Genomic DNA, 115,343 nt, shown 5'->3' with positions numbered 1-115,343 from the left:
GTCGGGGCCGGGGGCGTGGCTCCCACCCCGGTGGCGGCGGGGGCCGCCACGTCGGCCCGGACCTCGGCCCCTGCCTCGGCCTCGGGGCCGGGGCGCATGGTCGTCACCAGGCAGACGAGGACCCCCGCGACGGCCAGCAGCACCGTCGTGCCCCTCATCAGTCGCTGTCTCTGCCTGCGCTGCCGCGCGGCCTGCCGTGCAGTCTGCATGTCCGTCCGTTCGAAGATCCGAGTCGAGGTGCGCTGCTGGGTCGCCGCAGGATGCGGAAAGGTTGCCGGCGGGGAGGAAGCGGGAGCGGCGGGTACCGCGGGGCGGGCCGGCAGCCGCGTCCCGTGCCGGTCGGGTCACGGGGCGGGGGAGTGCGCGGAACCGGGGGACTGGGCGGCGCGGATGCCGCGCGGAGAAGCCCCGAGCGCGCGGCGACAAGCCTTGTTGATGATCTCGACGACCCGCAGGTGACCGCGGAGCCGGACGCGATGTTCCCGTGGTACGAGGCGGCGACCGGCCGGCTGGAGCGGTACAACCGCATCCTGCTGTGGCGGGTGCCGACCGGCGACGGTTCCTTCGACCTCGACCACTGGGTGACCAGGGTCTCCAATCGCCCGAAGGGGACACGGACATGACGACCGGAGCGAACCTCCCCGAGCGGGCGGAGGACGCCGCGCCGGTGCCGCGGCAGCAGGTCTTGGTGCTGTATTTGGCCACCTCGGCGCTGGACTCCCGCGTCGTGGGCTGGTCGCTGTACGACGGCACCGGCCGTACCTCGCCGACCACGGGCGACAGCGACGAGCCGCCGTACGGGTCGGGGGTGGCCGCGCTCCGGGCGGGCTGGCGGCCGATCCAGGCCGCTCAGCTGCTCCCCCCGTAACCGGGTCACGAGTACGACGTCTCCTTCCTCAAGCACGAGTTCTTCTTCGAGCGGATCGTCGACGCGCAGGCGGACCCGCAGGAGACGAGGTTCCTGTAAGCCCCCTTTTGCGAGCGGTGTCGAAGCGCTTGGATGACGCTGCTTGGACAGCAGCGTGTTGCGAGTTCGGCAAGAACCTGCACACTTGCAAAAGTAGGTCTATCAGGGATAGTTGACAGCGGTACTGCGTTCATGTCAGCGTCGAAGCGCTTCGACAAATGTTCGCAACGCCCAACCTGCCGAGGGGTTGTCCACGTGAGTTCCCTGTCCGCGCCCGCAGCCGGTCTGCCTCTTTTCCGCGACCCGGCGCTACCACTGCGCAAGCGTGTCGACGACCTGCTCGAACGGCTCACGCTCGACGAGCGGATCGCGATGCTGCACCAGTGCGCACCGGCCGTCCCGCGCCTCGGCGTCGGCTCGTTCCGAACCGGCAGCGAGGCCCTGCACGGGGTCTCCTGGCTGGGGGTGGCGACCGTCTTCCCGCAGGCCGTCGGTCTCGGCGCCACCTGGGACGAGGGCCTGGTGCGCCGGGTCGCCGAGGCGGTCTCGATCGAACTGCGCGCCTTCCACCGCCACCGCCCGCCCGCTGTCGGCGGCGCTCCCCACAGCCTCCAGGCCTGGGCGCCCGTACTGAACCTGCTGCGCGACCCGCGCTGGGGGCGCAACGAGGAGGGATACTCCGAGGACCCGCTGCACACCGGCCGTCTCGGGGAGGCCTTCTGCCGGGGCCTGTCCGGCGACCACCCGACCTACCTGCGGGTGGCCCCGGTACTCAAGCACTTCCTCGCCTACAACAACGAGGACGACCGCTGCACCACCTCCTCCGTGCTGCGCCCGCGCGTGCTGCACGAGTACGACCTGGCCGCCTTTCGCCCCGTCGTCTCATCCGGCGCCGCGACCGGCGCCATGGCCGCCTACAACCTCGTCAATGGCCGTCCCTGCCATGTGAGCCCCCTCATCGAGTCGGAGCTGCGCCGTTGGGCGGAGCCGACCGGCTACGAGCTGTTCGTGGTCAGTGACGCCGAAGCCCCGTCCAATCTGGTCGACCTCGAGGAGTACTTCGACGACCACGCCGAGTCCCACGCGGCGGCGCTCAAGGCCGGCATCGACAGCTTCACCGACCACGGCGAGGACAGTGCGACGCCGGTCGGCCGTCTGCGCGAGGCGCTGGAGCGCGGCCTGATCGACGGGACCGACGTGAACCGCGCCGTCGGACGGCAGCTGGAACTCCGCTTCCGGCTAGGCGAGTTCGACCCCGAACTGGACCCCTATGCCGGTATCGGGCCCGAGGTCGTCGACTGCACCGAGCACCGCGAGCTGGCGCGGCATGCAGCGACCGAGTCGGTGGTCCTACTCAAGAACGACGGCCTGCTGCCGCTCGACGCGGCACGGACACCGCGGATCGCCGTCATCGGCCCACTCGCCGACGCGCTGTACGAGGACTGGTACAGCGGCACCCTGCCCTACGAGGTCGGCGTCGCCGCCGGACTCGCCGAGGTGCTCGGCGTCCACGGCGGCGAGGTGCTCTGCGAGGAGGGCGCCGATCGGATCGCGCTGCGCTCCTGCACCACCGGTGAACTGCTCGGCAAGACCGCTTTCGACGTGGCCGACTGGGGCCGCGGCGTACTGACCCTGCGCGCCGCCGACACCGGCCACTACCTGAGCCTCAAGGGCGACGACTCACTGGCGGCCGACCAGGAGGTGCTCAAGAGCTGGGAGATCCACGAGACCTTCCGGCTCGAACCGGCCGAGGACGGTGCCGTGCTGCTGCGCTCCGTGCTCACCGGACGCTACGCCGCCGCGGACCCGGCCGACGGCGGGGTGAGCGTCACCGCCCTGACCCCGGACACCGCGGAGCGCTGGCAGCGGGAGCTGCTGCGCGACGGCGCGGCCGAGGCACGGGCGGCCGCCGAGACGGCCGACGTGGTGGTCGTCGTCCTCGGCAACCACCCGATGGTCAACGGCCGCGAGACGCAGGACCGCGCGGGCCTCGACCTGCCCGAGTCGCAGGAGGCACTGCTGCGCACGGTCGCGGCCGCCTGCCCCGAGACGGCGCTGGTGGTGATGAGCAGCTACCCGTACGCCGTCGACTGGGCCGACGAGCACCTGCCCGCCGTGGTGTGGACCTCCCACGGCGGGCAGGAGACGGGCCACGCGCTGGCCGCGGTGCTGCTCGGGGAGGCCGAACCCGCCGGCCGCCTGCCGCAGACCTGGTACCGGGGCGCGGATCCGCTGCCGGACCCGCTCGACTACGACATCATCAAGGCCGGCTGGACCTACCAGTACCACCGGGCCGCTCCCCTCTATCCCTTCGGCCACGGGCTGTCCTACACCGACTTCGCCTACCGCGACCTGAGCCTGTCGCAGCCGTCGACAGGCCAGGACGGCACGGTCGACGTCACGGTGACACTGGCCAACACCGGCCCACGGACCGGCAGCGAGGTGGTCCAGCTCTACGTCCGGGCGCTGGGCGCCCGCTACGAGGCACCCCGGCGGCGCCTCGCCGACTTCCACAAGGTCCGCCTGGAGCCGGGCGAGAGCCGGGAGCTGAGGTTCTCGCTCCCGGTCGACCGGCTCGCCCACTGGGACATCGCGACCGGCGCCTTCACCACCGACCCCGGCGCATACGAGATCACCGTCGGCCGCTCCGCCGAACACCCGGTCCTCACCGCACAGCTCACGGTGACCGGACCGGCCCCCGCGCCCCGCGTGGTCGTCGGCCGACGAACCCTGACCGTCGACTTCGACGACCACGCGGACATCACCATCGTCGACGCCACCCGCGCCGGCGCAGACGCGGTGACTCCGGCCGATCCCGCGCGGCCCGCGACGCTCCTCTTCCGTGACGTCGATCTATCCGGGGCGGTCCGGGTGGAGGCCGAGACCGCCCTCGAGAACGCGGGATCCGGGGAGGCGCGGCTGGAACTACGGTCAGGTGACCGGCTGCTGGCTCAGATCGGTGTTCCCGTCACCGGCAACCGCTACACGTGGACGACCGTCGCGGCCGATCTCGACGCTGCGCTGGACGGCGTCCACGACCTGCGGCTGACGCTGCACGGCGGCTTCCGTTTGTCCGCCTTCGGTTTCACCGCGTCCGGCGGGACCGGCTGAGGCCCGCGCCTGTGAGACCGGCGGCCCGTCCGAGGGGGGCGGGCCGCCACCCCTTCCCGCACCACTGCCCGCAGCTGCGAGGCAAGGCCCCCGAGGCCACCGAGCTCCGTTACCCCGTCATCTTTCCGACCGGAGGAAGCCCCATGCCGCTCACAGACCTCGGTGCGGACGAACTCGTCAGCTACCGACCCGAGTTGTCCGATCCGACGGGGTTCGACGCCTTCTGGCGGCGGACCCTCGCCGAAGCCCGCTCGCACGACGGGGCGATCAAGGTGGAACGGGTCACCGCCCAGCACCTGCTGCACACCGTCGAGGTCGACGACGTGCGCTTCCCCGGCTGGGGCGGCGAACCGGTGGCCGCCTGGCTGCTGCGCCCGCGCCACGCGGCCGGACCGCTGCCGGTCGTCGTCACCTACATGGGCTACGGCGGCGGTCGAGGACTGCCCACCGACCACCTGTTCTGGTCCGCCGCGGGCTACGCCCAACTCGTCGTCGACAGCCGGGGCCAGGGCCACGACACCCCGGACCGGGGCATGGGCGACGGCACGCAGTGGGTCGAGGGCCTCATGACCCGCGGCATCGACTCTCCCGACGACTACTACTACCGGCGATTGATCACCGACTGCGTGCGAGCCGTGGACGCGGTCGCGGAGCTGCCCGGACTCGACAGCCGTCGGATCGTGGTGGCCGGAGGCAGCCAGGGCGGCGGTCTGGCGCTCGCCGTCGCCGGTCTCGCCGGGGACCGCGTGGCGGCGGCGATGCCGGACGTCCCGTTCCTGTGCCACTTCCGCCGCGCTGCCGCGATCTGCGGCGACGGCCCGTACCAGGAGATCGCCAAGTACCTGCGCTGGCACAGCCGCCACCGCGTGGAGCCGGCCTTCGCCACCCTCGACCACTTCGACGGTGTCCACTTCGCCCGGCGGGCCACCGCGCCGACGGTGTTCAGCGTGGGCCTGATGGATCCGGTCTGCCCGCCCTCCACGGTCTACGCCGCCTTCAACCACTACGCGGGCGAGGACCGCACCATGACCGTGTGGCCGTTCGGCGACCACGGCGGCGGCTGCGGCTCGAACCCGCCCGTCCAACTGACCTGGCTGCGCGAACGCGGCCTGGCGCCGGAGCTCTGAGCGCCCCGCACCACCGGACCGGGCAGACGGTGCGAGGGGCCCGCGCGCCCGGCCGCCCCACGCACTGAGCCCCGCACCCCGAGACCGAGGAGCCCGACAGACCCGGACGTGCGCGGCTCCTACGTCTGGTCGCTGCTGGACAACTTCGAGCGGGCGCGCGGCTACGGCCGGCGCTTCGGCCTGGTCCACGTCGACTACGACACGCTGACCCGAACGCCCCAGGACAGTTGCCCCTGGTTCCGGGGCCTGATCACCGCGCACCGCGCGCGGACGGAGGAAACCACCCGATGAAGTTCACCGAAGGCTACTGGCTGATGCGCCCGGGCGTCACCGCGCGGTACGCCGCCGAGGTCGCGGACGTCCGGGCCGACGAGCACCGGATGACCCTCTACGCGCCGGTGAAGCACGTACGCAGCCGCGGCGGCATGCTCAACAGCGCGCTCCTGACGGTCGATTGCTGGTCGCCGGCCGAGGGAGTGATCGGGGTACGCGTCACCCACCACGCCGGTTCGGAGCGGCGCGGGCCGGAGTTCGCGCTGCCCGGCGCGCAGCAGGGCAGCGGGAAGGTGCACCGGGACGGCCCGGTGGTCGAGCTCGCTGCGGGTGAGCTGTCGCTGCGGGTGGACACCTCACGGCCGTGGCGCCTGGAGTTCACCGCCGACGGGCAGGTGCTGACCTCCGTCGGCGAACGCGGTACCGGCTTCGTCACCGACGACACCGGGCGACACTTCGTGCTCGGGCAGCTCTCGCTGGATGTAGGAGAGCTGGTCTACGGCCTGGGGGAGCGGTTCACCCCGTTCGTCAAGAACGGGCAGGTCGTGGACATCTGGCAGGCCGACGGCGGCACGAGCAGCGAGCAGGCTTACAAGAACATCCCGTTCCACCTGACCAACCGGGGCTACGGCGTCTTCGTCAACCACCCCGGCAAGGTCAGTTACGAGGTCGGCTCCGAGTCGGTCGGCCACGTGCAGTTCAGCGTCGAGGACCAGTCGCTGGAGTACTTCGTCGTGCACGGCCCGACCCCGAAACAGATCCTGGAGCGCTACACCGCGCTCACCGGTCGCCCCGCCCTGCCCCCGGCCTGGGCGCTGGGCCTGTGGCTGACCACGTCATTCACCACCGACTACGACGAGGCCACCGTCAACCGCTTCGTCGCCGGCATGGCCGAGCGCGGCATCCCGCTGAGCGTCTTCCACTTCGACTGCTTCTGGATGCGCGGCTACCAGTGGTGCGACTTCGAATGGGACTCCGAGACCTTCCCCGACCCGGCCGGCATGCTCACCCGCCTCAAGCAGCGGGGGCTGCAGATCTCCGCCTGGATCAACCCGTACGTCGCGCAGAAGTCGGTGATGTTCGAGGAAGGCGTGCGCGAGGGCCACCTGGTGCGGCGCCCGGACGGCAGCGTCTGGCAGTGGGACCTGTGGCAGCCCGGCATGGCGCTGGTGGACTTCACCAACCCCGCCGCCCGCGACTGGTACACCGGCAAGCTGAAGACGCTGCTCGACCAGGGCGTGGACTGCTTCAAGACCGACTTCGGCGAGCGCATCCCCACGGACGTCGTCTGGCACGACGGCTCCGACCCCGAGCGGATGCACAACTACTACACGCACCTCTACAACCAGGCCGTCTTCGAGCTGCTCCGGGCGGAACGCGGCGAAGGTGAGGCACTGCTCTTCGCCCGCTCCGCCACCGCCGGCGGCCAGCAGTACCCCGTGCACTGGGGCGGCGACTGCGAATCCCACTTCAACGCCATGGCCGAGTCGCTGCGCGGCGGGCTCTCCCTGGGCATGTCCGGCTTCGGCTTCTGGAGCCACGACATCGGCGGATTCGAGGGCACCCCGACCCCCACCGTCTTCAAGCGCTGGGTGCAGTTCGGCCTCCTCTCCTCGCACAGCCGCCTGCACGGCAGCAAGTCCTACCGCGTCCCGTGGGACTACGGCGAGGAGGCCGTCGAGGTCACCCGGGACTTCACCCTGCTCAAGCACCGCCTCGCCCCGTACCTCCAGCGCGCCGCGCACCAGGCACACGCCGGCGGCATCCCCGTCATGCGCGCCATGGTGCTGGAATTCCCCGACGACCCCGCCGCCGCCGCGCTTGAGCGGCAGTACCTGCTCGGAGACGACCTGCTCGTCGCCCCCGTCTTCACCGACGACGGCACGGTCGAGTACTACGTGCCGGAAGGGACGTGGACGAACGTTCTGACCGGTGCCCAGGTCACCGGTCCCCGCTGGGTCCGCGAGCAGCACGGCTTCCACACCCTGCCGCTGCTGGCCCGCCCCGACTCCGTCATCCCGCTCGCCGCCGACGACCAGCGCCCCGTCTCCGCCTGGGCCGACGGCGTCGAACTCCGGGTACACGCCTTCGCCGACGGCGCCGAACGCACCGTGGTGATCCCGCGTTCCGACGGCCCCGGCGAGGTGGCCCGCTTCCACCTGCGCCGCCGGGGCGACCGCCTCCACGTGACGACCGACAGCCCGCATCCCTGGCAGCTCCGGTTCGGCGGGCCGGCCGGAACCGTCCACGCCCAGCCCGCCGGCACCCTGGAGGCCGACCTCGCACACCCGGCCTGAGCCGAGCGGCCGGGCGCGAAGGCGCAAACCCTGGGGCGAAGCGGAGCCGGGCCGTGGAACGTCACGGCCCGGCTCGTGGGCGTACCGGCTCAGCGGGCGCCGAGGAGGTGTTCGAGGGCGAGCTGGTCCAGCTGTTCGAAGGCCATGCCGCGGCGGGCGGCGGCATCGACGTCGAACTCGTCGAAGGCGGACCGGTCGGCCAGGAGGCCGGCCAGTCCGTCCTCGGCGGTGGGGAGGGCGAGTTCGGGCAGTCGGGAGGCGACGAGCGCGGCCTGGACCTGCGGATCGGACCGGAAGGCGCGGGAACGCTGCGCCAGGAGCAGGTAGTTGCGCATGCAGGCGGCCGCCGAGGCCCAGACGCCGGCGGAGTCCTCGGTGCGCGGCGGTTTGAAGTCGAAGTGACGGGGGCCGTCGTAGCCGGCGGACTCCAGCAGGTCGACCAGCCAGAAGGCTTGGCGCAGGTCGCCCGCGCCGAAGCGCAGGTCCTGGTCGTACTTGATGCCGGTCTGGCCGTTGAGGTCGATGTGGAACAGCTTGCCGTGCCACAGGGCCTGGGCGATGCCGTGCGGGAAGTTCAGCCCGGCCATCTGCTCGTGGCCGACCTCCGGGTTGAGGCCGACCCGCTCGGGCCGGTCCAACTCGTTGATGAACGCCAGGGCGTGGCCGATGGTGGGCAGCAGGATGTCGCCGCGCGGCTCGTTGGGCTTGGGTTCGATCGCGAAGCGCAGGTCGTAACCCTGGTTCTCGACGTACTCGCCCAGCAGGTCGAAGGCCTCCTTCAGCCGGTCGAGGGCGGTGCGCACGTCCTTGGCCGCGCCCGACTCCGCGCCCTCGCGGCCGCCCCAGGCGACGTAGACCGAGGCGCCGAGTTCCACGGCCAGGTCGATGTTGCGGATGGTCTTGCGCAGCGCGTACCGGCGCACGTCGCGGTCGTTGGCGGTGAAAGCGCCGTCCTTGAACACCGGGTGGGTGAACAGGTTGGTGGTGGCCATCGGCACCTTCAGCCCGGCCGTGTCGAGTGCGGTGCGGAAGCGTTTGACAGCCTGCTCGCGAGCGGCGTCGCCGGCGGCGAAGGGGATCAGGTCGTCGTCGTGGAACGTGACGCCGTAGGCGCCGAGCTCGGCCAGCCGCTGCACGGTCTCGACCGGGTCGAGGGCGGGTCGGGTGGCGTCGCCGAAGGGGTCCCGCCCCTGCCAGCCGACGGTCCACAGGCCGAAGGTGAACCTGTGCGCGGGGGTGGGGACGAGCGGGTCGCTGGTCATGAGGCGCTCCGGATCTGGCCGAGGTCTATTTGTAATGACGAAAAACAAATTAGTATGCCGAGACGCCAGAAGGAACCCCACCGGAGGAACGCATGTCCGCTCAGCGTGTCGTGATCGGTGTCGACAGCTCGACCCAGTCCACCAAGGCCCTCGCCGTCGATCTGGAAACCGGCGCCGTCCTGGGCGAGGGCCGCGCCTCGCACGCCGTCAGTGAGGGCGCCGGACGCGAGAGCGACCCCGAACAGTGGTGGTGGGCGCTCGGCGAAGCCATGGCGGGCACCGGCTGGGCGGATCGCGCCGCCGCCTGCGCGATCGCCGGCCAGCAGCACGGCCTGGTCACCCTCGACACGACCGGCCGACCGGTGCGTCCGGCGCTGCTGTGGAACGACGTCCGCTCCGCCCCACAGGCCGCCGAACTCGCAGCCGCGTTCGGCCCGGCAGAGCTCGCACGCCGCACCGGCAGCGTCCCGACGGCCGCCTTCACGTCCGCCAAGTGGGCCTGGCTGCACGCGAACGAGCGGGCCGCCGCCGACCGCGTCGCGGCCGTCCGCCTTCCCCACGACTTCCTGACGGAGCGGCTGACCGGCGAGGCGGTCACGGACCGCGGTGACGCGTCTGGAACCGGCTGGTGGGGCCCGGACGGCTACGACCAGGACGTCCTCGGCCGCATCGGCCTCGACCCCGGGCTGCTGCCACAGGTCCTCCCGCCGGGCGCCCTGGCGGGCGCCGTCCGGGCCGGGATGCCACTGCGCGAGGGCGCGCTGGTGGCCACCGGGACCGGTGACAACATGGCCGCCGCCCTCGGGCTGGGCCTGACCCCCGGACGTCCGGTGCTGAGCCTCGGTACCTCCGGCACCGTCTACGCCGTCGGCCGGACCCGGCCCGCCGACCCGAGCGGAACCGTCGCCGGCTTCGCCGATGCCCTCGGCGGCTGGCTGCCGCTCGCCTGCACGCTCAACTGCACCCTCGCCGTCGACCGCTTCGCCGCCCTCGTCGGACGCGACCGGGAGGACGTCGAGGCAGGCGGCACGGTGGTGGCGCTTCCCTACCTGGACGGTGAGCGCACTCCGGACCTCCCGGGTGCTTCCGGCCTGGTCCACGGCCTGCGCCACGACACCACGCCGGGCCAGCTGCTCCAGGCCGCCTACGACGGCGCCGCCCATGCCCTGCTCGCGGCCCTGGACGACGTGCTGCGTGCCGGGGGCGAGAGCCCCGCCCCCGACGAACCACTGCTGCTGATCGGCGGCGGAGCCCGCGGCAGGGCCTGGCAGCGGACGGTCCTGCGGCTGTCCGGCCGAGCGGTCCAGGTGCCCGAGGCCCGGGAACTGGTCGCGCTCGGGGCCGCCGCGCAGGCCGTCGCACTGCTCACGGGTGAGCCCGCCGACGCCGTCGCCCGGCGTTGGGGCACCGCCGCGGGCCGGGTGCTGGAACCCGTGACCCGTGACGACGACACGCTCGAACGGATCACCAGTACGCTGCGGCGGGCGCGGGCCTTGCAGGAGGTCCCGCCGGCAGAACGATAGGAGGGTCGGCTCAATGGCGGGGATCGGCAGGGCGAGCGGTGGCGTGGAGGCCGTGCCCGCCTCGCAGCAGGGGATGCGTCGGCAGAACCTCGCGGTGGTGATCGGAGCAGTCGCCGCGCACGGTCCGCTCTCCCGGGCGGACGTCGCCGGGCACACGGGCCTGACCAGGCCGGCGGTCTCCTCCATGGTCGACGAGCTCATCGGCCGCGGAGCGCTGACCGAGACGGAGACCGCGCGCAGCGGACGGGTCGGCCGCCCCGGACGGGCACTGGAGCTGAGCGATCGGGGCCCCGCGGGCCTCGGCCTGGAGATCGGCGTCACCCATCTCGCCGCGTGCGTCGTGGACCTGCGCGGTGAACCCCGGGTGTGGCGCCGGGTGGAGCGGGCCAACGCGGGCCGGCCGGCCGAGCAGGTGCTGGCGGAGGCCGCCGCGCTGGGCGCCGAGGCCGAGGCGGAGGCCGCCGCCCTCGGCCTGCGCGTCGCGGGCCGTGTTCTGGCCGTGCCGGGGGTGGTGCCGAACGAGCCGAGCGGGCTGGTCGCGAACGCCCCCAACCTCGGCTGGCAGGCCGTCCGCCCCGCCGACCACTGGCCCGACCCCGACACCGTGCCCGAGCCGGAGAACGAGGCCAACCTCGGGGCGCTGGCCGAGCAGTGGCACCAGGGACTCCCCGCCGAGACGTTCGTACACGTCTCCGCCGAGGCCGGAATCGGTGCCGCACTGGTCGTCGGCGGGCAGCTGTTCCGCGGCGCCCGCGGCTTCGCGGGCGAACTCGGCCACCTGCCCGTCCACCCGGAGGGCGTCCGTTGCGCCTGCGGAGCCCGCGGCTGCCTGGAGCAGTACGCGGGCGAAGCGGCCGTGCTGCGCGAGGCCGGGCTCGCGCCCGTCGGCGACCCGGTGTCCCTGCTGGCCGAACGGGCAGGCGCCGGGGACGCGGCGACCCTGCGCGCCCTGGACCGGGCAGGACGGGCCCTGGGCCTCGCCCTCACCTCGGCGGTGAACCTGATCGACCCGGACGCCCTGGTTCTGGGCGGCGCCTACGCCGAACTCGCCGACTGGCTCCTGCCGTCCATCCGCGCCGAACTCGCCGCCCGGATCACCGTCCGGCCCTGGACCCCGGAGGCGGTACGCCCCTCCGCCCTGGGCCGGCGCGGACCGGTGCTGGGCGCGGCATGGTCGACCGTCCGACAGATCATCGCCGATCCCACCCGCCTGCCGGCCGGCTAGGGCGTCTCTTTCGGATCTGGCCGGGCCCGCGACGCCCGGTACCGCACCTGGCCGCGTTGTCGGGGTGCCCCAGTAGGTCCAGTGCGCGACACGCCCCTCCGCGTTGCCATGCACGGCACCGGACGGCCGCGGGCTCGGCCGACAAGATCCGAAGGAGACGGCCCGGCCGCGCACCGGCGTGTGAGGCTCGCGCCCGGCGAGGTCACGGAGATCGCCTTCCGGATGCCGATGTCGGCCTTGGCGTTCCGGGACGTGATGCAGGGGAGTCAGCGGGTGGCACCGGGCCCCTACGAGATCCTCGTCGGAGCGCCCAGCGAGGACGGCCGCCTGGCCCGGACCGCGTGATCGACCGCCTACGGGTACGCCGACACCGCCGCCGGCACCGTGCTCGAGCCGGCCGGTCGGGCCGTGCGCAGGAGGCGCTCCTGGTGGGCGGGGAGGGCCAGGGTCGTAGGTCCTGTGTCTCTCGTCCGGTGATGTGCGGCTCGTTGCACGCGACCACCAGGACCACGTCCGCCTGCGAGGCGGCCCTGTGTACCGCGTCCTCGCCCCTCTCGACGACGACCTCGAAGACTCCCCGTTCTCGAAGACCTCCCCGTTCCCGTCGGCAACCTTCAGGCCTCCGGCGGCGACAGAGACGTGGCGGTCCGTAGCGATGGGTCGAAGGAGGTGCCCGTTCTCGTGCGGTTCCAGGCGGAACGTCTCCTGGACGACCCAGCCCCCGGGCTGGTCGGCGGGGGCCCGGACACGGCCGTCCTCGGCGACGGACGGATAGCGGCCGTCCGGGGCGCCCCGGGTCGGCACGCCCACGCCCCACACCCCACGCGGTCGTCGCGGGTGCGCATCGCCCGGACCTCCTTGGACAACGCCTCGCCGACCCGTCGTACGAGATCCGTGTTCCAGGTCGCGCCCAGGCCCACTGCCTGCGGGAAGACGGCGGCCGGACCCATCCGGGCCACGCCGCGCAGGGCCTCCTGGCCGGTGCGGAACGCGGCGGCGCCGGGCCGCTCCACGGCGTGCGTGAACTGGTGCAGGAATCCGATCTTCTCGTCGAGGGCGAGCCGCGACGGAAGGTCGTCGATGCGCTTCGCGAGAGGCAGCTGCGGATCACGGAAAGTGGTGGTGCGGGCGGCGTGCGTGCGGACACGTGGGATCCCCTTGGGATAGAGCGGTGAGTGATTTCGAAGCGCTTCGATGCCCGTCAGCCACCAGGGAGAGTGTCAAGAAATCAACCCCCTTACATCAGGCAGCGCATACAAAAGATCCCCCTCCAGGCCTTGGGTCAATCTTGGAAGTGACCCTTGTGTGCCCCTAGTTGTTCACTTAACCTCACTGCAACATCGAAGCGCTTCGACTGAAATGCGCGTCGCAGTGGTCGGACGTCCGCTTCAGCTCAGTCAGTTCCAGTCACGACACCGCAGCCGACGGTCCACCGCCGGGTGTCCAGGTGCGCCATGAAGGGTTGACGCAATGACGCCGAATGCCGCCTCCTCCGGACCGAGCCGGAGAAGCTTCCTCGCCTCCACGGCGGTCGCCACCGCAGCGGTGGCCGGGGGAATGCCGCTGCTCACCGCCTGCGGCGGTTCGGGCAGCGGGTCGCCGGACGGGACCACGGCGGGCAAGGGCGCGGACAAGCTGCTCCCGACATACGTCGCCAGCACGGTCGCCAAGCCGGACCTTCCGTCGAAGAACGGTTCGTCGGACGGCTACATCGCCAAGGTCGACCTCGCGGCCCTCGCCACCTCGGTTCCGGACAAGCTCGGCACCGGCGCTCCCCTCAAGGTCATGTCCCCGCTCTGGGGCACCCCGCCGACGGCCGGGTGCGCGTACTACGAGGCGGTCGACGCGGCGGCGGGCACCAAGGTCACCTGGCAGAACCAGGACGGCAACACCTACGGCGAGAAGCTCGGCGCCGTCCTCGCCTCCAGCTCCGTACCCGACATGGTGGTCGTGGCCAACTGGCACCTGGTCGGCAAGATCGCGAACGCGGTCACCGCGAAGTTCATGGACCTCGGCCCCTACCTGGCGGGCGACAAGGTCAAGAAGTACCCGAACCTGGCCGCGATTCCGTCCGACGCCTGGCGCATGGGCATCTTCGGCGGCGCGCTGCGCGGCATTCCGATGCCCGCCGCCCCCGCGAGCTTCATCGTGCCGTACTACCGCAAGGACCTCTTCGACAAGGAGGGTTGGTTCGTGCCCAAGTCGGCCGAAGAGTTCCTCAGTTGGGCCAAGGATGCCACCAGTGCCAAGGCCAAGGTATGGGCCTGCGGTGACCTGAGCTGGGTCTCGGGGAGCATCTTCGGCGCCTGTCCCAAATGGAACATCGATGACGACGGCAAGCTGAGGTACGCCATCGAGCGGCCCGAATACCTCGAAGCCCTGGAGTGGACCCGCAAGCTGTTCGATGCCGGCGTGGTCCATCCCGACGACAGCGCGCGCTCCGGCGACGCGGGCCAGCGCTTCACCGCCGGACAGATCCTCGTCTTCAACGGCGACATGTCCGCCTGGTACCAGAAGACAGCCGAACAGGCCCAGGCCAACCCGGACTTCCAGATCGAGGCCATGGACATCTTCGGCGCCGGCGGCGGCAACCCGACGCTGTGGGCGTCCTCGCCCGCCACCCTCTGGTCGCTGATCCGCAAGGGCGCCTCGAAGGAGACCGTGGAGAACGCGCTGGCCGCCGCCGACTTCTCGGCCGCGCCCTACGGCACCAAGGAGCGGATGCTCGTCGACTACGGCGTCGAGGGCACGCACTACTCGGTCAAGGACGGCGTCCCCGTCAAGAACGACCAGGGCAACTCCGAGGTGATCAACGCCTGGTCGATGCTGGCGGCGCCGGCACCGTACTTGGCGCACCCCGACCTCCCCGACGTCGCCCGCAAGCAGGTCGAGTGGCAGCAGCGGATGGGAGCCTTCATGAAGAAGACGTCCACCTACGGCATGACCGTCGTCGAGCCGACCCGCTACGCCAACCTCGCCAGCCAGCATGAGCAACTGCAGATCGACTACGTGCGGGGCAACAAGAAGCTGTCCGACGTGCAGGCCGCCATCTCCACCTGGAGGTCCTCCGGCGGCGACGAGCTGCGCGACTGGTACAAGGAGCTCCTCGACAAGAACGGCAGCGGCAACTGATGTCCCTCACGGCCGGGAGCCGGCCCGACGGGACCCGTGCCCCCGCGGCCGTCGAACAGCCGACGGTCGCGGTCGCCACCACTGGGGCGAAGGCGCGGGCGCCGCGCAGGACGAGCAGGGGCGGCAAGGTTCCGTTCCGGATCCGGCTGCGCCGCGACCGCGCGCTCATCGTGATGACGGTGCCCGTCGTCCTCCTGCTGTCGCTCTTCAACTACGTCCCGCTGCTCGGCAACATCATCGCCTTCCAGGACTACGACCCGTACGTCTCCGGCAACGGCGTCACGGCGATCTTCCACAGTCCCTGGGTCGGCGTCCGGCAGTTCTCGCGGATGCTCGACGACCCGCTGTTCTGGAGCGCCACGAAGAACACCCTCGTCCTGTGCCTTCTCCAACTGGTGTTGTTCTTCCCGGTCCCCATCGCCCTCGCGCTGCTCATCAACAGCGTGATCCGGCCCCGGGTGCGGGCCGTGGCGCAGGCCATCATGTATCTGCCGCACTTCTTCTCGTGGGTCCTCGTGGTCACCGTCTTCCAGCAGATCCTCGGAGGCGCGGGCATCGTCGCGCAGACCTTGGAGCAGCACGGGTGGAGCGGCTTCGACCTGATGACCAACGCGGACCTCTTCAAATACCTCGTCACCGCGCAGGCCGTGTGGAAGGACGCCGGCTGGGGGATCATCGTCTTCCTCGCGGCCCTGTCCGCCGTCAGCACCGACCTGTACGAGGCCGCCGCCATGGACGGTGCGGGGCGTCGGCGACGCATCTGGCACGTGACGCTGCCCGCGCTGCGCCCGGTGATCGCGCTGCTGCTGGTGCTCAGGATGGGCGACGCGCTGAGCGTCGGTTTCGAGCAGTTCCTGCTCCAGCGGGACGCGGTCGGCGCGGGGGCCAGCGAGGTCCTCGACACGTACGTCTGGAACATGGGCATCCAGAACGGCGACTTCAGCTATGCGGCCGCCGTCGGCCTGGCCAAGGGACTCATCGGAGTCTGTCTCGTCCTGAGCGCGAACAAGTTCGCGCACCTGCTGGGCGAGCAGGGGGTGTACAAGAAATGAGCCTCAACACGCAGCTCATCCGCAGCCTCAAGGCTCCCGCCCGACCCGTGTGGGAGGAGCCGCCGAGCAAGGCGGGGATCACCGCCAAGAGCGGCATTCTCCTGCTCTGCTGCCTAGGGGTGCTCGCCCCGCTGTGGATCGTGATCGTCACCAGCCTCTCTCCCAAACCGGTGATCGACCGGGCCGGCGGCCTCGTCGTGATCCCGCACGGCATCACCTTCGTCAACTACACGGAACTGCTCGGCGGCGGCCAGGTCAGCCGGGCGATCATGGTCTCGGTCGGGGTCACGCTCTGCGGCACCCTGTTCTCCATGACGGTGTCGGTGCTCGCGGCGTACGGACTGTCCCGGCCGGGGAGTCTGGGGCACCGGTTCTTCCTGATGGCCATGATGGCCACCATGTTCTTCGGGGCCGGCCTCATCCCGACGTACCTCCTGGTGCAGTCACTGGGCCTCACGGACACCTATCTGTCGCTGGTCCTGCCGAGCGCGGTCAGTGTCTTCAACATCCTCGTCCTACGCGCCTTCTTCATGGGGATCTCACCCGAACTCATCGAGTCGGCCCGCATCGACGGGGCCAGTGACCTGCGCATCCTGCTGACCATCACCATGCCGCTGTCGCGCGCGGTGCTGGCCGTCATCTCGCTGTTCTACGCGGTCGGCTACTGGAGCGCCTGGTTCAACGCCTCCATCTACCTCACCGACCAGGCGATGATGCCGCTGCAGAACGTGCTCATCCAACTGGTCCAGAAGAACACCGAGGCGCCGACCGGCCTCCAGCAGGCGGTCCGGACCGGTCAACTCTCTTCGCTGGGGCTGCAGATGGCCGTCATGGTCCTGGCCCTGATCCCCGTCGCGGTCGCCTCGCCCTTCGTCCAGCGGCACTTCAAGAAGGGCATGCTCACCGGAGCCGTCAAGGGCTGAAGCCCTTCGGTCCGGTCCCCGCCGCAGTGCACAGCTCGACTTCCCCCTTCGTGAAGACCGAGGTATGTCATGAGCACGTTTCACCTCAGCAGACGCTCCGTTCCGGCCGGTTCCGCCGGCGCCGCAGTCGTCTCCCTGGCGACGGTTTCGGGGCAGGCCCGGGCCGCCGCTCCCGCTCCCGCTGCCGAGGCAGTCGCGAGGAGCGGCTACCGGTGGCGCAACGCCGTCATGGACGGCACCGGGAGCATCACCGGTGTGCTGTTCCACCGCGGCGTGCAGTACGGGGAGCCCGTCTGATGCCCGGCCTGAGCGACGCGACACGTGGCCGTCTGCTCTTCGGCGGCGACTACAACCCGGAGCAGTGGCCCGAGGAGACGTGGCACGAGGACGTCCGGCTGATGAAGGCGGCCGGGGTCAACTCGGTCACCCTCGGTGTCTTCTCCTGGTCGATGCTGGAACCGAGGCCCGCCGCCCGGGAGTTCGGTCGGCTGGACACCCTGATGGACCTGATGCACGAGAACGGCATCGGCGTCGTCCTCGCCACCCCGACCTCCTCGCCCCCGCCCTGGATGGGCCGGCTGCACCCGGACACCCTGCCCGTCACCGAGGACGGCCGCACCGAGTGGTGGGGTGGCCGGCAGCACTTCTCGCACTCCAGCGCCACCTACCGGCGCTACGCCGCCGCCATCACCGAGGACCTCGCCGCCCGCTACGGCGGCCACCCGGCGCTGACGATGTGGCACATCAACAACGAGTACTGCACCTTCGACTACGGCGACGAGGCCGCGGCCGCCTTCCGCCGCTGGCTGCGCGAGAAGTACGGCACCCTCGACGCCCTCAACGAGACCTGGGGCACCGCCTTCTGGAGCCAGGGCTACGACACCTGGGACGGCGTCCTGCCGCCCCGCCTGCCCCACTACATGCGCAACCCCACCCAGGTGCTGGACTTCCGGCGCTTCACCTCCGACATGCTCCTCGAGTGCTACGCCGCCGAGCGGGACATCGTCCGCCGCCACACCCCGCACCTGCCGGTCACCAGCAACTTCATGCCGCTGTGGGTGGGGCAGGACGCCTGGCGCTGGGCCGAGGAGGAGGACGTGGTCTCCGTCGACATCTACCCGGACCCGCGCGACCCGCTGGGCGCCCAGAGCGGCGCCCTCGTCCAGGACATGACGCGCTCCCAGGCGCGCGGGCCGTGGATGCTCATGGAGCAGGCCGCCGGGCCCGTCAACTGGCGGGGCGTGAACCACCCCAAGCCCCGCGGACTGGGCCGGCTCTGGTCCCTGCAGGCCGTGGCCCGGGGCGCCGACGCCGTCTGCTACTTCCAGTGGCGCCAATCCCGGCAGGGCGCGGAGAAGTTCCACTCCGGCATGGTCAGCCATGCCGGGGAGGAGGGCCGGACCTACCAAGAAGTCAAGCAGCTCGGCGCGGAGCTCCGGCGAATCGCCTCCGAGGTGACGGGGCGCAGCATCACCGCGGACATCGCGGTCCTGCACGACTGGAACGCCTGGTGGGCCGGCGCCCAGGACGGCCGCCCGTCCGACCAGGTGGACTACCCGGACATCCTGCGCGCCTGGCACCGAGCTCTCTGGCAGGCGCACCTCACCACCGACTTCGCACACCCCGAGCACGACCTGACGCCGTACGCCGTGGTCGTCGTGCCGCAGCTGTACGCGCTCACCGACGCGGCGATCGACCATCTCCTCGCCCATGTCCGCGGGGGCGGCACCCTCGTCTGCGGCTTCCAGACCGGCGTCGCCGACCAGGACGACCGGGTCCGCGCCGGCGGTATGGATCCCCGGCTGCGCCGGCTGTTCGGCATCCGCACCGTGCACGAGTGGTGGCCGCTGGACGCGGGGGAGACCGTTACCTGCGAGGGCTTCAGCGCGTCCTTGTGGTCCGAGGAGCTGGAGGCCGACGGCACCGCCGAGGAGACCGTGCCGTACGAAGGGGGTGAGCTCGACGGACTGCCCGCCGTCCTGCGCAAGGGCCGGGCCTGGTACGTCTCCACGCTCCCGGAGCCGGAAGCGCTGCGCGACCTGCTGGCCCGGATCGCCTCCGACGCGGGCGTCCGGCCGGTGCTCGACGACCTCCCCGAGCAGGTCGAGGCCGTCCGCCGCGGCGAGGCGCTGTTCGTGCTCAACCACGGCCGCGAGCCGGTGACCGTCGAGGTGCCCGGCACCCACCACGACCTCCTGACGGGGACGGCCGTCACCGACCGGTTGACCCTCGGCCGCTACGGAGTGGCGGCGCTCCGGCCATGACCGCGATCGACGGCCCCGTCCACGGCACCTGGGAGCCGTGTCCGGCCGCCCGCTGGGAGGACGGCTTCCTGAGCGGCAACGGCCACCACGGCGCCCTCGTGTTCGGCGATCCGGACGCAGAGCGGGTCGTCGTCACGCATCACACGCTCGTCCGACCGAACGGGCACGGCGCGCACCGACGGCCGCCTCGGCTGGCCGCCGATCTCCCCGCGCTCCAGGACCGCCTCCTGGCAGGCGACCGTACCGCAGGGGAGGGTTTCACCGACGGCCGTCCGCACCAGTGGGCGCAGCCCTTCCATCCCGCCTTCCAGGTCCGCCTGGCCCGGCCCGCCGGCGAGGGTGGCGGCTACCGCCGCGACATCGACTTCACGACGGGCGTCGTACGGGCGGTGTCGGCTGGCTGGAGCAGCCGGGTCTTCGTCTCCCGCGCCGACGACGTGATCGTCCAGCAGGTGACGGAGCCGGGCCTCACCCTCGACGTCTCCCTCGACCACCGGCTCCCCGGCGCCCCCGCCGGACTCGGCGTCGGCCACGGCGCGGTCCTGGCCCCCGAGGGCGCCCTGCTGAGCCTGCGCGCCCGCTACCCGCAGGGCGACCGCGCCTTCACCGGCGTCACGCTCGTCGTCGTCACCGGAGGCACGACGACCCTCGCCCCGCCGTACGCGCGCGTCGAGGGAGCCCGGTCCGTGCTGCTGCTCACGCGCGTCCGGCGGCACACCGGCGAACTGGACGTGACCGCGGCAGACCGCGCTCTGCGCGACCTCCCCGCGGACTACAACGAGCTCCTCGGCCGCCACGCCTCCCTCCACCGCCGCGCCTACGAGCGCGTCACCCTCGACCTCGCCGCCGACCCGGCCGAACGGGCCCTGCCGGGCTCGGAACTGCTGAGGCGCCCGCGTGACCCCGCTCTGCTCGAACGACTGTTCGCGGCCGGCCGCTACCACCTGCTGTCCTCCAGCGGCCTCTTCCCGCCCCGCCTGACCGGCCTGTGGACCGGCGACTGGAACACGGCCTGGTCGGGAGCGTTCACCAACGACGCCAACCTCAACCTCCAGACCGCCTCCGCCGCGGCGGCCGATCTGCCCGAGGTCACCGAGGCCCACGCCGCCCTGATCCAAAGCCAGCTGCCCGACTGGCGCGACAACGCCCGCGCGGTCTTCGGCACCCGTGGCGTGGTCGCCCCCGCCCACACGGACGGTGAGTCCGGCCACTCGTACCACTTCAGCCGCGAGTACCCCCTGCACCTGTGGACCGCGGGCGCCGACTGGCTGCTGGGGCCCCTCGTCCACCACGACGAGACGTACGGCGCCCGCGACCCGCGCACCGCCGCGGCCCTCGCCGAAGTCGCCCTGTTCTACGAGGACTTCCTCACCCGAACCGACGGCAAAGGCCGGTTCGTCGTCGTCCCCTCCTACTCGCCCGAGAACCGTCCCGCAGGAGCGAGCTGGGTGACGATCAACGCCGCCATGGACCTCTCGGCGGCCCGGCACGCCCTGCGCACCGCGGCCGACTACCACCCCGACACCCCGGACGCCGACCGCTGGCGCGCCCTCGCCGACCGGGTCCCGCCGCACCGGATCAACGAGGACGGAGCCCTGGCCGAATGGGCGTGGCCGGGTCTGGCGGACTCCTACGACCACCGCCACCTCAGCCACCTCTACGGTGTCTGGCCGCTCGAGGAGATCACCCCCTACGACACCCCCGAATTGGCGGCCGCGGCCCACCGCGCCCTCGAACTGCGCGGCGCCGAGAACGACTCCGCGCACGGCCATCTCCACCACGCGCTCATCGCGGCCCGGCTCCGGGACGGCGAGCGCGTCGCCTACGCCCTCGGCCAGGTCCTGGACGGCGACTTCTTCCACGCCTCCCTGATGAGCGCGCACTACCCGAACCGCGGCGTCTACAACGCGGACGCCGCGCACACCCTGCCCGCCGTGCTGATCGAGGGGCTCCTCCAGTCCACTCCCCGCCGGCTGGTCCTCCTGCCGGCGTTGCCGCCGTCCCTCCCGGCGGGCCGACTCACGGGCGTCCGCACGCGGTTCGGCGCCGGGGTCGAACTGACCTGGGAGCCCGGCAGGGCGAAGGCGGTTCTGAAGCCGACCCGCACGGTCCGTATCGAAGTCGAGACTTCTTCCGGTGACGCGCACCCGATCGATCTCGTAGCCGGAGAGGACCACGTCCTGCGCCAGGGGCCGTGGTAGCCCCCCACCGCAATTCCCCCCACCCATGGAAGGAACACCGTGGTCACCAGCACGATGCACAAGATCACCACGGCGGTGTTGGCGCCGGCGATGGCTCTCGGTGCCACCGTCGGCCTGGCCTCCGCCCCCGCTTCGGCGGCGGTCTGGAACTCCTGCGACCAGTGGGGCAACACCAGCCTGGACGGTTACAAGCTCTACAACAACATCTGGGGCTCCGGTTCCGGCAGCCAGTGCTTCTGGACCGACTCCGGTACCGGTTGGGGTGTCTGGGCCGACCATCCCAACACCGGCGGCATCAAGTCGTATCCCAACTCAACGAAAACACCAACGGGTCGAACCAGGTGCTCTCCTTCCTGCGGACGACCGACTCCAACTCCGGCACCGTGGACGTCAAGCCCGAACTTCACCACCAACCACCTGTCCGTCAACGCAGGCTGACCTGACATCAGGGCCGAGGCCGGCCTGCGCCTCACCCGGGCGCGGACCGGCCTCGGCCCGCAGTGCGTACGGGTTCTCCACGGGACGCCGGAAGAAGAGCTGTCGGGTCAGGAGGCGGCGGAGGGTGCCGGCCCCGTACTCTCCCGTACCGTCAACTCCGGTGCGATCAGCACGACTTCATCGGTTCCGCGGCCGTCGAGCTTGGCGACCAGGCGCTCCACGGCCTGCCGGCCCATCTCCTGCGCGGGGATGGAGACCGACGTCAGCCGCACCGAGGCCTGGACGGCCACCTGGTCCGGGCAGATCGCGACCACCGACACGTCCTCGGGCACGGCGCGGCCCTGCCGACGCAGCAGGGCGAGTAGCGGTTCGACCGCCTGCTCGTTCTGTACGACGAACCCGGAGGTATCCGGGCGCTCGTCGAGGATGCGGGCGAGGGTGACGGCCATGGCGTCGTAGCCGCCCCCGCACGGCCGGTGCAGCATCCTGATGCCCAACTCCCGTGCCCGGGAGCGGAGTCCGTCGAGGGTGCGCTCGGCGAAGCCGGTGTGCCGTTCGTAGACCGCGGGGGCCTCGCCGACGACGGCGATGTCACGGTGGCCGAGCGTCGCCAGGTGCTCGACGCACAGCGCACCGGTGGCCTCGAAGTCGAGGTCGACGCAGGTCAGCCCTGAGGTGTCGGCGGGCAGTCCGATCAGCACGGACGGCAGGTCGGTGCCGCGCAGCAGCGGTAGTCGCTCGTCGTCGAGTTCGACGTCCATCAGGATCATCGCGTCGGCGAGCCCGCTGCCGGTGACGCGGCGGACGGCGTCGGGACCCTCCTCGCCGGTCAGTAGCAGTACGTCGTACCCGTGCGTCCGGGCCGTCGTGGCGACCGCGATGGCGATCTCCATCATCACCGGCACGTACATGTCGGTGCGCAGCGGAACCATGAGCGCGATGATGTTCGACCTGCTGCTGGCCAGGGCCCGCGCGCCCGCGTTCGGGTGGTATCCCAGCTCGCGGATGCTCTGCTCGACCCGCAGTCGGGTGGTCGCGGAGATGGACCGCTTGCCGCTGAGGACGTAGCTCACCGTGCTCGCCGACACTCCGGCGTGCCGGGCGACCTCGACGAGGGTTGCCATCCAGCTCTCCCAGATTTGTGAAACGCTTCGACAGTCCGCGCGCTCTCGTGTGCGTCGCGCGATGCAAGGCGACCCTAGCGGCAGCCTGGACGCATGTCCAACTCTTCGTCGAAGCGCTTCGACGAACCTCCAGGGGTGCCCTGGCCGCCCCGGGGGAGCGGGCGGCCAGGGCGAGGGCGCGGCGCGTCAGGAGGCGGTGCCGGTGACCGAGCTTCCGGACTTGGTGACGTGGTAGGTCACGGTGGCGCCGCTGTAGAAGTGGAAGATCAGCGTCGCCGGTTCCCCGTCGCGGAGCGCGTTGAGGAACTCGGGGGTCAGGATGATCGTGCCGTTCGGGTAGTCCGGCGAGAAGGCCCGGTTGAACTCCTGGTACGGGGTCCAGTCGGTCGGGCCGGCGTTGGTGCCGTCGGCGTACGTGGCGTGCGTGGTCGCCAGGTCGTTGCCCCGGTACTGGGTGGGAACGGTGAACGAGTCGGTGGTGCCGACGGCGTCCGACGCCGTCGGAACGTCGTTGGTGACGATGTCGATGTTCCAGGGCAGCCCGCTGGTGAACCGGGCCTGGAGCGTCGCGTTGACGCCGTAGGCGCGGTTGCCGACCAGGCGGGTCAGCGCCCTGGCCGTGAAGGTCAGCTGGTTGCCGGAGACGGTGTAGTCCCGTCCCGCCATCAGCCTGGTGTCGCCCTGCCACACACCGCGGAAGTAGGTGCCGTTGAGGTTCAGGGAGAGCGACTTGGCCGTGACCGGGTTGGACTTCGGCACGAAGACCCTGTCGAACGAGGCCGTGCCCGAACGGGTGGTCCAGCTCGACTTGATCGCGGCGAACAGGACCGGGTCACGCCACTGCAGGGTTTCTCGGTTCAGGTAGGCGAACGGGTCCCAGAGGGCGGTGGTGATGCCGTACTTGCGCGCCCCGTAGCCCACGTGCTCGAAATACTTCAGCGCCTCGCCCCGCTCGACGCGGGAGGGGTGGAAGTGGTTCGGGTAATCGAGCAGACCGTACTCGCCGAGATAGAGCGGGATGCCCTTGGCGACGAAGGTGCGGTGCATGTTGGCGAAGGAGTCCTCCAGGTGCTTCTGCGCGACGGCGTCGTACAGGGTGCCGCCCGCGACGTTCACGCTGAACGGGTACCAGCTGTAGAAGTGCACCTGCGCAATGAGCTGACGGTCCTTCAGCGCGAGGATCGTGGCGTACAGGTTGTCCAGGTGGACCTGGTCGCCACTGCCGCCCGGCGTGGTCAGCGACAGCATGCGGCTCGCGTTCGCGCCGCCCGAAGCGCGGACCACGGAGTGGAACGAGGTCTGCAACTCCTTCAGGTAGGAGACCTTCTGCGCGTCCGTGGCGTTGGCGAAGCTCGGCTCGTTGATGCCCTCGAAGATCAGGGTGCGCGGCGCGTCACGGAAGGTCGTGGAGATCTGGGACCAGGTGGAGTTGAACCGGGCCATCACGTTGTCGTGGTCGCTCGTGATCTTCTCGACCCACATCCACGAGTCGTGGTGGACGTTGAGCACCACGTACAGGCCGTCGGCCAACGCCCAGTCGACGAGCTGCTCGACCCGGGCCATGTAGGCGGCGTCGATGGTGTACGGCGCGGTGGTGGACTGGTGGTCGGTCCAGGTCACCGGGATGCGGACGCTGCGGAACCCCTGCGCGGCGATGGTGTCGAACGTCGCCTTGGTGGTCTGTCCGTTGCCCCAGGACGACTCGTTCGGGAAGGCGTCCAGGGTGTTGCCCAGGTTCCAGCTGGGCTGCATCTGTGCGACGGCGTCCACGGGGTTGTCCGGAACCCGGACCACCGGCCGCGACGGCTTCCGGTGGGCGTCGGGCGCGGCCAGCGCGGTACCGCCGGTCAGCCCCAACATGACGACCAGCGTCAGCAGCAGGACGGCCAGGCGGCCCGGGCCCCGGCTCCGGTGCTGCGCGGGGTGCCGTATGTCCTTCATGTCATGCCTTTCGGTCGGTCCCACAGAGGGAAGAGGGGGCATGGTTCAGCCGTCGAGGGGCTCGTAGTCGAACCAGTCGAAGTGGACGGTGCCTTCCGCGGCGTACATGCCGATGACGCGGCCGGTGAAGCCGCCGGCGACCTCGGTCGACAGGTAGCGGCCGTCGAGGGTCGCGAGCTCGGCGAACGTGCCGTCGGGCTGCTCGACGCCGAAGGAGACGATGTCGGGTCCGGTGCACGGTCCGTGCGGAGACGGCTGCGTGATCGTGACGGCGAGGACCACCGGCCCGGCGTCCACGGACCGTGCGGCCACGACCGTGCACAGGGAGCCGACGCGCGCGATGACCCGTAGCTCCGCGCCGGACACCTCGATCGCGTAGTGGTGCTGCTCGTCGAGCCGGACGGCGAGGCCGCCGCGCCCTTCCGAGGGGTCGGTCAGGGTCCGTGCGCGGCACGCGAGGTGCTGCTGGCGTCGGCCGGTGAACACCGCGTCGGGTTCGTCCAGGGAGCGGCCCCGCGCGCGGAGGGTCAGCCAGCCGGGGCGCTCCTTCGTGGTGCAGTGTTCGGCGGGCCGGTCGCGCAGGGAGATCCAGGACGGTCGCAGCTCGGCGAGGTCGAAGTCGTCCCGCTGCTCCTCGACGGGGCCGGGGGAGAGCGGCCACGGGAGCTCGGGCAGGTCCAGGGCGACCTCGCCGACGACCGGCCAGTCGTCCACCCACGTCACGGGGGTCAGGAAGGTCTCCCGGCCGAGCACGTGCCAGCCGGGAGTGCCGCCGCCCGGTCGGACGCCGAGCAGGACCATCCACCAGGAGCCGTCGGGGCCTTGGACCAGATCGGCGTGCCCGGTGTTCTGGACGGGGCGGTCGGTGCCGCGGTGGGTGAGGACCGGGTTGGCCGGGCACGGCTCGAACGGGCCGGCAGGCGTACGACCGCGGGCGACAGACACTGCGTGGCCGCGTTCGGTGCCGCCCTCGGCGATGAGTAGGTACCAGTAGTCGCCGATCCGGTACAGGTGCGGCGCCTCCGGGGCCTTGGCGCCGGGCCCGCCGGACCAGACCCTGTGCGGTGTTCCGTACGTCCGCCCGGTGGAGGGGTCGATACGGACCTGCGAGCCCCCGGCGGCCGTGCACCGGCAAGTGCCGTCCTCGTCCCAGACCAGGTCGGGATCGATGCCGGGGACACCCGGCGCCCAGATGGGGTCCGACCACGGTCCGGCGGGGTCGGTGGCCGTGACGATCAGATTGCCGCCGCCCTCGCTGCAGTTGGTGACGATCAGCCAGAAGCGGCCGTCGTGGTGGCGCAGGGTGGGGGCGTAGATCCCGCCGGAGGACCATGCGTCCGACAGACGCAGCTGCTCCGGCCGGTCCAGGGCGTTGCCGATCTGAGTCCAGTGCACCAGGTCGCGGCTGTGGAAGAGGGGTACACCGGGGAAGTACTCGAAGCTGGAGCAGGCCAGGTAGTAGTCGTTGCCGACACGGCAGACGCTGGGGTCGGGGTGGAAGCCGGGGATCACGGGGTTGGCGGAGCGTCCGTCCGGCCGGCGCAGCGGGGGCACCCGATGGGTCCTCTCGTCGATTCGTGATGCGGGCGCGGGGTGGTTCAGGCCAGTCCCCGTCGCGGGTCGCGCGGTGGCTCCGGTGGCGCAGACGCCCGCCGAGATCGGTCCCGATCAGGCGGTCGCCGGACCAGCCACAGGCGCGGGCTGCCGTCGGCATCGAGGGCGATCTCGAGGTGAAGGGTCTCGTGCCCCCAGGGGAAGGGGCCCTTGTTCCTTGGTCATGGTGGCCCCCATGGAGGTCAGTGCCCGCGCAGAACCGCGCAACCGCCGGGCGGCAGTTCGTGCGCGAGGGCATCGGTGAGCAGGTCGTGGGCAGGTTCCGGCAAGGGCACGGCCTCGGCGGTGTGGTTGAGCATGACCTGCCAGCGGCGGCCGTCGGGTGCGTGCCGGGTGACGGCTTCTACACCGGCCGGCAGGCCCGGCACGTCCGGTTCGACACCGGCGTCCGGCAGCAGCCGGCGAATCAGCGCGGCGTAGTCGGCGTCGTCCAGGCGGGTGGAGAGGTACCAGCCCTGTCCGCTCCCGGAGCGGTGCCGGGTGAGGGCGGGGCTGCCCGTGAGCATGCCGTGGGTGTAGGTGGCGAGAGTCTGCGCGCCCTCGGTGCGAAGGGACTCGCTCCAGACCGTGCCGTGCGATCCGTCCGAGAGGGTGATGCGTTCGCCTGTCCGCAGCGGCCGGTGCTCCTCGACGCGGATGCCCAGCGCCTCGCGCAGCGGGCCCGCGGGATAGCCGCCCAGCCGGGCGTGCATGCGGTCGTCTACGAATCCGCTCGCGTGCTGGACGAGGAGCGTGCCGCCGTCCTCGACGTAGCGGCGCAGGTTCTCGGCGCCTTTGTCGGACAGCAGGAACAAGGACGGGGCGATGACCAGCCGGTAGCCGCTCAACTCGTGCTCCGGGTGGGCGAAGTCGGCCGTCACGCCCGCGTCCCACAGCGCCCGGTGCGCCGCGGCGAGCGGCGCGTGGTAGTCCAGCCGGGCGGAGGGCAGGCCGTCCACCTCCAGCGCCCACATGGCGTCCGGGTCGTCGAGTACGGCGACCGGCGCGGTGACAGTGGATCCCGCCAGCTCGCCGAGCCGGGCGACCGCCTCACCGGTCCGCGTGACCTCGCGGAAGATACGGCTGTCGGAACCCGCGTGCGGCAGCATCGCCGAGTGCCAGGTCTCGGCACCGGCCCGGGACTGGCGCCACTGGAAGAAGAGGGCCCCCTCCGAACCGCGCGCGATGTGGCCGAGGCTGTGGCGCAGGATCTCGCCGGGCTCCTTGCCTAGCACCTGGTCGCCGTCGTAGAGGGTGCTGGTTCCCTGTTCCATCAGCAGCCACGGGCGGCCGCCGGCCAGGGAGCGGGAGCGGTCGGCGCAGAAGGCGACGTGGGCGGAGGAGTCAAGGCCCGGTTCGGACGGATACTGGTCGGAGGTGACGACGTCGAGTTCACGTGCGAAGGCCCACAGGTCGAGCCTCAGGTAGTAGGGCAGCATCAGGTTCGTCGTCACCGGGCGGTCGCTGTGCGCGCGGATCGCGTCGCGCTGTTCGCAGTACGCGGCGATGATCTCGTCGCCCCAGAAGCGGTGGAAGTCCACCGTCTGGCCGGGGTTCTTGTGGTACTGCGTCGTGCGCGGCGGCAGCACCTGCTCCCAGGAGGTGTAGCGCTGACTCCAAAAAGCCGTTCCCCAGGCCTCGTTGAGGGCATCCAGTGAACCGTGGCGCGCACGCAGCCACACCCGGAACGCGGCGGCCGCGTGGTCGCACCAGCAGAGCGTGCCGTACTCGTTGTGCACGTGCCAGAGGGCGAGGGCGGGGTGGTCGCCGTACCGCTCGGCGAGCGCGGAGGCGATCCTGCGGGCCGCGCTGCGGTAGGCGGGGGAGGCGAGGCAGTACGTGTCGCGGCTGCCGTGGACGAGGCGGGTGCCGTCGGCCCGGACCGCCAGCGCATCGGGGTGCGCCAGTGTGAGCCAGGGTGGCGGTGAAGCGGTCGGGGTGGCCAGGTCGACGGCCACGCCGTTCGCGTGCAGGCGGTCGATGTGGGCGTCGAGCCAGGTGAAGTCGTAGCGTCCCTCATCCGGTTCGAGCAGGGCCCACGAGAAGACGCCCACCGTGGCCAGGTTGACCCTGGCCCGGCGCATGAGCTCGTCGTCCTCCTTCCAGACCGGCTCGTCCCACTGCTCGGGGTTGTAGTCCCCGCCGAAGGCCAGGCCACCCAGGCGGTCGGTGATGCTGCGAGTCGTCATGACGGTTCCTCGGGTAGGAAGAGTCGAGTCGTGCCCTGACGAAGCGTCAGAGCTGCTGGAAGCAGCGCTCGGCGACGGCCTTCCCTGACGCAGGTGTGTCGAAGCGCTTCACTTCAGGTGACAAAAAGTAACGGACAAGTTTCGTATCAAACAAGGGCCTCTGCCGCACGTGGGGCTACCGCTGGCCTGTTGGTCAAGCCATCAGGGCTGGTGGAGACGTCGAAGCGCTTCGACAGAGATCTTCAGATCCAGCTTCCCGCTCGGCTTCCGAGGGGCGCGCCGCGGGCTCGGCGCCCCTTCCGCCACTGACCGGCCTTCCTCTGCGCCCCAGACCGGCCGGGACGCAGGGCGTCGGCGGTCGGCCTGGGAACGGGGTCATCCGGCGGTCAAGGTGGTCCACATCTGGTGGGAGCCGCAGTGACAGTCCCGCAAGTGGAGCTGCGTGCCGTCGGTCGTGGAGAAGCCCGGGTCGTCGAGGCAGCAGCCGGAGGCGGGGTTGCGGTAGCCGCCGTAGTAGGGCTGCCAGACCTGGTTGGCGCCGCCGTGGCAGGCCCACATCTGCACTTTGGTGCCGTTGGGGGGTGCCCCGCCGGCGGGCGTCGAGGCACTTCCCCATGGAGCGCAGGGTGCCGTCGGTGTAGGCGGACCAGAGCTGGCTGGCGCCGCCGCTGAGCGCGAGCACATCCTGCTCGGCCCCGGCCGCTTCGACCGGACCACCGGAGCCCTGGTCGGCACCGGCGAACTCCCCCTGCGCGGACCACGGCTGAACCTCTGGCGCGCCCCTACCGACAACGACCGGGCTGGTCCCAGCGCGACGCCGCCTACTGGAAGGACCGCGGACCGGACCGCCTGCGGACCCGCACCGTCTCCGTCACCCCTGACGCACATGGCATGGCCGTCGTCGTCCGCAGCGCCGCCGCCGCGGGCAGCTGCGGCTACCTCACCACCTACCGCTGGGACAGCGAAGGCGACAGCCTGCGCCTGCGGGGTGCGTGCCGAACCCGTCGGCCACTGGCCCGAGCGAGGCGACGACTTCCACGACACCATGGTGGACCCGGTACTCCCGCCGGAGGAATACCAGGAGCTGGTCCGCAGGGACAGGTCCCGCGCATTGGTCCGCATCGGACTGGACTGGGAGGTTCCCGCCGACTGGTCCCGGGTGGAGTGGTTCGGCACGGGACCGGGCGAGGCCTACCCCGACTCGCGCCAGGCAGTGCGCGTCGGACGTTTCCACGCGACCGTGGAGGAGCTGCAGACGCACTACGTGCGCCCCCAGGAGAACGGAAACCGCGCGGACCTCCGCTGGGTGACCTGTACCGACGGAGCCGGGAACGGACTGCGCGTCGTGGGCGAAGAGCCGTTCCGTTTCGCCGCGCGCCGCTGGACCGACCAGCAGCTCGACGCCGCAGGCACGACGGCGATCTCGTCCCGGGCCCGGTGATCCACCTTCACACCGACCGTGCCGTCCAGGGCGTCGGCACCGCCGCTGTGGGACGCGGTGTCCTGCCTCCGTACCGGCTCGAACTCGCGTCGGCGGACTCCGCGTTCATCCTGACTTCCCCTGCAACAGAGCTGAGACCGTCGAGCGGCCCGCCGCACCAGAGTTCGTGGTGCGGCGGGCCGCTCCGGTCACCACCGGTTCACAGTCCCAGTGCCAGCCGGTGGTAGGCCTGGTTCCAGCGGAGATCGCGCCGGAACTGCTTCGGGGTGGTGGTCTCGTCGATGAGGGCAAGTTCCAGGCGGAGCATTTCCGCCAGGTCGTCGAGGTGGTCGGAGGTGAGGGCGGTGCTGAGGACGGTGTGGTGCGGTCCTCCGGCCGTCAGCCAGGATTCGGTGGAGGTCCGCAGGTCGGGGTGGGGCCGCCAGACCGCGCGGGCGACGGGCAGGGCGGGCAGCGGGTGAGGGGGTGCCACCACGTCGATGTCGTTCGCGATCAGACGGAAGCGGTCACCGAGGTCGGCGAGCCCGACCACCACGGCCGGCCCGGGGGCCGCGTCGAACACCAGGCGCACCGGGTCTTCCCGCCCGCCGATGCCGAGGGGATGGATCTCGCAGCTGGGCCGGGCGGCCGCGATGCTGGGGCAGACTTCCAGCATGTGCGCGCCCAGGATGAGCTCGTTGCCGGGTGTCAGGTCGTAGGTGTAGTCCTCCATGAAGGAGGTGCCGCCCAGGAGGCCGGCGGCGGCCGCTTTGAGGGCGCGCAGCAGGACGGCGGTCTTCCAGTCGCCCTCTCCTCCGAAGCCGTACCCCTGGGCCATGAGCCGCTGGACCGCGAGGCCGGGCAGCTGGCGCAGTCCGCCCAAGTCCTCGAAGTTGGTGGTGAAGGCCCCGAAGCCACCGTTCTCGAGGAAGGCGCACAGGCCGGCCTCGATGCGGGCCGCATAACGCAGCGAGTCGTGCCGTTCGCCACCCGGTCGAAGTTCCGGCGCCAGGTCGTACAGGTCCTCGTACTCCTTGACGAGGGAAACCACCTCCGTCTCGTCGGCACTGTCGACGACCTCCACCAGGTCGTTGACGCCGTAGGTGTTGACGGAGACGCCGAAGCGCAGCTGGGCCTCGACCTTGTCGCCCTCGGTGACGGCCACGTCGCGCATGTTGTCCCCGAAGCGGGCGACCTTGAGGGTGGCCAGTTCGGATCGTGCGGCGGCCGCCCGCGCCCAGATCGCGACGCGTGCGGTCGTGACCGGATCGGTGACGTGGCCGGCCACGGTCTTGCGGGGTACGCCGAGACGGGCCTGGATGTGCCCGAACTCGCGGTCTCCGTGGGCTGCTTGGTTGAGGTTCATGAAGTCCATGTCGATGGTGGCCCAGGGCAAGGCCACGTTCGACTGGGTGTGGAGGTGCAGCAACGGTTTGCGCAGCGCGTCCAGTCCGGCGATCCACATCTTGGCCGGCGAGAAGGTGTGCATCCAGGCGATGAGCCCGATGCACCGGTCGTCGGCGTTCGCGTCGAGGCATATCCGGCGGATGGCGTCGGCGTCGGTCAGTACCGGCTTCCACGCCACGCGCGCGGGAATGCCGGAGGCGTCGGCCAGCGCGGCGGCGATCTGCCGCGACTGGTCGGCGACCTGCTTCAGCGTCTCCTCCCCGTACAGGCCTTGGCTGCCGGTGAGGAACCAGATTTCCTGGGCGGGGGATGTTCGGCTGGGCACATGGACTCCTGAAGGTGACGTCCCGCAACGGTGCTGAGGGCGGCGGGCGGGTGGGGAAGTGGTGACGAGGAGCGGGGCGGGTTCAGCCCGCGGTGCGGGTCGTGTCGCGGATGCTCCTCAGGCGGTGCAGCAGGCCGCCGGTGCCGAAGTGGTCGTGCAGGAGCCGGTACTCCGCGAAGAGGGCGTCGTAGGCGTCGGCCCGGGAGGCGTTGGGCGTGTACACGGCTGGTAGTCGGCGGCCCATGGCGGCGGTGGCCGTTCGCACGTCGGTGTGCGCGCCGGCGGCTACGGCGGCGTGGATGGCCGACCCGAGGGCGGGGCCCTGGTCGGACGCGGCCAGGGAGACGGGGCGTCGCAGAACATCGGAGTAGATCTGCATCAGCAGTTCGTTCTTGGCCAGTCCGCCGGCGACGATGAACTCGTGCACCGGTACGCCACCCGCCTCCAGGGCCTCCACGATGACGCGGGTGCCGAACGCGGTGGCTTCGAGCAGCGCGCGGTAGACGTCCTCGGGGCGGGTCGCGAGGGTGAGACCCACGATGACTCCGGAGAGGTGGTGGTCGACGAGGACCGATCGGTTGCCGTTCAGCCAGTCGAGGGCGACCAGTCCGTGGCCGCCGACCGGCTGGCCGGCGGCTTTCCGGGTCAGCAGGGTGTGCAGGTCCTCGCCGCGGCCGGCGGCCTCGGCGAGGTAGTCCGACGGAACGCCTTGGTCCAGTACCCAGGCGAAGATGTCGCCGACCGCGCTCTGGCCGGCCTCGTAGCCGTAGGTTCCCTCGACGATCCCACCGTTGACGACACCGCAGATGCCGGGGACATCGGCGAGGTCGGGGGCGTTCACGACGTGGCAGGTGGAGGTGCCCATGATGGCGAGCAGTCGACCGTCCTCGACGGCCTGGGCCGCCGCCGCGGTGACATGGGCGTCGACGTTGCCCGCGGCCACGGCGATGCCGGGGAGAAGCCCTGTCCAAGCTGCTGCCTCGGTACTGAGCGAGCCCACTCGTGAGCCCAGCGCCGCGAGCGGGAATTCGAGGCGGGTGCGTGCGAAGTCGGCGAACCGGGGGTTCAGCGCGGCCAGGTACTCCTCACTCGGGTAGGCGCCGTCCTGGTGGATGCCCTTGTATCCGGCGGTGCAGGCGTTGCGGGACTCGGTTCCGGTGAGCTGCCACACGATCCAGTCGGCGGCCTCGATCCACCGCGCGCAGGTTTCGTAGACGAGCGGATCCTCCTCCAGGACCTGGAGGGCCTTCGCGAACTGCCACTCGGCGGAGATCCGGCCGCCGTAGCGGGCGATCCACTTCTCCCCGCGGGCGTGGGCGAGTTCGTTGATGCGGTCGGCATGAGACTGCGCGGCGTGGTGCTTCCACAGCTTGGGCCACGCGTGCGGCCGTCCGGCGAGCTCCGTCTCGGCGAGGGGAGTCCCGTCGGCCAGCGTGGGAAGGACGGTGCACGCGGTGAAGTCGGTGGCGATGCCGATCACCGCGGCAGGGTCGACCCCGGCCGCCGCCAAGGCCTCCGGGACGGCGTGACGCAGTACGTCCCGCCAGTCCTGGGGGTGTTGCAGGGCCCAGTCCGGAGGCAGTGGCGCACCGCCGTGCGGCAGGTGCCGGTCGATGACGCCGTGCCGGTAGGCGTGGACCGCCGCGGCCAGCTCTTGACCGTCGCGAACCCGCACCACCACGGCGCGGCCCGACAGCGTGCCGAAGTCGACGCCGACCGTGTACTGCTCCGATTCCTCGGAATACGGGGTGGGCGCGAAGGGAGGGGGTGACGTCAACAGCGTGCCTTTCGAAGGAGCCGTGGGGCGGCAGGCGGCCGGGCATGCGGAGAGGCCGCCCAAAACCCTGGCGGTCGGCCGGGTGGTCCCCCGCAGTGTGAGCGTTAACAATGTCGATAGGCAAGGGGTCTGGGCAGGTCGTGTGCGAGCTCCCGCGGCGCAGCTGTCGCCGATAGGTCGGGCGTTCGATGTGATCTGCCGTCGAAGCGGAGCGGGTTGGGGCTTAGGTCGTCTCTTTCGCCTCTCGTCGGCCGGGCCCGCGGTGTCCGGTGCCGTGCATGGCAAGGCGGAGGGGCGTGCCGCGTACTGGACGTACTCGTGCCGCGTACTGGACGTACTGGGGCGCCCCGACAGCGCGGCCCGGCCCGGTACCAGGCGTCGCGGGCCCGGCAAGATCCGAAAGCGACGGCCTGAACCGGGGTGGCGGGCCCCGTCGACGGCATCACCGAAAGACGGAGGCCACCTCGCTGTCGCACCCGAGCCGGTAACGGACAGGTAACGCGCGCAAGGGGGTTGAGAACCTGGCTTGTTAACGCTCACAATACGGCAGCACCCCTCCCGAGGGTGGTCCCTCTCCTGCCGACCCGACCCGACCCGACCCGACCCGACCCCGACCCGACCCGACCCGACCCGACCCCTGACCCCCACGCCGACCCCGCCTCCGACGCCGGCCGCCCCGGCCGTCGTGCAGCGCGGCACTCCCGGGGCTCCTCCTGCGCAAAGCCCCGGCCCCGGCCGCGCGGCGCCTCTTCGGTACACCCTGAAAGGACACTCGACATGGCTCGCAGAGCAGCTCTCGTCCTCACCGCCGCCCTTCTCGCCTCCTCGGCGTTGACCGCCTGCTCGACCGAGGGCCCCTCCTCCGGCTCCGCCTCCGAAGCCAAGAAGGGCTCCGACGGCACGATCACGCTCGGCTTCGCCCAGGTCGGCGCCGAGAGCGGGTGGCGTACCGCCAACACCAAGTCCGTCCAGGAGGCGGCGAAGAAGGCCGGGATCACCCTCAAGTTCTCCGACGCGCAGCAGAAGCAGGAGAACCAGATCAAGGCGATCCGCAACTTCATCCAGCAGAAGGTCGACGTCATCGCCTTCTCGCCGGTCGTGGAGTCCGGCTGGGACACGGTGCTGAAGGAGGCCAAGGACGCGGGCATCCCGGTCATCCTCACCGACCGCGCCGTGGACACCAAGGACACCTCCCTCTACAAGACCTTCCTGGGTTCTGACTTCGTCAAGGAGGGCAAGTCCGCGGGCGAGTGGCTGACCGCCGCTTACGCGAACGAGCAGGGCCCGGTCAACATCGTCGAGCTCCAGGGCACCACGGGCTCCGCACCCGCCAACGACCGCAAGGCCGGCTTCGCCGACGTCATCCGCGCCGACGGAAAGTTCAAGATCGTTGCCTCGCAGTCGGCCGAGTTCACCCGCGCCAAGGGCAAGGAGGTCATGCAGGCGTTCCTGAAGTCCCAGAAGGACATCGACGTCCTGTACGCCCACAACGACGACATGGCCCTCGGCGCCATCCAGGCCATCGAGGAGTCCGGCAAGAAGCCCGGGACGGACATCAAGGTGATCTCGGTGGACGGGATCAGGGACGCCTTCGTCGCGATGACCGAAGGCAAGATCAACGTCGTGGTGGAGTGCAACCCGCTGCTCGGTGACCAGCTGATGGAGCTGGCCAAGAAGGTCGCGGCAGGGGAGAACGTGCCGCCTCGCATCGAGACCCAGGAGGGTGTCTTCCCGCAGGACAAGGCCGCGGCCGCGCTGCCGTCCCGGAACTACTGACGCAGCAGGTTCCGGTGCGGGGGGAGGCCCGGCCCCGGCGCCTCCTCCACCGTCCGGAGCCCGCTCCACCACCCCATCCATGAGAGGAGGGCGGATGGCATCCCCGTCCATCCCGCGGCCCACGAACGCCGGCGGCCCGCGGCCGGTCCTGGAAGCCCAGGGCATCCGCAAGCAGTTCCCGGGCGTGCTCGCCCTCGACGGAGTCGCCCTGCGGCTCTTCCCCGGTGAGGTGCACGCCCTGATGGGCGAGAACGGCGCCGGGAAGTCCACCTTGATCAAGGTGCTCACCGGTGTCCACCCCGCCGACGGCGGCACCATCCTCGTCGACGGCCGGCCCCACGCGTTCGCAGACCCCCTCCACGCGCAGCAGGCCGGGATCAGCACCGTCTACCAGGAGGTCAACCTCTGCCCGAACATCTCGGTCGCCGAGAACATCCTCATCGGGCGCGAACCGCGCCGGTTCGGTCTCATCCACTGGTCCGCGGTGCGGCAGCGGGCGGCAGAGCTGCTGACGGAACTGGACCTCGACCTGGACGTCACCAGTCTGCTCGACTCGCACTCCCTGGCGGTGCAGCAACTGGTCGCCATCGTCCGGGCGGTGGACGTCTCGGCGAAGGTGCTCGTGCTGGACGAACCCACCTCCAGCCTGGATCGGGAGGAGGTCGCCCAGCTGTTCACCCTGGTGCGGCGCCTGCGGGACCGCGGTGTGGCCATCCTGTTCGTCACGCACTTCCTCGACCAGGTATTCGATCTCTGCGACCGCGTCACCATCCTGCGCAACGGCCGCCTGGAAGGTGAGTACCCCATCGGCGAACTCACTCCGGTGACGCTGGTGCAGCGCATGATCGGCGGAGAACTGGCCACCCTCGACCAGCTGTCCGACCGTGCCCACGAGGAAGCGGCCGAACGGGCGGCCAGTGAGCCGTTCCTCCGGGCGCGACAACTGACCCGCACGGGCTCGATCGAACCGTACGACCTCGACATCCACGCCGGCGAGGTCATCGGACTGGCCGGCCTCCTGGGCTCGGGCCGCACCGAGGTGGCGCGCCTCCTGTTCGGCGCGGACAGCGCGGACGCCGGAGAAGTGAGCATCGAGGGCAAGAAGGTACTCCTGCGCACCCCCCGCCACGCCATCGCCCGGGGCATCGCGTTCTGCTCCGAGAACCGCAAGTCCGAGGGACTGGTGGGGGAGCTCACGGTCCGCGAGAACATCATCCTCGCTCTGCAGGCCGCCCGCGGCTGGACCAGGCCGCTGGCCCGTGCGAAACAGGACGAACTGGCACGGCACTGGATCGAAGCCCTGGACATCCGGCCCGCCGACCCCGAAGCGCAGGTGCGCCACCTCAGCGGCGGCAACCAGCAGAAGGTCCTCCTCGCGCGTTGGCTGCTGACCGCACCCCGGCTCCTGATCCTCGACGAACCCACCCGGGGCATCGACATCGGTGCGAAGGCGGAGATCCAGAAACTCGTGGCCCGCCTGGCGGGCGAAGGCACTGCCGTTCTGTTCATCTCGGCGGAACTCGAAGAGGTCCTGCGCCTGAGCCACCGCATCGCCGTGCTCCGCGACCACCGCATGGTGGCCACCCTCACGAACGACGACACCGTCACGCCCGAACGCATCCTCACGACCATCGCCACCGGAGCGGACTCATGACCACCCAGCCTGCCCAGCCCAAGGTGGTCGGCGGAATCGGGAGACGGCTGGCCGCCCACCGCCTGCTGTGGCCGACGCTCATCCTGATCGCCCTGCTCCTCGGCAACCTCGCGTTCCACCACGACTTCCTCTCCGTCCGCGTACGCGACGGGCACCTTTACGGCAGCCTCATCGACATCCTCCAGTTCGGCGCACCCCTCACCCTGGTGGCGCTCGGCATGACCCTCGTCATCGCCACCCGCGGCATCGACCTCTCGGTGGGTTCCACCGTCGCCATCGGCGGTGCCCTCGCCTGTGGGCACATCTCCACCGCCGCACGTCCCGGCAGCGTCGCCACCATGCTCACGGCCGTCGCTCTCGCGCTCGGCGTCGCACTCGTGCTAGGCCTCGCCAACGGGTTCCTCGTGTCCGGGCTGGGGGTGCAGCCCATCGTGGCCACCTTGATCCTCATGGTCGCGGGCCGCGGCGTCGCCCAGCTGATCACCGACGGCCAGATCATCACGGTGACCAGCGCCCCCTACAAAATGATCGGTGGGGGCTATTGGCTGACCTTCCCGTTCGCCGTCCTCCTGGCAGCGGCCCTCGTCGCGCTCACCGCGTTCATCACCCGTCGCAGCGCACTCGGCATGCTGATCGAGTCCGTAGGCGGAAACCCCGCCGCCAGCCGCCTGGTCGGTATCCGCGCCGGTGGTCTGCTCGCCCTGGTCTACGTCTTCAGCGCGCTGTGCGCCGCCATCGCCGGGCTGATGATCAGTTCCAACGTCTCCAGCGCCGACGGAAACAACGCCGGACTGTGGATCGAACTCGACGCGATCCTCGCCGTAGTCGTCGGGGGTACCGCCCTGACCGGAGGACGCTTCTCCCTCGGTGGCACCGTCCTGGGCGCCCTGATCATCCAGACCCTGTCCACCACCGTCTACACCCTCGGCGTCCCACCCGAGACGACCCTCGTCTTCAAGGCCTTCGTCGTCATCGTGGTCTGCCTCGTGCAGTCCCCGGTCTTCCGGGCCAAGGCCCTGCGCCGCCGCAGGACGACCACTCCCCGATCCCACACCACGGCGGGCACCGCCCCGCAGCAGCAGGAGGTACGCGCATGAGTACCGGCATCGCGAGCGCCGCCGCGCAACTCACCCGCCCCTTCGCGACCGTGTCCCCGCGCACCCGCACCCGTATCCCGCTGATCGTCACGGCCGTCCTGCTGGTCGTCATGTTCGCTGTCGGATCGGTGCGCTACGAGGGCTTCCTCTCCGCGCAAGTCGTATTGAACCTGCTGATCGACAACGGATTCCTCCTCGTCGTCGCGGTCGGGGCAACCTTCGTCATCCTCACCGGCGGCATCGATCTGTCCGTCGGCTCCATGGTGGCCCTGTCGACCATGCTCACGGCCTGGCTGGTCGAGTCGCACGGCTGGCCCCTGGCCACCGTCATTCCACTGGTCCTCCTGGTCGGCGCCGCGAGCGGGACGCTCATGGGCTGGATCATCCACACCTTCGAGATCCAGCCGTTCATCGTCACGCTGGCCGGCATGTTCCTCGCCCGCGGGCTCTGCTACACGATCAGCACCGAATCCATCACGATCAGCGACCCCACCACGGCCGGAATCGCCCAGGCCCGCTTGTACGGCCCGGGAGGACTCTTCGTCTCCATCCCGGTGGTCATCGCCCTGGCCGTGCTGGTGATCGCCTTCGTCGTACTGCACCACACGCGCTTCGGCCGCAACGTGTACGCGCTGGGCGGCAACGAGTCCTCCGCACGCCTGATGGGTCTTCCGGCAGGATCCACCAAGATCGCCGTATACGCCGTCAGCGGCCTGTGCTCCGCACTCGGCGGCCTGCTGCTGACCTTCTACATGCTCTCCGGCTACGCCCTCCACGCCATGGGCATGGAACTCGACGCGATCGCCGCCACCGTGATCGGCGGCACGCTGCTCACCGGAGGTTCCGGCTTCGTCCTGGGCACCGCCCTCGGCGTGCTCGTCCTCGGCATGATCCAGACGGTGGTCAACTTCCAGGGCACGCTCAGCTCCTGGTGGACCCGGATCGTCATCGGCGCCCTGCTGCTCGTGTTCATCGTGCTGCAACGCCTGATGGGTGGACGCCGCTCTGCCGCCGACTGACTCCCGGTTCCGCTGCCCATCAGCCCGTGCCACCGCGTTCACGTGCAGCGATCACCTCCTGCTTCCCGGCACGCCCTCCGACGGACCGACCTCCAGGGAACACCGCCATGGGACACGCACACGAACCCGCCCACCACGCCGCTGAGCCCCGCCGGACTGCCGCCTGTCCGCGGACGGGCCGTCCCCTGCGCCTGGCCGTTGAAGGGACGGGGGAGAGGTGGCGGTTCGGCTTCCCCGGCCGGGCCTGCGCGGAGGTCCACACGCGCGGCGCGCGCCTCCACTCCCTGATCCTGCCGGACCGTCGGGGCCACACCGCCGATGTGGTGCTGGCCGCCCGCGACCCCGCCGCCCTCGACGGCTCCGCACGCTACTTCGGTGCGACCGTGGGCCGTTACGCCAACCGCATCGCGCGCGGCCGGCTCGTCGTCGACGGCGTCACCCACTGGCTCGCCACCCAGGAGAACGGGCACACGCTGCACGGCGGTCCCGACGGGTTCGACCAGCGCGTGTGGCGGTGCGAACCCTTCCTTTCGGCGCACCGCACCGGTGTCCGCCTGTTCCTGCACAGCCCCGACGGCGATCAGGGATTCCCCGGGGCTCTGAACGTCCGCGTCACCTACACGCTGGACCGGGGGGACAACCTGACCATGTCCTACCAGGCGGTCGCCGACGCGCCGACGATCGTGAACCTCACCAACCACACCTACTGGAACCTCGAGGGAGAGGGGCGCGGCAACGTCCTGTCCCACCACCTCCAGGTGGAGGCCCCGCTCTACACCCCCGTCGACGCCGCCCTGATCCCCGACGGCCCCCACCGCTCGGTCAGCGGCACGCCGTTCGACCTTCGCCGACACCGGCGGCTCTCCGACGTCCTGACCCATGCGGACGTGCAACTGGCTCTCGCCGGTGGCGGCTTCGACCACAACTGGGTCCTCGGCGGCGCCCGGCGAGACACTCCTCGGAAGGCCGCCGTGTTGTACGCCCCCGCATCCGGCCGCCGCATGGAGGTGCGCACCACGGAACCGGGCGTCCAGGTCTACACCGGCCAAGGCATGACCGGTGACATCACGGGCAAGGGAGGCAGGCCGTACCGTGCCTACGCGGGGGTCGCGCTGGAAACACAGCACTTCCCCGACTCCCCGAACCGCCCCGACTACCCGACGGTCTTCCTGCGCCCGGGTGAGCTGTACCGGTCCACCACGATCCACAGTTTCACCACGGTCACTGCCTGAGAGGGGCGGCGCCGGCCGTGTCCGCTGTCACAGGGGCGCCGGACAGCGGATACGGCGCCCCGCGGCATCTTCCCCGTACGACGTGATATCGGTGCCCGGGGCACAGCTGCCCGCGGGGAGAGGGCAATCCCCGAGCAGCGGGGGTCATGCGCCGGGTGTCATGGGGGCCCGGGTCTTGGCGCTGACGTTCGGGTGGTCGCCGAGCACCCGTGAGACGGTCGACTAGCCATGTTGGCGTTCACATTATGCAGCGCCGGCCGCATGGTGTGGGCAGGAATCTTCCCGCACCTCTTGAGATTATTGCTTGTTAACGCTCACAATTCGAGTGGGCTGCGGTAGCGCAGCCACGATGCCTGGTGCGGCCCCCGACCAGTGCAGCCCACTCATGCGCGACCGCGGGGCCTGGCAGACGCCGGCCCCGGATAAGCAGCCGCGCATGTCGGAGAGACGGTGAGAGCGTAGTGAGCAAGACCATCCTCAAGGACCTCCGTCGCGAGGTCCTCGCGGCCAACCTGCGCATCCCGGAGGCCGGTCTGGCCACCCTCACCTGGGGAAACGTCAGCGGAGTGGACCGGGACGCAGGCGTCTTCGTCATCAAGCCGTCCGGGGTCTCCTACGCCGACCTCACCGAAGAAGACCTGGTGGCGGTGGCGCTGGAGGACGGGCGGGTCGTCGACGGACACCTCAGGCCGTCCACCGACACCGAAACCCATCGGTGCCTCTACCGGGCCTTCCCCTCCATCGGCGGCGTCACCCACACGCACTCGACGCACGCGGTCGCCTTCGCCCAGGCACGCCGCCCGATCCCCGTGCTCGGTACGACACACGCAGACACCTTCAACGGGCCCGTCCCCGTGACGGCGGATCTCACCGCCGAGCAGTGCGCGCAGGACTACGAGTACAACACCGGACAGGTGATCGTCGCCCGGCTCGACGGCGATCCCCGCCGGGCCGAGGAGGTCCCCGGAGCGCTCGTCTCACGGCACGGCCCCTTCACCTGGGGCGCCACCGCGAAGGCTGCGCTGGAGAACGCCATCGTCTGCGAGGCCGTGGCGGAGATGGCGTTGCACACGCTGGCGCTGGGGTCCCGCCTCGGGGACGCCTCGGAACCACCGAGGCATCTGCTGGAGCGGCACTTCACCCGCAAGCACGGACCGGACGCCTATTACGGCAACACCCCTCACGCCCCGGGCGCCTGAACCGGGCACCGCCTCGGTGACGCATGATCCGTCCAGACCGTCCGACAGCCGCGGCTCGCAGGACAGCGGAACCTCGCGCGCGCATCCGGCGACACGGCCCTCGTCGACGGTCCCCCTCGGACCAGGGCGTGAGCACCAAGGCGCCGGTGCCGTCGTGGCCGGCAGGTCGGCAGGGTCGAGAAGAGCGAGACGGACACGGCCGGCTCCATGGGGTGCATCCCTGAGAAGGCTCCTCCGTCCTTCACGACGACGGAGTGGAGCCAGGATCGTCCTGGCTCCACTCCTTGGGGCGGCGTGTCACTGGAACTGTGCGAAGAACCTCCAGATCTCTCCCTTGGTCCAGGTCACGACGCCGCTCTCGTCGGGGGAGCCGTCGACCGGACCGGGTATGTGGCCCCCGTCGAACGCGGCCCATTGGACCGGATACCCGGCACGACAGCCCGAGTAGGTGGTGGTGATGTGCGTCCGGCTGCCCGGCGCGGGCTCGCGCGGGCTCTGCGGGGTGCAGCCGTTGTTGCTGACGAACCTGTCGCGCAGGGACCGTCCTTGCGCGACGCTGAGGACGGAGTCGCCGACGCCGTGGATTGCGAAGTAGGCGATGGGCTGGGCGCCGCCGCTGCACCCGCTGATCTCGCCGCCGGAGATGACCGCGACAGCCCTGAAGACGTTCGCCCGGGTGCATGCGAGTGCGTGGCTCATGCCGCCGCCCCAGCTGAATCCCGTGGCGAAGCGCTGCGCCGTGTTGACGCAGAGGCCGCCCTCGATTCGCCGGATCATGTCGTCGACGAAGGTGATGTCCTCACCGCCCGCATTGGCCCAGCCGTTGCCGAGGCCCTGGGGGGCGACGAGGATCGCGGTGTTGTTCGATTGTTCCTGTTGGCCGTAGTAGGACCAGGCGTTCCCGCTCGTCCCGCCCGAGGCGACTTCGCCGGCGGTCCCGCCCCGCCAGTGGAACGCGAAGATCAGCCGGTAGGGCCGGCTGTTGGTGTAGTTGTCGGGAACCCTGAGGATGAAGCTGCGGCTCCTACCGCTGCTCTGAATCGTGTGCGTACCGCTCGCCAGAGTCGGGGTGCTGCCGCATCCGCCGCCACCGGACGACAGCCTGATCAGCTGCCATTGCTGGTTGGCGCCGCCCCAGTCGGCGTACTGGACGACATTGCCGCCGTCGGCGGTGGAGGCACCCTGCACCTCGACGGCCTTGCCGCTGTTGCGGTTGATCAGCCGGACGTGGCCCGCTTCGGCGTCGGCCAGGCGGAACTGCTGGTTGGCCCCGTTGCCGTCGGCCCGCTGCGCGATCGCGGCACCGTCGGCGGTCGAGGCGCCGGCCACATCGAGAACCTTGCCCGAGTGCCGGGCCTTGAGGCGGTGGAAGCCACCGCCGGAGTCCACGAACTGCCACTGCTGGTTGGTTCCGTCGTTGCGCGTCCACTGGCTGATTCGCGCGCCGTCGGCAGTAGACACGCCATAGACGTCCAGCGCCTTGCCGCTGTTGCGATTGACCAGGACGTACCAGGCATTGCTGTCCACCGTTGCCGCCTCGGCGGGCGCCGGCTTCACCGCGACGAGCACGCCGATCGCGAGCGTCGCCGCCACCACGGCGGCTAACCGGGACCACCAGCGAGGTCTTTGCGGAGGGGCGGGGGAAGTCGCGCCGTAGGTCTTCATCGGCTCACCCCTTCGCTGCGGCAGGTCACGTGCGGGTCCAGCGTTGGTTGCTGCCGTTCGAGCAGGAGTAGAGCTGGATCAGGGTGCCGTTCGCGGTGCCGTTGGCGGTGGCGTCAAGGCAGAGGCCGGACTGGACTCCGACGATGGACCCATCGGAGTTGAGGCGCCATTTCTGGTTGTCGCCACCCCAGCAGCTGTAGATCTGGACTTTGGTGCCGTTGCCGGAGCCGGCGGCGTCCAGGCACTTGTTGCCGTAGACCCTGAGCTCGCCCCCGGCGGTGTACGACCACTGCTGGTTGGTGCGGTTGTTGCAGTCCCACAGGTTGAGCTGGGTGCCGTCGGTGGTGCCGGCGCCGGGCACGTCCAAGCAGCGGCCCGACCCGACGCCCTTGATCTGCCCGGAACCGGGCGAAGGGGTCGGAGTGGGGGTGGGGGAGACGGCGTTGAGTGCGTTGAGCACGGAGGTGTAGGCGGGCTTCTTGCCGCCGTTGCCGTCGAACAGCAGCGGCGATTGCTCCGATCGCCAGGAGTCGGTGTCGCGCACACCCCAGACGGTGATGCCGAGGCAGCGCGGGACGGCCAGGCAGTCGTTGGCCACGTTGGCGTAGGTCGTGGCCGAGGCGCCCTGGATGTCGAGTTCCGTGACGGCCACATCGACGCCGAGGGCGGCGAAGCCCTGCAGGGTGGTGCGGAAGTTGCTGTTGTAGGGGCTGTCGTTGTTGAAGTGGGACTGGAAGCCGACGCAGTCGATCGGCACGCCGCGCTGCTTGAAGTCTCGGACCATGGCGTACATGGCCTGGGTCTTGGCCCAGGTCCAGTTCTCGACGTTGTAGTCGTTGTAGCAGAGCTTCGCGGACGGGTCGGCGGCGCGCGCGGTGCGGAAGGCGACCTCGATCCAGTCGTTGCCGGAGCGCTGCAGGTTGGAGTCGCGCCGGGCTCCCGAGCTGCCGTCGGCGAAGGCCTCGTTCACGACGTCCCACTGGACGATCTTGCCCTTGTAGTGGGCCATCACGCCGTTGATGTGGTTGGTCATCGCCTGGCGCAGCGTGCTGCCGCTGAGGCCCTGCATCCAGCCGGGCTGCTGGGAGTGCCATGCCAGGGTGTGGCCGCGTACCTGCTTGCCGTTCTGCACCGCCCAGTTGTAGACCCGGTCACCGGCGGTGAAGTTGAACTGGCCCTGCTGGGGTTCGGTGGCGTCGATCTTCATCTCGTTCTCGGGCGTCACCGAGTTGAACTCGCGGCCGGCGATCGTGGTGTACGCCGAGTCGTTGAGCCTGCCCGAGGCGATGGCGGTGCCGAAGTAACGGCCGCTCTGCGCCGCCGCGCCACCGAGCGTGCTCTCGGCGGCGTGTGAGGTCAGCGGAGCCACCAGTACGGCGACCGAACCGAGGACGCCGACGGCCAGGGTCGTACAAAGACCGACGATCTTCCGGCGGACGGTGGGTGGGGAAATGGCATTTGAGCCCATGAAAGAGCCTCCAGGACAGAATTCACGGAAGGATTGGAGCGCGGGAGAGTGAATCCGCGAGAATGGCGACCGCGTCCATCGACAAAGGACGCCCACTACCAGGGCGTAAGGATCCAAGGCCGGTACCCGGCACCCGGACGCAGACGGGCGACACCACCTCGGGCCTCAGTCTGGAAACCCCGCCGAAACATGTCAAGAGTTTCGAAAGGGTTTCGAAGATCTGTCCCCTCGAGTTGGCCAAGTAGCCGCTTTTTATTGAGCGATCCTCATCGAAAGTATTTCGATGAGGATCGCTCGAGCTGAGCTGTTGCCGAGCTCCGGCGCCATCGGGTGATCGCGCCAACAAGTGGGGGCTGTATCTGAACGGAGCCCCTGAGGAGAGATCCCGCCATAAACGAGTACGTCTTCAGTTCGCGCACGTCTGGGACGTCGATATCCGTCACCCCGGAGAAGACGGCCGCCGCGCGTACAACGGTTGGCGGGGTGCGGGGCCTCCGTCAGCGCAGGACCGTGCTGAACTCCAGTGCGGGGTTGGCGTTCCGGACGAGGGCCTTGGCCTGCTCCGGCCACCACACGCCCGCCGCGGGATCGACGATGCCGTACTCCGGGTCGATGGTGCCCCCCGGGATGCTGCGGTTGCACTGGCCGTCGGACTGGCCGACGGTCTTGATCCACAGGTAGGCGTCGACGAGCGGGACGCTGGTGTTCGCGGTGGGTCGGGCGCCGATGCCGCGACCGGGAGCGTTGCACCAGGTTTGCGGGTCACCGCTGTACTTGCCTGCGGGCGGGGTCCAGGCGCCCCGGCCGTTGCGGCTGGTGTCGACGACCAGGTGCGTGAGTTCTTGCGCGGGCGGGGTGCCGACGTTCTGCTGGAACCACAGGTCGGTCCAGTGCCAGGTGGACGGGTCGTCCACGTTCACGCTGTTTCCCGGCTGCCCGTCGTTCGGTGCTGAAGGGGAGTAGTACTGGCTCGCGCACCAGTCGGGGTGCCCCTTGGCCCAGTCCGGGCCCTTGGTGGCGAACCAGAGACACTGGGAGACCCAGGTGCCGTAGTGGGTGGACGGATCGGTGGCCAGATAGTTGGAGACGTTCAGCGAGAAGCCCTGGGTGCGGGTGACACCGGCCTGGAGGAGGCGCTGTGCGATGTCGCCGACGCTGCGCCAGTGGCTGTTGCCGGCGTCCAGGTAGACGACGCTGTTCGGCTGCCGCTCCAGGGTGTCGATCGCGTGGTTGAGGTCGGCGAAGCGTCCGGTGGTGATCGCGCCGGTGGGGTCGCTGCCGGGACCGCAGTCGGAGGGGAGGTTGGCCAGTCCGTCCGGTTCGAGGATGACGACGGCCTTGCTGCGTCCGAGCCCCCGGGCGAAGGCACTGATCCAGGCCTGGTACTCGGCGTCCGACTGCGCGCCGCCGGAGGAGTACTGGGAGCAGTCGCGCAGCGGGATGTTGTAGGCCACCAGGACGGGAACCGTCCGGGTTCGCTCGGCGCGGCGCACCAGGTCGCGTACGCGGGATTCGACCTGCTCCGGGGTGCCGTCGGCGAACCAGGCGGCCTCGGGCCAACTGGCCAGCTTCGCCATTGACTTGGCGCCCTCGAAGTCTCGGTGGACGAGGTCGTTGACGGCCTGGTGGGCCGCGTCGCTGCCGGGATCGACGTAGAAGCGGGTGTTCGTGGGAAGCGTGTGGGAGGCCGGCGCGGAGCTCGCCTCGGCAGAGGCAGGGGCGACGGCGCCGAGGAGCAGCGTGAGTGCGCTCGCTGCCAGGACTAATCGGTGCAGGGGGATACGCACGGGGTTCCTTCGGTAGGGGTGCTCGGGTCGCGGGCCCCGGCGTCGGACCGCCCGGGGGTCGGCCCGGCGCCGGGGCCCGGCCTTCGGCGAGGGAGGGCTCAGTAGCCGTAGATCATCTTGTAGGCGACCTCGGGCAGGAACTGCCCGGCCGAGGAGCCGGCCCCGACGCCGCAGTTGCCGTCGGACTCGCCGGGGATCTTGATCCACAGCAGCATCTCTGCACCGCCGCCGTGCCGGCTGGGAGTACCGATCCGGCGGCCGGCGGGGTTGCACCACTGGCCGTTGGAACCGTTGCCGTTGCGGCTGGTGTCGAGAACGAACGGCTTGGTGTAGCCGTAGGAGCTCAGGGCGGAGTTGACCGCGTTGCCGTAGGAGGTGTTCTGGTCGGCGGTGAAGTAGTTGGAGACGTTCAGCGCGAAGCCGCGTGCCCCGCTGACGCCGGCGGCGGCGAGCTGCTGCGCCATCGCCGAGGGGGCGACCCAGCCGGGGTTCCCGGCGTCGAGGTAGACCCAGGTATTGGGTGCCTTGGCCTTGAACTGGGCGATGGCGTTCTTCAGCATGGCGTTGCGTTCCTCGATCTGGCCGGCCGTCATGCAGCTCTCGTGACCGAGCGCGTCGGGTTCGAGGACGACGACGGCCGGGCGGCTGCCGATGCCGCCGGCGAAGGCGGCGATCCAGGTGTCGTACGCGGCGCGGCTCCCGGCGCCGCCGCCGGAGTGACCGGCGCAGATGTCCCGATGGGGGATGTTGTACGCGACCAGGATCGGCAGCTTGTCGTAGGAGTCCGCGCGGCCGACGTAGGCGCCGGTGGCCGCGCCGATGTCGCCGCTCCAGTTGCCGAACCAGCGGGCTGCGGGGGTGTTGGCGATGGAAGTGCGGATCGCCGCCGCCCGCCCGTCGCCGGGGTTCGCGTTGGTCCACCGCAGAGCGGAGTTGTCGGGGTCGGCGTAGAAGCCGCTGGTCATGGCGGTCGGGTCGGCGGCGTGCGCCGGGCCGGCGTTGATCACGGCGAGACCGGTGGTGAGCACACCGGCCAGCAGGGTGGATGCAGTTCGGACGGACTTGCGCATGGTTCTTCCTCCAGCGGATGGGGGGCGAGGAAGTGGAAGCGCTTCCAGTTTCGAGGTGAGTCGGACGGCGCTGATGGGATGATTGGGTCCGTCGCCAGGCTGTGTCAAGAGGTTGAACGCGGAAGTACCGCGGTAGCCGGTAGGGCGCGATGAGTTGGAAGCGCTACCAAATCCACACAAGGGCATCACTCGCGTGCAGGTCCGAAATCGGCTCGGTGCGTGGAATCATGGCCGCTATTCGCCGGCCGCGTGAGCCTGAGGAGCAGCTTTTCCATGGAGCCGTCACCCAAGCGCATGCCGACTCTCGACGAGGTGGCCGCACGAGCCGGCGTGTCGCGCACGGCGGCCTCCCGGGTGATCAACAACGCCCCGCACGTCAGCCGAGCCAAGCGGGAGGCGGTCCAACGGGCGGTGCGCGAGCTCGATTTCGTGCCCAATCCGTCCGCGCAGGCCCTGGCGACCCGCAGGGTCGGAGCGGTGGTGCTGGCGGTCTCCAGCGACGAGCCGGGGCTGTTCGCGGACCCGTTCTTCGCGGAGGTCGTCGTCGGCGTCAGCGCGGCGCTGGAGCAGACGGAACTGGAACTGATCCTGCTGCTGGCCAACACCCCGCGCGGCCGGGAGAGGTTCGAGCGGCTGCTGCGCTCCCGCCGGGCCGACGGGGTCATGCTGATGGCGCTGCGCGGCGACGATCCACTGGGACGCCTGGGTGAGGAGGTCGATCTCCCCGTCGTCTTCGGCGGACTCCCGCTCATCGGGGAGCCCACGTGGTACGTGGACGCCGACAACCGGGGCGGTGCCCGCCTGGCCGCCGAGCACTTCGCGCGCACGGGCCGCCGACGGCCCGTCATGATCACCGGCCAGGTGGACGCCAGGGCCGCAGTCGCGCGGGAGCAGGGGTTCACCGAGGGCCTTACGCTGTCCGGCCTGCCGCTGCTCGGGGTCGAGCCCGGGCAGTTCACCGAGGAAGGCGGCGCCGAGGCGATGGAGCGACTGCTCCGGGCACACCCCGATCCCGACGCGGTGTTCGCGGCTTCCGACGCGATGGCCATCGGCGCTCTGCGCACCTTGCGGGAACGGGGGCTCCGGGTGCCCGAGGACGTCGCGGTCATCGGCTTCAACGACCTGGCGAGCGCCCGGCACACCAGCCCGCCGCTGACCACGGTCCACCAGCCGGTGCGGGCGTTGGGGCAGGAGATGGCAAGGATGCTGGTCAGTGTCATCGAAGGACACCGCCCCAGCCCGCTGATCCTCCCGACCCGCCTGACCGTGCGGGAGTCCGCCCCCGATCTGCCCGCGCCGGCCTGATCAGCGGGCGCTTCCGGCGACACGATCCGAACAAGATTCGGAAGAGACGGCCTAAGGGCTGTCCCGTAATCCCCGGTGGATCAGCGCGCGGCGTCAGATGCGGTGCCCCGCAAGGCGGAGGAGCGTCCGCACACCGGGCGTATTCGGGCGTTCCGACAACGCGGCGAGGTGCCGTAGCTGTCGTCGTGCGCCCGCCGGGGTTACGGGACAACCCTTAGTGTCCAGGCGGCTCCCGCCTGCTCGGGTACGTGATGTCGAACCATGTGAAGTGGGCTTGGTTGGTGGACGGGCGGCCGTTGGAGGTGGCGTAGAGGCCGAGCTGGATGCTGGTGAACAGCGGGGTGAGGAAGGTGGCTTCGACGGTGGTCAGGTCCTGCCAGGAGCCGTCGGGCGCCGCGTGGGCGAAGGTGTGGCTGAAGCTGCGGATGCGGACCCCCAGGCGAACGGGGCCCGGGGGGACGGGAATGCCGGCCAGGACCTCGGGCCCGTGGCGGAGGCTGAGTCCTTCCGTGGTGCGGAGGAAGAGGAGATGGGTGTCGTCGTCGAGGACTACGGCGAGGCCCGCCTGTTCTTCCGGTGCGGCGGGGGTGAAGTGCAGTTCGGTGGAGACGTCGCAGTCGGGCTGTTCCTGGGGGCGGGCCAGGAGGGACGGGACGGTGCGTTCGCCGAGGCGGTCGGCGCGGAGCCGGAGGCGGAGCCCGTCGCCGGTGGTCCAGAACCGCGCGGGTGGGGTGCGCAGGGTGCTCCAGTCGGCGGAGAGGGTGGCGAAGTCGTCGTGGAGGGGGCGGCGAAGGTCGGTGTGGACGACGGGGGAGAAGACCGGCCAGCCGTCGTCCCAGGAGATCCGGCCGAGGAACGTCTCGCGGCCGAGGGCGGAGCCCGGGCGGACGCCCAGGAGGACGGCCCGCCAGTCGCCGTACGGGGTTTGGACGAGGTCGGCGTGCCCGGTGCAGGTGACCGGGCCCTGGGCGGGCGGTAGCACCGGGTTGCCGGGGGCGCCCTTGTAGGGGCCGGTCACGCGGTCGGCGCGGGCGGCCACCACGCTGTGGTCCACATCGGTTCCGCCCTCGGCGGTGAGCAGTAGATAGGTGCCGTCGATCTTGTAGAGGTGCGGGGCTTCGACCCATCGGGCGCCCGCGTGGCTTCCCGACCACAGGACGTGCTCGGGTCCCGTGAGCCGTCGTTGGCGGGGAAGGTATTCGCGCATCCAGATCTCGGTGCGGCCGGCGGCCTCGTCCAGCACGCGGGCGGCGGTGAACCATGCCCGGCCGTCGCCGTCGCCGTCGTCCGCGCCGTCGTCGAAGAACAGCGACGGGTCGAATCCTTCGCCGTCCAGCCAGTGCGGCTGCGACCACGGTCCCGCCGGGTCGGTCGCCGTGACGACGAAATGGCCGGGGCCGTCCATCAGCGTGCAGACGAGATGGAAGACCCCGTCGTGGTGCCGGATCGTCGGTGCGAACAGGCCCCGTGAGGGCTCGCACCCGTCGAGGTCGAGCTGGGACGCCCGGTCGAGCGCGGAGCCGATGCGCCGCCAGTTCACGAGATCGCGGCTGTGGAACACGGGAAGGCCCGGGAACCATTCGAAGCTGGACGTCACCAGGTAGTAGTCCGCTCCTACTCGGCAGACGGACGGGTCGGGCCGGAACCCGGGCAGCACGGGATCACCGAACGACGTGCTCATGGAACCGGGACGATCTCGACCGGCACGGACAGGACTCGGCCGGCCGCCGGGTGACGTACGGGGCCCTCCAGAGTGAAGGAGCCCTGGAGCGGAAGATCGCCGCTGGACCGTCCGACGGCCACGCCGATCTCCCCGGGCTCCACCCTTCTGCGCAGGTCGAGCCCGGTGAAGGAGGTCCGGTCGGCATGGACGGAGAAGGTGAGCCGGGCGGCCGCGCCCGGCTGCAGCTCGACCCTGGCGAATCCGGCGAGCCACCGCTGCGGCCGGACGACGGACGCCACGGGGTCGGAGAGGTACAGCTGGACCACCTCGGTCCCGGTCACCTCGCCGACGTTGCGTGCGGTGACGGAAACGGCGACGGTCCCGTCCGTCGCGGCGACGGGATCCACCGAGAGATCCGAGCAGGTGAAGCTGGTCCAGCTCAGCCCGTGTCCGAAGGGGAACAGCGGGGTCGGGTCCACCGAGCTCCAGTCGGTGTGCCCCCCGAGCCTGGCGTGCAGGTAGGTGCCGGGCTGGCCGCCGACCTGGCGGGGGATGGAGACGGGCAGCCGCCCCGACGGCTCCGCGGCCCCGCTGATGATCCGGGCCAGCGCCGTCCCGCCCTCCTCGCCGGGGAAGAAGACCTGCACCGCGGCCGATGCGCGCTCGGCCAGCGTGCCGAGCGCGTAGGGCCGTCCGGAGACGAGGACCAGGACGGTCGGCACCTCGGAGTCCAGAACGGCGGAGGCGAGTGCGGCCTGGTCGCCGGGCAGGTCGAGGGTCTCGGCGTCGCAGCCCTCTCCGGAGGTGCCCCGGCCGAACAGGCCCGCCCGGTCCCCGAGCACCACCACGTTCACGTCCGGACGGTCCTCGGTGACCGTGAAGCCGGCGGCCGTGAGCGCCTCGCCGAGCGTCGGGATCTCCAGCCCGAGGTCGCCGGGCAGCGCGACGTGGTTGGGGAAGGAATAGCAGCCGAGGAAGGACCGGGGGTCGTCGGCGTACGGCCCGCTGATCGCCACCCGGCACGGCTGCAGCGGCAGGATGCCGTCGTTGGCGAGCAGCACGGTGGACCGTTCGGCCAGGAGCCTGGCCAGTGCCCGGTTCTCCGGCGGGTCGAGGTCGACCGGCTCGGGCTTGACGGGTTCCCAGTCGGGGTTGAGCAGGCCGAGCTCGGCCTTCTGCCGCAGGACCCGTTCCGCGGCCCGGTCGACGAGCTCCTCGGCTACGCTTCCCGACCGCACCAGTTCGGTCAGCGGCTCGCCGTAGCAGCGGGCCGTGGGCAGCTCGACGTCGATTCCGGCGGTCAAGGCCAGCGCGCCGGCCGCCCCGCGCGATCCGGTGACGCCGTGCCGGGTCTCCAGGAAGGAGACGGCGTAGTAGTCGGCGACGACCACTCCGCTGAAACCGAGCTCACCCCTGAGCAGATCGGTCAGCAGCCGTTCGTCCGCGGCCACGGGGACGCCGTCCACGTCGGTGTAACTGTTCATCACCGACCGGGCGCCTCCCTCGCGCAGTGCCCGTACGAAAGGCTCGACCAGCACGTCGGCGAACTCGCGCGGCCCCGAGGCGACGGGGGCCATGTTCCGGCCCCCGCGCGAGGCCGAGTACCCGGCGAAGTGCTTGAGCGTCGCCACGATCCCGGCGCCTTCCAAGCCCTGCACGTAGGCGGTGCCGATGGCGCCGACGAGGTAGGGATCCTCGCTGATGCACTCCTCGGTCCTGCCCCACCGGTAGTCGCGGACCACGTCGAGCACGGGAGCCAGCCCTTGGTGGACGCCGACCCGCCGCATCCCCGCGCCGATGGCGGCGGCCATCCGGCGCACGAGCCCCGGATCGAAGGACGCGCCCCAGGCCGGCGGCGCGGGGAAGACCGTCGCCCCCAACGTCATGAACCCGGTCAGGCACTCCTCGTGAGCGACCGCCGGTATCCCGAACCGGCCGGATCCGGTCACCTGCTGCTGGAGCGAGGCGAGCCGCGCCATGCCGGCTTCCGCGGTGATCGGCGCGGTGCCGTACACCCGGGTGAGCTGGCCGAGCCCGTGGGCGACGATGTCGTCGAGGCCGGGCGCGGACTCGCCGGAATCGTCCTCCATCGGCGCGACCGGTGTTCCCGGATCCGAAGGCAGCGCCCAGAAGCCGGTGAGCTGACCCGCCTTCTCTTCCAGCGTCATCCGTTTCAATAGATCGGCAACTCGCACGGATACGGGCCGCAGGGGGTCACGCCAGGGCTCGGTCAAGGGGCTCTCCTAGTGCTGTGGCCGGGAAGGTGTGCCGGGTCGCGGTGTTCGGTGCGGTGCATCTCCCCCGGCTACGGCTGGGAGGTACCCCCGGGGCGGAGGACCGCCGCTTGTACTCGACGTACTCGGGCGGTCCGACAGCGCGGCGAGGTGCCGTGCTGGGCGCCGTGACACGGTGAACCTTGCCGGCCACAGCACTAGAGACGGGGAGGAGCGGTGGAGAGCCGGACCTTGAGCTCGGTGGAGAGCTCCATCCGGGGGCTGACCAGGGGCTGGCCGTCCAGGAGCTGGAAAAGGGTGCGGGCGGCGAGCCGACCCATCTCCTCCAGCGGCTGACGCACCGTCGTCAGCGGTGGTGACAGCCATTCGCACATCGGCAGGTCGTCGAAGCCGACCACGCTGAGGTCCTGCGGGATGCTCAGCCCGCCCTGCCGGGCGGCTTCGTAGACGCCCATCGCCTGCTGGTCGCTCCCGGCGAAGATGGCGGTCGGCGGCTCGGGGAGGGCGAGCAGTTCCTGGGCGCGCTGGAACCCGCCCTCGTGCTGGAAGTCGCCGAACCGGATCAGGTCGCGGTCGACCTCGATCCCCGCCCGCTCCAGCGCGGCCCGGTACCCGTCGATGCGGGCCTGGCTGCAGAGCATCTCCTTGCGCCCGCCGATCGTGGCGATCCGGCGGTGCCCCAGCTCCAGCAGGTGCTCAGTGGCGGCGAGGCCGCCCGCCCAGTTGGTCGCGCCGATGCTCGGCACACCGTTGCCCGGCAGGTCGATCGGGTCGATGACCACCAGCGCCACCCCGGCCCGTTCGACCTGGGCGCGCTGGGCCTGGGTGACCGAGGCGGTGACGAGGATGACGCCGTCGCTGTGGTGCAGGACCGGCAGTGCGGCCCAGCTCGACGGCGTGGCCTCGCCCGGCGGGACGAGCGACACGACGGTGCCGACGCTCCGCTGGGCGCACTCGGCCTCGACACCGCGCAGTATCTCCACCGCCCACGCGCTGTCCAGACCGCCGATGATCAAGTCGACCAGACCGGACCTGCGGGCCCTGGCCTGCCCGCCGGGGTGGAGGTAGTTGTGGGAGCGCAGCAGGCTCTCGATCCGTTCGCGTGTCGCGGGTGCGACATCGGAGCGGCCGTTGACCACCTTGGACACGGTGGCCTGTGAGACCCCTGCCTCCGCAGCGATGAGGGCCAGGGTCGGACGCTGCTCGCTCACACTTCTCTCCTCTGCGCGAACGCCTTGGATTGTCGACGGGTATCGCAAACTTTCGAAGAGTTTCCGGTCGTTGCGACCTGGTTGTCAAGTTCCAAGAAGGCTGCTCCTGAAGGAAATTCGGTGAGAAGGCTTGACCGGTGGGCGCCGCGTTCCTAGTTTGTGGCAGCACCGAGTTCGAGAATGTTACGAAACATTTTCGGAATCGAACCGGCATTCCCCACCCCGGAGGTCACATGGCCAGCACCCCCCCGAGCCGACGAAGCTTCCTGGCGCTCTCGGGCCTGACCGCTCTGTCCATCTCGCTGACCGCGGCCTGCGGCAGTGACGACTCGGGCGAGAAGCCGGCGGTCGACGGCAAGGTGACCTTCGCGTGGTGGAACATCGCCACGACGGAACCGGGAAAGTCCCTCTTTCCGCAGATCTCCTCGGCGTTCACGGCTGCCCGCCCGAACATCACGATCAAGACGACCTCGTTGGAGAACGAGGCGTTCAAGTCCAAGCTGACCGCCACCACCTCTTCGGGCAAGCTCCCCGACGTCTTCCAGACCTGGGGCGGCGGCGTGCTGCGGCAGCAGGTCGACGCGGGCCTGGTCGAGGACCTCACCGACGTGTTCGACTGGTCGTCCGACCTCACTCCGGTCTCGCTGCAGGCCTATCAGTTCGAGGGCCGGACCTACGGGGTGCCCTACGACGTCGGCATGGTCGGCTTCTGGTACAACAAGAAGCTCTTCGCCAAGGCCGGGATCACCGCTCCGCCGGCCACCTGGGCCGAGCTCCTCGAAGACGTCAATAAGCTCAAGGCGGCGGGCGTCACTCCGATCGCCCTCGCGGGCAAGGAGAAGTGGCCGGGCCACTACTACTGGGCCTACCTCGCGATGCGCGTCGCAGGCCTCCCCGCGCTGCAGCACGCCGCGACCACCAAGGACTTCACCGGCGCGGGCTTCGTCCAGGCCGGCACCCACCTCAAGGAGCTGGTCGACCTCCAGCCGTTCCAGACGGGCTTCCTCGGCGCCGGCTACGCCACCCCCGGCGGCCAGGCCGCGACCATGGGCAACGGCAAGGCCGCCATGGAGCTGATGGGGCAGTGGGGACCGTCGGTACAGAAGGACGCCGGTGCGGACCTCGGAGCGGACCTGGGCTTCTTCCCCTTCCCGACGGTCGACGGCGGCGTCGGCCAGGTCACCGAGGTGTTCGGCGGTGGCGGCGGCTTCGCGCTGCGCAAGGGCGCCCCGAAGGAGGCGTTGGAGTTCCTGAAGTTCTTCGTCCTGGAGAACGAGTCCAAGCTGCTGGCCTCCAACGGCTACCTGCCGGTGGTCAAGGGCGCGGAGAGCCGGCTCACCGACGCCAACAGGAAGGTGGTGGCCGACAGCCTGGTCAAGGCGACGGGCTTCCAGCTCTTCCTCGACCAGGCCTTCCCGCCGGCGGTCGGCCAGGAGGTCAACGACAGCGTCGCCGACCTCATCGCGGGCAAGAAGACGCCCGAGCAGGTCACCAAGTCGATCACCGAGGCTGCGAAGGGTGCCTAGCTCCGTGTCCACCCTGACAAAGGAGCGCACGCAGGGCGTCCTGCCGTTGCGCCCGCCCGCCCCGGCACGGTCGCTCCTGCACGGGTTGCGAAGCTGGGCGTCGGTCGCCTGGTTCCTCGTCCCGGCTCTGGTCCTCTTCCTCGTCTTCGTCCTCGCCCCGATCGCCGTCGCCGTCTACACCGGCTTCTTCGAGTGGGGCGGGGTCGGCCCCATGGACCACTTCGTCGGCTTCCAGAACTACGCCAAGCTGTTCGACGATCAGGTCTTCCTCGGCGATCTGGAGCGCGGGCTGTACCTGATCGTCCTGTCGATCACGGTGCAGTTGCCGTTCGCGCTGCTCACCGCGGTCCTGCTCAACCAGAGACTGCGCGGCCGGGCCGTCTACCGGATGTTGTTCTTCGCGCCGTACATCCTGTCCGAGGTGGTCACGGCGGTCCTCTTCACGATGATCTTCCTTCCCGGTGACGGCATGGCCGACCATCTCGTCGGCGCCCTCGGCCTGGAGGGGCTGCGGGGAAAGTGGCTCGCCGATCCCTCGACGGTCATCCCGACCCTGTTCGTGGTCATGACCTGGAAGTACTTCGGCTTCCACATGATGCTCTTCCTCGCCGGGCTGCAGAGCATCCCGGTCGAGATCCTCGAGGCCGCCTCGATCGACGGCGCCGGCGCCTGGCAGCGCTTCCGACACGTGACGCTGCCGCTGCTCGGCCCGACGATCCGGATCAGCGCCTTCCTCTCGATCATCGGGGCCATCCAGCTCTTCGACCTCGTCTGGGTCATGACCGCGGGCGGGCCCAACCACTCCTCCGAGACGATGGCGATCTCGATGTTCCAGTTCGGGTTCAAGCGCTACCAGGTCGGCTACGCCAGTGCGATCAGCGTGGTGTTGTTCATGATCAGCCTGGTCTTCTCCCTCTTCTACCAGCGTTACGTGCTCCGCCGTGACCTGAGCGGGGCCGTCACCTCGGGAGCTGGTCGATGAACGCCCGCAGGACGGCACGCGGCCTGTCGCTGCACGCCGTGGTCTGGCTGATCGGCGCGTTCGTCGTCGTGCCGCTGGTCTACGCGGTGGTCTCCGGGTTCAAGAGCACCGGCGAGCTGACGACCAACCCGTTCGGGCTGCCGGAGCACTGGAAAACGGGCAACTACACCGGCATTCTCGGCGACGGAATGTTCTGGCGGCAGATCGCCAACAGCGCGGGCATCGCGATCGGTACGACATGCTGCACGGTTGCGGTCTCCGCGATGGCGGCGTTCGTGCTGGCCCGCTACGCCTTCCGGGGCAGGGAGCTGTTCTACACGCTGTTCACGATCGGCTTGATGTTCCCGTTCGCGGTGGCCGTACTGCCGTTGTTCCTGCTGCTGCGCAACTTCGACCTGCTCGACAACCCGCTCGGAGTGGTCCTCCCGCAGGCGGCCTTCGGGCTCCCCATGACGATCATCATTCTGCGCGGCTTCTTCCGGACCATCCCGGCAGAGGTCGAGGAGGCGGCCACCATGGACGGCTGCGGCAAGTTCCGCTTCTTCTGGAAGATCCTGTTGCCGATGGCGCGTCCGGCGCTCGGCACGGTTTCGGTGCTGGCGATCGTCGCGAGCTGGAACAACTTCTTCCTGCCGCTGCTGGTGTTCAACGACCCGAAATGGCAGACGATCCCGGTCGGCGTCCAGCAGTTCCAGGGCCAGTACTCGACCGACTACGCGCTCGTCCTCGCCTACATCGTGCTCGCCATGGTCCCCGCCCTCGCCTTCTACGCCGTCGCCGAGCGGCAGCTGATCGGCGGCCTCACCGCGGGCGCCACCAAGGGCTGACCCGTCCCGCGCGACCGCCACCCCCGAGGAGACGTCGTGAAACGCCTGACCGCTCTGACGACCGCAAAATTGTTAACGCTAACAACACGGGTGGTCGGCGGCACCTACCTCCGCGGCCAGGGCTACGCGGACCTGCCGAACCCCGGCACGATGCGCAGCCTCACCCTGTCCGTCGAAACCGGCCACGGCCGCGCCGTGATCACCGAAGACCTGGCCTGGCACACGATGGCGGGGGAGCACTGGATCGACGAGCGCCGCACGCTGACCGCACACGACGTCGGGGCCGACTCCTGGACCCTGGACGTCACCACCGCGCTGACCAACGTCCGCGACACCGACCTGATGTTCGGCAGCCCCGGCACGCAGGGCAGAAAGCTCGCCGGACACTCCGGCCTGTTCTGGCGCGGCCCGCGCGACTTCACCGGCGGCGAGGTGGTCGGCCCCGCGATGGGCGAGCAAGGCGACCGGCCGGCCTTCATCGGCACGCACGACGAGGTCGACCGCTCCTCCACGCTCCTGTTCCTGGCCGATCCCGGGGCCCCCTGCCCCTGGTTCGTCCGCAGTGAGCCCATCCCCGCCGTCAACCCGTCCCTGGCGTGCGACGAAGAACTGCCGCCGGCCCCGGGCGACACCCTGTCGAGCCGCCACCGGATCGTCGTGGCCGACGGCGCATGGACCCCAGGGCGCCCGTCCCGCCGTATTGCGGAACACTCGTGGTGACCCCGCTCCCCGGCGGCGTGGGGATCTCCGGGTTGACGGTGTACGACTGGGAGGCCGCCGACGGGCTGTGCGGCGGCACGCCCCACATGCACCTCGTCTGCTCCGAGGCCTACGTCGTCATCGGCGGCGCGGGCAGCGTCCAGACCCTCACCACCTCCGCCTTCACCGACACCCCGCTGCTCCCCGGCGACGTCGTCTGGTTCACCCCCGGCACGATCCACCGCCTCGTCAACGACGGCGGCCTGCGCCTCGTGGTGCTCATGCAGAACAGCGGACTCCCCGAGGCGGGCGACGCGGTCTTCACCTTCCCCGCTCCGGTGCTGGCCGATCCCCACGCCTACCGGAAGGCGGCCGCCCTGACCGGCGACCATTGCGCGGCAGCGCGCCGCCGCCGCGACCTGGCACTGGAGGGTTTCCTCGCCTTGCGCGAAGGCGGGCTACAGGAGTTCCACGTCGCGGCCCACCGCCTGAAAAGTGAGCTCCTGGACGCCTGGTGGCTCCGCTGGCGTGACGGCCCCCTGGCCGCAGCCGTCACGACCGGCCGTCAGCTGGAACGGCTGAAGGCCGGAGACCTCTCCCACCTCGACCACGGCGAAGTGTCACGACTGGAGTGCCCCCAGCACCAACGCTTCGGCATGTGCGGCCGCCTTCACACCTATCCCGTCCACGACTCCCTGACGCGGCCGCTCGGCGGTTCGTCGGGGTCACCTCACCCCCGCCCCCCGAAGGAGCTCTTCTGATGTGGTTCCGCCATCCGTCCCCGGTCCATCTGAAACGGCTGCTCGCCGTCCTCGCGCCCTTGCTGCTCCTGGCTGCCTTCCTCCAGGTCCAGCCCGCCGGCGCGGCGGCGACCGTCGACCCCAACGCCTCGTACGTGCTGGTCAACCGCAGCAGCGGCAAGGCCCTGGACGTCTACAACCTGGCGACCAACGACGGCGCCCGCATCACCCAGTGGACCAGGAACGATCAGAACCAGCAGCAGTGGCAGTTCGTCGACTCCGGCGGCGGCTACTACCGCATCAAGTCCCGCCACTCCGGCAAGGTACTGGACGTCCAGAACGGGTCCACCGCGAACGGCGCCCCGATCGTCCAGTGGGCCGACGTGAACGGGACCAATCAGCAGTGGCGGCTGGCCGACAGCTCGGACGGCCACGTGAGGCTCATCGCGCGCCACAGCAACAAGGCCCTCGAAGTACAAGGCGGCTCCACCACCGACAACGCGAACATCGTCCAGTACGACGACTGGGGCGGCACCAACCAGCAGTGGCAGCTCGTCCAGGTCGGCGGCGGCAACCCCGGCCCGTGCGATCTCCCGTCGACGTACCGCTGGACATCAACGGGCCCGTTGGCGCAACCCAAGCCGGGGTGGGCCTCGCTCAAGGACTTCACCGTCGCCCCCTACAACGGCCGGCAGCTCGTCTACGCGACGACGCACGACACGGGGAAGGCCTGGGGTTCGATGAACTTCGGCCTGTTCACCAACTGGTCGGAGATGGCCTCGGCCGGCCAGAACGCGATGTCGACGTCCACCGTCGCGCCCACGCTCTTCTACTTCGCGCCGAAGAACATCTGGGTGCTCACCTACCAGTGGGGTGGGGGGAGCGCCTTCTCCTACCGGACGTCGAGCGACCCCACCAACCCGAACGGCTGGTCATCCCAGCAGGTGCTCTTCTCCGGAAGCATCGCCGGCTCGGGAACAGGACCCATCGACCAGACGCTGATCGGTGACGGGACGAACATGTACCTGTTCTTCGCCGGTGACAACGGCAAGATCTACCGGGCCAGTATGCCGATCGGGAACTTCCCCGGCAGTTTCGGCGCGAACTCGACCGTGATCATGAGCGATACGACGAACAACCTGTTCGAAGCCCCGCAGGTCTACAAGCTCCAGGGCCAGAACCGCTACCTCATGATCGTCGAGGCGGTCGGCTCGCAGGGCCGCTACTTCCGCTCGTTCACGGCCACCAGTCTGGACGGTTCGTGGACGCCCCAGGCCGCGAGCGAGAGCAACCCCTTCGCGGGCAAGGCCAACAGCGGCGCCACCTGGACCAACGACATCAGCCATGGCGAACTGATCCGCACCAGCGCCGATCAGACCTTTACCGTCGATCCCTGCAACCTGCAGTTCCTCTACCAGGGACGCGACCCCAACGTCGGCGGCGACTACGGCCTATGGCCCTACCGGCCAGGTCTGCTGACATTGCAGCGCTGACGACCTGACGCGCGGTCCGGCTCCGGAGTGGAGCCGGCGAGGCGGGCTCGGCGGAAAGCCGAGCCCGCCCGTGCCACGACGTCGAAGCCCGTCACCGTGCCGGCGCCAGGAACTGGGTGGCCGCCAAGCGTGCGTACAGGCCGTCTTGGTCGAGCAGTTCCGTATGGGTGCCCACCCGGACGTCCTTGCCGTCGACCAGAACCCCCACACCCAGGGTGACGCCGAGCGGCGCGGCGTCCATGAAGGCCGTCATGACGATGGCCGCGGCCAGGGTTACGGTACCGGTGGCACTGTTGACGATCGGCTGGGTGGTGACGGCACGCAGGAGCGTCGTGTCGGAGGTGACCCGGGACATCAGGTCGCCCGGCTGGTTCCGCCCGACCTCCGTGAGGCGCATCCGCAGCAGTCGCCCGACAAGGGTGCGGCGGGCGGCCGGCACGACCGACTCCGCGGGCCGCTCCAGTGCGTACGCGCCGAGCGCCCGGACCACCGTGCCCATCACTGCGAGCGCGGAGGGGAGAGGTGTGTGTCGAGTCGGGACCGGCGGCGCCGGAGGGTGTCCAAGCGCCGGCTCACTGCGAGAGCACCGCATCCGGGAGGGAGCCTCCGCGGGCACCCGCCATGGACACCCTGAGTTGTCTGCTGCGCGCCTTACCCGAAGGGAACCCCCAGCTCCACTGCCCCGCCGCCGGACCGGCGGGTGCTGCGATCGAGTTCGTCGCGGTGGTTCTGCCGGGCGTGCCACACCCGATTCGGTGCGCGGCCCCTTCAGGCCGGGGCGGCGGCGGTCTGGCGCCGTACAGGGTTCGGCGTGCTGTCAAGCCCCGAGAGCGAGTGACGTGACCCGGCAGGCTCAGCCGGGGCTGAATTGAGGTACGAGGTCACGCCGTGCAGCGGTCGGCGGACCGTCCCGGTCCTACCGAGGAGGAGCCATGCACAGCCTTCGTCGCCATCCGTTCGTTCTGACAGCCGCGTATACGGTTCAGCCCCCGTCCCTCGAGCCAGGCGCAGGCGCGACGGGAGACCATGTGGGCGACCCCTCCGGCCACGGTGCCAGCCGCCACGGAAGCCGCCCCGGTGGCGGGGTGCGACGGCGATCCGTGTGGCGCCGGACGATGCACCTACTGTGGCGGGTCCTCATCCGTCTGCTGGACGCCACCGACATCGGGTGACAGCGTTGATCTTGCCGGGCCGTCTGATGGCGCTTCGTGTGCGACGACGCGGTGACCCCGAAGACTGCCGGTGTACCCGTCGAGTGGTTCCGCGCTCGCGAACCTTCGGTGTCGGCGAATCGATCGAACACGGTTTCGATTCATGAAGGCCTCTGGGTCCACGTCGAACACCGCGCCTGCCAAGCCGAACCTTCTTGGATCGCGAACGGCTTGCCTGGCCAGCCGACGGCGTGCTCTTTAATGTGTCCGGATCGAGGCCCGCTACCCGATGACCTGCGCGTCGTCGCAGGGCGCGGGAGCCGGTGCCAGGGCCCGCTGTGCGCCTTCCGGTGAGCCGCCTCCCCGTCCACGCCGCGCTTTGCCGGCGTTACGTATCCGATCCATGGTCCCCGGCCTTCGTTGTCCATGGTCTCGACGCCCGCTACGTACCGCCGGCCCGGCTCCAGGACGGACAGGTGCGAGCTGCGTCCGCCTCCCACGCCCGGGTTCTTCACCGTCTCGACCACGGCCATCACCGGAAACTCGTCGGCGACCACGGGGTCCTTCGTCAGGTCCGCGAGCCACGGAACGAGTGCGTGGAAATTTCCGTCCCGGCGACCGTGTCCCAGCCGCCACCGGCGAGCAGCAGCCCGCCGGTCAGGCCGCCGCAGTCCACATCCGTGCACCCGTGGTCAGCCCCACAGCTTCTTGTAGTTGGCCCCATCACACCACGCCACCGGGCACCTTGGCATCGCCCTTTGGGCGTTGCGGGCTGAAAGGAGCGCCGGTCAGGCGACCTTCTGGCGCTGGGGAGCCTTCCGCGTCTTCACCCCGCCGACGATGAGCGCCAGCCCCACGGCGACGATGCCGAGGTAAGCGGTGGACGGAAGGTCGACGATCTTGTGCATCCAGCCCCACTCCGTGCCGAAGAAGGTCTGCGAGGCGAAGCTGACGAGCCCCTGGGCTCCTACGACGTAGCCGATGCTTTCGACGGTGTATCCGATGGTTGTTCGCACGGATCAACCCTCTCGCGGCGGTGCCGCAAGATCGTCCTCCACAGGGCCGAAAACGCGGTAGTCCAAAGGATGCAGTCGCGTGCGGAGAGCGCCGCAGAGCACCCCGCCACGGCAGACGAGTGGTCGACACCGGACGGCTCGAAGAGCACGCCCTCGTACGCCCGGCGCAGCTGGAGGCGCCGGCCGCCGCGGCGGTGCTCATCGGTCAGCACCGACGGACGGGCGATCGCCGTCGACATCGACGACGCGCCGCACGTGTGGTATTTGCCCGTCCCGGAGGCGCCGATCAGGCAGAGCGGCTCGCTCCTCTTCATCCGCGCGCAGCTGGCGAAGGTGCGCAGAGTGACCCGCCGATGTACGGGTTCGCGGCGAAGTTTGCTGCGACGCCGTCGCACCAGCGCGGTGAACGGGTCCCGATGCCAAGCGCAGGAAACCCGCTGCGGCTTCCCGCGGGTATCGGGCAGGATGACAGCCGTGATCCTGAAGTACCCCTGCGTGTGTTGCGGCCGCCTGACGATGGACGACCCGCCCGGCTCGTATCAGATCTGCCCAGTCTGCTTCTGGGAGGACGACCTCATCCAGCTGCGCTGGCCGGACTACTCAGGTGGCGCCAACCGGCCCTCGCTGATCGAGGCCCAGCAGAACTTCCAGGCCTACGGAGCATGCGACGAACGGTCCATCGAACACGTCAGGCGTCCCGAGGACGATGAGCCGCCGGACCCGAGCTGGCGCCCCGTCGATGCCGACCGCGACCGCTTCGAGCCCACGGCCGTGCAGCTGGCCGCCTGGCCCGACGACTGCACTGTCCTCTACTGGTGGCGATATCGGAACACCGGATTCTGGCGTCCCGCCCAGTGACGTCGTCACCCAGCCTGATCGTCGAATCGGTGGAGGAACCCGACTCGAAGTGGCAATCCGTCTCGACCGGGCGAGCGCAGTAGCCGTTCTTGAGCGTCACTGCGGCTGCTCGCCGTCCGCACGGGCGATGCGGAGGGCGAGTTCCTGGAGGATTTCGTCGGTGCCGGGCTCCGTGCCGGTTTCGTCGTATGCGTCGGCGACTGCCGCGAAGGCAGCGATGAAGCCGTTGACCAGAGCGCTCAGCGGCGCGGAAAGCTGATCGAGCACGGCGCCGCCGATCTCTTCCGGGTCGCCTCCCGCGGGCACCAGGAATTGGCTGGGCGTCACCTCTGCGAGGAGTTCGGAGGCGAGGCCTTCGCCGACATCCGAGCGGAGGGCGGTGAGCGCCGCGATTGCTTTGAGCTTGATCTCGTTTTCGTGCACGGCTCGACACTACGGGCCGACAACGGCCCGTGCCCGCTCGTGCTGTTGAGGTTCTGCGACGACTGCCGGCTACGAACGGGACCCCCTGAGGGGGATCCGGGGACGGTTCCGAATGACGGTTGCCGGGCCGGGTGTGAGCGGGGGTAGGTGCCCGGGTTGTGCGCGGGCGGGACGCGTTCGAAGCTTCAGCGGTACGGCGAGGAACTGGCCGGGGGAGCCAAGCAGAGAAACCCGCGAAGACCGGCCGGCCTGCCTGAGCCGTCTTGGCGGGCCCATCGCCTCAAGCGCTCGTCTCAGTTCCCAGGCGGCCTGGAAGGCGTTGGAGATAGGGTGATCGAATGTTGGAAATTCGTCGCGCCGCCCCGTACGACGGGGACGTCCTCGGTGAGATCCACGCCGCGGCCTGGGAGGCGGCTTATGCCCCCTTCTTCGCTCCGGAGTTCGCAGCACGTGCGGTCCAGAGCAGGCGGACGCGATGGCACGAAAGGATCGCGCAGGGAGCAGCGACGATCCTGGTAGCCGAACTCGACGGCCGCCCTCTGGCACTGTCCGCCTTCAGCCCGTCCTCGACCCGGCCGGGTCTTGCCGAGATCCACTCCTTCTACAATCGCCCCGACAGCTGGGGTAGCGGCGTCGCCGCGGCATTGATGACCGATACGCTGCGCCGCGTGCGCAACGACGGGTTCGCCCTGGTACACCTGTGGACACTGCGCGAGACCCCCCAGTCCCGTCGCTTCTACGTCAAGTGCGGCTTTGCGGAGCGCGGCACCGCACGCACCTTCGACTTTGGCGATGGGAACCCCCTTGACCAGGTCGAATACGAGCGGGCGTGTTGATACTCGCAGAGGGACTTTCACCGTCTCTCCGCCGATGAAGAGCTCCGTACCTTGTCGGCGGGTTGATTCCGGTCCCTCGTACGATCGGGACACCCAGGTGCCTGGGTGTGGAGGGCAAGGGCCACAAGCAGGCGATCCTCGCCCTCGCCCGTCGACGCCTCTCCGGCAGAACATGCCAGGGGTGGCGCCCAAGGCTGTCGGACCGGGCTTGCGGTCCGACAGCAGCCGATGTCAGGCCAGTGCGGCTCCGCCGTCGAGGGTGAGCACCGTGCCGGTCGCGTAGCCGTTGTTCAAGAGGTAGAGGTAGGCCGCCGCAGCCTCCTCGGGACTGCCGACGCGCTGCACGGGAAGGCCGCTGCCTTGCGCTTGGAGGAAGGCCTCCGGCTCGGGCACGGTGCTGTCCCAAAGCTCGGTGCGGATCGCGCCGAGGCGGACCGCGTTGACCCGCAGTGGGGCGAGTTCCAGGGCCAGGGCTCGCGTCAGACCCTCGACGGCTGCTGTGATGCTTGCGCCGAGCGAGGCTCCGGGGGCGGGCCGGGTGGCGAAGGCGCCGGAGGTGAAGGTGATCGAGCCGCCGGGTCGGAGCTTCGGCGTCGCGTACTTCGCGGCGAGCAGGGCGCCCCAGAAGCGGCGCTCGAAGAACGCTCGGGACTCCTCGGCGGTGAGGTCGGCGAGCGGCTTCAGCAGCAGGGACTCACCCGCCGTGTAGACGAGGTGGTCGAACTCGCCGATCCGGTCGAAGAAGGCGGCGAGCGCGGCCTCGTCGGCGACGTCCAGCAAGATGCCTTCGGCCGGACCACCGAGCTTCTTCACCGCCAGGTCGACCCGGCCCCGGCTGCTGGAGGCGACGACCACGTTCGAGCCCTGAGCCGCTGCGGCCTGCGCAACGGCGAATCCGATGCCGGAGGTACCACCTATGACGACGACACGCTGGGTGTCTTCTATGTTGTTCATGGCGAGGACGCTACGTGTCACGACCGAGACAATGAATAGCCCGAAATCTTGATTCTTTGTCTGATCGTCTCGATCTCAGCACGCTATGGTGAGTGCATGGACATACTCAGCGATACGCTTGCTGCCCTGCGCACCGGGCGTCCCTCTGTTGTCCGTACCGACGCGCGGGCGCCGTGGGGTGTGCGCTTCCAGCCCATCGCGGGAGCCGGATTCCACGTTGTCGTCGAAGGGCACTGCTTTCTCCTGCCGGTCAGCGGCGATCCGATAGCCCTGGGTCCCGGCGACGTCGTGTTCCTGCGGCGCGGCACCGATCACGCCATCTGTGACGCGGTCACCAGCGAGCTGGTCGCCTTCGAACCCGACCGCGTCGACACCTCCTCGCCGATCGGGTCTTTCCCCATCGAGGGCGGCGGCGCTCGCAGCGTGCTGGTATGCGGGGCCTACCACCTCGACATCGACCGGCCGCATCCGCTGCTCGGCGACCTCCCGGAGGTCATCCACCTCCCGGCCAGCCCCGGTCGCCATCCGGCGCTGCGCTCGGCGGTCGACCAGCTCTGCGCCGAGATCCACAGGCCTCAGCCGGGTTCGGACTCAGTGGTCACGACGCTCGTCGATCTGCTGCTTCTCTACATTCTGCGGTCCTGGTACGCCGAGTTGCCCGGGGAACAGACGCAGGGCTGGGCCTCGGCACTGAACGACCCTTTGATCGCCCCGGCGCTGAAAGCGATCCACGACGACCCGGCGCATCCGTGGACCGTCGAATCGCTGGGGAGCCGGGCCGGACTGTCGCGCGCCGCGTTCGCCCGGCGGTTCACCACGGTGGTCGGTGAGCCGCCGCTCAGTTACCTGACGACGTGGCGGATGGCCATCGCGGCGCGGATGCTGCGCGAGACGGCCGACTCGCTGAGCGCTGTGGCCGAGAACGCCGGCTACACCTCGGAATTCGCGTTCTCGAAGGCATTCAAGCGGCACTTCGGCGCCCCGCCCGGGGCATATCGGCGGGAGCGGCGAACGGCGTCGGCTTTGCTGACGGTGCCGGTTTGATTCTCTTGGGCGGAGCCTGGGTTCTTGATCGCTCGTCAGCGTGTCGTCAGCGGTTGACTGCGAGGGCGTTCCGGCTCCTTGAGGCCCGGTGACGGTACCCGCGTGAAAACCCTGTGGCGGACGGCGGCGACCACTGCTACTTTTCCGGAGGCCGTGCGAGAGAACGAGGAGGTGGTACCCGTGAACGCAGTATCGACATGGGTGCTCCCCTCCGGGGTCACGGCCGGGCGATAGGTCGTCCGGGAGCGCCGTTCAAGAGCACTCCCGAAAGGCACGACCCATGCAGTTCACTTCTGAACGACGCCTCGACGACGGCGTCCTCGAGCGCGAGTTCACACTCGGTGAAATTCCCGGCACTCTGTGGACGCCCGCATCCGCCGCACCGGCCCCGCTGATCCTGATGGCACACAACAACGGCCTACCCAAGAGGGATTCCCGGCTGATGGCCCGGGCCAGGCTGTCCGCGGCGTACGGCTACGCGGTGGCCACCATCGACGCCGCCGGGTGCGGTGACCGGCCCCGTTCCGCCGCCGACGATCAGGCTCGCGCCGACCTCCGCCGGGCGATGCAGGCCGGCCAGCCGGTCGACGAGATCTTCGAGTCCCTCGTGGGCCCGCTGGTCGAACAAGCAGCCCCCGATTGGCGGACCGCGCTGGACGCCCTCCTGGCGCTGCCCGAGATCGGCGGCCCGGTCGGGTATTCGGGGTGGACCGCTCTCGGCATTCGGCTGGCGGTGGTCGAGCCGCGCATCGCGGCCGCCGGCTTCTTCGCCGGGGGGTTCGTGCCCCGCGCCCAGCGCGAGGAGGCCCGACAGGTCACCATTCCGCTGCTGCTCCTGCTCCAGTGGGACGACGAAGGCAACCCCCGGCAGCGGGCCCTCGACCTGTTCGACGCCTTCGGCACCAAAGAGAAGACACTCCACGCCAATATGGGCGGGCACCTCGGCACCCCGTGGTTCGAGCGGGAGGACGGGGACCGGTTCTTCGGCCGACACCTGAAGTGAGGGCGGACCGCCAGGCCGACAGTAGACGGTAGGCGGTCGTGCCTCCACTCCGCCGTCCCGAGCCGGCCGTGCGACTCCGCACCCGGCCAGGAACGCCTTGAGCGCCGACTGCTGACCGGCAGCGTCCGATGGCGGATGGTCCGCGCGGCAGAACCGACCCGGCAGCCGCCCCGGACGGACGGCTCCTTGCGCGCAACAGTGTGCAAGGAGCCGTAAACGGCTACGGCACGGCACGGACGTGTCCTCACCGAACGCTGCCCAGCGACACGGCAGTTGCGGCGGGTCATAGGATGACCGCATGATCCGCCCCGTTTCCGGTCCTCCTACCTGGAGACACCTGGTCTCCGCTCTCGTGCTCACCGCACTGATTCCGACCTGCTGGTACGCCATGCAGCCGGTTTATCCAGACTGCGTGTACTTCGGTAACTCTTCCTACGAGGATGCGATCGAAGCAGGACGGTGCGATCCCCCTCGCATGCGCTGGAAGACCTGGCGGAACTGAAACCGGCATGGACATCGTGCCTACCGTCATGAGAGCCTCAGCGCATGATCATCATTCGAAAGGCCCATGCCGCGTAGACGGCCCGGCGCACTCCGTGCGTCCCAGTGGAGACCGATCAGGCCTACCGTCCGCCGCATCCGGGGCCTGTCGCCCAGGACGACCGCTCTCATCCATCGTCTCGAAGCACAGCACCCCGACCTCCACCTCGGCACAGAGACCGCCCTGCGCTTGTACCGCTGGTTCCTGACCCAGTCTGGCTCCTACCTGTATCTCCAACGCACCGACTGCCCGTGCCCCGGAGGGCACTTCGACGACACGGCAGCGGCCCGTGACGCCATCGAGCAGATTCTTCATCTCCTGCCGCCCCGCCCACGGCGGGAACTGGAGCTGATCGTGCGCCCTTTGGATGAGGAACTGTGGCGTAGAACCCTGCCCGATCCGCACGCCGGCCCGGGGGAGTGGTGGCACCGGCGCCTCTACCACGACCACACACCCATGGACCTGTTCCCGGAGTATCCGCGGAGCGGTCCCCATGCGATGTTGTTGCAGCGCGGCCGGAAGAATACGACCGGGAACCGTCACCGCCTCTCGGTAGGGGCAAGGCGGTAGAGACCGTCAGTCCTCCTCTGTCGCCGCCCGGGGGCGTTGTTCTCTGGGTCCGGACCAGCTGCCGGTCGAGGCCATCGCACCTACGCACTGGTCGCCTCTGCAGCTGGCGCTGGGCCCGGCGGAGCGGGCCTTCGCTCTTGGAGGCGGATCCGGAAGGGCCGGGTGCGATGTGCCGGGTTGGCGTCGGTGAGGTTCAGGCATCGACAGGGCGTCCGGCACCCGGTCCGCTGCAAACGGCTGTGCCTGGACGTGGCCGTGGAGGTGGTACCGCCGTTCAGTGCCGGGCCGTGCAGGGCCACCGGCTGAAAGCCTGGGTGAGCACCTGCACGGAGGGGGAGGTGGGGCAGGTGCTCACGGGTGACGGCCGGGGGGCCGCTCAGCGCGCCGGCCGCCGTCTCCAGCCTAAATCGCCGAGCCGCGGTGAACCTGCTGTCGCGCTGCAGCTTGCCGTGGAGGGCGTCCCGAGGCCTTCGAGAGGAGGTGTGGAGGCGAGTTCGATCTTCACCGTCACGTGATGGCCGCTGACGGTCGGGCCGGCCCGCGCCGAGTGGGAGGCGCACGGATCATCCCCGCCCAGCCGGCGCCTGCCCCGCACGGGTCGCCGTAGCCGGTACGACTGCTTCGCCTACCCGACGGCTCCGCGGCCCTGACCATCGGAGATGTCGGCCGGACACGACCTCCCGGTCGCCGTGACCACGGGCCAGCTCCGCAACATGCTTCGTGCCCTCGTCTGCGACCGATGGGATTGAGCGGGGTAGCGGCAGGCGGTGCGGACAGGGCGCGGCGTGGCCTGCTGTTCACAGATCGGAGTACCGGGCTGCGGCCAAGGTGCTCTCCGCTCCGCCTTTGGCCTGTCCTGCTGGTCCGTGGGAGGCTGGAAGAGATCCACGAGCCGTCGAACGCGGCGCGACCCGGTCGATCCCATGGACTCCGCCATGACCAAGCACCCGTTCTCCGCCTCCCGCACCGTGCCGAAGGCGCTCGCGGGAGCCGCGCTCGCCCTCCTGCTCACCGCACCGGCGGTGGCCGCTCCGGTCGACCAGGATCCGGTATCCCCGCAGGCCGTCGCCGGTATCCAGGAAGCCGCGCTGTCGATACCTGCTATCGGGGTGTCCGACCTGGCCGTGATCCCGTACCAGGGCAGTCCCGACGACGCGGCCGGCACCCGGATACAAGACCGCGGGGTGGCCGCCAGCCCCTACGGGCCACGCGGCGGAGTCGGCCCCGGAGACGTGGGGAACTACATCGTGACCGCCCACCGCATCTCGGCCGGAGGACCGCTCTGGTCGCTGCCGTCGTTGAAGACGGGAGCGTCCGTGACCGTGACCGCCGACGGAGTGCGGTACGAGTACCTCATCACCGCGACGCGGACGACGTCCTTCCGATCACAGGCCTCCATGGACGCGCAGCGAGCCGCGGTCCCCGGCTCGCCGGGCACCGCCCCCACGCGGGCCATGATCACCGTGAGTACGTGCCTGACGCCGGAGGACAACGCGGCGGGCAACCTCTGGCGTGACCCCCAGAACAACCCGGAGCACCGCCTCGACAAGATCGGTGTCCTCACTTCGACGAACCCTGACCCATAGCGGGCGCCCGCAGGCCGCGACCCGACAGTCCAGGAATCCCCATCACCGCTGGACCAAGGCGAGGGCCCCAGGAACCGTTGGTTCCCGGGGCCCACGAGGAAGTGCCGCTCAGCCGTTCATCGGCGTACGACAGGTCACCGTCAATACCGCCGTACCCACAGTTGCCAGCCGTCGACCACCCGGCTGCACATGTAGGACGCGTACGGACCCCTGTTGACGAGGTTGTGGCCCGTCTGCGAGCACTCCATCTGGGTGCCGTAGGTGGCCCAGAGGAAGAACGGCGAGTCGGCGGCCAGCGGTGCCGTACGGGCGATCCGGTCGGGCTGAGCGGGAGCTGCGACCGTGGCGGCAGTTCCCGGGGGCGTGCCCAGCGCCAGTGCGGCGAAGGCTCCCGCAGCGAGTGTCAGGACGCGGTTCATTGTGTGCATGAGGTCTCCCGTTTCGCGTCGGCGCGGACTCAGGTCCGGTGGAGCCACCACCAGGCGTTGGGGTTGTCGATCAACAGGCTCTGGAGCGAACGGTTGATGGTGTCGTTGCTGTGATAGCTCAGGGCCGGTCCGATGCCGTCGTAATACCACGTCATCATCATGGTGTGATCGATCTCCTGGCCGTTGCCGTCCCAGTCGGCCTGCAGGACATCCCCGTAGCCCATGTACCAGACGTTGTCGAGCAGTTGCGTCCGCTGGCTCCAGCGGGAGGCATAGAAGTAGAACCACTCCGCGTTGATCCAGGTGAGCGTCTGGTTGTGGATGTCCCAGGGGTTGTACCACCAGCTGTCCTGGTCGTTCGACGGGTAGGGTCCGTTCGCTTCGTCCGACCAACCACCGGCCCTGAGCGCCTGGCTGATGAAGTTGGTGCAGTCGTTGTTCCCGAAGTCCCGGTACCAGGAGTTGCGGTCGATGGCGTACGTCTGGGCGTAATCCGTCATGGCCCAGTAGTCGTAGCCGCCGCTCAACTTGGCCGGCTTCTGATGATGGGTCAGCACGGCGGGCTTGGTGGTCGAGGCGGTCGACGTCGAGGAGACGGGGCCGACGCCGCCGCTTTGGCGCGGTTTCGGCTGCTGAGCCAGGTCGCGCACGTCGTTGATCGGAGCGGGTCCGCCTTCGTCGATGCGGTACTGCTTCGTCATCTCCCAGTGGTTGCCCGAGCCGCGCGAGAACTCGACCCGGTGGTGGGACCTGAATTTCGTCTGCGGGCTGCCCTTCGTGTCCATGTGTGCGTAGGTGAGCGCTGTCAGTTCGGTGACGTGGAGCAGGACCGCATCGGATGTCCTGTCGACTTTGTCGATGGTGATCTGGATGTCGGCGGCGGAGTAGCTCTCACCTGCGGACTTGAGCTTGTTCTTGCGCTCGGTGATCGCTGCCAGAGTCAGCTCGTGAGTCTTCGCCAGGCTGCTGGTGGCGGCGATGCTCCGGGTGGGTCCACGGCCGGACGCAGGAGTGGAGGCGTCCAGTAGAGCGTAGGTGCGTTCGGCCAGGAACGCCTTGGCCGTGTCGCTCATGGCGTTGAGGTCCGGAGCGTCCGGAGCGTCCGGAGCCCCGGCGACAGCCGGCACGGCTGGTATGCCGAGTGCGAATACGGCGACCGCGATGACGGCCGTCCGCTTGATGGAACGCTGTTTGCTGGGCACGCTACCCCCGTTGTCTCGTCGCACTGTGACGACCCCGTGCCCCGACCGGCGCACTGGAGTCCTCGGCTCCCGCCAGTCTGCGCACCACCCTCATGCACCGTCATTGGCCTTGCGTGCACGCGTCCTTGTCCATGCGCGCAGAGCCGATCGCATCCGTTGCGCCGCGGAAAGCGGGCGCACGCCTGCGGTATTCGGCCGGCGGCATGCCGTACATGCGGCGGAAGACGCGGCTGAACCCCGCGGGATCGCCGAGCCCGTTGCGTGCGGCGACGGCGTGTACGGGGACGTGGGCCAGCCGGGGATCGGCGAGGTCGGAGCGGCAACGCTCCAGCCGACGGCGGCGGATCGTCGCCGACACCGTCTCGTCGCGCTGCTTGAAGAGCTGGTGCACCAGGCGGACGGAAACGTGGTGGGCGACGGCGATGGCGTGCGGGGAGAGCTGCGGGTCCGCGAGGTTCTCCTCGATGAAGGCATCGATGCGGGCCAGGAGCACGGCGCGGCGCGCTTCGGGTTCCAGGAAGGTGCGGGAGTCGAGTTGCTGGGCCAGGAAGGCGTAGGCCAGGTGCATGGTCGCCGTGCCGAGCCGGGCGCTCTCCGCCTCCCCCAGCCGGGGGGCTTCCTTGAACAGGGCGTGCAGATGCTGGGCGAAGATGGCCCCCACGCCTTCGGGCGCGGGCAGCCGGGTGGCCAGCAGCCGGTCGACCCGGCTCTCGGAGAAGGGGAGCAGGCTTCTCGGCAGGTGCAGAACGATGCCTTGGGACGCTTCGCCGCGCGGGCCTGTCGTCCCCCGGCCGCGGTAGGGCCGCGACGAACTCCACATGACGAAGTCACCGGCCGACAACAGGGTTTCACTGCGATCCTGTGCGACGCCCATGGCCCCGCCCACGACCAGCGTCAGCTCGTAGGTCTCCGGGTCGGACCGCCTGATGAGGGCGGGGGTGCGCTCCGACCGTAGTGCGGGGAACGACATCATCGTCGCGTCCAAGGGTCCCGCGGACAGCAACCCCACCCTGCCGACGAAGTCGGCGGCGTGGTCACTGCTGACATGGACGGGCGCTACTCCGCGACGGACGCTCTCGCACCACCACTCGAACCGGTGCGCCGGCGGCAGCGACAGCGTGTCCACGATGCCGAACACTTGCGCCCTCCCAGGTCTCTCGCTGTCCCTACCGGCATGAGGCTACGCAAAACCGTTCGAACATATGCCGCATTCATGGGCATTGGCCGATTCGCGCCGATCGCTCAGTGGCGTGGGGGGTGCCGAGTAAGGCAAGGGCCCGGGCGCCGGGAGTGGCAGGTTTGCCCTGGTAGACGATCACTTATCGGCCCGGTGCACCGCCTTCCACTGACGGCGCCCCGGCGACGGTCGATCAGGCCCCGGGCCGACTCGTGACCCGCCGCGAGTTCGACGTGTAGGGCAACGTCCGTGGCAAGGTCCAGAACCGCTGGTCCGACAAGCGGACGTTCCGGGGCGTCGGCACCGCCGACAACACCACGGGCCCGACCCCCATTTGGGCCCGTGGCGGGCACCCGACAGCGTCCAGCGCGCGAAGTGTGGCCGTTGCAACACGCCGAGTACTCCAGTACGCGGGCGTCCCTCCGCCTTGCCATGCACGGCACCAGAGGCCGCGGGCTCGGCCGACAAAATCCGAAAGAGACGGCCTAGTGCAGTTGCTCGGCCAGCCCGACGATGATGCCCTCCGGGCCGCGGAGGTAGCAGAGCAGATAGCTGTCTTCGAACCGGGCGATCTCGCCGACGAGTTCGGCGCCGTGCGGGCGCAGGCGGGCAACGGTGTCCTCGATGTCGTCGACGGCGAACATGACGCGGTGCGTGCCCGCAATGTTGTGCGGCCGGTTGCGCGGCCCGGCGCTGATCACCGCGGGGCTGCGGTACTTCGCCAGTTCGAGCCGGCTGTGACCGTCCGGGGTCCGGACCATCGCGATGTCGCAGCGGACGCCGTCGAGTCCGGTGCACTGGTCGGCGAAGAGGCCCTCGACCTCCCCCCTGCCCTCCAGCTCCATCCCGAGTTCCACGAAGAACGCGATGGCGGCATCCATGTCCTCGACGACGATGCCGACGTTGTCCATCCGCTGAATCGCCATGTTGCCCTCTCCTTGTTCCTCGTGCGGCCGGGATGGCCGCCGATGTCCCTGGGACGGAGCCGGTGGCACGTTCTCGACATCCTCCCACCGCGGAACTCGAAGAATCTGGATCCCGCCTCAGCGCCGCGACAGCACACCCGCGAGCCAGGAGCCACCACTGAGCGTGAGCGGTGCAGGCGGCCGCTCCCCTGAAGACGACCAGCCGCAGCGCGTCGTCCCCCGCCCCCTGCTGCGGGGCCGGTTCCGGCGCGCCGTGCCGCGCGCGCTCCGGTGGGGTCGCCGGCGCCGACGGCACCGGCCGACGGCGTCGGTGGGCCGTTCGGTACCTGCGGCGGGTTACTCGTTTTCTCGGAGCCAGATCACGAGGGCTGCTCTGGCCAGGGTGCCGTGGAAGACGTAGTCGCGCTTGTTCTACCGAGGCGCGACGGCCCGGTGCTGCTTCAGCATCGGGCCGTCACCGCGCGGGCCTGGCGACGTCAGCCCCACGGCTGCCAATCCGTCGGGGACGACCAGACGCGGGCCGTTGACCACGGGCGCAAAGGTATCGACCACACCAGGGCGGCGATGCGATCGATCCGGGCCGCCCGTCCGCACGGCGCCCCGACCTACGCGATCCTCGACCATCACCACCCCGACGTCCTGGGTGCCCAGCGACGCGGACGTGCCCGCATCCGCAGCGAGAGAGCCATCCGCTGGGGCGGCAGGCCACTTCGAACAGCGGCCTGACCAGGACCGCCCCACCCTGTGAACGATCGGGAAATCGGGCTGCGACACACTGACCTGGTGATCGACAACGCCTTCGTGATCGTCTCCGGTCTGCCGGCCAGCGGCAAGAGCACCCTGGCCCGCGGGCTCGCCACGGAACTCGGCCTGCCGGTCATCGACAAGGACGTGATTCTGGAATCGCTCTACGACTCCCTCGGCATCGGCGATCAGGCATGGCGCTACCGGCTGAGCCGAGCCGGTGACGACATCCTGTTCGCGCTCGCTGCCGACGCCGGGCGAGCCATCCTCGTCAACTGGTGGCACCGCGACACCACCCCCGGCCGACTCCGCCAACTCGACGCCCATCTGGTCGAGGTGTTCTGCGACTGCGACACCGGACTCGTCGCTGAGCGGTTCCGGGCGCGCAAACGCCACCCAGGACACCTCGACCAAGACCTCACCCGCGAGGAGCTCAGCGACCGCGTCGCCGCCTGGGCCGCCCACCCAGGACCGCTCGGGCTGGGCGGACGCCCTCTGATCGTCGACACCGCCCAAACCGTCGACATCGCCACCCTGGCCAAAGAGGTGGACGTTCGCATCGCCGGTACTCGACGATGAAGTGAAGGCAGCACCACGGCTCGAACGGGACGGGCGACCCCATCACTTCGCACATCTGTGAACCTCGCCGGTCACCGTACTCTTGCCGGTCACAGCACGAAGAGTTCCAGGACAGCGACTTCAAGGACCGCGGCGCACTGGGTGGGGCAGTCGGCGGATGATCAGGGGCGGAACGGCTCGGGGGCACCGTCGCCGAGTACGAAGGTGGCCGGCCAGCTCTCGCGCAGGATCCGGGCCAGCAGCGGGTGCTCGGAGTCGATAACCTCGCTGAGCCGGATCGAGCCGTCCGCCTCGACGCGCTGCCCGCCGAGCAGGACGCGTGCCTGGAGCAGCTCCTCGCCCCACGGCTCGATGGCGTTGCAGAACAGGCCCTCGAAGCGGTGACCGGCCAGGGTGCCGTCGTTCACCCGGCGGGTGTAGTCCTCGATCACCTCGGCGGGTAGGCACACCCAGGCCATGTGGACCACGGTGCGGCCGTCGTCGAGGCGGATCGGCAGCCGGACCTTGAGGAAGTTGCCGACACCTCGGGCGACCATCACCGCGCCGGTATCGGCGGTGACCCGCTCCGCCCGCTCGGCCGGGGAGAGTTCGGCGATCAGGTGGGGGAGAGCGTGGGCAAAGCCTGGGTGCTCCGGGTCCACGGTGCCGCCGCAGTCGCACCCGCACCCTCCGGCCCCGTGGTCGTGGCGCTCCTGGCCGGAGCCGACGGGCAGCACCAGGGTGAAGGACCGGGCGACGGTGAAGACCGCCGGCTCGGGCAAGCCGAGTGCGGCCAGCGCCGCGGAGGCGGCCTCGTGCCGCTCGCCGTTGACCCGCACCTCGGCCTCCACGGCGCCTGGAGCACCGCCGTAGAAGACCCGGACACCGTTGAACCAGGGCGACTCCAGGTCTGCGGTGAAGGTGTGGGCGATCTCGCGGAGCACGTCCGCCTCCAGCAGTGCGTTCTGGAGACGCGTGTTCTCCCGGTCGGAGAGCCCGTAGGCCAGTACGCCCGAGGTGATGGACCGCCACCCCGGCACGCCGCGCCCCTCGTCGGGGCCCAAGTGTTCGGCGAACTTCTCGTGACCGTCGAGCAGCTCGAGCAAGCAGGCGCCGGCCGAGCGGGCCCAGAGGCCGGCCGCGTCGCGCGGGGTGGTGACTACCACGACGCAGTCCACGAAGCAGGGCACGTCGGGCTGGATGCTCACGTCCGGGAAGGCGAGCAGGTCGTAGTGCCGGTCGTCCCCGTGCCCCGCCGGCCCGACACCGACGGCCCAACCCTGCGGGCTGAGCAGTGAGTTGCCTTTGAGTTCGGCGCCCGCCGTACAGCCGGGGGCGATCTCCTCCAGGGCGTCGCGGACCAGAGCGAGGAAGTCGAGATCGGGCAGTCGGCCCTCGGGGGGCATGGTGGCGCGCGTGCGGCGGCGTATCCAGGACATGTGAGGGATCATACGGAGGCGGTGCCGGTGAGCCACCTGCATGTCCGTGCGAGGGCATGCGCGATGGCGCGCCGAGCAGGCGAGCCGTTCGCGCCTCCCGCGGACGGATGGCTCCGCATCCGGGACCCGGACGATGGGCCCCGTCTGGCCCGTGCGGTCTGCGATCCCGAGGAAGTGCGGTGCATGGGTTCACGCAGTTCGCGGACCACGCCCCCAGGTGCCCTACTTATCGGTAACTTGGACGGATCCACAAGAGGTGAGGGTAGGGAGCAGGGCGCATGGCAGACCACGACCTGACCGGTTTCACGCAGAGCACGTTCACCCATGACGGTGCCACCCGCCGGCTACTGCGCCGCGGCACGGGACCCGCAGTGATCATCATGGCGGAAATCCCCGGCATCACGCCCAAGGTCCTCGGCTTCGCCGAGCAGGTGGCCGCGTCCGGCTGTACGGCCGTACTCCCGGTGCTTTTCGGCGAGCCCGGACGCGACACGGATCCTGCCGCCGTCGGCTGGCCGAGCGTCGGCCGCTACCTGGCTTCGTCGCTGTGGCAGGTCTGCGTGAGCCGGGAGTTCACGCTGCTGGCCACGGGACGGAGTTCCCGCGTCGTGACGTGGCTGCGTGCTTTGGCCGCCGCCGAACACGAGCGCTGCGGCGGCCCCGGAGTCGGCGCCGTCGGCATGTGCCTGACCGGCGGATTCGCCCTGGCCATGGCCACGGACGAACGCCTCGTGGCCCCCGTCCTGTCCCAGCCGTCGCTTCCGCTTGCCTGTACCCGAAGTCGCGCGGGCGCCATAGACATCAGCCCCGATGAGCTCGCGGTCGTCCGCCGACGCTGCGAGCGCGACGGGCTCCAGGTCCTAGGGCTGCGGTTCCGGGGTGACCGGCTCGTACCCGGCGACCGGTTCGCGTACCTGCGGCGCGAGCTCGGCGACGCCTTCGTCGCCGTCGAGCTGGACGACGCCGCGGCGAACCCGGCGAGCCCCCTGGCACCCCACTCCGTTCTGACGGAGCACCTCATCGACGAACCCGGACAGCCCACACGGCAGGCGCTCGACACGGTCCTCGACCTGTTCCGCACCCGGCTTCTCGGAGAGCAGCCGTCCGCGACCGCGTGACGCGGCCGGAGGCCCGGAGGCCCGGAGGCGCGGCCCACATCGACCGCGCGGACCGGTCGGCCACCGCCAGGTAGACCGCGGCAAGCTGTGCACCAGGCTGCGGGGCGGGAGGGCTGTCGCTGCGGCAGTCGGGGGGCACTGGTTTTGGCCACGTTCTACTGGGGGCGGCTGTAGCGACTGATCCTCGTGATCCGGTAGCGGTCGATGCGGCCGGGTGCACCGTGGCCGGCAGGAGCTGCCGGCGTCCGATCCTGATCGGGATCGTGCGGGGCGTATGCCTCTTACGAACGTGGGAGGCCATGCGCCCCGGCGGCGGGCGGCGCGGCCTTCAGCGGATGCAGTCAAAGGGGCCGGTGCCGGTGCCGGCGATGTCGCGTGCGCCATCGCGCCAGGAGTTCGGCGGGCGTGCGGGGCGAGGGGTCCGGCTCGGTGGGCCATGCCTCCTGCTCGGTGAGAGGAACGAGCGGCATGAGGTACATCCGGCCGTTGATCACCACGGCGCACAGAGGTTCTCCGCCGGGGATGTCCGGACTGCCCAAGCGGACTGTGAAGGGCCGTGGGGCACCCTGGTCGTCGGCGATCTCGCCCTGCATCTCGGTCACCGCACGACGCTCCGTTCGCACGGAGGACACGGCCTTTCCGTCGACGAGCACATCGGCTCGCCGACGTCCCGGACTCCACACGAGGGTGATCGAATGTCCGCCCTGGTCCAGGTGGAAGCGGTGCTGATGAGTCCGAACCTTCACGGCAGCCTCCACGTGCGTGCCGCACCATCCCGCGTACCTGGAAATGTGCGGCCGGACGGATCCCCAAGGACAGCACGGTTCATTGCTGCCTCCATTGTCCAGCCTCACGCCGAGGATCGCCGCCGTCCGCCGGGCAGAGCGGCACGACGTACGTCGCCGGCGGCGCCGACTCGCTGCCGCGGGACGGCGGAATCGGCGCCGACGACCTTGCCGGGGCCGTACGTCCGCTCGCTGCGGACCTCCACGTCGAAGCACGCCGGGGGGTGCGCGGCGGGGCTACCTCCGCGGCTTCCTCAGGGCCCTCTACCGCCGTCGCATGGCATCGCGGGCGAATTCTAGGGCAAGGAGATCAATTCCCGCCGAATGTACCGATGTTCGCGACTCTCATGGTGGCCAGTGGGTAGCGTCTGCGCTCACCACCCGGCCGGAGGTGTGGAGCCGGTCGGGGCCGTCGAGTGCAAAAGGAGCGAATGCCGATGATGAGTGTGGAGACGTCTCTGAAGGAGGCGATGACCTCGATCGAAGGAGCCTTGGGGGCCGCGCTGGTCGACTACACGAGCGGCATGGCCCTCGGAACGCTGGGCGGAGGCAAAGACCTCGATCTGACGGTAGCCGCAGCCGGGAACACCGATGTGATCCGCGCGAAGGTCCGCACCATGGAGATGCTGAACCTCAAGGATGGCATCGAGGACGTGCTGATCACCCTCGGCAGCCAATACCACCTCATCCGCCTGATCAACGGCCGAGGGGCCAACGGGCTGTTCCTGTACCTCGTCCTGGACAAGGGCAGGGCGAACCTGGCCATGGCCAGGCACCAGCTCAAGCGCATCGAGGCGGAACTGGAGCTGTAACCAACTCCCCGTTCCCCGGCTCCGCCTGCCCATGAATTGAAAGAATCTTCAATTCGGCACATCCGAATGTGAGCAGCCAAGGGGCAGGCCGGGGCCGGGAGAGGCGAGGATGGCCGAAGCTGGGCGTCGAGGCCCCGGCAGGTCTGGGCTGTCGGCTCGCAGAATGGTCAACCCGGGTAGGAGTGTTGTCGTATGCAGGTGCCGCTGTACCAGGCCAAGGCGGAGTTCTTCCGCATGCTCGGGCACCCCGCCCGGATCCGGGTACTGGAACTGCTTCAGTACGGCCCCGTCCCCGTCCGCGACCTCTTGAACGAGATCGACATCGAACCGTCCAACCTCTCCCAGCAGCTCGCGGTGCTGCGTCGATCCGGCATCGTGGTCTCCATCCGTGAGGGCTCCACCGTCAGCTACGCCCTGGCCGGCGGAGACGTGGCGGAACTCCTGCGAGCCGCCCGGCGCATCCTCACGGAGTTGCTGGCAGGGCAGAGCGAGCTGCTCGCTGAACTCCGGCACACCGACACCGAGACCTCTGCGCAATCGGCTCCGCCCGCCCTGTGACGGCCCGGACACCGTCCGGCAGCAAGACCAGCGACTCGGGTCGCCGACCAGGGCGTCTCCGCCGTCAGGGGCTCCGCGTACGGTCTGCGCATGATTGATCAGCAGTGGAGCGGTGTACGTCAGCGTGTGGTCGCGCTGGGTTCCCAGCCGTGGAGCGGCAAGGTGTTCGGCTCGCTCGGGCACAGGTGGGTCTTGGAAGACCTGCCGGCCGATGACGGGCTTGCCGAACTCGAAGGGCAGACGGGTGTGCGGTTGCCGGAGGACTACCAAAATTTCCTCACCTCCATGGGCGCCGCGGCGCGGGTCCCGCTTACGGCCTCTGCCCCGTGCGACGCGTACGAGGCCGCTGGCGCTGGGAAGGAGATGGCGCCGGCCTGGCCGACCTGGCCATGCTCGCCCGGCCCTTCCCTGAGCACGGCCCGGACCCCAAAGACCTCGACGCACTTCTCGCCGTACGCCCTGAAGAAGAGGACTTCAACGAGATCGAAGACTTCGACGACGCCATCGAAGCATGGGAAGTCACGCACACGGACATGAGGTCGGAAACGGTCACGCAGGCCCTGGTCGTCGAACCGAAAGACTGTCGGGGCCACGTACAACGAGACCCACACCATCGACGTTCGACGACACGTGAGTTACGGCGGACCAACGGGGTGGACGCTGAGGTCGCCGTAGGTCGACAGAACGCCGGCCAGGTCACCTGGTGTGTGCCGCAGGGTGGTGTCCAGGAAGGCAAGCGTGGTTGCGGCGACGACGTCCGGGCTCTCTGTGCGGCCCAGGGAGCCGACTATCGAGGGCACAGGCGGCAGGTACAAGGGGCCGTCCATGAAGGTGAGGTGTGCGGCTCCGGGGATGGTGAGCCGGTAGCTCGTCGCGGTGCTGAGCTTGAGGGCCTCGGTGAGCCGGGGTATGTAGTGCGGGTCGGTTTCGGCGGTGATGGCCTGGGTGAGCGCGAGCGTCGGCTGGTGGAGGGCGGGGGAGGTGGGGCCGTGGGGGTAGCCGTCCAAATCGATGACGGCGTCGAACCGGTCGTCCTGCCGGGCTGCCTGCAGAGCGGCGGCGCCGCCCATGGAGTGACCGGTGGCCGCGACCCGACTGGTGTCCAGGCGTCCGGTCAGCGGGCCGGTCGTCTCACCTCGGTCCAGACGGTCCAGCTGGGTGAGGACGAAGCCGAGGTCGGCGGTGCGAACAGCCGTCCAGTCAACCGCCAGCTTGTCGTCCTTGTCCCGGTCCCCGGTGGAGGCGATCTCGGCGCGAATCGTTCGGCCGTCGGCGAGGACGACGGCAGCCGAGTCGTACGGGTGGTCGAGGGCGGCGACCACATAGCCGTGGCTGGCCAGTTCCTCCGCCCAGGCGGTGTTCTGAGTACGCACTCCGCCCGATCCGGGAGAGAACAGGACGACCGGGAACCGTTCGCCCTCACCGGCCACCGGGGCGTCGAAGACCGAATGGGTGTGGGCACGCGGGACGCCGTCGACCAGGAAGCCGGGCAGGCCGACCTGGCGGGCGAGGGCGTGGGAAACGGTGCGCGCCTCGTGCTCGGTGCGCCCGAGGTACTGGGCCCGCTGCGCGCCCGCGGGGCTCTTCTGCGCGGGGTACCAGAGCTGGACCACGACCGTGCGCCGGTCGTTCGGATCGGCGGTGAAGCTCTCGGGGCGGCGTGCGTCGGTCCACTGCTCCACACGCGTGCCGACCGCGAAACGGCCCGACGGCTCGGGGAACACGGGTACGGGGAAGGCCCAGGCGGCCACCGGACCCGCGGCAATCAGGCCGACGCAGGCCAGCGACCCCGGCAGCGCCAGCCACCATCGGGCCCGCCACGCCGGCCGGCCGGTACGGCGTCGCAGTAGCGGAGGGAGGACGAACGGCAACGCGACGGCAGCGCCTGCCAGTACCGGCAGCATCTGCCAGCGGATCCCCACCACACTCAGCACGATCGCGGACGGCACGAGAACCGCCCCCGCCGCGATCGTGACGCGTGGGCGGGCAGCGGGGGGAAGCCAGCGTGCCACCACCAGGGCGACGGCACCCAGCAAGGCAAGGAATTCCAGGGGGGACATGTACAGCCCCGCGATGATCTCGGTCACCCGGCCATCCTCAAGGCGGGGCACGCGATGCCACATCGCTCCCGGGTCGCATTCGCATGCGACCGGAGTCGCAATCCGAGGCACGTCCCCTGTGCGACCGGAGTCGCATCCGGGCATCTCGCCTGTGCGACCGGAGTCGCAATCGCGCACGCCGGTTGAGCGGCCGCACCGGGCGGGGGATGCGGGCTAGGTCCAACAAGGGGGGAAGCCATGCCAGACCCGAAGGCCGGAGGCCCCCTTGCGGAGCCACGAAAAGGGTAACGGGGCGGCTTCGCAGAGGTACAGGAGAAGCGCGCCCACGGCCTCGTTCAGTCCACGAGCACGCCGGGGTTGAGGATGCCCCGCGGATCGAGAGCGCCCTTCGCGGCCCGCAGTGCGAGGGCGAAGGGCTCGGGGCGCTGGCGGTCGTAGCCCGGGCGGTGGTCCCGGCCGACGGCGTGGTGGTGGGTGATCGTGGCACGGTGGCGGTGCAGGACCTCGACCGCGACGGCCTTGAGGTCGTCCCAGAGGGCGTCCTCGTCACCGGCCCGGCCGGCAGCGAGGACAGTGAAGTAGGGCGCCGCGCCGTCCGGATAGACGTGCGTAAGGCGGCAGTTGACGGTCGCGGGATGTCCGGTGGCCTTGAAGGCCGCCGCGCCGACCTCGGTACGTACGGCGTCGATCAGGCCGGGGATGCGGTCCCAGGTGGCCGCCGTCTCGAAGGTCTCCGCGACCGCGCCCATCCTGGCGAGACCATCGCGGAGGTAGGGCATCCGCAGGAAGGCCGAGCGCCAGGCGCTCACGGCCGCGTCGCCGCCGGGCCCTCCGTTCGCGCCGGCGGTCCCGTCGTGCCGGCCTCCGTGCGAGCGGGTCAGGGCGAGGGCTCGTTCGAGCCGGGTGGTCACCGGTTCGTCGGCCGACTCGAACCCCAGGACCAGTACGGCGGAGCCGTCCCGGGCGGCGCCCGACAGTGCGGCCTCGCCGGCGTCCAGCAGACGGCAGTTGGCGGGGGAGAGGTCGGACTGTGCGATGGCTCGCACCGCCCGGAGCGCGTCGGGGAAGTGGGCGAAGGAGACTGCGGCGGAAGCTTTGTGCCGGGGGCGTTCCTGAAGGCGGACCCATGCCTCGGTGATGATGCCGAGGGTCCCTTCGGAGCCCAGGAACAGCCGGTCGTGGGAGGGGCCCGCCCCGGAGGCGGGCAGCCGCCAGGAGCTGCTCGTACCGGCCGGGGTGACAACGTGCAGCGACTGCACGAAGTCGTCGATGTGCGTGCGGCCGGTGGCGTAGTGACCGCCGGCCCGGGTGGCGAGCCAACCGCCCAGGGTGGAGAACTCGAAGCTCTGCGGGAAGTGTCGCAGGGTGAGGCCGTGGGGTCGCAGTTGGTTCTCCAGGCTCGGTCCGAGTGTGCCGGCCTGGATGCGCGCGGCCCGGCCCTCGGTGTCGACCTCCAGGACACGTCCCATGGAGGTCAGGTCGAGGGACAGCACCGCCCGGTGGGCGTCGCCGCGGTACTCCACGCCCCCGGCGACCGAAGAACCCCCGCCGTACGGGACGACGGCGACCTGCCGGTCGCCCGCCCACTCCAGCAGGTCGGCCACGCCCCGGTCGTCCGTCGGGCGGGCGACGAGATCGGGGATGCGGCCGGGCCGCCCGCGCAGGGCCCGCACCACGTCGCGGTACGCCTTTCCCATGGCATGGGCGGCACGGTCCCCGGGGTCGGCGGTGACCAGGTGGGCGAGGCTCCGCGGAGGTTCCACGGCGGGGTTTCCCATGCGCAGGTCGCTGATGCGGGGCGTGGGGAGCGGACGGGCGAGGGTGCCGGGGAGCAGGGCGCCCATCGCGGCGCATTCCGCGTCGTCGGGATGCGCGTCCGCCCAACCCCAGCCCCACCAGGAGCGGGTGCGGGACGCCGGCTGCGTGGTGGTGCGGGCCATGGATGCGCTCCAGAGGTCGCAGAAACTTACCTAGTGGTAAATTACCTACTGATAATATCGGTCCATGGCAACCCCAATGGCAACCCCGCCTTCGAAAGCCGGTACCAAGGGAGTCCCGCGGGAGCACCGCCGGCAGCAGATGCTGGAGGCCGCCACGGAGGAGTTCGGCACCCGCGGCTACGCGGCCGCGTCACTCCCCGCGATCGCCGCACGCGTGGGCGTCACCAAGACGCTGCTGCACCAGTACCTCGGTACCAAGGAGGATCTGTACGTCGCCTGCCTGGTGCCCATCGGGGACCGGCTGCTGGAAGCCGTCCGGACAGCGATGGGCCCCGATGGGACCGCGCCGCACACGCCGCTGCGCGTACTCCACGGCATCTTCAGCGCACTGGAGGGGCGGCGGGAGGCGTGGTTCGTGCTCTACGACACCACGCTGCCGCCCGGCGGTGAGGCCGCACGCCGGGCATCCGAGTACTGGTCGGCCATCGACCGGCTCGCTGCGGGCGGCACGGCCGAGCTGCTGCGCGCGGCCGGATCCACCGACGCGCTGGACGCCGACGCGCTCAAGTACGTCTGGCGGGACCTGGTCGCCACCCTCGTCCGCTGGTGGGTCAAGCACCCGGAGCAGACCCCGGAAGCCATGACGCAGCGCTGCTCCCGCCTCTTCGCAGCCGCTGCCACGCTCACCTCCGGCAGTTACCGCGGCTGAAGTCGGGGCGCCCGTTGAGCCCTGGGAGCCCTTCTCGGCTTCACGGCCTTGCCGGCTTCGAGCTTGCGCCACGGGTTTTCCCGCGCCTTCGGTTCCTGCTCGACCGGGTGGGCCGCCCCGGGCGGCCGACCTGTGCTCCGAATGGAACCGGGTCATCATGGGTGGAGGTGGCCGTGGCCTCCGTCCGGCCGCCGGGCCTCCGCGTTGCGGCGGGTTCGTGTCGGGAGGTGACTGGTGCGCATGAGCGAATCACGCAGAGCGTGGTACATGATCAGTGTTGTCGTCGCCGTCATCTTCTTGGACCTCGCGGCCGTCATCCTGATGAACGTCGTCTGATCGTGACCGTGCGGCGCTCGCCCGCGACGCCCGGCATTACCGGCCTGACGACATGCGGCGGAATACCAAGCCCGTTGGTTCTCGCCGGTCGAGATGGGTGGCACCGCCGAGGCTCGGCGCCTCTGACCGGAACGTGAACGCCCCGTGACCTCGGGAGACCCAGGTCGCGGGGCGTCCTCGGACCGGTCGCTCGGACGGCTGTCGGCTACCGGCTGAGCGACCTGAGCGCCGCCGCGTCGTACGGCTTCAGCTCGTCGAAGCGGTTGCCGAGGACCTTCGCCGCCCACTGCGGGTCTTGGAGCAGGGCCCGGCCGACGGCGACCATGTCGAACTCGTCGCGTTCCATGCGGTCCAGGAGGTTGTCGATGTCGCCGAGCGCCGCACCCTCGCCTGCGAACGCGCGGATGAAGTCGCCGTCGAGGCCGACCGAGCCGACGGTGATGGTCGGCCGGCCGGTGAGCTTCTTGGTCCAACCCGCAAGGTTCAGGTCCGAGCCCTCGAACTCCGGGAGCCAGTAACGTCGGGTGGAGGCGTGGAACGCGTCGACGCCGGCCGCCGCCAGCGGGGCGAGGATCGCCTCCAATTCCTCCGGGTTCTGCGCGAGCCGGGCGTCGTAGGCCTCCTGCTTCCACTGCGAGTAGCGGAAGATCACCGGGAAGTCGGCCGGGACGCGCTCGCGGACCGCGGCCACGATCTCCGCGGCGAACTTCGTACGGGCCACCGCGTTGCCGCCGTAGGCGTCGGTGCGGCGGTTGGTCCGCTCCCACAGGAACTGGTCGAGCAGGTAGCCGTGAGCACCGTGCAGTTCGACGCCGTCGAAGCCGATCCGCTCGGCCTCCGCGGCGGCGTCGGCGAACGCGCCGATGACGTCGTCGAGGTCGGCGCGGGTCATTGCCTTACCGGTCCCCTCGGTGCCGTCGACGCGGATGCCGGAGGGGCCGACGGCGGGGGCGTCGGCATACGGTGCCTCGCCCTGCTTGCGCACCATGCCTATGTGCCACAGCTGGGGCACGATCGTGCCGCCCGCCTCGTGCACGGCCGCGGCGACCTTCGCCCACCCCGCCAGCTGGTCCTCGCCGTGGAACCGCGGCACCCGGTCGCTCTGCCCGGCGGAGTCGTGACCGACGTAGGTGCCCTCGGTGACGATCAGGCCCACGCCCGCTGCGGCCCGGCTGGCGTAGTACGCCTGCACGTCCTCGCCGGGCACGCCGCCGGGGGAGAACATCCGCGTCATCGGCGCCATCGCGATGCGGTTGGGGACGGTCAGGCCGTTCAGCTTGACGGGCCGGGACAAGATCTCGGCCGCGCGGGAGGCGGTGGACGTGGTGAGGGTCATGCGGGTCCTCCGGATTGAGGCTGTGGCTCGTCGGGGTGACGGCGAGGAGTGCATAGTACACATGCTATGTATCATGCATATTAATGTCGGGCCATCGTGCGGCTCGGTCCGCGCCCTGGCCGCGTCGGCCACTGGGGCAGAAGCGTGCAGGGGTCCGTCGGCCCCCGGCTTCACAGGTCAGCGATAATGGAGCGCCAAAAGGAGCAGGAGGCGCAGTGCTGGAGAAACTGGAGCGTGAGCTGATGCTGCTCTCGCGGCACCAGGTGCTGGCCCGGCGCGAGCGCGACCCCGAGCGCCTGGAGCGGTCGGCGTACCTGCTGCTCAGCCGGATCGACACACAAGGCCCCATGTCCATCGGACAGTTGGCGGAGGCCTTCGGGCTCGATACCTCGACCGTGAACCGCCAGACGGCCGCGCTGCTGCGCTGCGGACTGGCCGAGCGCGTCGCGGACCCGGACGGCGGCATGGCCCGCAAGCTGTGCATCACCGTTGAAGGCGGGCGCCGGCTCGCCGAAGACCGCGAGGTCAACCGGTCCTGCCTGGCCCGGGTGATCGCCGACTGGTCCCCCGGGGAAGTACGGGAGCTGGAGGACGCCCTGGTCCGGCTCAACCGCAGCGCCGAAGCCCTCGAGGGACGGTACTGGCCGCGCACGGAGGAAGAGGACGCCCGCGCCGCATGCCGCCCGCCGGTCCCGCACGAATCCCCGGCTCCTGCCCCGCAGGCACCCGCGACTCCCGCCCCGTAGGAACGCCTGCGGCGCGCCCTGTGCGAGCGCCCGCGCATCGGGCGGGCCCCTCGCCCGGTCCCGCAGAACGACGTAGGGAAGGTTGACGGCTGGACCTTCCTCGAGACCGTGTCGCCGCCAGACGTCGCGGGCCCGACAAGATCCGAAAGAGACGGCCTAATGGGGGCGGAGTGGGCAGACGGGGCCGTCCCAAAGCCGCGCCGTCGCGTCGAAGCTCGCCGTGGCGAGGGTTGCGCCGTCGGGGCTGAACGCCACTGCGCTCACCTGGTCGGAATGTCCCCGAAGTGGCGGGCGGGACGTGCCGGTGGCCGGGAAGGTCACCCGCACCGGCTCGCCCGCCCGGACCACGTGTGCACACGTGACCAGGAGTCCTCGGCCACCAGGAAGCCCGCTCCCGCCACCTCTCCGTCCGGCCCGAGGATCTGCGCCACCGCTGTGGGCAGGTCCGACGGCGTGCCGTCATCCGCCCCTTTCCCGGTGCTAGCCATCGTCGTCCTTCCAGGACACGGACACCTGCAGATGACAGTTCGCCTTGCTCTTGGTGATCACCGCGCCGGCCTCGACGGCGAGGTCCACGCCGAACTCGACGGTGATCTGGTCGGGCCGGGCCTTGCGCAGCTGCTCGAGGGCTGCCTGCGCGACCTGGGTGACCGACTCCAGGGCTTCCTGCAAGGTCTGCGGTACCTCACGAATGGCGTCCCCGATGCGACCGGCTTTCACCGGCCCCTCGATGCCGACTGCCGTCTCCACCAGTACGGAGCCCCCGCCCTCCAGTGGAATCCGGGCCAGAGATGTCAACGTGCCTCCTCGGTCGATCGCGGGCACATCAGGGATCCCGTGCAGCATCCCGTGGCCTGGGTACGAGTCGCAGCTGGGAGTGGGCCGTACGAGGAAGCCAGGACTGGTCCGGGCGATCGAGTTCGGAGCCGGATGAACAGGGCTACTGCTGCTGGAAGTGTTTCTGAAGCCAAGTGAGCAAGGCCGCGAACGCGGGGGTCATGGTGGCGTCCGACTGCTTGAGGACCGTCGAACGGCCGCCGTCTTCCACCGTGATCGTGTAACTCATCGCATCCCTGGCGCGGCCGGGCTGGTCCGCCTCGGGCGTCGGGACGGCCGCTGCCACCAGCTGGGCCAGCTCCGCGCGAGCGTCCCCGGGCAGGGTATCCGTGTCCATCACCTGGGGCGGGAGGCGGAGGTTGACCGCCGCCGCCAGCCCGCCGTGTGTCGCGAGAGTCACCTTCATCGCGTGCGACCTGCTGACGATCGACCGACGGCCGGCCGACGGATATCTCTGGTGGTCACCTGGATGCCTTCAGTGCGTTCACGTCCTTGGCCAGCTTCCTCATACTGGCGCTCAGTTCCCCGATTTGCCTGGTCAGGGCTGCCAGATCGTCCTGTCGGCCCGCGCCGCCGTTCCCGTTGGCCGCAAGGCTCCGTGCCCGGGCGGCCCCGGTCGGGACGCCTCTGATGGGGATTTCCACCTCCTGCCACGCCGCCAGCACGGCCGACTGCTCGGGGCTGCCCATGCCGAACAGCTCCCCGGCCTTCTGGAACGTGGTGTGGGCGAAATCTTGGAATTGGGCCTCGGCGCTGGACGCTTTGAGCGATTCGTACCAGATGGGCCCGGCGGCCTCCCATGCGAATCCGCCGATGCCCACGGCCGTCAAGAAGAACGCCTTGTTCGGAATGCCGGAGTTGATGTGCACCCCGCCGTTGTCCCCTTGCTCGGTGTCGGGCAGGTGGATGAACTTGCTCATGCGGTCGGGCTGGGGGTCCCTTCCGAACAGTGCGTTGTTGTACGCGTGCCCCGGGGCCTTCATCGATCGCAGGGCGTCGGCATCGATTCCCGGGGTCCACACGTCAGCCCCGATCAGCCAGTCCGCTTCCTCGGCCGACTGCTTGAGCGACCACTGTTTGACCAGCGACCCGAAGACGTCCGAGACAGACTCGTTCAGGGCGCCGGACTGATTGTGGTACTCGAATCCGGCGGTGTGTTCGGTGACTCCGTGTGTCAACTCGTGGGCGATCACGTCGAGGGATCCGGTGAGGTTTCCGAGCAGCTTTCCGTCCCCGTCGCCGAAGACCATGTGCCGTCCGTCCCAGAACGCGTTGTTGAACTTCACGCCGAAGTGAACGTACCCGTCCAGGCGCATCCCCCGGCCGTCGATCGAATCGCGTTGGAACACTTCCTTGTAGAAATCGCGCGTCAGGCCGAGTCCGGCAAACGCCCGGTTGACGGACTCATCCGCTGACTCCGGTCCGTCTTCCGGCCTGGCCAGGACAGCGGTGGGGAGGAAACTTGCCTGCTCGCAGTCGAAGACGGTGCGCCGACCGTTACCGGGGGCGGCCGCGCCGGCGAAGGACGCCCGGACCGCTCGCTCACCCCGCAGGCGAGCAGTGGTCAGCAGGGTGTCCAAGGCGGCCTGCCGCACCTCACCGTCCTCGCTCTCCATGAGCCTCTTGAGCAGGTACGGGGGGATGATGCAGTCGAGTCGTGGCGGGGTCCTGCTCATGGAAACCTCCTGAATAAGAGGACCGACGGTTGAGCATTCATCAACGCGCGAAAGGTTCGCGACGTTCAAGGTGGCGAGATGCAGCGTTTCCGCGGGACCTCCGAGAGATCCCGCAGACGAACGGCAGGTGCCCACCGGGCGTGGCAGCAGCGGAGAAGCGGTGGCGCCGACGAGCTCCGTTTCCAGAGGTGGGGGCCACGCTGATATGACCAGTCTCCGGCCGCCCGTATCGGCTGGCAAACGCAGCGCGAGCGCGTCCGGGAGGGCGTATCCGGTGTGATGGTGAGAGACCTGGCGCGCCCGCCTTCGAAGGCGCCCTACACCCAGTTGACCTCCGCCCGCTGCAGCAGCGGGTCGTCCGTCAGGTTGAAGAGCGGCACGGCGAAGTTCCCGGACCTGAACCTGCCGCCGAAGTGCAGGCCGAGCACGCGGTGGTCGGCCAGGTCGAAGACCGGGGATCCGCTGTTGCCGCCGAGCGTGGAGCAGTCGTGCGTCATGGTGAACCCTGGCCCGTCCGGGACCAGCGCCGTCACCGTGCCCGGCTGGAGCCGCTTCACGTTGTAGATGTCCATGAAGATGCGTCTCATGGCTTCCGGCTCGTTGCGGCGGCCGTCCGCCGCCGGGTAGCCGACCACGTACACGGGCCGGCCCGGCAGGTCCGACGGAGCGTCGGCCGCCACCGGCAGTGGCGCCGGCAGCGGCCCGCCGCCGGCCGACGGGGACACTCGGAGCAGCGCCATGTCGACGTCCTGGTGGATGCCGATGACCTCGGTGACCTCGAACTCGAATGATCCGTCACCGACGGGCGCGCCGAGTTCCTCGGCGGTGTCGATGCGCGCACGCATGTTCTGGCGGAAGGTGAACCCGCCCTCGCCGTCCGCCCGACTGAACTCGGTCGCGACATGGCGGTTGGTCATCACGGCGAACGGCGAGACCAGGAAGCCCGTGCCCAGCCAGTCCAGTTCCGCGTGGCCGGAGACCTCCACCCGGCCGACCCGCTCGATCGAGCTCCGGATTCCCGGTCGCTGCCCGTCCAGCAGGGCCCAGTCGCCCGGCTGCGAGGCGAAGTCCTGGCCTTGGACCAGGATCGCCGGGCGGCCTTCGAGCAGGACGATCGCCTCCACCCCGAAGTACTCGTCCGCGTCGACATCGCCGGTGCGGCCCGCCGCGAGCTTCTCCAGCCCGCGCACCCCGGCCTCCAGCACCCTGGCCCGCTCCTCCCGGGCGGCACGGCCGATCTGCGCGGCCGCCTGCTCCTCGCGTGGGAGATCCTCGTCCGACTCGAGGATCTCCGCTTCCAGCCCCTTGCGGACGCGTGCGGCCACCTCCGACAAGTCCTCTCGGAAGACCTGCTCGGGCCCGGTCGCCACCGGTGATCCACCGCGCATCTCACACCTCCTGTGTCGTGCCGCCCCGTCAGCGTGACTGGGCCGCAGCGATCTCGTCGTGGACTTGAGGGCTGTGCTCCCGCAGGTGCGCCATGATGGCGCTCAGTTGCGTGCCGACGTTCACGAAAGCCGTGTTCTTGCCCTGGAAGCTGACGTCCGAGACGCGTCGCGTGCCGCGGTGCAGGGCCACCACCGTCCAGTCGTCGGTCAGCACCGGCGAGCCGGAGGAGCCGCCCCGGGTGTCGGTGAAGTAGCGCACGTCCCGGTCGTCCGCTTCGAAGGCGAGGTTGTTGCGCAGCGCGATCCGCTTCGGCTCCCCACCGGCGTGCTGGATGATGTTGAGCGCCACAGGCGTGTCCTTGGCCACGGCCAGCGGTGCGGTGGCGACGCGGAGGAAGGGCCGGGGCGGCACGCCGGTGAGGCGCAGCACGGCGTAGTCGAGCTCCTCGTCCCAGGCCACGAGTTCGCTCGCATGCGCCTCCTCGGCGTCCGCGTCGTCCTCGCTCAAGTAGTCGAACCGGGAGCGCGATCCCTGGGCCTGGAGCCGGAGGTCCGCCGGGTCCACCACCTGCTGCTGGCCGTCGGTGCGCTTGCGGGCGTTGACGACGTGGTGGTTGGTGACGAGCAGGTCGGGGGAGATGAGCCAGCCCGTGCCGTTGTGGGGCAGCGCCAACGGCTGGAGCAGGGCGCCCCCCTGGTACGGCAGCACCTTGATACGGGCGACCGAGGAGCCCGCCAGCGCTCCGCCGCTCAGGAAGGCGAAGGGCACCGTGTCGTCCCGGAAGACGATTTCCTCTTTGGTTTCCCCGGTGGGGACGTCGAGTGCCACGTCGGGCTCACCGGCCGCGTCGCGCGCCACGCGATCCAGTGCCTTGAGGACCACGTCGCGAGCGGCGGCGTCGGTGAGCTGGTCGGCGGCGTTGCGGAGCCAGACGGCCAGCGGCACGGTGCCGTCGATCAGCCGCTCCACCCGGTTCATCTCGTTGAGGTCCGAGTGGATCTGCTGGCCGGGCGCCGCGAGGAGCGGAAGCGAGCCGCGGTACTTCGGGAGGATGCCCGCGAACAGCAGGCTCCGCAGGGCCGGGTCCGTCAGTCCTGCCTCCACCGCTGTGTCCCGCAGCAGTACGACGTCGTCCTGGGAGAGGTACGTGTCGCTCATGGTCGATCAGGCCGCTCTGTGGCCGTTCCCTTCGGCTGGGCTCTGCGCTGAGGGGTCCGCCTCATCCTGTTCCGACGAGACCGGCTGTTCCGACGAGACCGGCTGTTCCGACGAGACCGGCCGCGCGCCCGTGGGTACGTCCGGGCCGGAGGTGACGGCACCGGCGCCCATAACTGCCGCCACGCCCGAGACGAGCTCGCCGCTCCGGTCGTCGAGGGCCAGGAGGCGCATGGCGAGCCGGTCGAGCGTCCCGAGCCGGCGCGCCTCGCGCAGCATGCCCTGCACCCCCTGGTGTGCGGCCCCGGTCGTGGACCTCCGGTCGGGCGGGTTGGCGGAGTCCTCCAGAAGGCGGCGCAGCGAGGCCCGCAGCTCGGGCCTGCCGGCTACCACGCGGGCGATCGCCTCGCCGAGTACGTCCAAGACCCCGTCCTCGATCTCGGGCAGGCCCACGACGTCCAGGGCGTGCTCCAGGATCCGTGGGTGGTCGCGCGAGACCTCGGCGACCGCGGCGCGCACCAGGGCGGGCTGCCGGACGAGCTCCGCGTCGGGCAGCCGCCGCAGTCGCTGGGCGAGCCTGCTCGCGACCTCCTGATCGTGTTCCTCGGTGCCCGACGCCAGCTGCGCACGGGTCAGCAGGGCGCCCAGCGCCTCGAAGTCCTTGCCCAGGCGTGTGGCGATCTCCTCGGCCTCGGCGAGGTCGTCGTCGGCCTCACCTCGTTCGCCGTCAGCCTTGGCCAACCGCGCCGAGACGAGCAGCAACTCCAGCTGCAGTTCGGGGAAGCCGTCCTCCTCGGCGCGTTCCACGGCGGCGTCGGCCGCTGCCCGGGCTTCGGTACGTCGGCCCAGCCGGTCCAAGGTCTCGACCCACAGCGGATACAACGGGCTGCCCGAGGTCCACGGGCGCCGCCCCTCGAGCCGTTTTGCGGCCGCGTCGGTGTACCCCTGCGACAGCAGGTCCTCGACCTCGCGGGCGGTGATGCGCTCCCAGTCCTCCTGGTCCGCCTTCGCGATCACCTCGTCCGGGGTGTGGCCGCCGAAGCGCCCGGCGAGGTACGCGGCGGACCGTCCCGCCATGTCCTGGTCGGCCCCGACGAGGAACCGCTCGACACCGGGCAGCCAGCGCAGCTCCACCTCCCGCGGGCTCTCGTTCAACCGCAGTCGGTGGTAGATCTCCTCCGCCCGCGGCTCCAGACCCTCGCGTGCCGCGTAGTACGCGACGGCCCGCTGCCCGACCGCCCGCATCACGTCCGCACGGCCGCGGTCGGCCGGCCGCAGCATGATGGCCCGCAGATCGGCCCGGTGGCGCACGCTCCCCGGGCCGGCGGATTCCACCAGGTCGAGCCGGGAGAACAGCTCGAAGAGGCGCTCCGCCTCCAAGTCGGAGTCCACCGCCAGTCCGCACGGTTCGGCGAGGACTTCCCGGATCAGTCCGGGGGTGATGGTCCGCAGCGCCATTCCGGCCTGGGCCAGTGCACGGACGTCCTCGTCCTCGATGCGCCTGAGGATCCGCTCGTACAGGATGCCCTGGATGAGCATCTCGTCGACCTTGCGGTAGAGGTGCCGGCGCCGCCGGGGCAGGCTCTCGATCAGTTCGTTCAGCGAATCGGCCCGGTCGCCCTCCTGCTCGGCTGCCCGCGCCGCCAGCTTCAGGCTCAGGGGGTTCCCGCCCACGCGGTCGGCGAGCTTCTCGGCGAGCTGTTCGTCGGTCACCCCGCAGCAGGCCAGGAGGGCCGCGGAGGCCTCCGGGTCGAGGTCGTTCAACTCGATGGTCAGGGGCTCCACCGGCCGGGCCGGATGCTCCTTCAGTAGCCGCCGGCCGGCGACGACGGTTCGCAGCCGGGGGTGCACCTTCTGGAGTGCCGACCAGACTCCCCACATGCGGCCGAGCTCCGGGGAACCGCGGTACTGGGCCTCCTCGAAGGAGTCGATCACGAGCAACAGGGGCGGCTGCTCGTGAGCGGGCACGCCCACCGCCTCGACGACGAGCGTCGCGAGCCGGGCCGCCAGCATGCCCTCGCGCGCGGCGGACAGGGCGTGCACGCCCGACTGGGAGAGCCGTGCCATCGTCGCCCGGGTGGTGGCGAGCTCGTAGAGCTCGTCGACCGTGTCCTCTTCGGCCCGGTGGAGGCCGACGGTCTCCTCGCACGCATGCGCCAGGGCGTCGAAATCGGCGTAGTGCTCCGGGAACTGGACACGGAGCTGCCGAGCCATCTCCGCGATCAGGGTGGCCGGTTCGTGGACCGAGAGGGTGGGCCGTGCGAAGTCGACGTACGCGAAGGGGAAGGGGGTCGGGAAGTCGCGCAGGCTGTCCCGGAGGAACGTCGTGAGCAGAGCGCTCTTGCCGACGCCGCTCAGCCCGTGGACCAGCACCGGCCGCTTCGTGCCGCTGCCGACCGCCCGGGTGAAGTCGTCCTGCAACGGCGTGGGCAGTCCGATGTAGGCGCGCAGCCGGGCGAGTTCCTCGACGCGCCCCTGGAAGGAGCTGCGGGGGAGGCGCTCGAGGGGCTGCATCAGCCGCGCCCGGTCCAGCAGCCGCTGGACCTCCCCGCTCTGCGGGATGCCGGTGATGCCCGGGACCTGCGCGAGCCACAGCACCGCCTGCAGTGTGTGCGGGAGCTCGTCCAGCTTCTGGTGGGCGAGGACCGGGGGCGTGCCGTCGAGGTAGGCCAACGCGGTGCGTTCCGGGCCCGGGCCGGGCGGGACCTGCTCCAGGTTGGCCAGCAGGGCGAGGCGGGCCGGTTCCGGAGCGGCGAAGCCGCGCAGTGCCGTGTCGCGAGCCTCCGGCTTGAGTACCCAGGTGAAGGTGTTGCGCGCGCCGACGGCCCGGCAGTCGCGCAGCAGCTCCACGGCGGCTGCCCCGGAGGGCTCCTCCTCGCCGGGCAGTTTCAGCCGCGCCGGGTCGAACCGGCTCAGCAGGGACGCCGCTTCCCGATAGGCCTTGCGCAGGTCCGACACGTCTGCGGGACCGGGGACGGCCGCCGCGGCGCGCAGCCGCTCGCTCAGGCGTGCCCCGAAGTCCTCGCCGGGTGCGAGCGCGCCGTAGAGGCGGACCGATTCCGCTGCCGCCGTGCAGACCTTGCGCATGTAGCTGTCCGGCCCAAAAGCCTCACCCGCGTGGAGGACGGCGGGGACGGTCGTCTCCACGAGGCCGGCGACTCCCTTCGTGTCCGGGAGCTTCGAGGCCTCCGTGAAGAACTGCTGGAAGAACTCCCGCAGATCGTCCGGGCCGAACAGCCGCGCGGTGTCCCTGACCTCGTTCTTGCGTATCTCGTACGGGAGCTGGCGCATCGTGGGCGAGTACCCGAGCAGTACCAGCCGGGGCGGTACGTCCGGCGGGGTCGGCCTCTGGTTGTAGATGGCCAGGGCCAGCTTTCCGATGCAGTCCCAGACATCGGAATTGACGTCGAGCTTGTCGCAGTCGTCCAGCACCAGCCAGTACTGCTCGCGCGCGGTGGTGGCCTGCGTGACAACGCGGTGCACCGCCGCATCGATCTCGGGTAGTGAATCGTTCAATTGTGTCGTGTTCAACGGCGAGAGGGCCGTGTCCGAGATCACCGGCGGGGCGGTGTCCGGGTCCGCGACGGACTCGGTGAGCCGCTGGACCACCTGCTCGGCGGTCGAGGTCTGGTTCAGCGTCACCCGTACCGGGCGGAAATTGCAGTGCTCGCCAACGTGCCGGATCAGTTTGTAGCTGTAGGAGCGTCCGCTGTCCGGCTCTCCGTCCACCACCAGAACCGTCTTGTCGGGATTCTCAAAGAATTGGCGGAGCCGCTTTCTGAAGTCCGCCCGGTCGATGAACACCTCGGCGCCGCTGCTGAGCACGCTACTGAGGAAGAAGTCCTGGGGGGAAATGTGCAGCCGCGCAGCCTCCTCCAGCTCAGCCTTGAGGCGCTGTGCCTCCTTTCCGGCCGGGATGGACGTCAGCGTGTCGATCCGCACGAGGGTGCTGAGCAGTTGCAGCTGGGTTTCGATGCCGCTGTTCCGTACTGCCTCGACCAGGGCGACCGAATTGTCGCTGCTCACATAACTCAGCGGGATTCTGCTCACGAACTCGGGTGAGAACCCGAACTGGACCAACTTGGGTCGGGGCTCGCCAGAAATGAAGAAGTGGTCCCGCACCATTTCGGTGACGAGTCCCCATTCGGTGTCCTTGGGAGACATACCGCACCTGCACAGACCGCCGTAGCGGCGTGGGAAGACGGACTGCCTGATACCTGCCATGGTTTCACCCGGTCCGGCCCGTCGCAACGCGGCCGAACAGCGCGCGGACCTCCTGCCGGACGGGCGCGCTGCGCAGGTACTGGGCGATGCCGTGGTGGTTGCCGCTGTCGTTCCTGACCAGATGGTCGGTGACGAGGCCGGGAGGACCGTACTCGGGCCGCAGCCAGTGGTCGAGCGCCACCAGGTCCCGCAGGTCCGAGACATTGGACCAGGCCGCCACACCCGCCGGGACCGCCGTCGGCAGCGCGAGCTGGTCCTGGACCTCGGTGATGCCGAGGGGGCATCCCACGCCGACGAACAGGGTGACGTCCCGTCGCTCCTCGTGGAGCACCTCGTAGGCGATGACCGAGCCGAGGCTGTGCCCCAGCACGACGAGCGGACCGTCGCGCAGATCGGCCAGCTCGCGGCGGACGACCTCGCGCATCGCCTCGCCGACCCCGCCGAAGAAGTACGCGTACACGTCTTCGAATGTGCGCTTCACGAGCAGCTCGAAGACCTGTACGCGCATGAAGACGGGGAGCGGCAGCGCCTTGGCGAGGTCCAGTGAGGCCGCTGGGGGTACCGCGTCCTCAGCCCGGCCGAGCGTCTCCGCCGAGTACGTCATCTTCGCCAGCCAGTTCGCCAGCTCCTCCTCCCCGGCCTGCGCCGACCGTCTCCCGAGCGCCGGACCTGCCTTCCGGCGCGCCTCGCGGAGCGTGTGTTCGATGAACTCCTCGGGGGTCCGCGGCACCCCCGTGTCCGGGAGTTCCCCCAGGGGCGGCGGCCCGCCGGACAGCGGATCGGGCTCGTCGTCGGGAAGGGGGGTGCCGTACCGGACCGGCGCCCAGTAGGCCATCCGCGACGCCGCGCCCATGTCCGTGCCGAACAGTGCCCTGTCCCACTGGGACTTGAGCAGTTCCTTGCGGACCTTGTTCCCGTTGCCGTGGACGTAGACGACGGTGGCGTCGTTCATTTCAGCTGCCCAGTACCACGTCTTCGTAGCTCTCCAGACGTTTCCAGCGCTCCGCGGGCGCGCGGGTGACGGGCATGAGGTCGGCGGCCGGCAGGGGTCCGAAGTCGAGGCCGGTGAGCTCGACGATGTCGCTGACCGGCACCTGGAACGTGCGGTACGGGCCGAGCGGCGGCGGATCGCCCGGCTTGGCGCCTGCCATCGCCCGCTCGCGATCCCGGCTGAGGTCCGGACTCTGGTCGAGGATGTACCCGGTCGAGGCCAGTCGGCCGTTCTGGACGAAGGCGGCCACTTTCCAGAACCGCAGCGGAACCTGGATGCCCCGGTAGGGCGGGTCGGAGTCGTGCAGGACGGGACCGGTGAAGACGGACAGCTTGCGGTCGAACTGCGCCGCGTGGTCGAGCAGATGGTTCTCCAGTCCCTGCCACAGCTCTTTGCCCTGGTTGAAGAAGTCCTGTTGCGGGGCCGCGTTGGTGAAGTGGAAGGTGTCCGTGTTCGCGCGGTCGGCCTCGGTCGCGGCACCCCAGACCGGGTCCAGGCGGCGGACCAGGTGCCCCCGGTCCAGGGAGTTGTCGCGGTAGATGTCGTTGCCGGCCTGCTGGGCCTCGGGTACGCGGGGGTCGAACCCCCAGGCGTCGTCGCGGGGCAGGTCCTCGACGAGCCGTTCGCCGTCGATGCACACGGCGGTGGAGGCGGCCAGTCTGCGGTCGGGACGCAGGACGACGGTGAAGTGGGTGTAGGGGAGGACCACGGTCTCGATCCCTGCCGCAGCCGGCAGGGGGAGCGGGATGACGGAACCGAGGAAGGACTCGTCGTAGCCGGTGCGATCGGCGAGAGAGCCCTGCCGTGCCCTGGTGCCCGCAGCCCGGTCCGACGGCGTGTCGATTGCATTCATACGATAGTCATACCGTGCACAAGTGATCGTTTACGGTCCCAAGCGACGGGTCACCCGAAAAGCGGCTCCCCCCCCGCAGGCCCAATCGGGCGGCGTCCCCCACGCCCCGGTTCAGGCGGCGACCACCGCGGAACCCATGCTGTCGACCCCCCATGCCCGCCACGCCCCGAGGAGTACCCGTGCCCACTGGCCTGTCCATCCACGTCGGTCTGAACAAGGTCGATCCCGACGCCTACGGCGGCTGGGACGGCAAGCTCCTGGCCTGCGAGAACGATGCCCGTGACATGGCGGCGGTGGCCCGCGCCGGCGGGTTCGGCGACACTGTGATCCTGACCGGCGACGGCACGGTGGAGAACATCACCGGGGAACTGCGCAAGGCGGCCGGACGGCTCAAGAGCGGCGACATCTTGCTCTTCACCTACTCGGGCCACGGCGGCCAGATGGACAACGTCGTCGGGTCGGACGACGAACCCGACCGACTGGACGAGACGCTGGTGTTCTTCGACCGCCAGTTCCTCGACGACGAGCTGTACCGGGAGTTCCGGCGGTTCGAGGAGGGGGTCAGGATCGTCGCCCTGTTGGACTGCTGCCACAGCGGCAGCGCCATCGAGTCCCTGCAGGGACTGCTCACCCCGGAGGCGCTGCAATCGCAGTTCCAGACCCGTGACCCTGGCCAGGTGGAGGCGGCGTCCCGGCTGATGCCGCTGCTCGAGCAGCAGCAGGTCTTCGCGCGGGACCGGGCGTTCTACGAGGGCCTTCAGCGCGAACTCAAGGACGGCGACGGCGCCCGCCCGGCGCCCGCCGCCGTGCTCATCGCCGCATGCCAGGACAACCAGGTGGCGTCCGACGGAGACGTCAACGGACTGTTCACCGCGACCCTTCTCAAGGTGTGGGGGGAGGGCGCCTTCCTGGGCGACTACCGCACCTTCCACCGCGACATCCAAAAGCGCATGCCCGCCATCCAGAGCCCGAACTTCTACACGACGGGCAGCCCGGCGGACGGCTTCCTCAAGCAGAAGCCCTTCACCATCTGACACCGACTGCCCACGGCCGCCCCGGGAGCCGCCGCGCGGCGCCACTCCTGGGCCGGCTCGCGCAGGACGTCCGTCAACCCGCGAAAGCCAGAGGCCGGCAGCGGCGCCGCCGCTCGACGCGTCGGCGCGTCCGCCCGGACCGCCCGCCCCTCCGCTTGACCGGTTTCGCGCTCAACCCGCTGGAGCGGGCTTCTCCAGGAGCTCGAGGTGGGGCGTCTGCACCGTGGAGCCACGCACCGGCGAGAGACCCCCCCGTTCGGGGCGCGGCGTCCTCTCAGCCGCGACCGCCTTCGGCCCCCTTCGCCGCGGCCAGGCGCCAGGGCGCGAACGCGCTGGCCGTGCGTGGCAGGAGGCCCGCCAACTCGGGGCAGTGCCGCACCACCACGCTGGTCATGCCGTTGCGCTGGATCCAGTCGATGCCCAGGGGGGTGTACACCTCGGGCCTGAAGTCGACTGTGAGGAAGCGGTCGCTCTGCAGGCGGCGGGTCGCCATCAGGATGAAGATGCGGAAGGCGGTGTCGCTGAAGCCGAAGCCCTGCGGCGGGTTTTCGGCGAAGAGACCGACCATGGTGTCGATCTGATCGACATTGCGGTAGACGTCCTTCAAGCGCGCGACCGTCTCCGCGTCGCCGGACACGTCCTCGAACCGCCGCACGCGCGGCTTGTGCAGACCTGCCCGGAAGTCGTTGTAGCGCGGTACACCGCGGCGCCGGCTGCGTACCAAGTCGACCACGGACAGGTCGATGATCTCGCCGTCCCGCTCGAACGCCCGCAGGGCGCGGGGGTAATTGTGCAGGGTGATCGCCCCGGGATGGGCGATGCCGAGCGAGTACAGCGAATTGGCCAGGCCGGTCGTGCGGATGAGCGACTCCGCAGCGGGCCCCTGCACGTCGTTGAAGCCGAGGGTGTCCAGACGCCGGCCGAGCCGGTGGTCCACGATCTCGAAGTCGTCGGGGAGCAGCGGGTGCATGCGGTAGACGGTGACGAAGTCCTCGGTGAGCGAGTACGGAGCGGCATGGTGGTCCGGCAGGGTCTCGGGGATGCCGGTCAGTGAGTGCGCCTCGAAGAGCCACAGCCCCAATTGTTCGAGCCACTTCTTCGGCGGCCCCTGCCAGTTGGTCTTCAGGCCGATGTCGATCACCTCGGTGGCGAGGATCGCGGGAGTCCACTCCACGGTGTGGATCTTCGCGATGAGAGCCGAGACGACCAGTCGCGCAGTGTGGTAGACACGGTCCTCGCTCAGCTTCGGGTACTCCTGCCGCAGCGCTTCGCACACGGCGTTGTGCTCGCGCGCGAAAAGGGTCTGCATGGCGCTGAGGCCGTACCACCAGCTCTCCGCGAACCCGGTGAGGGGAAGGCCGTCCGGGCCGGCCGGCAGGTGTCCGTCCTCCAGGCGCAGCGCGGCACCGCCGCCCGGCTCGCGCAGCGACCTTCCGGTGTTCTCGTCGCCGCCGTAGATTTCGGAGCCGTCCCACCAGTGGGACGCCGCGTTGGCGAACAGTCTCGGCGGACCGTTGCCGTCGGCCGGGTGCAGCCCGTCGTTCTCGGCGAAGCGCATGACCTCCTCGGGACGTCCGCCCGGCGTGTTCCTCCACGTCACACCGGGAGGGAGCGGCACCTCGACGGTCTTCGTGCCGGTGGGATAGCGCTTGTGGTTGACCCAGTCGTGCACCTGGAACTGGATCCAGGCGGCGGCCAGGACGTTGAGGGAGCGTGCCGGGATGAAGACGTCGCGGTGCAGCAGCTCCCGACTGACGGTGACCGGGTTCGGTACGTCGAACAGCTGCGGTTGGAAGACGGGCGCGAGGTTCCGGCCGAAGGCGGACCCGACAGCGCCCATCCCCGGCGCGGACAGGTCGTTGCAGGTGCCGTCGTAGCTCCGCGCGAGCCGCATGTCCTCGTCGATGGGAGCGGGTACGGGCTGGGCTCTGGGCGGAGCCTCGCGGGCCTCGGTGTCGATCAGGTTGTACTGGCGCAGCTCTTGCCGAAAGGCCACGAGGTTCAGCAGACCGAGGCGCGTGGGCAGCCGGTGCCAGGGGACGAACCGGTTGAGGCCGCGGAAGACGGCACGCAACGGCACGCCCAGTACGGCGTTGCGTCGGGGCTCGACGTTGGCGAACCGGTGCCCAAGGCGCTGGGCGCTGCTGGCTTCGTAGGCGACCTTGCGCGCACGGTTGAGGTTTCCGAGGGGCCGAAACTCCTCCGTCGTGTTCCACGGGTTGAAGGCGAGCTCGTCAACCCGCGCCGCTGCGGCTCGAGCCCCGGCCGAGCTGATGTCATGGCGCGGGATGGTCAGCGTTGCCACCCGCACGAGAGGCGTGTCCTCCTCCTTCCACTCGGCCGCGCCGTCCTCGATGGGCGTCCGGCGGGCATCCACATAGCGCTGGACGTACAACGCGAAGACGACATCTGCGTCCTTCAGCCGCTGTTCGAGTTCGTGCTGCAGGAAATCGGGGTCAGTGGCGGAGGGGGCGGGGGCCGGGGGGGCGTCGTCTGCGGGGCCCAGCTGATAGCGCACCGGCCCCGCGTCACCCCACAGGATGGCGCCGCGACTCCAGAACGTTTCCAGCGCGAGGCTGCGCACCGTGCGGCTCGTACCCGCACGCACGTTTCGCCGCATGCGCGCGGCCGTGGACCATCCGACGGCGAGCGGCAGCGTGACGAACAGGGCGAGGGCCTTCCGCGGTGTCGAGTCGGCGCCCGCCATGGCCTTCGCGAATTCGACGAACTCGCGAGCGTTGCGCGCATGCGAGACCGGATGGCTCGTCATCAGAAGGTCGTGCGTTTCATCGGCCCCTGCCGCGATGCGCAAGGCCGCTCCGCGCAGATCGGGGGCGTGGTCGGGCCGGCGGGCGCCGTTGGCATTGGAGAGCCGCACGGTGACGGGGTACTCGGCACGCGGTTGGGCGAAGCCGGTCCGCAGGTCGGGGGGCAGGTCGGCGACGAAGGCCAGACGCGCGTTCTCCGCGCCGAGTACCGCCTTGGCGTGGAACGTCCGCGCGAGGTCGGCGGCGCCACTGCGCTTCCTGGACTTCAGCTGGACCCGCATGAGCTCGCGGGCGAGCCGCTCGAAGACGAGTCGTTCCGCCTCGGGGTTGCCGCCCACGTAGTGCTCGTACTGCCTGAACTCGGCCATGTGTGCCTCTTCGCCAAGGCGCACCCCGCTGTCCGGACGCGATGCCGGCGGACGACGAGGGGACGCTGCACGGCTGCCCGGGACTGCGTCCGCGGGCACCTGGGTTACACACGGCAACCCTGACCCAGTCGTCCGGCCGCGGCGCGCGGAACATAGCAGACGGGTGGCATCCGCTTCGCGCCCCCGGTAAAGAACCGCCGCACGAGGTCGCGGGCGCCGTGCGCGGTGACGCCGCCCTGCCACTCGTACGGCCCACTTCATGTGCGGGAGCGGGATGCGTCGAGTACTGGCAAACTGGTTCCGGAAGACCGCACGGCAGAGTCGTCCGACGCGTGCGAACGCTTCTTCCCGCATCAGTGGGCCACACCCGGTGGCCACATCCGGTCGGTCCGCGCGACCAGGGTAGGGGCCCGACGGATACGTCGCCGTTGGCCGAGACGGGGACCGGCGCCGAGCACACTCGGCAGGCGCTACTGCACCAGAGCCACAGCCGCCACGGCTGCCACAGCTCCTCGCCCCAGGCGTCACTCCCGCCATCCGGAAACGCTCGAGGCGTCTCTGCCATGGGTGACGGCGCCGACACGGCCGCACCACGTGCCGCGTCGACACCGCACTCGCCGACAACACATGCGGGGGGCGGACGAGGGAACGGCGATGAGGGTTTACGAAGCCATAGTCAAGGGCCTGGAAGACATCGGAGTGCGGGCCGCTTTCGGCGGGGCCGGAGAGAACGCCGCCGGCCTGATGCTGGCGCTCAAGCATTCGCAGCAGATCCGGCCGGTCATCACGCGACATGAGCAGGCCGCGTCCTTCATGGCCTGCGGCCACGCGATGTACACGAACGAACTGGGCTTCTGTTTCGCGACGGCCGGGCCGGGTGCGTTCAACCTGTTCTCCGGCCTGGCTGTGGCGATGTCCGACTCCTACCCCGTCCTGGCGGTCTCGGGATACGCCTCCAGGGAATGGCAGGGATGGGGCTCCCTCAACGAGACCTCGGGCCTGAGCCGGACGCCCGACTCCCGGGCCATGTTCGCCGCCACGACGAAGAAGTCCTTCCTTCTCACCGATGCCGCCGACACGTGTGATGTGCTCGAGGAAGCCGTCAACATCGCCTTCGAAGGAAGGCCCGGGCCGGTGCACATCCACGTTCCCGAAGACCTGACCCACCGCGGGATCGAGGTGACGGACTTCCGGCACATCCGGCTCGACGTAGCCCCGGTCCTCCCCGAGCCGGCCCGCGTGGAGGCGATCGCCTCGATGCTGGCCGACGCCCTCACCCGGCGCAAGCGCATCGTGGCGCTCGTCGGGTTCGGCGCGATCCGCAGCGGAGCGGGAGCGGAGGTCCGGCGCTTCGTCGAACGGTTCCAGATGCCCTTGCTCACCACACTGGACGGCAAGGGCATCGTTTCCGAGGGGCACCCGCTCTCGGTGGGCGTCTTCGCGGACAGCGGGCACTCCAGCGCGTGGAAGGCGTTCCGCGAGGCCGATGTCGTGCTGTGCGTCGGCAACTCCCTGAACCAGCACGCCACGTTCAACTATCGCGAGGACCTATTCGAGAACAAGGTGCTCGTCCATGTGAACATCTCCGAGGCCGAGTTCCACAAGGCCTACCGGCCGGACTACGCGCTGCTCTCCGATGCGCGCCTCGGGGTGGCCGCCCTCTACGAGGCGCTCGACGAACGGGTCGGCGACGTCGCGGCGGTCGAGGTCGACGGCCGCGACTACGAAGCCCGTCACATCACGCACCTGACCGGAAAGATCCACCCGGGGGAGCTGGCCCAGGCGGTCGGCAGGATGCTGCCCCCACGAGGTGTTCTGCTCGCCGACGCGGGAGCACACCTCGCCTGGCTCGGCTACTACGTCGAGCTGGAGGAGGGGCAGAACTTCCGCAAGGTCGGTTCCTTCGGGCCGATGGCCGGCCATGTCAACGGCGCCCTCGGCATGAAACTCGCACACCCGGATCGGACCGTCGTCGTCGGGTGCGGTGACGGGTGCTACTCGTTGTCCGGTTTCGAGCTGATGACCGCCGTCGAGAACGACATCCCGGTCATCTGGATCATCTTCGACGACCAGGAATTCAAGCTGATCAAACTGTTCCAGCTCGTCACCTACGGAGAGACGGGGCTCGTCGAGTTCCAGAACCCCGACTTTGCCGCGTACGCGCAGGCGTGCGGCGCCGACGGCTACCGCGTCGAGACGCTGGAGGAGTTCGAGAAGGCGTTCCGTGAAGCGCTCGCCTCCGGCCGGCCCTCCCTCATCGACGCCCGGATCACGCGATGGGCCGTCCCCCACTACAGCCCCTCGCCCGACGGAGTCATCGCCGGCCTCGTAGAGACCATCGAGGCACGCTTGCGCGGCTGACAGCGTCGGCGTCCGCTGCCCCGCCCCGGCGAGCCCCGAGCCCACGGCGAACGGCACGGTGCGGGGCGCCGAGTCCGGGGGAGACGGGCTCGTCCGGTCGCACCGTGAAGGGACAGCATGATGAACGACCCGCTGAACTTCCACAGCCGTGCCGGCTTCGAGGCCCTTGTGAACCGCCCGCTGCTCACGTCGATCTGGCGTCGCCGCACCCACCGGGTCAGCCGCGGCAGCTCGGTCGAAGCCGGTTCGATGAGCTGGGCCTCCACCGCACCACGAGCCCCGCTCACAGAGCTCGAAGAGGCCGTCCTCATCGCCATCACGGGCTGCTCGGGCCTCACCATGCCGGACCGCCCCTTCGCGGACCCCCGCAACGGCAAGCCCATCATGGCCAAGCCGAACCTCAACATGGCCGGCCGGACCGCGGGCAGCCCCGACAACGCGCAGGGCACGCACTTCTTCCTGATCAACGACACCGGCACCTACTACCTGCGCAACCTGCCCCCCGCATCCGACGGCGGGGCGTCGGCGTTCGACGCGGAGACCCTCTGCTCGCGCGCCGCCGAGGCGAAGGTGCGTTTGCTCGACCACCGCATCGACGTACCGGAGGGAAAGCGGGACTTCCCCGCCTACCTCGACTCGAACCGGTTCCTGTCGAACCTTCCGGGTAGCACCCTCCTCCTCCCCGTGGTGGACCTGTCACGGCAGTACATCAACGGGTTGATGTACCTGCTGACCCAGCCCGAGGGGGCACGGCCGGCCATCGTCGACGACCGGAACCTCTACCGCTCGGCGGGCGTGCGCAAGTGGGTGAAGTCGGGGTTCCTGAACGAAGACATCAAGCTGCCCTTGGGCTTCATCTGGGCCATGCGGACGCAGATCGAGGCCGACCTGCTGCTCCAGAACCTCATGCTCACCGCCGACGCCATGGGCCTCGGAGCCTGGATCCACGCCTCGATCGCCCCGTCGATCATGCTGGGCGACCCGAAGTTCCGTCCCACCTACGGTCCCATGCTCGATTTCGACTGGACCACCCCGCGGTGGAGGCCGGCGGACCTCCTACGCTGGCAGGTACCGCTCCCGCGCTACGCGGACCTGAGGGCGACCGCCGTCGGTCTGCGGCACAACGGTGAACACCTCATCAAGGCCATGTGTCCGCCCAATTACGGCACCATGGGCGAGGCGGTCGACGCCGTCGTGGCGGGCAAGTTCGGGCCGAAGGGCATCTACTCCGACGAGGGGTTGTTCGCCCGTATCTACCGGGGGGAGTTCGGCAGCCGGTATCTGCACGAGGCCAGCGACTACTCCGCCGACGTCATCGCGTGTACGCGGGACATCTGCACCTACATCTACGAGACTCACGGTCGGTTCCCCGCCCACTGCGACACGATCCACGTCCCGGGCGTGTGGCTGCAGGCCCATCACCTTGAGAACGGCTACTACGAGCGGTACTTCCGCGACGGTCTGACCGAGGCCCACCGCACGCACGACGCGAACTGGCACGGGGAACGGTGACAGGACCTTGCACAACGGATCGGTCCGGGACGGTGACCGTCCCGGACAGTCCTGGGAACCCCGTGCGCGTGGGCCGTCAACCTCAGTCGAGGCGTACGCAGATGGCCACCGGCAGTTTCGGCGACCAGGTCCCGGTGCTGTGGTCGTACGCCTGGGCATAGCCGTTGTTCCCGGGGGCGCAGGGAGCGGAGATGTTCGTCTCCAGATAGGCGGCCCCGCCCGGGACGCCGGAATTCGTCTTCGCGATCACGGTGCTGTGGTACCTGATCTGGCCCGAGTTGTACTTGACGACCACGTAGACCTTCCCGCCGAGGGTGAAGTTGCCGCCGCCGATCTTGAGATGGTTCCGGTAGGTGTACTGGAACAAGTAGAGGCCGCTGGGTGCCTTGTCCAGACTGGCCGGCGTCGACCGGACCTGGGTGGGCAGGCCGGCGGGTGACGCGTCTGCCGTCGCCGTCGCCATCGGTGAGAATCCGAGGCTGACCACGGCCAGCGCTGTTGCGGCCACCGCGCAGCGGCGCGGCCGGCGAGATGCCGAGCGTGGGTACGAGTGCATGATTGCTCCTTGGGGCGGTTCGGAACCATCAGTGCTACGGGCGACGCACGTTCAGGTGGGCCCGCGGATCACCGGGTACGGAACAGCTGTTCAACGCACCGCGGTTGCAGGTCTCGATGGCGAAGCCGTAGTCACGGGACGGTGTGGTGAGGGTCCGCAGGAGGCATTGGTCACGACCGCACGAGGTGGCCCGGGGACGCTCGTACGGCATCGCTGCGGCAAGAACTCAACGACCCTTGATGGTGGCGGTGTCCGCGTCCGCCGCCTGGCGGAACGTCCGCACTCCCCGGGAGACAATGGTTCAAGCATATTCCGAACGGGTGAATTTCGCCTGGTGGGGCGATGTTCCGGCGATGTGAGGCGTCCGGATCAGCCGGGTAGTCCGCCCACCTCGACGGGCGCCCCCGGCGGCGGCCACTGCCGGCGGGAAGGGACCAGTCCCCGCAGCACCTGGAAGGCCCGGCGACGCTTCCAGTCGTCGGGTGAGCGGAACTCGGCGATGAACGCGGCCGTGGACCTGCTGATGGAGCCCATCGCCTCTGCGCTCGCACCCGGATCCAGGAGCCTGTCGCAGTTGAACCAGGCCAGGCCCCGAGCGACCCGGATCCCGTAGCTGGTGAAGAGTTCGTCGTCGCGGATGAACAAGCGGTCCAGTGAGCTCAGCCGACGGCAGTAGCGGGCGGCGATCTCGTCCTGGACCACGTCGACGGAGGAGGCCAGCAGGTCGTTCATACGGTGGAAGTCGGCGATGTGGGGGTGTACGTCCCCGCGCGGGGCAAGGACCCGCAGCGTCAGCGGCAGATCGTAGGACATGTGCGCCATCATCGAGAAGAGCACCTCCTCCAGGACGTAGGAGTGCCGCACGGTCGATGCGGCGTAGACGTCCCGCCAGGGTTTCGGGACGGTTCCCGGAAGATCCGCGGAGAGGACTTCCCCGATGGGCCGGGCATCGGGGACGGAGCCCAGCCAGGTGTCGATGGCGTCCATCGCCGTGAAGTAGGCCGCGGCGAGGGAGACGGACAGGTCGGCGACCCACTCGGGCGCCCTGAACGACGGGCTGTTCGCGCGCAGGCCGGCGGCGAGGTCGGAGGTGAGCCGGAAGTAGGTGTAGGCGAACACGGCGCGCGGGTCCCGCAGGGCGTCGTACCGCTCGACGCGGACGGCGAGCTGCCCGGCGACCCCGGCGACCTTCTCGGCCGCAGCGGCAGCGGCAGTCGGGTCCCCGGTCATGAGGCCCGGCGGGCGTTCTCCGTCGCCTTCGCCCAGTCGCAGACGAGTTCCCCCGCCAGGCTCCGCCGGTCGGTTCCCACCCGGTAGGTCGCCGTCCATGGGCTTCCCAGCAGCGGCATGTGGTAGGTGGACCCCATGCCGGAGGACTGGATCTCCGCGGGGTAGGTGAACTTCCGCGTCAGGATGCCCGGTACGGGGCTGAACTGCTCGTTCGCCTCTACGGTGACGCCTCTGCCGTCAGGATCGAGCAGGTAGCGTTCCTTCAACAGGTACAGGGTCACGCCGAACTTGGAAACCCTGACCACGTTGTCGGCCACACCGAAGGCGCCCGCGGACGGCGTGGCCACGATCGTCGACTCCAGCCGGGACGCGCCGGTCAGCCGCTGGGCTAGGGCCATCGCGACGACGAGCGCCCGGTTGCGCAGCCCGATGCCGCGGGTGTTCCGAAGGCGTCGCCACGAGGTGACGCGGAAGGTGAACTCCCCCTGCCAGTCGCCGGCCCCCACGTCGAAGTAGTAGATGTGACTGGGGGCGGCTGAGCGGGACGGCGCGCTGTTGTTCGTCACCCTGTGTAGGGTAGCTCCGACTGCGCGCACGGAACGAGAGCGGCAGGCGTGTCTCTCCTCCGGCCGTGTGGACCTGGCCCGTGGACGACCGGCCGCAGGGCGGAGGAACCCGGCCGGGCCGACAGCGGCGTCCCTACGGTTCGCACCTGCCGAAGGTGACCACGTAGGTGCCCGCCTGGCTCTGGCCCGCTCCGGCCGGGTCCGCCGCACCGCCCCTGGACGCTGCACCTATGTCGCTCAGGTAGGGGTCGCGGATGATCTCGGCGTGGCCTTGCGTACTGATGTTCAACCACCAGTTGACGGCTGCACGGGGAGTGCCGGCTCCGCCCCACCCGTTGTACGCGATCTCGTGGCCGCGCCACGACCCGCCGTTCGCGCAGTAGCCGGCGTCCTTGATGCGGCGCCCGATCTGTTCATCGGCGCTTCCGGAGACCCTCGGGTTCTGGTGCGGATTCTTGCCCTTGCCCCACCACTTCTGGGCCAAGGAGGCGTTCAGGTGCGTACGGGCCGCCGACGTCAGTTCGGAGTCGAGCGGGAGTTCCGAAAGCCCCAGGCGCCGACGCTCGTCGTTGATCAGGCACACGGTGGCCAGGGTCTGGAACATGGTCCCGAAGCCGAAACGGCCCGGGTCGGCGGAAGGCGCTATGTCGTCGGCCTCGGGGCCCATCGCGGTGCAGTCCACCGGGGCGGCAGCGGTCGGGGCGGCCGTGGCCGGGGCGGCGGCCGCCGGGACGAGCGGAACCGACAGGGCGACCGCGGCTGCGAAGGAGGTGACGGCTGTAGCGCGCGGAATGCGGGTTCTCATGGAGATTCCCTCCTCTCCCGCCTACCGGTACAGGAAGAGGTCCGGAACGGAAGGTGGTGGGGGACGGCGCGGTGCGCCGCCTCCCATGGTCCGCTCCACTGAGTGACTGTGCCACTCGGGCCCTCCCCGGGCCGCCCGGCGGCCGGGGGGCCCGGGGGGCAGGCTCCGAGGGTCCATGGGATGGCGGACCGTCAACTCCCGATAAGGGCTGGTCGGCACGGTCGTGGGAACACCCAGGATGTGCTCCAGGGCTTCCCCCGAAATCCCCGCTACGGCTGAGACGCGTGCCCGGACCCGCGGCGCCTGACACCGCACCGCGCCGCATGCGCGGGGCGCAGCTTCGCGGCCTTGGTGCCGAGGTGATGTCCGAGCTCCCGATAGGCGTCGAACTGCGCGTGGTCGAACCACTGGTCGAAGGTTGCCTGGCGGGGGAAGGCCTTCTCCCGGAGGGCGTAGCTGAGCAGCTCGTACGGCATGTCAGGGGTCAGACCGGCCTTCACGTAGATGATCGTCCCCTTCGTGGCGGCTGGCGCGTCGGGCGAGAACTGGACCGGTTCCGGGTACTCGATCGTGCCGCGCACCACGCAGGTGACGGAAAACCGGGCGTTCAGGGAGGCCATCGGCGCCTCGGGCGGGAGCGGTCTCGCGCTGCCGGGGACCAGGTTCAGCAGATTCTGCCCCTCGTCATCGAAGGTGATCGTCACTCCTAGGTCCTCGTAGGCGAGTGTGATCGCCTGCGCGAGGGTGGTCGCCAGCGGCGGCGAGTCCCCCGAGGCGTCGATGACGTAGACGGTCCGGCAGCGGAGCCGGAGCATCTCGACCAGGCCGAGATTGTCGAAGTGCCCGCCGTCGGTGCACAGCAGCAGGGGAGTGGTGTCCGAGTACCGGCCCACCAGCTCCTGGAGTTGGTACCGCAGCCGCCGTACCCGCGGCAGCCGCGGCATGATCCGGTTGGGCCCGTACGTCGCCAGTTCCGCGAGGTACAGGGGGTTGGGCACCCAGGTGCCGAGCCGCACGTTGGACAGCGCGAGCAGTCGCTCCATGAACATCGTCTGCGAGCCCATCGCGGAGGCGAAGGCCGCTCCGGACACGGCGACGGCGGACTGCACGGTCAGGTCTCGCCCGATCAGCGCGGGGGCCGTCTTCTGCAGAGTGCCGGTGCGGACCCATCCCGTGTCGGGTCCCCCGCAGTAGTCGGAGGCGAAGGTGAAGGGCACTGCGGGCCGGCCGGGCGCGGTGCGGTTGCGCAGCGAGACGGCCGCGGAGGCGGCGAAGATGACCTGAGGAAAGCCCTCCACCCGCTGTGCGTAGGGGTGCAGCGGGGTCGGCTCGTTGTTGTAGTCGTACGGCAGGGCGCCGACCGAGCCGTCCTTCAACACCGCGCGGCGCACGGCGAAGGCACCGGCCAACCGCTGTCGGTAGAAGGGGTGCAGGCTGAAGGTGGTCTGGTCGATCACGAGCGTCAGCACGATGAGGGCGATCGGCACTCCCGCCTTCCACGCGGCGTGCCAGCTGCCCGCGTAGACGGCGGCCCAGGACATGAGGGCGAGGCCGAAGAACGCGACCAGGAGCAGCACCAGCCAGCACACCACGGCTTTCACTCAGCTGGTGCCGACCTGCGTGACGAGGGATGTGCCGCCCCTGGCGAGCGGACCTGCCCTCTCACCGTCCGGCTTCAGCCTCTTCACCGTTTTGTGGACCGCGGTGAACCACGTACCCGCGGCGGTCGCCGCCGCCGTGATCGCGCCGAGCAAGGCGACTCCCGCCCCGCTGTCGTCCCAATAGCCCCCTCTGTCGGCCTTCTGGGCCAGAGAGGCGAAGAACCAGATCACCGAAGGAAGGACGATCGAGTACGCGGCGACCGCCAGCGCGAGGCCGGTGAGCGTGTTCACCGTGCTGCGCAGCCAGGCGGGGCGTGAACTGCCGCTGCCGGCCCGCGTGAAGGCGTACCCGACGGACACCAGGCCGGCCAGGCCGAACAGGACGAGGACGGGGCGCCAGGCGTTCGGGTGCAGATCAAGGGACGAGTCGAACACCTCCGCTTCCGCCGCGAGGGGGCGGAGTTCGGTCAGCGGGACGTACGAGTAGAACAGGTGCAGGAACTGACCTGCCACCGCGAAGACCAGCGCCAGCATGCCGAAGGAGACGGCCATCCCCCGCAGCACCGCCCCCGCAGCGCGCAGCTTCTCCTTGGGCGCGTCCGCCAGGTACTTCGCGTGTCGGCGGATGTGGTCCTCCTCCGGGCTGCCCGGTGCGAACACATCCGCGGGTTTCGCGAGAGCGGGCCGCACCGAAGGGATCCCGTCCGGGGCCCGGAGCCGGGCATCGGTCAGCGCCAGTTGGAAGGCCCCGGCGGTGTACCCGCCGCCGGACACCGACACCAGATACGTCGCCTTGAGCAGTTGCCCGCGTAGTGCCTGCAGCGCGCCGAGGGTGACCGATGCCGACCGGATGCCGCCGCCGGAGACACAGAAGCCGAGCTCCGCGGGCTGCCGACCGGGCGGCTGGTACGCGCGGGTACGCCAGCGTGTCACCGCGCTGTCCTTCGGGTTCCGATCCTCGGTCCCGCGTGGTTGCGCCGGGTCGGGGGCGGTCCACTCGGCCCGGGGCTCCCAGTCGTGGGGCGCGGCAGGCGGGAGGATCACGTCCGGGTCGCTCCACTGGCTCTCCGTGCCGTCCACGAGCCTGTGGGCGTGGGCCACGACGGGACGAGGACGGTCCTCCCGCGCGCTCCGCACGAAGGAGGGGTCCAGCACCCGGCGGCAGTAGAGGATGACGACGATCAGGATGGCCGCTGCCACCAGCGGGACGACGAGCGCCCATTTCACCTGGGCGAAGTAGGACGCCCACGCCAAGTCCGGTACCGGCTCGGCGGCGAGCCGGTTCAGAGCCCTCCAGAGGAAGATGTTCTCCACGCAGTCCGCCACCACCGGCAGGGGGGTGAGGGCGAGGGCGCGCCGGGCCCACAGCCGGGCGGACTCCCGGTAGAGGAAGAGGTGCCCGAGCCCGAAGGCCCCGGCCAGGGCCACCGCGTATCCGGGAATGAACATGCGCCAGTCGAGTACGAGGCCGTCCTGGAACAGCTTGCCCCCGTCCCCGTCCCCGTCCCCGCCTCCGACGCCGTTCACGATGGCGCGGGCCTCTTCGGCCGTCGCCGCGAACTGCAGGGCCACTTCGCTGTTCCCTGAGGGCTTGTCCAGGAACGGCGGCTCCACCATGTACCAGATGATCAGGCAGAGACCGGCGGTGAGCCCGAACAGGCACAGCCCCACCGCCCAGCCCGGAATCTCTCGCAACCTCGACTGCGTAGGAGCATTCGGCATGTACGCAGAGTAGTCAACCCGACCCTGTCCGGACGTCATTCGTACCGGTCCGCGCCGAGGGAACCCACAGGACCGCTCGGTCCGGATGGTGGACCGGCCTCGCCATCGGCCGCGGTTCTCGCCGTTCTCGTCGCCCAACCCCTGGCCCTCGGGTCGGTACCGGCCCACGCCGCCGTGCAGTACTTCGAGATCCGCACCCCGACCGGCATGTGCCTCAGCGTCGCGGGGTCCTCCCAGCGCAACGGCGCGAACGTGGTCCAGTGGAACTGTTCGGGGATCACCGACCAGCGTTGGAGGATCACCGACGTAGCGGACCGGCCCTTCGGCGACCGCAACCCGCAGAAGTGGCGGTTCGACCCCTGGGGGTGAGGGCCCCCGCCCCGGTTCCCGGATGCGCGCCACCACTCGACGCACTCACCGGGACGTCAACGAGAAGAGCCGGCGCCGCTGTCCCCAGCCGGCGACGCTGGGCTTCCGGGCGGTTTTGCTCGGAAGGGGTCCAGTCCTGCGGCACGATCGTGGTGCGGCAACCGCGACATCTTGGAGACCAGGGCCCACATCTGGCGTTCGCCGGCCAGCTCGCCCGGAAGAACGAGGCCGAGGGACTCGGCGAGCGGTTTGCGCCCTGAGTTCACGAGCGCTCTCACGGCCGCGGACCATTCGTCGGTAGCCGACACGGCTGCGCGGTACCACACCGGAATCAGGACGCCCGGCAGGACGATGGCCAGGAGCAGCAGCGGGACATCGGGGCGAGCGGTGGTCAGGGCCGCCGCCGCACAGAGGACGACGGCGCAGTGGCCGAAGACAAGGGCAACGAAGAAGTCGACATTAGCGCGTGCGAGATCGACCTGTCGGCGGACCTGCTCCGGCGCATTCCCGGTCAGTTCGTTCCACATCACCTGGGTGTCGAGGCGGAATCGGTCGTAGCCGTACTCCTCGAGCCGCCGGATCGCGTTCCCCAGCGCCGTCGGCGCCAGCTGCGCGGGGTCGACCGGGTAGCGGGCGAGCCGTTCGCGGAGCAGGGCCCGCTGTACAGCGGTGCGCCGCCGGTCCTTGCGGGCAGCCCGTTCGATCCGCGGGTTGGCGCGCAGGGCAGTCAACTGGGCGATGTCATCGCGTGCCAGCCGGTTCTCCCGCTCCTCGCGCTCCAGCCGCATCAGCGTGAGGCGGTCCTGCAGATCCTGCTTGGCCCGACCCCGGCGAGCGCACCCGTACGCGGAGAACGCGCTCGGCCAGAGGGCGTACCCCTCGAGCACGCGGTAGAGAGGGTTCTGCAGGGCGCTGAGCGCCAGCCCGAGGAGTACCGAGACGCTCAGCACGACGACGGACAGTGGCATGACACCCGCCGACCACAATTTCGCGGACCAGTGGGCGCGCCCCAGGCTCGGCCAGACGGCCACGACGAAGAGGCACACGTTCAACGCGGTCGGAAGGAGCCATCCCACCAGCACCGTCCACGCTCCACCCAAAGCGCTCTTGGCGATGTCACCCATGCGTCACCACTCATCGTCATCGTCATCGAAGGGTGGTCCAGGCGGTGTGCTCTCGGCCGACCCATCAGGCCGCGGTGAGGTCGACGCGGGGGCCGGAGGCGGGTAGGGCAGCGGCGCGGCAGCGGGCAACTGGGCAGAGCGCAACTCGGCAACGAACTCCAGGCACGCGGCGTAACGATCCTCAGGACGCTTGGCCAGCGCCTTTGCCATCACAGCGTCGACACCGGGCGCGATCTCCGGACGCCTCTCGGAGAGGGATGGGGGCGGATCGTACGTGTGGGCCCCCAGCAGCGCCTCGTCGCTATCGCGCTCGAATGGCGGCCCGCCGGCGATGCTTTCGTAGACGACACAGGCGAGGCTGTAGAGGTCGCACCTGCCGTCCAGCGGCCGGCCCGAGATCTGTTCCGGCGCCATGTAGTCGAGCGTGCCGACGAACGCGGCCGCGGTGGTGAACCCTGTGAGCGACAGCGACTTCTTCGTCAGACCGAAGTTCGTGAGGTATACGTGCTCGGGGTGGTCGCTGTCGGTGTCGGCGGCGACCAGGAGGTTGCCGGGCTTGACGTCGCGGTGGACCAGATCGTGCGCGTGGGCCGCGTCGAGTGCGGATGCCACTTGGGCGGCGATGCGGAGGGCGGTCCGAACGGGGAGCGGGCCCTCTTGGTCCAGCATGGCCCTCAGGTCCGGACCGGGGACGTACAGCATGGCGATGTACAGGACGCCGTCGGTCTCACCGGCTTCGAAGATCGGCAGGATGTGCGGGTGGTCGATGGACGCGGCAACCCGCGATTCGTGAATGAAGCGGCGCCGGAAGGTGCTGTCACGTTGGCGCTCAGGAGCCATGAGCTTGAGCGCGACCGTACGGTCCAGGCGCAGGTCCTTGGCGCGGTAGACGACGGACGTCGCCCCACGGCCGATCTCGCGCTCCAGCTGGTAGCCCGCAATCTCTCTACCTTCCAGGGAACCTCGGCGTGCCTCCATCTGCCAGCCACCACTCTCACGCCGGGAATCGCATCAGGTTCGCTCGGAGCCGTCACCGCGGCACCGAAATCACTTGCCTAGGCCGGCAAGTATGCGGCTGGTGAACGAGCCGCTTGGCTGGTGAACGAGCCGCTCCTGCACAGTGAAGCCTACCTAAAGTGGTTGATATCCGGCTGCTGCCGACGTGTTGGCGTGCCAGTGTGGGCCGCA

At 70.1% G+C, this 115,343-nt stretch carries 87 protein-coding genes and 7 pseudogenes (1 of these 94 cut by a window edge); 46 read left to right on the top strand and 48 right to left on the bottom strand.

What is annotated here, in order from left to right; all coding sequences use genetic code 11:
* A protein-coding gene (locus ACFWBY_RS11765) for an expansin EXLX1 family cellulose-binding protein (protein ID WP_385335050.1) crosses the window boundary here: on the bottom strand, positions 1–158 show its beginning. It extends 745 nt beyond the left edge of the window; only the first 158 of its 903 coding nucleotides appear in the window; the start codon lies at positions 156–158; the stop codon falls past the left edge of the window.
* Positions 159–434: 276 nt separating this feature from the next.
* Between ACFWBY_RS11765 and ACFWBY_RS11760 the strand changes: the two are divergent.
* The 6 genes and pseudogenes from ACFWBY_RS11760 to yicI form a co-directional block, all read left to right on the top strand.
* A pseudogene (locus tag ACFWBY_RS11760) lies at positions 435–623 on the top strand (phytanoyl-CoA dioxygenase); the annotation flags it as partial.
* Positions 620–967 (top strand): annotated as a pseudogene (locus tag ACFWBY_RS11755) (hypothetical protein). The pseudogenes ACFWBY_RS11760 and ACFWBY_RS11755, both read left to right, overlap by 4 nt.
* A gap of 204 nt (positions 968–1,171) precedes the next feature.
* Entirely contained in the window at positions 1,172–4,018 is a 2,847-nt protein-coding gene (locus ACFWBY_RS11750) for a glycoside hydrolase family 3 C-terminal domain-containing protein (RefSeq protein WP_385335148.1), read from the top strand.
* 143 nt (positions 4,019–4,161) lie between these two features.
* On the top strand, positions 4,162–5,145 hold the full coding sequence (locus tag ACFWBY_RS11745; RefSeq protein WP_385335048.1) for an acetylxylan esterase: 984 nt from the start codon (positions 4,162–4,164) through the stop codon (positions 5,143–5,145).
* A 108-nt stretch (positions 5,146–5,253) separates the two neighbouring features.
* Positions 5,254–5,436: a family 1 glycosylhydrolase gene (locus tag ACFWBY_RS11740; RefSeq protein ID WP_385335046.1), complete on the top strand. Its 183-nt coding sequence runs from the start codon at positions 5,254–5,256 to the stop codon at positions 5,434–5,436.
* Entirely contained in the window at positions 5,433–7,715 is a 2,283-nt protein-coding gene (gene yicI / locus ACFWBY_RS11735; RefSeq protein WP_385335044.1) for an alpha-xylosidase, read from the top strand. Before ACFWBY_RS11740 ends, yicI begins: the two co-directional genes overlap by 4 nt.
* Before the next feature lie 89 nt (positions 7,716–7,804).
* Here yicI and xylA read toward each other — a convergent pair whose 3' ends face one another.
* Complete coding sequence (gene xylA / locus ACFWBY_RS11730) at positions 7,805–8,977, bottom strand: xylose isomerase (RefSeq protein ID WP_385335042.1); 1,173 nt, start codon at positions 8,975–8,977, stop codon at positions 7,805–7,807.
* Between the two features lie 92 nt (positions 8,978–9,069).
* On the opposite strand from xylA, the gene xylB reads away from it, so the two are divergent.
* From xylB to ACFWBY_RS11715, 3 genes are all read left to right on the top strand, one after another.
* The gene (xylB, locus tag ACFWBY_RS11725) at positions 9,070–10,500 is read left to right on the top strand and encodes a xylulokinase (RefSeq protein ID WP_385335040.1); all 1,431 of its coding nucleotides are present in this window, start codon (positions 9,070–9,072) and stop codon (positions 10,498–10,500) included.
* Positions 10,501–10,513: 13 nt separating this feature from the next.
* The gene (locus ACFWBY_RS11720; protein ID WP_385335037.1) at positions 10,514–11,725 is read left to right on the top strand and encodes an ROK family protein; all 1,212 of its coding nucleotides are present in this window, start codon (positions 10,514–10,516) and stop codon (positions 11,723–11,725) included.
* 180 nt (positions 11,726–11,905) lie between these two features.
* Positions 11,906–12,070 (top strand): fibronectin type III-like domain-contianing protein, encoded by a 165-nt coding sequence (locus ACFWBY_RS11715; RefSeq protein ID WP_385335035.1) that lies wholly within the window; start codon positions 11,906–11,908, stop codon positions 12,068–12,070.
* Positions 12,071–12,081: 11 nt separating this feature from the next.
* Here the strand turns inward: ACFWBY_RS11715 and ACFWBY_RS11710 are convergent.
* Positions 12,082–12,872, bottom strand: a pseudogene (locus ACFWBY_RS11710) (glycoside hydrolase family 3 C-terminal domain-containing protein); the annotation flags it as partial.
* Between the two features lie 323 nt (positions 12,873–13,195).
* Here ACFWBY_RS11710 and ACFWBY_RS11705 point away from each other — a divergent pair.
* The 7 genes and pseudogenes from ACFWBY_RS11705 to ACFWBY_RS11675 all read left to right on the top strand — a co-directional run.
* Positions 13,196–14,857 carry an extracellular solute-binding protein gene (locus tag ACFWBY_RS11705; RefSeq protein ID WP_385335033.1) on the top strand — a complete coding sequence of 554 codons (1,662 nt, stop codon included), beginning with the start codon at positions 13,196–13,198 and terminating at the stop codon, positions 14,855–14,857.
* Positions 14,857–15,909: an ABC transporter permease gene (locus tag ACFWBY_RS11700; protein WP_385335031.1), complete on the top strand. Its 1,053-nt coding sequence runs from the start codon at positions 14,857–14,859 to the stop codon at positions 15,907–15,909. Before ACFWBY_RS11705 ends, ACFWBY_RS11700 begins: the two co-directional genes overlap by 1 nt.
* Positions 15,906–16,832: a carbohydrate ABC transporter permease gene (locus ACFWBY_RS11695; RefSeq protein ID WP_385335029.1), complete on the top strand. Its 927-nt coding sequence runs from the start codon at positions 15,906–15,908 to the stop codon at positions 16,830–16,832. The genes ACFWBY_RS11700 and ACFWBY_RS11695 overlap by 4 nt, the downstream gene beginning before the upstream one ends.
* A gap of 69 nt (positions 16,833–16,901) precedes the next feature.
* Positions 16,902–17,129 (top strand): hypothetical protein, encoded by a 228-nt coding sequence (locus tag ACFWBY_RS11690; protein WP_385335027.1) that lies wholly within the window; start codon positions 16,902–16,904, stop codon positions 17,127–17,129.
* The gene (locus ACFWBY_RS11685) at positions 17,129–19,096 is read left to right on the top strand and encodes a beta-galactosidase (protein WP_385335025.1); all 1,968 of its coding nucleotides are present in this window, start codon (positions 17,129–17,131) and stop codon (positions 19,094–19,096) included. The genes ACFWBY_RS11690 and ACFWBY_RS11685 overlap by 1 nt, the downstream gene beginning before the upstream one ends.
* The gene (locus ACFWBY_RS11680; RefSeq protein WP_385335023.1) at positions 19,093–21,297 is read left to right on the top strand and encodes a glycoside hydrolase N-terminal domain-containing protein; all 2,205 of its coding nucleotides are present in this window, start codon (positions 19,093–19,095) and stop codon (positions 21,295–21,297) included. The genes ACFWBY_RS11685 and ACFWBY_RS11680 overlap by 4 nt, the downstream gene beginning before the upstream one ends.
* 54 nt (positions 21,298–21,351) lie before the next feature.
* Positions 21,352–21,618 (top strand): annotated as a pseudogene (locus ACFWBY_RS11675) (hypothetical protein); the annotation flags it as partial.
* Positions 21,619–21,842: 224 nt separating this feature from the next.
* Here the strand turns inward: ACFWBY_RS11675 and ACFWBY_RS11670 are convergent.
* The 5 genes and pseudogenes from ACFWBY_RS11670 to ACFWBY_RS11650 form a co-directional block, all read right to left on the bottom strand.
* Positions 21,843–22,859, bottom strand: coding sequence for a LacI family DNA-binding transcriptional regulator (locus tag ACFWBY_RS11670; RefSeq protein ID WP_385335021.1), 1,017 nt, complete (start codon positions 22,857–22,859; stop codon positions 21,843–21,845).
* 186 nt (positions 22,860–23,045) lie between these two features.
* Entirely contained in the window at positions 23,046–24,800 is a 1,755-nt protein-coding gene (locus ACFWBY_RS11665) for a cellulase family glycosylhydrolase (protein WP_385335019.1), read from the bottom strand.
* 45 nt (positions 24,801–24,845) lie between these two features.
* A complete protein-coding gene (locus ACFWBY_RS11660; protein WP_385335017.1) occupies positions 24,846–26,354 on the bottom strand; it encodes a glycoside hydrolase family 43 protein in 1,509 nt (502 codons plus the stop codon).
* A 242-nt stretch (positions 26,355–26,596) separates the two neighbouring features.
* Positions 26,597–28,582 (bottom strand): beta-galactosidase, encoded by a 1,986-nt coding sequence (locus tag ACFWBY_RS11655; protein ID WP_385335015.1) that lies wholly within the window; start codon positions 28,580–28,582, stop codon positions 26,597–26,599.
* Between the two features lie 375 nt (positions 28,583–28,957).
* A pseudogene (locus tag ACFWBY_RS11650) lies at positions 28,958–29,246 on the bottom strand (ricin-type beta-trefoil lectin domain protein); the annotation flags it as partial.
* 324 nt (positions 29,247–29,570) lie between these two features.
* On the opposite strand from ACFWBY_RS11650, the gene ACFWBY_RS11645 reads away from it, so the two are divergent.
* The gene (locus ACFWBY_RS11645; RefSeq protein WP_385335013.1) at positions 29,571–30,023 is read left to right on the top strand and encodes a hypothetical protein; all 453 of its coding nucleotides are present in this window, start codon (positions 29,571–29,573) and stop codon (positions 30,021–30,023) included.
* Positions 30,024–30,222: 199 nt separating this feature from the next.
* On the opposite strand, the gene araA is transcribed toward ACFWBY_RS11645, so the two are convergent.
* The gene (gene araA / locus ACFWBY_RS11640; RefSeq protein WP_385332822.1) at positions 30,223–31,734 is read right to left on the bottom strand and encodes an L-arabinose isomerase; all 1,512 of its coding nucleotides are present in this window, start codon (positions 31,732–31,734) and stop codon (positions 30,223–30,225) included.
* Between the two features lie 82 nt (positions 31,735–31,816).
* Entirely contained in the window at positions 31,817–33,511 is a 1,695-nt protein-coding gene (araB, locus tag ACFWBY_RS11635; RefSeq protein ID WP_385332825.1) for a ribulokinase, read from the bottom strand.
* A gap of 777 nt (positions 33,512–34,288) precedes the next feature.
* On the opposite strand from araB, the gene ACFWBY_RS11630 reads away from it, so the two are divergent.
* The 6 genes from ACFWBY_RS11630 (at position 34,289) to araD (ending at position 41,488) form a co-directional block, all read left to right on the top strand.
* Positions 34,289–35,287: an ABC transporter substrate-binding protein gene (locus ACFWBY_RS11630; RefSeq protein WP_385332828.1), complete on the top strand. Its 999-nt coding sequence runs from the start codon at positions 34,289–34,291 to the stop codon at positions 35,285–35,287.
* Positions 35,288–35,381: 94 nt separating this feature from the next.
* Positions 35,382–36,941: a sugar ABC transporter ATP-binding protein gene (locus tag ACFWBY_RS11625; protein WP_385332831.1), complete on the top strand. Its 1,560-nt coding sequence runs from the start codon at positions 35,382–35,384 to the stop codon at positions 36,939–36,941.
* A complete protein-coding gene (locus ACFWBY_RS11620; RefSeq protein ID WP_385332834.1) occupies positions 36,938–38,038 on the top strand; it encodes an ABC transporter permease in 1,101 nt (366 codons plus the stop codon). Before ACFWBY_RS11625 ends, ACFWBY_RS11620 begins: the two co-directional genes overlap by 4 nt.
* Positions 38,035–39,057, top strand: a complete 1,023-nt coding sequence (gene yjfF / locus ACFWBY_RS11615; protein ID WP_385332837.1) for a galactofuranose ABC transporter, permease protein YjfF — start codon at positions 38,035–38,037, stop codon at positions 39,055–39,057. The genes ACFWBY_RS11620 and yjfF overlap by 4 nt, the downstream gene beginning before the upstream one ends.
* Positions 39,058–39,164: 107 nt before the next feature.
* Positions 39,165–40,289, top strand: a complete 1,125-nt coding sequence (locus ACFWBY_RS11610; protein ID WP_385332840.1) for an aldose epimerase family protein — start codon at positions 39,165–39,167, stop codon at positions 40,287–40,289.
* Positions 40,290–40,750: 461 nt separating this feature from the next.
* On the top strand, positions 40,751–41,488 hold the full coding sequence (araD, locus tag ACFWBY_RS11605; protein WP_385332843.1) for an L-ribulose-5-phosphate 4-epimerase AraD: 738 nt from the start codon (positions 40,751–40,753) through the stop codon (positions 41,486–41,488).
* A gap of 297 nt (positions 41,489–41,785) precedes the next feature.
* Here the strand turns inward: araD and ACFWBY_RS11600 are convergent, their stop codons facing one another.
* The 4 genes from ACFWBY_RS11600 to ACFWBY_RS11585 all read right to left on the bottom strand — a co-directional run bounded on the left by ACFWBY_RS11600 (position 41,786) and on the right by ACFWBY_RS11585 (position 47,478).
* Positions 41,786–43,084, bottom strand: a complete 1,299-nt coding sequence (locus ACFWBY_RS11600) for an RICIN domain-containing protein (protein WP_385332846.1) — start codon at positions 43,082–43,084, stop codon at positions 41,786–41,788.
* A gap of 94 nt (positions 43,085–43,178) precedes the next feature.
* Entirely contained in the window at positions 43,179–44,621 is a 1,443-nt protein-coding gene (locus tag ACFWBY_RS11595; protein WP_385332849.1) for an endo-1,4-beta-xylanase, read from the bottom strand.
* A gap of 497 nt (positions 44,622–45,118) precedes the next feature.
* A complete protein-coding gene (locus ACFWBY_RS11590; RefSeq protein WP_385332852.1) occupies positions 45,119–46,408 on the bottom strand; it encodes a glycoside hydrolase family 6 protein in 1,290 nt (429 codons plus the stop codon).
* Between the two features lie 98 nt (positions 46,409–46,506).
* A complete protein-coding gene (locus tag ACFWBY_RS11585; protein ID WP_385332855.1) occupies positions 46,507–47,478 on the bottom strand; it encodes a glycoside hydrolase family 6 protein in 972 nt (323 codons plus the stop codon).
* Between the two features lie 273 nt (positions 47,479–47,751).
* Here ACFWBY_RS11585 and ACFWBY_RS11580 point away from each other — a divergent pair, with 273 nt between their 5' ends.
* Positions 47,752–48,783, top strand: coding sequence for a LacI family DNA-binding transcriptional regulator (locus ACFWBY_RS11580; RefSeq protein ID WP_385332858.1), 1,032 nt, complete (start codon positions 47,752–47,754; stop codon positions 48,781–48,783).
* A 214-nt stretch (positions 48,784–48,997) separates the two neighbouring features.
* On the opposite strand, the gene ACFWBY_RS11575 is transcribed toward ACFWBY_RS11580, so the two are convergent.
* The 3 genes from ACFWBY_RS11575 to ACFWBY_RS11565 all read right to left on the bottom strand — a co-directional run bounded on the left by ACFWBY_RS11575 (position 48,998) and on the right by ACFWBY_RS11565 (position 53,891).
* Positions 48,998–50,464: a family 43 glycosylhydrolase gene (locus ACFWBY_RS11575; RefSeq protein ID WP_385332861.1), complete on the bottom strand. Its 1,467-nt coding sequence runs from the start codon at positions 50,462–50,464 to the stop codon at positions 48,998–49,000.
* A complete protein-coding gene (locus ACFWBY_RS11570; RefSeq protein ID WP_385332864.1) occupies positions 50,461–52,680 on the bottom strand; it encodes a glycoside hydrolase family 3 N-terminal domain-containing protein in 2,220 nt (739 codons plus the stop codon). The genes ACFWBY_RS11575 and ACFWBY_RS11570 overlap by 4 nt, the downstream gene beginning before the upstream one ends.
* A 197-nt stretch (positions 52,681–52,877) precedes the next feature.
* On the bottom strand, positions 52,878–53,891 hold the full coding sequence (locus ACFWBY_RS11565; protein WP_385332867.1) for a LacI family DNA-binding transcriptional regulator: 1,014 nt from the start codon (positions 53,889–53,891) through the stop codon (positions 52,878–52,880).
* Positions 53,892–54,124: 233 nt separating this feature from the next.
* Here ACFWBY_RS11565 and ACFWBY_RS11560 point away from each other — a divergent pair, with 233 nt between their 5' ends.
* The 6 genes from ACFWBY_RS11560 to ACFWBY_RS11535 are packed head-to-tail and all read left to right on the top strand — an operon-like array spanning position 54,125 to position 60,158.
* Positions 54,125–55,417 (top strand): extracellular solute-binding protein, encoded by a 1,293-nt coding sequence (locus tag ACFWBY_RS11560; RefSeq protein ID WP_385332870.1) that lies wholly within the window; start codon positions 54,125–54,127, stop codon positions 55,415–55,417.
* A gap of 4 nt (positions 55,418–55,421) precedes the next feature.
* Complete coding sequence (locus ACFWBY_RS11555) at positions 55,422–56,399, top strand: carbohydrate ABC transporter permease (protein WP_385332873.1); 978 nt, start codon at positions 55,422–55,424, stop codon at positions 56,397–56,399.
* Entirely contained in the window at positions 56,396–57,226 is an 831-nt protein-coding gene (locus ACFWBY_RS11550; RefSeq protein ID WP_385332876.1) for a carbohydrate ABC transporter permease, read from the top strand. The genes ACFWBY_RS11555 and ACFWBY_RS11550 overlap by 4 nt, the downstream gene beginning before the upstream one ends.
* Before the next feature lie 36 nt (positions 57,227–57,262).
* Positions 57,263–57,946, top strand: a complete 684-nt coding sequence (locus ACFWBY_RS11545; protein WP_385332879.1) for a DUF6807 family protein — start codon at positions 57,263–57,265, stop codon at positions 57,944–57,946.
* Complete coding sequence (locus tag ACFWBY_RS11540) at positions 57,943–58,686, top strand: cupin domain-containing protein (RefSeq protein WP_385333131.1); 744 nt, start codon at positions 57,943–57,945, stop codon at positions 58,684–58,686. Before ACFWBY_RS11545 ends, ACFWBY_RS11540 begins: the two co-directional genes overlap by 4 nt.
* Positions 58,686–60,158 (top strand): non-reducing end alpha-L-arabinofuranosidase family hydrolase, encoded by a 1,473-nt coding sequence (locus tag ACFWBY_RS11535; RefSeq protein WP_385332882.1) that lies wholly within the window; start codon positions 58,686–58,688, stop codon positions 60,156–60,158. Before ACFWBY_RS11540 ends, ACFWBY_RS11535 begins: the two co-directional genes overlap by 1 nt.
* Positions 60,159–60,345: 187 nt before the next feature.
* On the opposite strand, the pseudogene ACFWBY_RS11530 reads toward ACFWBY_RS11535, so the two are convergent.
* Positions 60,346–60,672: pseudogene (locus ACFWBY_RS11530) on the bottom strand (ABC transporter transmembrane domain-containing protein); the annotation flags it as partial.
* A gap of 1,425 nt (positions 60,673–62,097) precedes the next feature.
* Positions 62,098–62,325 (bottom strand): hypothetical protein, encoded by a 228-nt coding sequence (locus ACFWBY_RS11525; protein ID WP_385332885.1) that lies wholly within the window; start codon positions 62,323–62,325, stop codon positions 62,098–62,100.
* A 474-nt stretch (positions 62,326–62,799) separates the two neighbouring features.
* Here ACFWBY_RS11525 and ACFWBY_RS11520 point away from each other — a divergent pair, with 474 nt between their 5' ends.
* The gene (locus tag ACFWBY_RS11520) at positions 62,800–63,183 is read left to right on the top strand and encodes a CPCC family cysteine-rich protein (RefSeq protein ID WP_385332888.1); all 384 of its coding nucleotides are present in this window, start codon (positions 62,800–62,802) and stop codon (positions 63,181–63,183) included.
* Between the two features lie 96 nt (positions 63,184–63,279).
* Here the strand turns inward: ACFWBY_RS11520 and ACFWBY_RS11515 are convergent, their stop codons facing one another.
* Entirely contained in the window at positions 63,280–63,606 is a 327-nt protein-coding gene (locus ACFWBY_RS11515; protein WP_385332891.1) for a hypothetical protein, read from the bottom strand.
* Between the two features lie 338 nt (positions 63,607–63,944).
* On the opposite strand from ACFWBY_RS11515, the gene ACFWBY_RS11510 reads away from it, so the two are divergent.
* On the top strand, positions 63,945–64,442 hold the full coding sequence (locus ACFWBY_RS11510) for a GNAT family N-acetyltransferase (protein WP_385332894.1): 498 nt from the start codon (positions 63,945–63,947) through the stop codon (positions 64,440–64,442).
* 231 nt (positions 64,443–64,673) lie between these two features.
* Here ACFWBY_RS11510 and ACFWBY_RS11505 read toward each other — a convergent pair whose 3' ends face one another.
* Complete coding sequence (locus tag ACFWBY_RS11505) at positions 64,674–65,396, bottom strand: SDR family oxidoreductase (RefSeq protein ID WP_385332897.1); 723 nt, start codon at positions 65,394–65,396, stop codon at positions 64,674–64,676.
* 96 nt (positions 65,397–65,492) lie between these two features.
* Here ACFWBY_RS11505 and ACFWBY_RS11500 point away from each other — a divergent pair, with 96 nt between their 5' ends.
* The 3 genes from ACFWBY_RS11500 to ACFWBY_RS11490 all read left to right on the top strand — a co-directional run bounded on the left by ACFWBY_RS11500 (position 65,493) and on the right by ACFWBY_RS11490 (position 70,140).
* Complete coding sequence (locus ACFWBY_RS11500; RefSeq protein ID WP_385332900.1) at positions 65,493–66,440, top strand: AraC family transcriptional regulator; 948 nt, start codon at positions 65,493–65,495, stop codon at positions 66,438–66,440.
* Positions 66,441–66,720: 280 nt separating this feature from the next.
* Positions 66,721–67,443: an alpha/beta hydrolase gene (locus tag ACFWBY_RS11495; protein ID WP_385332903.1), complete on the top strand. Its 723-nt coding sequence runs from the start codon at positions 66,721–66,723 to the stop codon at positions 67,441–67,443.
* 2,046 nt (positions 67,444–69,489) lie between these two features.
* The gene (locus tag ACFWBY_RS11490; RefSeq protein WP_385332906.1) at positions 69,490–70,140 is read left to right on the top strand and encodes a sortase domain-bontaining protein; all 651 of its coding nucleotides are present in this window, start codon (positions 69,490–69,492) and stop codon (positions 70,138–70,140) included.
* A gap of 140 nt (positions 70,141–70,280) precedes the next feature.
* On the opposite strand, the gene ACFWBY_RS11485 is transcribed toward ACFWBY_RS11490, so the two are convergent.
* The 4 genes from ACFWBY_RS11485 to ACFWBY_RS11470 all read right to left on the bottom strand — a co-directional run bounded on the left by ACFWBY_RS11485 (position 70,281) and on the right by ACFWBY_RS11470 (position 73,873).
* Positions 70,281–70,568 (bottom strand): hypothetical protein, encoded by a 288-nt coding sequence (locus ACFWBY_RS11485; protein WP_385332909.1) that lies wholly within the window; start codon positions 70,566–70,568, stop codon positions 70,281–70,283.
* A gap of 29 nt (positions 70,569–70,597) precedes the next feature.
* A complete protein-coding gene (locus tag ACFWBY_RS11480) occupies positions 70,598–71,770 on the bottom strand; it encodes an amidase domain-containing protein (protein WP_385332911.1) in 1,173 nt (390 codons plus the stop codon).
* Between the two features lie 100 nt (positions 71,771–71,870).
* A complete protein-coding gene (locus ACFWBY_RS11475; RefSeq protein WP_385332913.1) occupies positions 71,871–72,908 on the bottom strand; it encodes a helix-turn-helix domain-containing protein in 1,038 nt (345 codons plus the stop codon).
* A gap of 524 nt (positions 72,909–73,432) precedes the next feature.
* A complete protein-coding gene (locus ACFWBY_RS11470) occupies positions 73,433–73,873 on the bottom strand; it encodes a VOC family protein (protein WP_385332915.1) in 441 nt (146 codons plus the stop codon).
* Positions 73,874–74,356: 483 nt separating this feature from the next.
* Between ACFWBY_RS11470 and ACFWBY_RS11465 the strand changes: the two are divergent.
* Positions 74,357–74,599, top strand: a pseudogene (locus tag ACFWBY_RS11465) (hypothetical protein); the annotation flags it as partial.
* Between the two features lie 57 nt (positions 74,600–74,656).
* Positions 74,657–75,196: an AAA family ATPase gene (locus ACFWBY_RS11460; protein ID WP_385332917.1), complete on the top strand. Its 540-nt coding sequence runs from the start codon at positions 74,657–74,659 to the stop codon at positions 75,194–75,196.
* Positions 75,197–75,357: 161 nt separating this feature from the next.
* On the opposite strand, the gene ACFWBY_RS11455 is transcribed toward ACFWBY_RS11460, so the two are convergent.
* Positions 75,358–76,614 (bottom strand): DUF6348 family protein, encoded by a 1,257-nt coding sequence (locus tag ACFWBY_RS11455; RefSeq protein WP_385332920.1) that lies wholly within the window; start codon positions 76,612–76,614, stop codon positions 75,358–75,360.
* 278 nt (positions 76,615–76,892) lie between these two features.
* Here ACFWBY_RS11455 and ACFWBY_RS11450 point away from each other — a divergent pair, with 278 nt between their 5' ends.
* The 3 genes from ACFWBY_RS11450 (at position 76,893) to ACFWBY_RS11440 (ending at position 79,887) form a co-directional block, all read left to right on the top strand.
* Positions 76,893–77,732 carry a dienelactone hydrolase family protein gene (locus ACFWBY_RS11450; RefSeq protein WP_385332923.1) on the top strand — a complete coding sequence of 280 codons (840 nt, stop codon included), beginning with the start codon at positions 76,893–76,895 and terminating at the stop codon, positions 77,730–77,732.
* Between the two features lie 1,222 nt (positions 77,733–78,954).
* The gene (locus tag ACFWBY_RS11445) at positions 78,955–79,329 is read left to right on the top strand and encodes a hypothetical protein (RefSeq protein ID WP_385333134.1); all 375 of its coding nucleotides are present in this window, start codon (positions 78,955–78,957) and stop codon (positions 79,327–79,329) included.
* 192 nt (positions 79,330–79,521) lie between these two features.
* Complete coding sequence (locus tag ACFWBY_RS11440) at positions 79,522–79,887, top strand: ArsR/SmtB family transcription factor (RefSeq protein ID WP_385332925.1); 366 nt, start codon at positions 79,522–79,524, stop codon at positions 79,885–79,887.
* Positions 79,888–80,522: 635 nt separating this feature from the next.
* Here the strand turns inward: ACFWBY_RS11440 and ACFWBY_RS11435 are convergent.
* A complete protein-coding gene (locus ACFWBY_RS11435) occupies positions 80,523–82,010 on the bottom strand; it encodes a dienelactone hydrolase family protein (protein ID WP_385332928.1) in 1,488 nt (495 codons plus the stop codon).
* Between the two features lie 272 nt (positions 82,011–82,282).
* Complete coding sequence (locus ACFWBY_RS11430) at positions 82,283–83,887, bottom strand: FAD-binding oxidoreductase (RefSeq protein ID WP_385332931.1); 1,605 nt, start codon at positions 83,885–83,887, stop codon at positions 82,283–82,285.
* A 76-nt stretch (positions 83,888–83,963) separates the two neighbouring features.
* Between ACFWBY_RS11430 and ACFWBY_RS11425 the strand changes: the two genes are divergently transcribed.
* A complete protein-coding gene (locus ACFWBY_RS11425; protein ID WP_385333136.1) occupies positions 83,964–84,596 on the top strand; it encodes a TetR/AcrR family transcriptional regulator in 633 nt (210 codons plus the stop codon).
* Between the two features lie 541 nt (positions 84,597–85,137).
* On the opposite strand, the gene ACFWBY_RS11420 is transcribed toward ACFWBY_RS11425, so the two are convergent.
* Positions 85,138–86,268: an NADH:flavin oxidoreductase gene (locus ACFWBY_RS11420; protein ID WP_385332934.1), complete on the bottom strand. Its 1,131-nt coding sequence runs from the start codon at positions 86,266–86,268 to the stop codon at positions 85,138–85,140.
* A gap of 242 nt (positions 86,269–86,510) precedes the next feature.
* On the opposite strand from ACFWBY_RS11420, the gene ACFWBY_RS11415 reads away from it, so the two are divergent.
* Positions 86,511–87,014 (top strand): MarR family winged helix-turn-helix transcriptional regulator, encoded by a 504-nt coding sequence (locus ACFWBY_RS11415; protein ID WP_385333139.1) that lies wholly within the window; start codon positions 86,511–86,513, stop codon positions 87,012–87,014.
* Positions 87,015–87,170: 156 nt separating this feature from the next.
* On the opposite strand, the gene ACFWBY_RS11410 is transcribed toward ACFWBY_RS11415, so the two are convergent.
* The 10 genes from ACFWBY_RS11410 to ACFWBY_RS11365 all read right to left on the bottom strand — a co-directional run bounded on the left by ACFWBY_RS11410 (position 87,171) and on the right by ACFWBY_RS11365 (position 98,139).
* Positions 87,171–87,335: a WD40 repeat domain-containing protein gene (locus ACFWBY_RS11410; RefSeq protein WP_385409652.1), complete on the bottom strand. Its 165-nt coding sequence runs from the start codon at positions 87,333–87,335 to the stop codon at positions 87,171–87,173.
* Complete coding sequence (locus ACFWBY_RS11405; protein WP_385409651.1) at positions 87,332–87,502, bottom strand: hypothetical protein; 171 nt, start codon at positions 87,500–87,502, stop codon at positions 87,332–87,334. Before ACFWBY_RS11405 ends, ACFWBY_RS11410 begins: the two co-directional genes overlap by 4 nt.
* Entirely contained in the window at positions 87,495–87,812 is a 318-nt protein-coding gene (locus ACFWBY_RS11400; protein ID WP_385332940.1) for a CU044_2847 family protein, read from the bottom strand. Before ACFWBY_RS11400 ends, ACFWBY_RS11405 begins: the two co-directional genes overlap by 8 nt.
* 142 nt (positions 87,813–87,954) lie before the next feature.
* Positions 87,955–88,257, bottom strand: coding sequence for a protealysin inhibitor emfourin (locus ACFWBY_RS11395; RefSeq protein WP_385332942.1), 303 nt, complete (start codon positions 88,255–88,257; stop codon positions 87,955–87,957).
* A gap of 55 nt (positions 88,258–88,312) precedes the next feature.
* Complete coding sequence (locus ACFWBY_RS11390) at positions 88,313–89,467, bottom strand: M4 family metallopeptidase (RefSeq protein WP_385332945.1); 1,155 nt, start codon at positions 89,465–89,467, stop codon at positions 88,313–88,315.
* A gap of 377 nt (positions 89,468–89,844) precedes the next feature.
* Positions 89,845–90,915 (bottom strand): trypsin-like serine peptidase, encoded by a 1,071-nt coding sequence (locus ACFWBY_RS11385; RefSeq protein ID WP_385332947.1) that lies wholly within the window; start codon positions 90,913–90,915, stop codon positions 89,845–89,847.
* Positions 90,916–90,943: 28 nt separating this feature from the next.
* Entirely contained in the window at positions 90,944–92,074 is a 1,131-nt protein-coding gene (locus ACFWBY_RS11380) for a trypsin-like peptidase domain-containing protein (RefSeq protein WP_385332950.1), read from the bottom strand.
* Between the two features lie 6 nt (positions 92,075–92,080).
* Positions 92,081–96,097, bottom strand: coding sequence for an AAA family ATPase (locus ACFWBY_RS11375; RefSeq protein WP_385332953.1), 4,017 nt, complete (start codon positions 96,095–96,097; stop codon positions 92,081–92,083).
* Positions 96,098–96,299: 202 nt separating this feature from the next.
* Positions 96,300–97,247: a hypothetical protein gene (locus ACFWBY_RS11370; protein ID WP_385332955.1), complete on the bottom strand. Its 948-nt coding sequence runs from the start codon at positions 97,245–97,247 to the stop codon at positions 96,300–96,302.
* A gap of 1 nt (position 97,248) precedes the next feature.
* Positions 97,249–98,139 (bottom strand): DNA/RNA non-specific endonuclease, encoded by an 891-nt coding sequence (locus ACFWBY_RS11365; RefSeq protein ID WP_385332957.1) that lies wholly within the window; start codon positions 98,137–98,139, stop codon positions 97,249–97,251.
* 179 nt (positions 98,140–98,318) lie between these two features.
* Here ACFWBY_RS11365 and ACFWBY_RS11360 point away from each other — a divergent pair, with 179 nt between their 5' ends.
* Positions 98,319–99,173, top strand: a complete 855-nt coding sequence (locus tag ACFWBY_RS11360; RefSeq protein WP_385332960.1) for a caspase family protein — start codon at positions 98,319–98,321, stop codon at positions 99,171–99,173.
* Positions 99,174–99,447: 274 nt separating this feature from the next.
* Here the strand turns inward: ACFWBY_RS11360 and ACFWBY_RS11355 are convergent, their stop codons facing one another.
* Complete coding sequence (locus tag ACFWBY_RS11355) at positions 99,448–102,309, bottom strand: peroxidase family protein (RefSeq protein WP_385332962.1); 2,862 nt, start codon at positions 102,307–102,309, stop codon at positions 99,448–99,450.
* A gap of 654 nt (positions 102,310–102,963) precedes the next feature.
* On the opposite strand from ACFWBY_RS11355, the gene ACFWBY_RS11350 reads away from it, so the two are divergent.
* Positions 102,964–104,670, top strand: a complete 1,707-nt coding sequence (locus ACFWBY_RS11350) for a thiamine pyrophosphate-binding protein (protein WP_385332965.1) — start codon at positions 102,964–102,966, stop codon at positions 104,668–104,670.
* Positions 104,671–104,787: 117 nt separating this feature from the next.
* On the top strand, positions 104,788–106,182 hold the full coding sequence (locus ACFWBY_RS11345; protein ID WP_385332967.1) for a hypothetical protein: 1,395 nt from the start codon (positions 104,788–104,790) through the stop codon (positions 106,180–106,182).
* Between the two features lie 82 nt (positions 106,183–106,264).
* Here the strand turns inward: ACFWBY_RS11345 and ACFWBY_RS11340 are convergent, their stop codons facing one another.
* The 6 genes from ACFWBY_RS11340 to ACFWBY_RS11315 form a co-directional block, all read right to left on the bottom strand.
* Complete coding sequence (locus ACFWBY_RS11340; RefSeq protein WP_385332970.1) at positions 106,265–106,738, bottom strand: hypothetical protein; 474 nt, start codon at positions 106,736–106,738, stop codon at positions 106,265–106,267.
* A 369-nt stretch (positions 106,739–107,107) separates the two neighbouring features.
* Positions 107,108–107,968: a DUF5995 family protein gene (locus ACFWBY_RS11335; RefSeq protein WP_385332973.1), complete on the bottom strand. Its 861-nt coding sequence runs from the start codon at positions 107,966–107,968 to the stop codon at positions 107,108–107,110.
* Positions 107,965–108,534: a hypothetical protein gene (locus ACFWBY_RS11330; protein WP_385332976.1), complete on the bottom strand. Its 570-nt coding sequence runs from the start codon at positions 108,532–108,534 to the stop codon at positions 107,965–107,967. Before ACFWBY_RS11330 ends, ACFWBY_RS11335 begins: the two co-directional genes overlap by 4 nt.
* 133 nt (positions 108,535–108,667) lie before the next feature.
* Positions 108,668–109,339, bottom strand: coding sequence for a CAP domain-containing protein (locus ACFWBY_RS11325; RefSeq protein WP_385332979.1), 672 nt, complete (start codon positions 109,337–109,339; stop codon positions 108,668–108,670).
* A 269-nt stretch (positions 109,340–109,608) separates the two neighbouring features.
* On the bottom strand, positions 109,609–110,931 hold the full coding sequence (locus ACFWBY_RS11320; protein ID WP_385332981.1) for a hypothetical protein: 1,323 nt from the start codon (positions 110,929–110,931) through the stop codon (positions 109,609–109,611).
* 9 nt (positions 110,932–110,940) lie between these two features.
* Entirely contained in the window at positions 110,941–112,662 is a 1,722-nt protein-coding gene (locus ACFWBY_RS11315; protein ID WP_385332983.1) for a hypothetical protein, read from the bottom strand.
* A 174-nt stretch (positions 112,663–112,836) separates the two neighbouring features.
* On the opposite strand from ACFWBY_RS11315, the gene ACFWBY_RS11310 reads away from it, so the two are divergent.
* The gene (locus ACFWBY_RS11310; RefSeq protein ID WP_385332985.1) at positions 112,837–113,031 is read left to right on the top strand and encodes an RICIN domain-containing protein; all 195 of its coding nucleotides are present in this window, start codon (positions 112,837–112,839) and stop codon (positions 113,029–113,031) included.
* Between the two features lie 56 nt (positions 113,032–113,087).
* Here the strand turns inward: ACFWBY_RS11310 and ACFWBY_RS11305 are convergent, their stop codons facing one another.
* Both ACFWBY_RS11305 and ACFWBY_RS11300 read right to left on the bottom strand, forming a co-directional pair.
* Positions 113,088–114,155, bottom strand: coding sequence for a hypothetical protein (locus tag ACFWBY_RS11305; RefSeq protein ID WP_385332988.1), 1,068 nt, complete (start codon positions 114,153–114,155; stop codon positions 113,088–113,090).
* A 3-nt stretch (positions 114,156–114,158) separates the two neighbouring features.
* Positions 114,159–115,133: a serine/threonine-protein kinase gene (locus tag ACFWBY_RS11300; RefSeq protein WP_385332990.1), complete on the bottom strand. Its 975-nt coding sequence runs from the start codon at positions 115,131–115,133 to the stop codon at positions 114,159–114,161.
* Between the last annotated feature and the right edge of the window lie 210 nt (positions 115,134–115,343).

It is taken from the genome of Streptomyces sp. NPDC060049 (assembly GCF_042736715.1).
Taxonomy (GTDB): Bacteria; Actinomycetota; Actinomycetes; order Streptomycetales; family Streptomycetaceae; genus Streptomyces.
The sequence above is the reverse complement of the archived record's forward strand: the minus strand, read 5'-3'. Positions and strand labels throughout refer to the sequence as shown.

What these genes read in the sequence shown, in the direction of transcription:
- ACFWBY_RS11595 (WP_385332849.1), bottom strand. Translation starts at nt 44,621, where the DNA reads ATGGGCTCAAATGCCATTTCCCCACCCACCGTCCGCCGGAAGATCGTC.
- ACFWBY_RS11610 (WP_385332840.1), top strand. Translation starts at nt 39,165, where the DNA reads ATGGGACACGCACACGAACCCGCCCACCACGCCGCTGAGCCCCGCCGG.
- ACFWBY_RS11345 (WP_385332967.1), top strand. Translation starts at nt 104,788, where the DNA reads ATGATGAACGACCCGCTGAACTTCCACAGCCGTGCCGGCTTCGAGGCC.
- ACFWBY_RS11665 (WP_385335019.1), bottom strand. Translation starts at nt 24,800, where the DNA reads ATGAAGGACATACGGCACCCCGCGCAGCACCGGAGCCGGGGCCCGGGC.
- ACFWBY_RS11695 (WP_385335029.1), top strand. Translation starts at nt 15,906, where the DNA reads ATGAGCCTCAACACGCAGCTCATCCGCAGCCTCAAGGCTCCCGCCCGA.
- ACFWBY_RS11690 (WP_385335027.1), top strand. Translation starts at nt 16,902, where the DNA reads ATGAGCACGTTTCACCTCAGCAGACGCTCCGTTCCGGCCGGTTCCGCC.
- ACFWBY_RS11680 (WP_385335023.1), top strand. Translation starts at nt 19,093, where the DNA reads ATGACCGCGATCGACGGCCCCGTCCACGGCACCTGGGAGCCGTGTCCG.
- ACFWBY_RS11395 (WP_385332942.1), bottom strand. Translation starts at nt 88,257, where the DNA reads ATGAAGGTGACTCTCGCGACACACGGCGGGCTGGCGGCGGCGGTCAAC.
- ACFWBY_RS11445 (WP_385333134.1), top strand. Translation starts at nt 78,955, where the DNA reads ATGATGAGTGTGGAGACGTCTCTGAAGGAGGCGATGACCTCGATCGAA.
- ACFWBY_RS11560 (WP_385332870.1), top strand. Translation starts at nt 54,125, where the DNA reads ATGGCCAGCACCCCCCCGAGCCGACGAAGCTTCCTGGCGCTCTCGGGC.
- ACFWBY_RS11620 (WP_385332834.1), top strand. Translation starts at nt 36,938, where the DNA reads ATGACCACCCAGCCTGCCCAGCCCAAGGTGGTCGGCGGAATCGGGAGA.
- yicI (WP_385335044.1), top strand. Translation starts at nt 5,433, where the DNA reads ATGAAGTTCACCGAAGGCTACTGGCTGATGCGCCCGGGCGTCACCGCG.
- ACFWBY_RS11450 (WP_385332923.1), top strand. Translation starts at nt 76,893, where the DNA reads ATGGCAGACCACGACCTGACCGGTTTCACGCAGAGCACGTTCACCCAT.
- ACFWBY_RS11305 (WP_385332988.1), bottom strand. Translation starts at nt 114,155, where the DNA reads ATGGGTGACATCGCCAAGAGCGCTTTGGGTGGAGCGTGGACGGTGCTG.
- ACFWBY_RS11435 (WP_385332928.1), bottom strand. Translation starts at nt 82,010, where the DNA reads ATGTGGCATCGCGTGCCCCGCCTTGAGGATGGCCGGGTGACCGAGATC.
- xylB (WP_385335040.1), top strand. Translation starts at nt 9,070, where the DNA reads ATGTCCGCTCAGCGTGTCGTGATCGGTGTCGACAGCTCGACCCAGTCC.
- ACFWBY_RS11370 (WP_385332955.1), bottom strand. Translation starts at nt 97,247, where the DNA reads ATGAACGACGCCACCGTCGTCTACGTCCACGGCAACGGGAACAAGGTC.
- ACFWBY_RS11365 (WP_385332957.1), bottom strand. Translation starts at nt 98,139, where the DNA reads ATGAATGCAATCGACACGCCGTCGGACCGGGCTGCGGGCACCAGGGCA.
- ACFWBY_RS11405 (WP_385409651.1), bottom strand. Translation starts at nt 87,502, where the DNA reads ATGGCTAGCACCGGGAAAGGGGCGGATGACGGCACGCCGTCGGACCTG.
- ACFWBY_RS11380 (WP_385332950.1), bottom strand. Translation starts at nt 92,074, where the DNA reads ATGAGCGACACGTACCTCTCCCAGGACGACGTCGTACTGCTGCGGGAC.
- ACFWBY_RS11705 (WP_385335033.1), top strand. Translation starts at nt 13,196, where the DNA reads ATGACGCCGAATGCCGCCTCCTCCGGACCGAGCCGGAGAAGCTTCCTC.
- ACFWBY_RS11490 (WP_385332906.1), top strand. Translation starts at nt 69,490, where the DNA reads ATGACCAAGCACCCGTTCTCCGCCTCCCGCACCGTGCCGAAGGCGCTC.
- ACFWBY_RS11670 (WP_385335021.1), bottom strand. Translation starts at nt 22,859, where the DNA reads ATGGCAACCCTCGTCGAGGTCGCCCGGCACGCCGGAGTGTCGGCGAGC.
- ACFWBY_RS11390 (WP_385332945.1), bottom strand. Translation starts at nt 89,467, where the DNA reads ATGGAGAGCGAGGACGGTGAGGTGCGGCAGGCCGCCTTGGACACCCTG.
- ACFWBY_RS11500 (WP_385332900.1), top strand. Translation starts at nt 65,493, where the DNA reads ATGGACATACTCAGCGATACGCTTGCTGCCCTGCGCACCGGGCGTCCC.
- yjfF (WP_385332837.1), top strand. Translation starts at nt 38,035, where the DNA reads ATGAGTACCGGCATCGCGAGCGCCGCCGCGCAACTCACCCGCCCCTTC.
- ACFWBY_RS11495 (WP_385332903.1), top strand. Translation starts at nt 66,721, where the DNA reads ATGCAGTTCACTTCTGAACGACGCCTCGACGACGGCGTCCTCGAGCGC.
- ACFWBY_RS11335 (WP_385332973.1), bottom strand. Translation starts at nt 107,968, where the DNA reads ATGACCGGGGACCCGACTGCCGCTGCCGCTGCGGCCGAGAAGGTCGCC.
- ACFWBY_RS11505 (WP_385332897.1), bottom strand. Translation starts at nt 65,396, where the DNA reads ATGAACAACATAGAAGACACCCAGCGTGTCGTCGTCATAGGTGGTACC.
- ACFWBY_RS11485 (WP_385332909.1), bottom strand. Translation starts at nt 70,568, where the DNA reads ATGCACACAATGAACCGCGTCCTGACACTCGCTGCGGGAGCCTTCGCC.
- ACFWBY_RS11430 (WP_385332931.1), bottom strand. Translation starts at nt 83,887, where the DNA reads ATGGCCCGCACCACCACGCAGCCGGCGTCCCGCACCCGCTCCTGGTGG.
- ACFWBY_RS11340 (WP_385332970.1), bottom strand. Translation starts at nt 106,738, where the DNA reads ATGCACTCGTACCCACGCTCGGCATCTCGCCGGCCGCGCCGCTGCGCG.
- ACFWBY_RS11425 (WP_385333136.1), top strand. Translation starts at nt 83,964, where the DNA reads ATGGCAACCCCGCCTTCGAAAGCCGGTACCAAGGGAGTCCCGCGGGAG.
- ACFWBY_RS11700 (WP_385335031.1), top strand. Translation starts at nt 14,857, where the DNA reads ATGTCCCTCACGGCCGGGAGCCGGCCCGACGGGACCCGTGCCCCCGCG.
- ACFWBY_RS11550 (WP_385332876.1), top strand. Translation starts at nt 56,396, where the DNA reads ATGAACGCCCGCAGGACGGCACGCGGCCTGTCGCTGCACGCCGTGGTC.
- ACFWBY_RS11440 (WP_385332925.1), top strand. Translation starts at nt 79,522, where the DNA reads ATGCAGGTGCCGCTGTACCAGGCCAAGGCGGAGTTCTTCCGCATGCTC.
- ACFWBY_RS11585 (WP_385332855.1), bottom strand. Translation starts at nt 47,478, where the DNA reads ATGCGCAAGTCCGTCCGAACTGCATCCACCCTGCTGGCCGGTGTGCTC.
- ACFWBY_RS11455 (WP_385332920.1), bottom strand. Translation starts at nt 76,614, where the DNA reads ATGTCCTGGATACGCCGCCGCACGCGCGCCACCATGCCCCCCGAGGGC.
- ACFWBY_RS11385 (WP_385332947.1), bottom strand. Translation starts at nt 90,915, where the DNA reads ATGCGCGGTGGATCACCGGTGGCGACCGGGCCCGAGCAGGTCTTCCGA.
- ACFWBY_RS11315 (WP_385332983.1), bottom strand. Translation starts at nt 112,662, where the DNA reads ATGCCGAATGCTCCTACGCAGTCGAGGTTGCGAGAGATTCCGGGCTGG.
- ACFWBY_RS11470 (WP_385332915.1), bottom strand. Translation starts at nt 73,873, where the DNA reads ATGGCGATTCAGCGGATGGACAACGTCGGCATCGTCGTCGAGGACATG.
- ACFWBY_RS11420 (WP_385332934.1), bottom strand. Translation starts at nt 86,268, where the DNA reads ATGACCCTCACCACGTCCACCGCCTCCCGCGCGGCCGAGATCTTGTCC.
- ACFWBY_RS11625 (WP_385332831.1), top strand. Translation starts at nt 35,382, where the DNA reads ATGGCATCCCCGTCCATCCCGCGGCCCACGAACGCCGGCGGCCCGCGG.
- ACFWBY_RS11510 (WP_385332894.1), top strand. Translation starts at nt 63,945, where the DNA reads ATGTTGGAAATTCGTCGCGCCGCCCCGTACGACGGGGACGTCCTCGGT.
- ACFWBY_RS11325 (WP_385332979.1), bottom strand. Translation starts at nt 109,339, where the DNA reads ATGAGAACCCGCATTCCGCGCGCTACAGCCGTCACCTCCTTCGCAGCC.
- ACFWBY_RS11685 (WP_385335025.1), top strand. Translation starts at nt 17,129, where the DNA reads ATGCCCGGCCTGAGCGACGCGACACGTGGCCGTCTGCTCTTCGGCGGC.
- ACFWBY_RS11720 (WP_385335037.1), top strand. Translation starts at nt 10,514, where the DNA reads ATGGCGGGGATCGGCAGGGCGAGCGGTGGCGTGGAGGCCGTGCCCGCC.
- ACFWBY_RS11580 (WP_385332858.1), top strand. Translation starts at nt 47,752, where the DNA reads ATGGAGCCGTCACCCAAGCGCATGCCGACTCTCGACGAGGTGGCCGCA.
- ACFWBY_RS11355 (WP_385332962.1), bottom strand. Translation starts at nt 102,309, where the DNA reads ATGGCCGAGTTCAGGCAGTACGAGCACTACGTGGGCGGCAACCCCGAG.
- ACFWBY_RS11745 (WP_385335048.1), top strand. Translation starts at nt 4,162, where the DNA reads ATGCCGCTCACAGACCTCGGTGCGGACGAACTCGTCAGCTACCGACCC.
- ACFWBY_RS11655 (WP_385335015.1), bottom strand. Translation starts at nt 28,582, where the DNA reads ATGACGACTCGCAGCATCACCGACCGCCTGGGTGGCCTGGCCTTCGGC.
- ACFWBY_RS11415 (WP_385333139.1), top strand. Translation starts at nt 86,511, where the DNA reads ATGCTGCTCTCGCGGCACCAGGTGCTGGCCCGGCGCGAGCGCGACCCC.
- ACFWBY_RS11300 (WP_385332990.1), bottom strand. Translation starts at nt 115,133, where the DNA reads ATGGAGGCACGCCGAGGTTCCCTGGAAGGTAGAGAGATTGCGGGCTAC.
- ACFWBY_RS11630 (WP_385332828.1), top strand. Translation starts at nt 34,289, where the DNA reads ATGGCTCGCAGAGCAGCTCTCGTCCTCACCGCCGCCCTTCTCGCCTCC.
- ACFWBY_RS11535 (WP_385332882.1), top strand. Translation starts at nt 58,686, where the DNA reads ATGTGGTTCCGCCATCCGTCCCCGGTCCATCTGAAACGGCTGCTCGCC.
- ACFWBY_RS11350 (WP_385332965.1), top strand. Translation starts at nt 102,964, where the DNA reads ATGAGGGTTTACGAAGCCATAGTCAAGGGCCTGGAAGACATCGGAGTG.
- ACFWBY_RS11575 (WP_385332861.1), bottom strand. Translation starts at nt 50,464, where the DNA reads ATGAGCACGTCGTTCGGTGATCCCGTGCTGCCCGGGTTCCGGCCCGAC.
- xylA (WP_385335042.1), bottom strand. Translation starts at nt 8,977, where the DNA reads ATGACCAGCGACCCGCTCGTCCCCACCCCCGCGCACAGGTTCACCTTC.